This window comes from Salipiger marinus (genome assembly GCF_035481585.1).
Classification (GTDB): domain Bacteria; phylum Pseudomonadota; class Alphaproteobacteria; order Rhodobacterales; family Rhodobacteraceae; genus Salipiger; species Salipiger marinus.
Genome location: NZ_JAYKSL010000002.1, coordinates 111,195 through 220,559 on the forward strand (window position 1 = coordinate 111,195; position 109,365 = coordinate 220,559).

General features: G+C 67.4%; 114 protein-coding genes and 2 riboswitches (1 of these 116 cut by a window edge). Of the genes, 49 read left to right on the forward strand and 65 right to left on the reverse strand.

Annotated elements, in window-relative coordinates:
• Together VK682_RS03665 and VK682_RS03670 are read left to right on the forward strand one after the other, a co-directional pair.
• The coding region (locus VK682_RS03665; protein WP_324781465.1) for a winged helix-turn-helix domain-containing protein at positions 1-315 on the forward strand (315 nt) is incomplete at its 5' end.
• Positions 296-2,719: a sensor histidine kinase gene (locus VK682_RS03670; RefSeq protein ID WP_230796182.1), complete on the forward strand. Its 2,424-nt coding sequence runs from the start codon at positions 296-298 to the stop codon at positions 2,717-2,719. The genes VK682_RS03665 and VK682_RS03670, both read left to right, overlap by 20 nt.
• Positions 2,720-2,751: 32 nt before the next feature.
• Here VK682_RS03670 and VK682_RS03675 read toward each other — a convergent pair whose 3' ends face one another.
• The gene (locus VK682_RS03675; protein WP_230796181.1) at positions 2,752-3,039 is read right to left on the reverse strand and encodes an I78 family peptidase inhibitor; all 288 of its coding nucleotides are present in this window, start codon (positions 3,037-3,039) and stop codon (positions 2,752-2,754) included.
• Positions 3,040-3,172: 133 nt separating this feature from the next.
• The gene (locus VK682_RS03680; RefSeq protein ID WP_230796179.1) at positions 3,173-4,321 is read right to left on the reverse strand and encodes an HPP family protein; all 1,149 of its coding nucleotides are present in this window, start codon (positions 4,319-4,321) and stop codon (positions 3,173-3,175) included.
• 169 nt (positions 4,322-4,490) lie between these two features.
• Here VK682_RS03680 and VK682_RS03685 point away from each other — a divergent pair, with 169 nt between their 5' ends.
• Both VK682_RS03685 and pcaD read left to right on the forward strand, forming a co-directional pair.
• Positions 4,491-5,387, forward strand: coding sequence for a LysR substrate-binding domain-containing protein (locus VK682_RS03685; RefSeq protein ID WP_089844971.1), 897 nt, complete (start codon positions 4,491-4,493; stop codon positions 5,385-5,387).
• Positions 5,388-5,396: 9 nt separating this feature from the next.
• Complete coding sequence (pcaD, locus tag VK682_RS03690; RefSeq protein ID WP_230796177.1) at positions 5,397-6,170, forward strand: 3-oxoadipate enol-lactonase; 774 nt, start codon at positions 5,397-5,399, stop codon at positions 6,168-6,170.
• A 40-nt stretch (positions 6,171-6,210) separates the two neighbouring features.
• On the opposite strand, the gene VK682_RS03695 is transcribed toward pcaD, so the two are convergent.
• The 4 genes from VK682_RS03695 to VK682_RS03710 are packed head-to-tail and all read right to left on the reverse strand — an operon-like array spanning position 6,211 to position 8,849.
• On the reverse strand, positions 6,211-6,927 hold the full coding sequence (locus VK682_RS03695) for an SDR family NAD(P)-dependent oxidoreductase (protein ID WP_230796175.1): 717 nt from the start codon (positions 6,925-6,927) through the stop codon (positions 6,211-6,213).
• Entirely contained in the window at positions 6,924-7,214 is a 291-nt protein-coding gene (gene catC / locus VK682_RS03700) for a muconolactone Delta-isomerase (protein WP_089844978.1), read from the reverse strand. Before catC ends, VK682_RS03695 begins: the two co-directional genes overlap by 4 nt.
• A complete protein-coding gene (locus VK682_RS03705; protein ID WP_230796173.1) occupies positions 7,214-7,519 on the reverse strand; it encodes a YciI family protein in 306 nt (101 codons plus the stop codon). The genes catC and VK682_RS03705 overlap by 1 nt, the downstream gene beginning before the upstream one ends.
• Position 7,520: 1 nt before the next feature.
• Positions 7,521-8,849: a short-chain fatty acid transporter gene (locus VK682_RS03710; protein WP_230796172.1), complete on the reverse strand. Its 1,329-nt coding sequence runs from the start codon at positions 8,847-8,849 to the stop codon at positions 7,521-7,523.
• 108 nt (positions 8,850-8,957) lie between these two features.
• On the opposite strand from VK682_RS03710, the gene VK682_RS03715 reads away from it, so the two are divergent.
• Both VK682_RS03715 and VK682_RS03720 read left to right on the forward strand, forming a co-directional pair.
• Positions 8,958-9,851 (forward strand): 3-hydroxyacyl-CoA dehydrogenase family protein, encoded by an 894-nt coding sequence (locus VK682_RS03715; RefSeq protein ID WP_324781466.1) that lies wholly within the window; start codon positions 8,958-8,960, stop codon positions 9,849-9,851.
• 3 nt (positions 9,852-9,854) lie between these two features.
• Entirely contained in the window at positions 9,855-10,868 is a 1,014-nt protein-coding gene (locus tag VK682_RS03720; RefSeq protein WP_230796169.1) for a cyclase family protein, read from the forward strand.
• Between the two features lie 2 nt (positions 10,869-10,870).
• Here VK682_RS03720 and VK682_RS03725 read toward each other — a convergent pair whose 3' ends face one another.
• The 4 genes from VK682_RS03725 to VK682_RS03740 all read right to left on the reverse strand — a co-directional run bounded on the left by VK682_RS03725 (position 10,871) and on the right by VK682_RS03740 (position 17,032).
• Complete coding sequence (locus VK682_RS03725; protein WP_230796168.1) at positions 10,871-12,307, reverse strand: FAD-binding oxidoreductase; 1,437 nt, start codon at positions 12,305-12,307, stop codon at positions 10,871-10,873.
• 11 nt (positions 12,308-12,318) lie between these two features.
• Positions 12,319-14,016, reverse strand: a complete 1,698-nt coding sequence (locus VK682_RS03730) for a thiamine pyrophosphate-binding protein (protein WP_230796167.1) — start codon at positions 14,014-14,016, stop codon at positions 12,319-12,321.
• Between the two features lie 58 nt (positions 14,017-14,074).
• Positions 14,075-15,943 carry a TRAP transporter permease gene (locus VK682_RS03735; protein WP_230796166.1) on the reverse strand — a complete coding sequence of 623 codons (1,869 nt, stop codon included), beginning with the start codon at positions 15,941-15,943 and terminating at the stop codon, positions 14,075-14,077.
• A 129-nt stretch (positions 15,944-16,072) separates the two neighbouring features.
• Complete coding sequence (locus VK682_RS03740; protein WP_230796165.1) at positions 16,073-17,032, reverse strand: TAXI family TRAP transporter solute-binding subunit; 960 nt, start codon at positions 17,030-17,032, stop codon at positions 16,073-16,075.
• A 311-nt stretch (positions 17,033-17,343) separates the two neighbouring features.
• Here VK682_RS03740 and VK682_RS03745 point away from each other — a divergent pair, with 311 nt between their 5' ends.
• The 4 genes from VK682_RS03745 to VK682_RS03760 are packed head-to-tail and all read left to right on the forward strand — an operon-like array spanning position 17,344 to position 20,405.
• The gene (locus VK682_RS03745; RefSeq protein ID WP_324781467.1) at positions 17,344-18,108 is read left to right on the forward strand and encodes a FadR/GntR family transcriptional regulator; all 765 of its coding nucleotides are present in this window, start codon (positions 17,344-17,346) and stop codon (positions 18,106-18,108) included.
• Positions 18,105-18,911 (forward strand): ATP-dependent sacrificial sulfur transferase LarE, encoded by an 807-nt coding sequence (gene larE / locus VK682_RS03750; protein WP_230796164.1) that lies wholly within the window; start codon positions 18,105-18,107, stop codon positions 18,909-18,911. The genes VK682_RS03745 and larE overlap by 4 nt, the downstream gene beginning before the upstream one ends.
• Positions 18,904-19,602, forward strand: coding sequence for a nickel pincer cofactor biosynthesis protein LarB (gene larB / locus VK682_RS03755; protein WP_230796163.1), 699 nt, complete (start codon positions 18,904-18,906; stop codon positions 19,600-19,602). The genes larE and larB overlap by 8 nt, the downstream gene beginning before the upstream one ends.
• 17 nt (positions 19,603-19,619) lie before the next feature.
• A complete protein-coding gene (locus VK682_RS03760) occupies positions 19,620-20,405 on the forward strand; it encodes a FadR/GntR family transcriptional regulator (protein ID WP_324781468.1) in 786 nt (261 codons plus the stop codon).
• Between the two features lie 9 nt (positions 20,406-20,414).
• On the opposite strand, the gene VK682_RS03765 is transcribed toward VK682_RS03760, so the two are convergent.
• Together VK682_RS03765 and VK682_RS03770 are read right to left on the reverse strand one after the other, a co-directional pair.
• Positions 20,415-21,185 carry an HpcH/HpaI aldolase family protein gene (locus VK682_RS03765; protein WP_230796160.1) on the reverse strand — a complete coding sequence of 257 codons (771 nt, stop codon included), beginning with the start codon at positions 21,183-21,185 and terminating at the stop codon, positions 20,415-20,417.
• A 26-nt stretch (positions 21,186-21,211) separates the two neighbouring features.
• Positions 21,212-22,012 carry a GntR family transcriptional regulator gene (locus VK682_RS03770; protein ID WP_230796158.1) on the reverse strand — a complete coding sequence of 267 codons (801 nt, stop codon included), beginning with the start codon at positions 22,010-22,012 and terminating at the stop codon, positions 21,212-21,214.
• Positions 22,013-22,114: 102 nt separating this feature from the next.
• Between VK682_RS03770 and VK682_RS03775 the strand changes: the two genes are divergently transcribed.
• Genes VK682_RS03775 through larC form a run of 3 tightly spaced genes read left to right on the forward strand, consistent with a single transcriptional unit; the run spans position 22,115 to position 26,214 of the window.
• On the forward strand, positions 22,115-23,659 hold the full coding sequence (locus tag VK682_RS03775; protein ID WP_230796157.1) for a D-arabinonate dehydratase: 1,545 nt from the start codon (positions 22,115-22,117) through the stop codon (positions 23,657-23,659).
• 12 nt (positions 23,660-23,671) lie between these two features.
• Complete coding sequence (locus tag VK682_RS03780) at positions 23,672-25,003, forward strand: nickel pincer cofactor-dependent isomerase, group 22 (protein ID WP_324781469.1); 1,332 nt, start codon at positions 23,672-23,674, stop codon at positions 25,001-25,003.
• A gap of 2 nt (positions 25,004-25,005) precedes the next feature.
• On the forward strand, positions 25,006-26,214 hold the full coding sequence (gene larC / locus VK682_RS03785; RefSeq protein ID WP_230796155.1) for a nickel pincer cofactor biosynthesis protein LarC: 1,209 nt from the start codon (positions 25,006-25,008) through the stop codon (positions 26,212-26,214).
• 8 nt (positions 26,215-26,222) lie between these two features.
• On the opposite strand, the gene VK682_RS03790 is transcribed toward larC, so the two are convergent.
• Complete coding sequence (locus tag VK682_RS03790; RefSeq protein ID WP_230796154.1) at positions 26,223-27,023, reverse strand: sugar phosphate isomerase/epimerase family protein; 801 nt, start codon at positions 27,021-27,023, stop codon at positions 26,223-26,225.
• Positions 27,020-28,720 (reverse strand): FAD-dependent oxidoreductase, encoded by a 1,701-nt coding sequence (locus VK682_RS03795; protein WP_324781470.1) that lies wholly within the window; start codon positions 28,718-28,720, stop codon positions 27,020-27,022. Before VK682_RS03795 ends, VK682_RS03790 begins: the two co-directional genes overlap by 4 nt.
• A 94-nt stretch (positions 28,721-28,814) precedes the next feature.
• Here VK682_RS03795 and VK682_RS03800 point away from each other — a divergent pair, with 94 nt between their 5' ends.
• The 6 genes from VK682_RS03800 (at position 28,815) to VK682_RS03825 (ending at position 35,838) form a co-directional block, all read left to right on the forward strand.
• Positions 28,815-29,729, forward strand: a complete 915-nt coding sequence (locus VK682_RS03800; protein ID WP_230796152.1) for a LysR family transcriptional regulator — start codon at positions 28,815-28,817, stop codon at positions 29,727-29,729.
• Between the two features lie 165 nt (positions 29,730-29,894).
• Entirely contained in the window at positions 29,895-30,899 is a 1,005-nt protein-coding gene (locus VK682_RS03805) for a Bug family tripartite tricarboxylate transporter substrate binding protein (protein WP_089845018.1), read from the forward strand.
• A 108-nt stretch (positions 30,900-31,007) separates the two neighbouring features.
• Positions 31,008-31,580 (forward strand): tripartite tricarboxylate transporter TctB family protein, encoded by a 573-nt coding sequence (locus VK682_RS03810; protein ID WP_089845020.1) that lies wholly within the window; start codon positions 31,008-31,010, stop codon positions 31,578-31,580.
• A complete protein-coding gene (locus VK682_RS03815; protein WP_089845022.1) occupies positions 31,580-33,082 on the forward strand; it encodes a tripartite tricarboxylate transporter permease in 1,503 nt (500 codons plus the stop codon). The genes VK682_RS03810 and VK682_RS03815 overlap by 1 nt, the downstream gene beginning before the upstream one ends.
• On the forward strand, positions 33,079-33,912 hold the full coding sequence (locus VK682_RS03820) for a shikimate dehydrogenase family protein (protein WP_230796150.1): 834 nt from the start codon (positions 33,079-33,081) through the stop codon (positions 33,910-33,912). Before VK682_RS03815 ends, VK682_RS03820 begins: the two co-directional genes overlap by 4 nt.
• A gap of 39 nt (positions 33,913-33,951) precedes the next feature.
• Positions 33,952-35,838 (forward strand): bifunctional sugar phosphate isomerase/epimerase/4-hydroxyphenylpyruvate dioxygenase family protein, encoded by a 1,887-nt coding sequence (locus VK682_RS03825; protein WP_324781471.1) that lies wholly within the window; start codon positions 33,952-33,954, stop codon positions 35,836-35,838.
• A gap of 7 nt (positions 35,839-35,845) precedes the next feature.
• Here VK682_RS03825 and VK682_RS03830 read toward each other — a convergent pair whose 3' ends face one another.
• Genes VK682_RS03830 through pcaC form a run of 4 tightly spaced genes read right to left on the reverse strand, consistent with a single transcriptional unit; the run spans position 35,846 to position 38,629 of the window.
• Positions 35,846-36,913: a 3-carboxy-cis,cis-muconate cycloisomerase gene (locus VK682_RS03830; protein ID WP_324781472.1), complete on the reverse strand. Its 1,068-nt coding sequence runs from the start codon at positions 36,911-36,913 to the stop codon at positions 35,846-35,848.
• Complete coding sequence (gene pcaG, locus VK682_RS03835) at positions 36,903-37,502, reverse strand: protocatechuate 3,4-dioxygenase subunit alpha (protein ID WP_324781473.1); 600 nt, start codon at positions 37,500-37,502, stop codon at positions 36,903-36,905. Before pcaG ends, VK682_RS03830 begins: the two co-directional genes overlap by 11 nt.
• 3 nt (positions 37,503-37,505) lie before the next feature.
• On the reverse strand, positions 37,506-38,249 hold the full coding sequence (gene pcaH / locus VK682_RS03840; RefSeq protein ID WP_324781474.1) for a protocatechuate 3,4-dioxygenase subunit beta: 744 nt from the start codon (positions 38,247-38,249) through the stop codon (positions 37,506-37,508).
• Positions 38,246-38,629 (reverse strand): 4-carboxymuconolactone decarboxylase, encoded by a 384-nt coding sequence (gene pcaC / locus VK682_RS03845; RefSeq protein ID WP_230796145.1) that lies wholly within the window; start codon positions 38,627-38,629, stop codon positions 38,246-38,248. Before pcaC ends, pcaH begins: the two co-directional genes overlap by 4 nt.
• 133 nt (positions 38,630-38,762) lie before the next feature.
• Here pcaC and VK682_RS03850 point away from each other — a divergent pair, with 133 nt between their 5' ends.
• The gene (locus VK682_RS03850; protein ID WP_230796143.1) at positions 38,763-39,680 is read left to right on the forward strand and encodes a LysR substrate-binding domain-containing protein; all 918 of its coding nucleotides are present in this window, start codon (positions 38,763-38,765) and stop codon (positions 39,678-39,680) included.
• Here the strand turns inward: VK682_RS03850 and pcaF are convergent.
• The 3 genes from pcaF to VK682_RS03865 are packed head-to-tail and all read right to left on the reverse strand — an operon-like array spanning position 39,668 to position 42,278.
• Positions 39,668-40,867 carry a 3-oxoadipyl-CoA thiolase gene (pcaF, locus tag VK682_RS03855; RefSeq protein ID WP_324781475.1) on the reverse strand — a complete coding sequence of 400 codons (1,200 nt, stop codon included), beginning with the start codon at positions 40,865-40,867 and terminating at the stop codon, positions 39,668-39,670. The genes VK682_RS03850 and pcaF overlap by 13 nt on opposite strands.
• Positions 40,867-41,541 carry a CoA transferase subunit B gene (locus VK682_RS03860; RefSeq protein WP_375342679.1) on the reverse strand — a complete coding sequence of 225 codons (675 nt, stop codon included), beginning with the start codon at positions 41,539-41,541 and terminating at the stop codon, positions 40,867-40,869. Before VK682_RS03860 ends, pcaF begins: the two co-directional genes overlap by 1 nt.
• 17 nt (positions 41,542-41,558) lie before the next feature.
• A complete protein-coding gene (locus tag VK682_RS03865) occupies positions 41,559-42,278 on the reverse strand; it encodes a 3-oxoacid CoA-transferase subunit A (protein ID WP_230796139.1) in 720 nt (239 codons plus the stop codon).
• 106 nt (positions 42,279-42,384) lie between these two features.
• Here VK682_RS03865 and VK682_RS03870 point away from each other — a divergent pair, with 106 nt between their 5' ends.
• The 4 genes from VK682_RS03870 (at position 42,385) to VK682_RS03885 (ending at position 46,887) form a co-directional block, all read left to right on the forward strand.
• Complete coding sequence (locus VK682_RS03870) at positions 42,385-43,143, forward strand: IclR family transcriptional regulator domain-containing protein (RefSeq protein WP_089845194.1); 759 nt, start codon at positions 42,385-42,387, stop codon at positions 43,141-43,143.
• A gap of 233 nt (positions 43,144-43,376) precedes the next feature.
• Positions 43,377-44,990: an OpgD/OpgG family glucan biosynthesis protein gene (locus VK682_RS03875; protein ID WP_230796137.1), complete on the forward strand. Its 1,614-nt coding sequence runs from the start codon at positions 43,377-43,379 to the stop codon at positions 44,988-44,990.
• 116 nt (positions 44,991-45,106) lie between these two features.
• The gene (locus VK682_RS03880; protein ID WP_230796135.1) at positions 45,107-46,300 is read left to right on the forward strand and encodes a glutathionylspermidine synthase family protein; all 1,194 of its coding nucleotides are present in this window, start codon (positions 45,107-45,109) and stop codon (positions 46,298-46,300) included.
• 11 nt (positions 46,301-46,311) lie between these two features.
• Positions 46,312-46,887, forward strand: coding sequence for a DUF1190 domain-containing protein (locus tag VK682_RS03885; RefSeq protein ID WP_230796134.1), 576 nt, complete (start codon positions 46,312-46,314; stop codon positions 46,885-46,887).
• A gap of 100 nt (positions 46,888-46,987) precedes the next feature.
• On the opposite strand, the gene VK682_RS03890 is transcribed toward VK682_RS03885, so the two are convergent.
• The 3 genes from VK682_RS03890 to VK682_RS03900 form a co-directional block, all read right to left on the reverse strand.
• Complete coding sequence (locus tag VK682_RS03890) at positions 46,988-47,251, reverse strand: hypothetical protein (RefSeq protein ID WP_089845045.1); 264 nt, start codon at positions 47,249-47,251, stop codon at positions 46,988-46,990.
• Positions 47,252-47,314: 63 nt separating this feature from the next.
• Entirely contained in the window at positions 47,315-47,671 is a 357-nt protein-coding gene (locus tag VK682_RS03895) for a BON domain-containing protein (protein ID WP_230796133.1), read from the reverse strand.
• Positions 47,672-47,675: 4 nt separating this feature from the next.
• Positions 47,676-48,182 carry a COG4315 family predicted lipoprotein gene (locus VK682_RS03900; protein WP_230796132.1) on the reverse strand — a complete coding sequence of 169 codons (507 nt, stop codon included), beginning with the start codon at positions 48,180-48,182 and terminating at the stop codon, positions 47,676-47,678.
• A gap of 139 nt (positions 48,183-48,321) precedes the next feature.
• On the opposite strand from VK682_RS03900, the gene VK682_RS03905 reads away from it, so the two are divergent.
• Positions 48,322-48,480: a hypothetical protein gene (locus VK682_RS03905; protein ID WP_230796131.1), complete on the forward strand. Its 159-nt coding sequence runs from the start codon at positions 48,322-48,324 to the stop codon at positions 48,478-48,480.
• Here the strand turns inward: VK682_RS03905 and VK682_RS03910 are convergent.
• Together VK682_RS03910 and VK682_RS03915 are read right to left on the reverse strand one after the other, a co-directional pair.
• Positions 48,477-48,989, reverse strand: coding sequence for a sigma-70 family RNA polymerase sigma factor (locus tag VK682_RS03910; RefSeq protein WP_230796130.1), 513 nt, complete (start codon positions 48,987-48,989; stop codon positions 48,477-48,479). The two genes, VK682_RS03905 and VK682_RS03910, sit on opposite strands and share 4 nt — an antisense overlap.
• Positions 48,990-49,643: 654 nt before the next feature.
• Positions 49,644-49,802, reverse strand: coding sequence for a hypothetical protein (locus tag VK682_RS03915; RefSeq protein ID WP_324781476.1), 159 nt, complete (start codon positions 49,800-49,802; stop codon positions 49,644-49,646).
• 187 nt (positions 49,803-49,989) lie between these two features.
• Here VK682_RS03915 and VK682_RS03920 point away from each other — a divergent pair, with 187 nt between their 5' ends.
• Positions 49,990-50,589, forward strand: a complete 600-nt coding sequence (locus tag VK682_RS03920) for an exopolysaccharide biosynthesis protein (RefSeq protein WP_324781477.1) — start codon at positions 49,990-49,992, stop codon at positions 50,587-50,589.
• 26 nt (positions 50,590-50,615) lie between these two features.
• Here the strand turns inward: VK682_RS03920 and VK682_RS03925 are convergent, their stop codons facing one another.
• From VK682_RS03925 to VK682_RS03975, 11 genes are all read right to left on the reverse strand, one after another.
• Entirely contained in the window at positions 50,616-51,464 is an 849-nt protein-coding gene (locus VK682_RS03925) for an SDR family oxidoreductase (protein WP_324781478.1), read from the reverse strand.
• 26 nt (positions 51,465-51,490) lie between these two features.
• Entirely contained in the window at positions 51,491-51,847 is a 357-nt protein-coding gene (locus tag VK682_RS03930; protein WP_089845054.1) for a hypothetical protein, read from the reverse strand.
• Between the two features lie 54 nt (positions 51,848-51,901).
• Positions 51,902-52,321, reverse strand: a complete 420-nt coding sequence (locus VK682_RS03935; protein ID WP_230796123.1) for a glucose dehydrogenase — start codon at positions 52,319-52,321, stop codon at positions 51,902-51,904.
• A gap of 91 nt (positions 52,322-52,412) precedes the next feature.
• Positions 52,413-53,351 (reverse strand): LysR family transcriptional regulator, encoded by a 939-nt coding sequence (locus VK682_RS03940; protein ID WP_230796122.1) that lies wholly within the window; start codon positions 53,349-53,351, stop codon positions 52,413-52,415.
• Entirely contained in the window at positions 53,348-53,974 is a 627-nt protein-coding gene (locus tag VK682_RS03945; protein WP_089845056.1) for an aspartate/glutamate racemase family protein, read from the reverse strand. Before VK682_RS03945 ends, VK682_RS03940 begins: the two co-directional genes overlap by 4 nt.
• On the reverse strand, positions 53,971-55,425 hold the full coding sequence (gene hydA, locus VK682_RS03950; RefSeq protein ID WP_230796121.1) for a dihydropyrimidinase: 1,455 nt from the start codon (positions 55,423-55,425) through the stop codon (positions 53,971-53,973). The genes VK682_RS03945 and hydA overlap by 4 nt, the downstream gene beginning before the upstream one ends.
• Positions 55,422-56,351, reverse strand: coding sequence for an N-carbamoyl-D-amino-acid hydrolase (locus tag VK682_RS03955; RefSeq protein ID WP_230796119.1), 930 nt, complete (start codon positions 56,349-56,351; stop codon positions 55,422-55,424). The genes hydA and VK682_RS03955 overlap by 4 nt, the downstream gene beginning before the upstream one ends.
• Positions 56,352-56,367: 16 nt before the next feature.
• A complete protein-coding gene (locus VK682_RS03960) occupies positions 56,368-57,036 on the reverse strand; it encodes an amino acid ABC transporter permease (RefSeq protein ID WP_230796117.1) in 669 nt (222 codons plus the stop codon).
• 8 nt (positions 57,037-57,044) lie between these two features.
• A complete protein-coding gene (locus tag VK682_RS03965) occupies positions 57,045-57,716 on the reverse strand; it encodes an amino acid ABC transporter permease (RefSeq protein ID WP_324781479.1) in 672 nt (223 codons plus the stop codon).
• Positions 57,713-58,456, reverse strand: a complete 744-nt coding sequence (locus VK682_RS03970; protein WP_230796388.1) for an amino acid ABC transporter ATP-binding protein — start codon at positions 58,454-58,456, stop codon at positions 57,713-57,715. The genes VK682_RS03965 and VK682_RS03970 overlap by 4 nt, the downstream gene beginning before the upstream one ends.
• Positions 58,457-58,550: 94 nt before the next feature.
• Positions 58,551-59,411, reverse strand: coding sequence for a transporter substrate-binding domain-containing protein (locus VK682_RS03975; protein WP_230796113.1), 861 nt, complete (start codon positions 59,409-59,411; stop codon positions 58,551-58,553).
• 350 nt (positions 59,412-59,761) lie between these two features.
• Between VK682_RS03975 and VK682_RS03980 the strand changes: the two genes are divergently transcribed.
• From VK682_RS03980 to VK682_RS04010, 7 genes are all read left to right on the forward strand, one after another.
• The gene (locus VK682_RS03980) at positions 59,762-60,175 is read left to right on the forward strand and encodes a VOC family protein (protein WP_089845068.1); all 414 of its coding nucleotides are present in this window, start codon (positions 59,762-59,764) and stop codon (positions 60,173-60,175) included.
• 25 nt (positions 60,176-60,200) lie between these two features.
• A complete protein-coding gene (locus VK682_RS03985) occupies positions 60,201-61,127 on the forward strand; it encodes a dihydrodipicolinate synthase family protein (protein ID WP_230796111.1) in 927 nt (308 codons plus the stop codon).
• Positions 61,127-61,876, forward strand: a complete 750-nt coding sequence (locus VK682_RS03990) for an SDR family oxidoreductase (protein WP_230796109.1) — start codon at positions 61,127-61,129, stop codon at positions 61,874-61,876. The genes VK682_RS03985 and VK682_RS03990 overlap by 1 nt, the downstream gene beginning before the upstream one ends.
• Before the next feature lie 140 nt (positions 61,877-62,016).
• Positions 62,017-62,517, forward strand: coding sequence for a YciE/YciF ferroxidase family protein (locus VK682_RS03995; RefSeq protein WP_230796108.1), 501 nt, complete (start codon positions 62,017-62,019; stop codon positions 62,515-62,517).
• Between the two features lie 288 nt (positions 62,518-62,805).
• Positions 62,806-65,139, forward strand: a complete 2,334-nt coding sequence (locus tag VK682_RS04000; RefSeq protein ID WP_230796107.1) for a pyrroloquinoline quinone-dependent dehydrogenase — start codon at positions 62,806-62,808, stop codon at positions 65,137-65,139.
• A gap of 97 nt (positions 65,140-65,236) precedes the next feature.
• A complete protein-coding gene (locus VK682_RS04005; RefSeq protein ID WP_230796106.1) occupies positions 65,237-65,473 on the forward strand; it encodes a hypothetical protein in 237 nt (78 codons plus the stop codon).
• 43 nt (positions 65,474-65,516) lie between these two features.
• Positions 65,517-65,717: a hypothetical protein gene (locus VK682_RS04010; RefSeq protein WP_089845078.1), complete on the forward strand. Its 201-nt coding sequence runs from the start codon at positions 65,517-65,519 to the stop codon at positions 65,715-65,717.
• Positions 65,718-65,778: 61 nt separating this feature from the next.
• Here the strand turns inward: VK682_RS04010 and VK682_RS04015 are convergent, their stop codons facing one another.
• The 5 genes from VK682_RS04015 to pdxA form a co-directional block, all read right to left on the reverse strand.
• Positions 65,779-66,288, reverse strand: a complete 510-nt coding sequence (locus VK682_RS04015) for a superoxide dismutase family protein (RefSeq protein WP_230796105.1) — start codon at positions 66,286-66,288, stop codon at positions 65,779-65,781.
• Positions 66,289-66,378: 90 nt separating this feature from the next.
• Positions 66,379-66,621 (reverse strand): hypothetical protein, encoded by a 243-nt coding sequence (locus VK682_RS04020; RefSeq protein ID WP_230796104.1) that lies wholly within the window; start codon positions 66,619-66,621, stop codon positions 66,379-66,381.
• On the reverse strand, positions 66,618-66,794 hold the full coding sequence (locus VK682_RS04025; RefSeq protein ID WP_230796103.1) for a hypothetical protein: 177 nt from the start codon (positions 66,792-66,794) through the stop codon (positions 66,618-66,620). The genes VK682_RS04020 and VK682_RS04025 overlap by 4 nt, the downstream gene beginning before the upstream one ends.
• A 66-nt stretch (positions 66,795-66,860) precedes the next feature.
• Positions 66,861-67,700, reverse strand: a complete 840-nt coding sequence (locus VK682_RS04030; RefSeq protein WP_230796101.1) for a DUF6635 family protein — start codon at positions 67,698-67,700, stop codon at positions 66,861-66,863.
• A gap of 80 nt (positions 67,701-67,780) precedes the next feature.
• Positions 67,781-68,752 (reverse strand): 4-hydroxythreonine-4-phosphate dehydrogenase PdxA, encoded by a 972-nt coding sequence (pdxA, locus tag VK682_RS04035; RefSeq protein WP_230796100.1) that lies wholly within the window; start codon positions 68,750-68,752, stop codon positions 67,781-67,783.
• 166 nt (positions 68,753-68,918) lie between these two features.
• On the opposite strand from pdxA, the gene VK682_RS04040 reads away from it, so the two are divergent.
• From VK682_RS04040 to VK682_RS04050, 3 genes are all read left to right on the forward strand, one after another.
• A complete protein-coding gene (locus VK682_RS04040) occupies positions 68,919-69,959 on the forward strand; it encodes a four-carbon acid sugar kinase family protein (RefSeq protein WP_324781480.1) in 1,041 nt (346 codons plus the stop codon).
• A 134-nt stretch (positions 69,960-70,093) separates the two neighbouring features.
• A complete protein-coding gene (locus VK682_RS04045) occupies positions 70,094-71,128 on the forward strand; it encodes a DUF475 domain-containing protein (protein ID WP_230796098.1) in 1,035 nt (344 codons plus the stop codon).
• Positions 71,129-71,232: 104 nt separating this feature from the next.
• Positions 71,233-72,423: a metallochaperone AztD gene (locus VK682_RS04050; RefSeq protein WP_230796097.1), complete on the forward strand. Its 1,191-nt coding sequence runs from the start codon at positions 71,233-71,235 to the stop codon at positions 72,421-72,423.
• Positions 72,424-72,440: 17 nt separating this feature from the next.
• On the opposite strand, the gene VK682_RS04055 is transcribed toward VK682_RS04050, so the two are convergent.
• The 4 genes from VK682_RS04055 to VK682_RS04070 all read right to left on the reverse strand — a co-directional run bounded on the left by VK682_RS04055 (position 72,441) and on the right by VK682_RS04070 (position 76,105).
• The gene (locus tag VK682_RS04055; RefSeq protein WP_230796096.1) at positions 72,441-73,199 is read right to left on the reverse strand and encodes an SDR family NAD(P)-dependent oxidoreductase; all 759 of its coding nucleotides are present in this window, start codon (positions 73,197-73,199) and stop codon (positions 72,441-72,443) included.
• Between the two features lie 22 nt (positions 73,200-73,221).
• Positions 73,222-74,544 carry a TRAP transporter large permease gene (locus VK682_RS04060; RefSeq protein WP_230796094.1) on the reverse strand — a complete coding sequence of 441 codons (1,323 nt, stop codon included), beginning with the start codon at positions 74,542-74,544 and terminating at the stop codon, positions 73,222-73,224.
• Positions 74,537-75,022, reverse strand: coding sequence for a TRAP transporter small permease (locus VK682_RS04065; protein ID WP_230796092.1), 486 nt, complete (start codon positions 75,020-75,022; stop codon positions 74,537-74,539). Before VK682_RS04065 ends, VK682_RS04060 begins: the two co-directional genes overlap by 8 nt.
• Before the next feature lie 78 nt (positions 75,023-75,100).
• Positions 75,101-76,105 (reverse strand): DctP family TRAP transporter solute-binding subunit, encoded by a 1,005-nt coding sequence (locus VK682_RS04070; protein WP_230796091.1) that lies wholly within the window; start codon positions 76,103-76,105, stop codon positions 75,101-75,103.
• Positions 76,106-76,294: 189 nt separating this feature from the next.
• Here VK682_RS04070 and VK682_RS04075 point away from each other — a divergent pair, with 189 nt between their 5' ends.
• From VK682_RS04075 to VK682_RS04105, 7 genes are all read left to right on the forward strand, one after another.
• Positions 76,295-77,101, forward strand: coding sequence for an IclR family transcriptional regulator (locus VK682_RS04075; RefSeq protein ID WP_230796090.1), 807 nt, complete (start codon positions 76,295-76,297; stop codon positions 77,099-77,101).
• A 10-nt stretch (positions 77,102-77,111) separates the two neighbouring features.
• Positions 77,112-78,281, forward strand: coding sequence for an acetyl-CoA acetyltransferase (locus VK682_RS04080; protein ID WP_230796089.1), 1,170 nt, complete (start codon positions 77,112-77,114; stop codon positions 78,279-78,281).
• The gene (locus VK682_RS04085) at positions 78,278-79,882 is read left to right on the forward strand and encodes an acyl-CoA synthetase (RefSeq protein WP_230796088.1); all 1,605 of its coding nucleotides are present in this window, start codon (positions 78,278-78,280) and stop codon (positions 79,880-79,882) included. Before VK682_RS04080 ends, VK682_RS04085 begins: the two co-directional genes overlap by 4 nt.
• Positions 79,879-80,721, forward strand: coding sequence for a PPC domain-containing DNA-binding protein (locus tag VK682_RS04090; RefSeq protein WP_230796087.1), 843 nt, complete (start codon positions 79,879-79,881; stop codon positions 80,719-80,721). The genes VK682_RS04085 and VK682_RS04090 overlap by 4 nt, the downstream gene beginning before the upstream one ends.
• Before the next feature lie 243 nt (positions 80,722-80,964).
• Positions 80,965-82,200: an aromatic ring-hydroxylating oxygenase subunit alpha gene (locus tag VK682_RS04095; protein WP_089845104.1), complete on the forward strand. Its 1,236-nt coding sequence runs from the start codon at positions 80,965-80,967 to the stop codon at positions 82,198-82,200.
• Positions 82,197-83,279 carry an FAD-binding oxidoreductase gene (locus tag VK682_RS04100; RefSeq protein ID WP_089845106.1) on the forward strand — a complete coding sequence of 361 codons (1,083 nt, stop codon included), beginning with the start codon at positions 82,197-82,199 and terminating at the stop codon, positions 83,277-83,279. The genes VK682_RS04095 and VK682_RS04100 overlap by 4 nt, the downstream gene beginning before the upstream one ends.
• A 442-nt stretch (positions 83,280-83,721) precedes the next feature.
• Positions 83,722-84,243, forward strand: coding sequence for a GNAT family N-acetyltransferase (locus tag VK682_RS04105; protein ID WP_230796387.1), 522 nt, complete (start codon positions 83,722-83,724; stop codon positions 84,241-84,243).
• A gap of 88 nt (positions 84,244-84,331) precedes the next feature.
• Here the strand turns inward: VK682_RS04105 and nrdF are convergent, their stop codons facing one another.
• From nrdF to nrdH, 4 genes are read right to left on the reverse strand one after another with little or no spacing between them, the layout of a single operon-like run.
• Positions 84,332-85,309, reverse strand: coding sequence for a class 1b ribonucleoside-diphosphate reductase subunit beta (gene nrdF, locus VK682_RS04110; RefSeq protein WP_089845110.1), 978 nt, complete (start codon positions 85,307-85,309; stop codon positions 84,332-84,334).
• Between the two features lie 39 nt (positions 85,310-85,348).
• Positions 85,349-87,454, reverse strand: coding sequence for a class 1b ribonucleoside-diphosphate reductase subunit alpha (gene nrdE / locus VK682_RS04115; protein WP_324781517.1), 2,106 nt, complete (start codon positions 87,452-87,454; stop codon positions 85,349-85,351).
• Between the two features lie 44 nt (positions 87,455-87,498).
• Complete coding sequence (nrdI, locus tag VK682_RS04120) at positions 87,499-87,915, reverse strand: class Ib ribonucleoside-diphosphate reductase assembly flavoprotein NrdI (protein WP_089845112.1); 417 nt, start codon at positions 87,913-87,915, stop codon at positions 87,499-87,501.
• A 4-nt stretch (positions 87,916-87,919) separates the two neighbouring features.
• Positions 87,920-88,141: a glutaredoxin-like protein NrdH gene (nrdH, locus tag VK682_RS04125; RefSeq protein ID WP_089845114.1), complete on the reverse strand. Its 222-nt coding sequence runs from the start codon at positions 88,139-88,141 to the stop codon at positions 87,920-87,922.
• 116 nt (positions 88,142-88,257) lie between these two features.
• Positions 88,258-88,451: riboswitch (cobalamin riboswitch) on the reverse strand.
• Between the two features lie 120 nt (positions 88,452-88,571).
• Positions 88,572-88,776: riboswitch (cobalamin riboswitch) on the forward strand.
• Between the two features lie 135 nt (positions 88,777-88,911).
• Here nrdH and VK682_RS04130 point away from each other — a divergent pair.
• Genes VK682_RS04130 through VK682_RS04150 form a run of 5 tightly spaced genes read left to right on the forward strand, consistent with a single transcriptional unit; the run spans position 88,912 to position 93,985 of the window.
• A complete protein-coding gene (locus VK682_RS04130) occupies positions 88,912-90,783 on the forward strand; it encodes a TonB-dependent receptor plug domain-containing protein (protein WP_324781481.1) in 1,872 nt (623 codons plus the stop codon).
• On the forward strand, positions 90,758-91,603 hold the full coding sequence (locus tag VK682_RS04135; RefSeq protein ID WP_324781482.1) for an ABC transporter substrate-binding protein: 846 nt from the start codon (positions 90,758-90,760) through the stop codon (positions 91,601-91,603). The genes VK682_RS04130 and VK682_RS04135 overlap by 26 nt, the downstream gene beginning before the upstream one ends.
• Positions 91,600-92,580, forward strand: a complete 981-nt coding sequence (locus VK682_RS04140; RefSeq protein WP_324781483.1) for a FecCD family ABC transporter permease — start codon at positions 91,600-91,602, stop codon at positions 92,578-92,580. Before VK682_RS04135 ends, VK682_RS04140 begins: the two co-directional genes overlap by 4 nt.
• Entirely contained in the window at positions 92,577-93,350 is a 774-nt protein-coding gene (locus VK682_RS04145; protein WP_230796382.1) for an ABC transporter ATP-binding protein, read from the forward strand. The genes VK682_RS04140 and VK682_RS04145 overlap by 4 nt, the downstream gene beginning before the upstream one ends.
• 41 nt (positions 93,351-93,391) lie before the next feature.
• Positions 93,392-93,985, forward strand: a complete 594-nt coding sequence (locus VK682_RS04150) for an adenosylcobinamide amidohydrolase (protein WP_380716588.1) — start codon at positions 93,392-93,394, stop codon at positions 93,983-93,985.
• On the opposite strand, the gene VK682_RS04155 is transcribed toward VK682_RS04150, so the two are convergent.
• The 6 genes from VK682_RS04155 to VK682_RS04180 all read right to left on the reverse strand — a co-directional run bounded on the left by VK682_RS04155 (position 93,966) and on the right by VK682_RS04180 (position 101,132).
• Positions 93,966-94,301 carry a DUF3325 family protein gene (locus VK682_RS04155; protein WP_230796380.1) on the reverse strand — a complete coding sequence of 112 codons (336 nt, stop codon included), beginning with the start codon at positions 94,299-94,301 and terminating at the stop codon, positions 93,966-93,968. The genes VK682_RS04150 and VK682_RS04155 overlap by 20 nt on opposite strands.
• A gap of 2 nt (positions 94,302-94,303) precedes the next feature.
• The gene (locus VK682_RS04160) at positions 94,304-95,863 is read right to left on the reverse strand and encodes a PepSY-associated TM helix domain-containing protein (protein WP_230796379.1); all 1,560 of its coding nucleotides are present in this window, start codon (positions 95,861-95,863) and stop codon (positions 94,304-94,306) included.
• Positions 95,860-96,150, reverse strand: a complete 291-nt coding sequence (locus VK682_RS04165; protein ID WP_230796378.1) for an iron transporter — start codon at positions 96,148-96,150, stop codon at positions 95,860-95,862. The genes VK682_RS04160 and VK682_RS04165 overlap by 4 nt, the downstream gene beginning before the upstream one ends.
• A gap of 14 nt (positions 96,151-96,164) precedes the next feature.
• Positions 96,165-98,174 carry a TonB-dependent receptor domain-containing protein gene (locus VK682_RS04170; RefSeq protein ID WP_230796377.1) on the reverse strand — a complete coding sequence of 670 codons (2,010 nt, stop codon included), beginning with the start codon at positions 98,172-98,174 and terminating at the stop codon, positions 96,165-96,167.
• A 259-nt stretch (positions 98,175-98,433) separates the two neighbouring features.
• The gene (locus tag VK682_RS04175) at positions 98,434-99,993 is read right to left on the reverse strand and encodes a DHA2 family efflux MFS transporter permease subunit (protein WP_230796376.1); all 1,560 of its coding nucleotides are present in this window, start codon (positions 99,991-99,993) and stop codon (positions 98,434-98,436) included.
• Complete coding sequence (locus VK682_RS04180; RefSeq protein ID WP_324781484.1) at positions 99,990-101,132, reverse strand: HlyD family secretion protein; 1,143 nt, start codon at positions 101,130-101,132, stop codon at positions 99,990-99,992. Before VK682_RS04180 ends, VK682_RS04175 begins: the two co-directional genes overlap by 4 nt.
• Before the next feature lie 101 nt (positions 101,133-101,233).
• Here VK682_RS04180 and VK682_RS04185 point away from each other — a divergent pair, with 101 nt between their 5' ends.
• Complete coding sequence (locus VK682_RS04185) at positions 101,234-101,893, forward strand: TetR/AcrR family transcriptional regulator (RefSeq protein ID WP_230796373.1); 660 nt, start codon at positions 101,234-101,236, stop codon at positions 101,891-101,893.
• On the opposite strand, the gene kduD is transcribed toward VK682_RS04185, so the two are convergent.
• The 9 genes from kduD to VK682_RS04230 form a co-directional block, all read right to left on the reverse strand.
• Positions 101,890-102,660, reverse strand: coding sequence for a 2-dehydro-3-deoxy-D-gluconate 5-dehydrogenase KduD (gene kduD, locus VK682_RS04190; RefSeq protein ID WP_230796371.1), 771 nt, complete (start codon positions 102,658-102,660; stop codon positions 101,890-101,892). The genes VK682_RS04185 and kduD overlap by 4 nt on opposite strands.
• Before the next feature lie 74 nt (positions 102,661-102,734).
• Positions 102,735-103,157, reverse strand: a complete 423-nt coding sequence (locus tag VK682_RS04195) for a VOC family protein (RefSeq protein WP_324781485.1) — start codon at positions 103,155-103,157, stop codon at positions 102,735-102,737.
• Between the two features lie 115 nt (positions 103,158-103,272).
• Complete coding sequence (repC, locus tag VK682_RS04200; protein WP_324781486.1) at positions 103,273-104,316, reverse strand: plasmid replication protein RepC; 1,044 nt, start codon at positions 104,314-104,316, stop codon at positions 103,273-103,275.
• Positions 104,317-104,560: 244 nt separating this feature from the next.
• Entirely contained in the window at positions 104,561-105,520 is a 960-nt protein-coding gene (repB, locus tag VK682_RS04205; RefSeq protein ID WP_230796365.1) for a plasmid partitioning protein RepB, read from the reverse strand.
• On the reverse strand, positions 105,520-106,722 hold the full coding sequence (gene repA, locus VK682_RS04210) for a plasmid partitioning protein RepA (RefSeq protein WP_324781487.1): 1,203 nt from the start codon (positions 106,720-106,722) through the stop codon (positions 105,520-105,522). The genes repB and repA overlap by 1 nt, the downstream gene beginning before the upstream one ends.
• A 308-nt stretch (positions 106,723-107,030) precedes the next feature.
• Complete coding sequence (minE, locus tag VK682_RS04215) at positions 107,031-107,321, reverse strand: cell division topological specificity factor MinE (RefSeq protein ID WP_089845143.1); 291 nt, start codon at positions 107,319-107,321, stop codon at positions 107,031-107,033.
• Entirely contained in the window at positions 107,318-108,163 is an 846-nt protein-coding gene (gene minD, locus VK682_RS04220) for a septum site-determining protein MinD (RefSeq protein WP_089845144.1), read from the reverse strand. Before minD ends, minE begins: the two co-directional genes overlap by 4 nt.
• Entirely contained in the window at positions 108,160-108,909 is a 750-nt protein-coding gene (gene minC, locus VK682_RS04225) for a septum site-determining protein MinC (RefSeq protein ID WP_230796362.1), read from the reverse strand. The genes minD and minC overlap by 4 nt, the downstream gene beginning before the upstream one ends.
• A 146-nt stretch (positions 108,910-109,055) precedes the next feature.
• A protein-coding gene (locus tag VK682_RS04230; protein ID WP_230796360.1) for an aldolase crosses the window boundary here: on the reverse strand, positions 109,056-109,365 show its 3' end. The gene runs 491 nt beyond the window's last position; only the last 310 of its 801 coding nucleotides appear in the window; its start codon lies off the right edge, out of view — the gene reads right to left on this strand; its stop codon occupies positions 109,056-109,058.

Genomic DNA, 109,365 nt, shown 5'->3' on the forward strand with positions numbered 1-109,365 from the left:
GGGGCGTCAAGCAATGTCTTCAGCGCGGGCAGCTTCCGCTTCGACCGCGCCGCCAAGCAGGCCCATGTCGAGGGTCGCCAGCTGGATCTGCGCGCCCGCGAGGTGCAGCTTCTGGAGATCATGCTCGACAATCTCGGGCGGATGCTGACCAAGGAAGAGGTCGCCGACAAGCTTTACACCTTCAACGAGACCCCCAGCCTCAACGCGGTGGAACAGCTGGTGACCCGGCTGCGCCGCAAGCTGGAAGGCGCGCCGCTGGTGATCAAGACGGCGCGCGGGCTTGGATACATGGCCTATGTCAGCGACGACGACTAGGGCACGGCGCGGCCATTCGCTGCAGCGGCGGCTGCTGGCCAGCATGACGGCGGCCTTCGTGCTGCTGCTGCTGCTGATCTCGGTGCTGCTGTGGAACTATTCGCGCGCGGCGGCCAACCGCACCTATGACCTGCTGCTGGCCGGGGCGGCGCTGTCGGTGCTGGAACGCATCTCCTACACCGCCGCCGGGCCGACCGTGGATCTGCCGCAATCGGCCATGGACATCCTTGCGCTCGCGGCGGATGACCGGGTGGTCTACCGGGTGTTTTCCCCCGGCTATGGCGACCTGACCGGCACGCCGGATCTGCCGCTGCCTGCGGATGCGCGCGCCTCGGTCGATCCTGTGTTCTATGATGTCCGGCTCGATGAGCCGTTCCGCTTCATCTATCAGGGGCGGCAGATCACCTCCAGTTCGGGGCGGGACTGGGTGTTCGTGCAGATCGGCCAGACGCAGGGCGCGCGCCGCGCACAGCTTGATACGCTGTTTCTTTATGGCATGGCCGGGCTGGGGGGCGTGTCGCTGATCGGGCTGGTCTTTGTCTGGCTCGCGATCCGTTCCTCGCTGGCGCCGCTGGGGGACATCGCCCATACCCTGCTGGCACGCAACCCGCGCGACCTGTCCCCTATCGAAGGCGACCCCCCGCAGGAGATCGCCGCCCTGTTCCGCGCGATCAACAGCTTCATCTCGCAGCTTGGCCGCAGCCGGGCGCTGACCGAAAGCTTCATCGCCGACGTGGCGCATCAGACCCGCACCTCGCTGTCGGCGCTGCAGGGGCAGCTGGCGCTGGCCGTCGATGCGGACGAGCCCGAGCGGATGCGCGGTCGGCTGGGCAAGGCCGAAAAGCAGGCCGAACGCACCATGCACCTGACCAACCAGCTGCTGGCCAATGCCATGGTGATCCACCGCTCCGACGAGGCGCAGCTGGAACCGCTCGACCTGCGCAGGCTGGTGCGCGACACGCTGGCCGAACTGCTGCGCGAGCGGCGGCTGCGGACGGTGACCATCTCGCTTGAAGACGAGGATCTGCCTGGCGGCACCGCCCCGGTGCGGGGGGATGCCATCTCCATCCGCGAGGCGCTGCGCAACCTCATCGACAATGCGGTGCGCCATGGCGGGCCGGAAAACACCATCCTCATCGAACTGGACGGCACGGCCGAGGTGGTGCGCCTGACCGTGTCCGATGCCGGGCCCGGCATTCCCGCCGCCGACCGGCTGCGCGCCACCGAACGCTTCACCTCCATCAACTCCGCCACCGCCGGATCCGGGCTGGGGCTCGCCATCGTGCGGTCGGTGGCCGAAGGTCACGGCGCGCGGCTGGACCTGGGCAGCGCGGATCTGGGCGGGCTGCGCGCCCGCATCGTGTTCCCCCGGCTGGCGACGCTGCTGCTGGCGGGCCTTCTGCTGAGTGCCGCACCGCGCGGGGCCATGGCTGACGAGATCACCATCTGGGCCTCGACCGATCAGGTCGCCATGGCGCCGCTGATCTCCGCCTTTGCGGAGCGTCATGCCGGGCTCGACATCACCTATCGCGAATTCCAGACCGTGGATCTGCACCGCGCCGTGCTGGAGGCGGGGCCAGAGGACATGCCCGATCTGGTCATCTCCTCGGCCATGGATCTGCAGGTGGATCTGGTCAATCGCGGGCTTGCCCACCGGCTGCGCATCCCCGAGATGATCCAGCCGCCCGGCTGGGCGAAATGGCGGTCAGAGCTTTTCGGCTTCACCTTCGAACCCGCCGCCATCCTTTACGACCGCCGCGCCTTTTCCGCGCGCGAACTGCCGACCAGCCACCGCGACCTGTCCAGCTTCATCCGCGATCACGAAAACGACCTGCGCGGCAAGATCGGCGGCTATGACCTGCGGCGGTCGGGGATCGGCTATCTTTTCGCCACGCAGGACACGATCCAGAGCGTGCAGGCCCAGCGTCTGACCGAGGTGCTGGGCCGTGCCCACATGCGCCGCTACTGCTGCACGGCGGATATGGCGGTGGCCACGCAGCGCGGCGAACTGGCGATGGCGCTGAACGTCATCGGATCCTACGCGCTGCATCTGGGCAAGGAATTCCCCGATATCGGGGTGCATTTCCTCGACGACTACAATCTGGTCATGTCGCGCACGGTCTTCGTGCCGAAAGGCGCGCACAATCCGCAGCGCGCCGAAACCTTCGTGATCTTCCTGCTGTCGCAGGAAGGGCAGGCGCTGATCGAATCCGGCACGGCGCTGATCCCGCTCGAACCGGTCAGCGAGCCGCACTCGCCCATCGCCGGGCTGCTGGCCAGCAAGTCCGGAAGCTTCCTGCCGATCCGGCTGGGGCCGGGCCTCTTGACCTTTCTCGACGAGATCAAGCGCCGCGAATTCCTGCGCAGCTGGGACGCGACGATGATCGACGATTACGGGCCATAGACCCGCCTGCCCTCGGGCGCGGCAGGCCGCGCTCAGCCGCAGCGCAGGCCGGTGATGATGCCGCTGGCGTCATGGTCGATGTTCAGACGCTCCGGGTTGTGGTCCATGGTCACCATGGTGTCGGGGCCGATCACCCGGATCATGGGATCCGCAGGCAGCGTCACCGCCGCGATGTTCTTGCCCACCAGCGCCTCGTAGCGGTCGGGGGCGCAGGCCTGTGCCCCGGCATCAGGGGTCGCGGGCGGGACGGGGGTTTCCGCGCAGGCGGAAAGACCAAGGGCGGCCAGCGTGGCCAGCAGCGGCAGACGGGTCTGGATCATGATACGGCTCCTTCTGGGACATGCCCGGATGACAGGGGCAGGCTTGCGGCACTGTGGCACGGCTGTCGATCCGGATCCGTCGCGAAAGCCGGGGCCGGCAGATTTCCGCCCGACCATATGGGGCGCCCCCGAACTAGCTGCCGCGCACGCTGGTCCGGGCCAGCGCCGCGATCAGATCGGTGCGCGTCACGATGCCCACCAGCCTGTCGCGCTGCAGCACCGGCACCGCATCCACGCCGCCATCGGCCATCATCGGCAGCAGCGCCGCAACCGGGGTGTCCTGCGTTGCGCGCGGCCCGGCGACGCTCATGATCTCCTCCGCCCGGACCGGACGGGCGCGGCCCCGGTCCAGCAGCCGCTTCAGCGCCGGGGCAAAGCCCCGGTCAAGCCGCAGCGCATCCTCGCGCGCCCGGGTGATGAGGTGGATCTGGAAGATCACCCCCAGAAAGCGGTCCTGCGGTCCCACCACCGGCAGCGAGGTGAAGCGGTGACGCCGGAACAGATCCGCCACCTCGGCAAGGCGGGTTTCGGGCCGCACCGTCACCAGATCGCGCGACATGATGTCCCCGGCATGGGCCGGGCCGGTCTGACGCGCCGCCGCCTGCAGTTCTGCCGCGCCGATCAGCCGCGCCAGATCCTCGACCCCAAGGTTGAAGGACTGGCGGTAGCGGTCCAGAATCCGGCTCAGTTCCGCCTCCGTGAGGCCCAGCCGGGCCACGGGATCGGCATCGCGGGTGCCCCGGTCATTGGGTGTCTCGAACTGGCGGAAGGGATAGCGGCGCCCGGTCAGCCGGGCATAGATCGCGGCAAGCCCGACAAGCGTGACGGTGCCCACCCCCACCGGCGCAAGCGCGAACCAGAATCCCAGCCGCTCCACCGCCTCGGGGCTCAGCGCCACGGTCATGGCGACCGCCCCGGCAGGCGGATGCACCGCGCGGCAGAGCATGGTCGCGGCAACCGCCAGCCCCACCGCCAGCGCGACCCGCGCCACTGGCGGATCCACCAGCAGGCACACGGCAACGCCCACCAGCGCCGCGACCATATTGCCGACGAGTGCCGACCATGGCTGCGCCAGCGGGCTGTTGGGCACCGCAAACAGCAGCACCGAACTCGCCCCGAAGGGGGCGACCAGATAAAGGCCAAGGTTCAGGTCGGCCACGGGCGACAGCACCAGCAGCCCCGTCACCCCCAGCCCGAACACCGCGCCAAGCCCGGCCCGCAGCGCCTCCACCGGCGGCACCCGCGCCACTGCCGGGCCAAGACCCCGGAACGCTCGAAACATCACATCCCCCGATTTTTGCTGAAAGTTTCAGCAAAATGTAAAGAGTGCAACCCGCCGCCGCATAGGGGGGATTTCCGGCGCCAGACCCGGGAACCCCGGTCGCGGGGCTGGCCCCTGTTGCCGCCGCGTCTTATAAGCCAGCAGGATAAACGGCCCAGAGTGATTGGTCATGCTGACGCTTCGACATTATGAGCTGCTGGTCACGCTGGCCGAAGAGCTGCATTTTGGCCGCGCCGCCGAACGGCTGGGCATTTCGCAGCCGCAGCTGACGCTGCAGCTCAAGCAGATGGAAGAAATGATCGGCGCGCTGCTGTTCGACCGGACGCGGCGGCGGGTGGCACTGTCCACGGCGGGCGCGCTGCTGCTGCCAGAGGCGCGCGCGGTGCTGCGCCATGCCGAACGCGCGCAGGATGTGGCGCTGCGCGTCGGGCGCGGCATGATCGGCGAGCTGGCGCTGGGATATATCGGCGCCGCCGCCTATAACGGCGTGCTGACCCGGCTGGTGCGCCGCTACCGCGAACGGGCGCCGCAGACCACGCTGCAGCTGACGCTGATGGATCTGGACCGCTCCATCCCCGAGGTGGCGGCGGGCAATCTGGATGCGGGCATCGTGCGCCTGCCCTTCCCTGACCTGCCCGCCAGCCTGACCACGCGCACGCTCTGCGCCGAACCGCTGTGGATCGCCCTGCCCGAAGATCACCCGCTGGCCGCCCCCGGCCTGCCCGTGGCGCTGCGCGACCTGAAGGGCGAGCCGTTCATCGCCACGCATCTGCCGCCCAATTCCGGCTTTTCCGCCGCGATGCACCGCGCCTGCGCCAGCGCCGGGATCACGCCCGACATCGTGCAGCGCTCGCCGCAATTCGCCTCCATCGTCAGCCTCGTGGCGGCGGGGCTGGGGGTGGCGGTGGTGCCCGAGGCGATCCGCCATGTGCAGCTGGAAGGCGTGGTCTACAAACCGCTCGACGGGCTGACGGTGACCGCCGACATTTCGCTGGTCTATCAGACCGACCGGGACAGCCCGCCGCTGGCGCTGCTGCTGTCCTGCCTTGATGACACCCCGCTGTAAGGAGTTCCCATGGAAAGCTTCACCACCTTTGACGGCCTGTTCCACGGCCACCGCCCCGCCACGGGCAACGCCCCCACGCTGGTTTTTGCCAATTCGCTTGGCACCGACCTGCGGGTCTGGGACCGGGTCGTGGCGCTCTTGCCCGAGACATGGGGCGTGCTGCGGATGGACAAGCGCGGCCACGGCCTCAGCGCCGCGCGCGACACGCTGAGCATCGAGACGCTGGCCGATGACGCGGAGGTGCTGCTGGACCATCACGGCATCACGCAGTTTGTCGGCGTCGGCCTGTCGGTGGGCGGGCTCATCATGCAGCGGCTGGCGCTGCGCCGCGCGGGTGCTATGACGCATCTGGTGCTGTCCGACACCGCCGCCAAGATCGGCTCGCCCGAGATCTGGAACCCGCGCATCGACACGGTGCGGGCGCAGGGCATCGCCTCGATCGGGGACATGATCCTGCAGCGCTGGTTCGTGCCCGCCTATCGCGACACGCAGGATTTCGCCATGTGGCGCGCCATGCTGGAACGCACCCCCGCCGAAGGTTATGCGCAGGTCTGCGAGGCGATCCGCGATGCCGATTACACCGCCGATCTGGCGCGCATCGCGCAGCCCACGCTGGTGGTGGTGGGCGAGGGCGATGCCTCGACCCCGCCCGCGCTGGTGAAAGCGACCGCAGAGGCCATCCCCGGCGCCCGGTTTGTCGAGATTGCCGAAGCCGGCCACCTGCCCTGCGTCGAACAGCCCGCGCGATTTGCCGCCCTGCTGCAGGAGCATGTGGCGGCCTGACCGCCGGTCCGGCCCGGCGTCACCGCCGGGCCGCCCGGGCCTAGCCCACCGTCACGCCGCCGCAGACAAACAGCGTCTGGCCGGTGACAAAGCCCGCTTCGGGCGCGCAGAAGAACGACACGGCATTGGCCACATCCTCCACCGTGCCGACGCGGCGCAGCGGCACGTGGTCGATGATCTCGCGCGTCAGCGGCGCGTCGGGCGGGTTGTTGCGCCAGAAGGCGTCGGTGCCGATGGGACCGGGGGCCACGCAGTTGACGGTGATGCCATGCGGCCCCAGTTCCAGCGCCCAGGTCCGGGCCATGGACTGCGCCGCCCCCTTGCTGGCGGAGTAAAGCGTGCGCCGTTCCTTGCCCAGCGTCACGCGGCTGGTGTTCATCACGATCCGCCCGCCGCCCGCCGCCTTCATCCCCGGCAGGAAGGCCTGCGCGCACAGGATCGAAGGCCGCAGGTTCACATGCAGCAGGCGGTCGAAATCGGCCGGATCGACCTCTTCCAGCGGCGCGGGGCAGACGATGCCCACATTGTTGACAAGGCAGGTCACCTCTTCCTCGGCGGCGACCCGCGCGCAGAGCGCCTGCACCGCCGCCGCATCGGAGAGATCCACCACATGGAACCGGTCGACCCGCGCCGCAGGCTCGGCCTGATCCAGCACGATGACGCGGAAGCCGTCGGCAGAAAGCCGCGCCGCGATGCCCGCGCCGATGCCGCCCGCGCCCCCGGTGACCACCGCCGCGCGGCGGGTGAAGCCGCTCACAGATCACCCTCCCGGATCGAGGAGGGATGCCGGCAGAGCGGCGTCACCTCGATCTGCATCCACGGAAACAGCGGCAGGCTGCTCAGCACCTCGTGCAGATGGGCGTTGTCGCGGCAGTCAAGGATGCTGACATTGCGATATTCGCCCACCACGCGCCACAGATGCCGCCAGATGCCCTGCGCCTGCAGATCCTGCGCATAGGTCTTTTCCCGCGCCTTGATGTCCTCGGCCTCCGCCGGATCCATGTCAGGCGGCAGGGTCACGGTCATGGTCACATGATACAGCATCAGCCCTCGTCCAGTGTGTTGCGCCCGTCCAGATAGGCCTTGCGCCAGCGGGTCACGGTGACCCGCTCGAACAGCGCGCCCGCGAAGAAAGGATCACCTTCGATGAAGGCCTGCGCCTTGGCGCGGCTGTCCACGTCCAGCAGGTAAAGCCCGCCGCTCGCCGCCTGCCCGTTCTCGTCCAGCTTGGCGCCGCAGGCCAGCAGCAGCGCCTTGTGCCGCTCCAGATAGTCCAGATGCGCGGGGCGCAGTTCCAGCCGCAGCGCGCCGTGATCCGGCTTGTCCCATGTTTCGATCATATATGGCATCTCAGGCTCCCATCATGCCCCAGAGAGTGACCGTGGCCAGAAACACCACGCCCAGATAGAGCAGCACCAGCACCATGTAGCCCATCAGATCCTTGAGCTTCAGCCCCGAGATGGCGAGCGCGGGCAGCAGCCAGAAGGGCTGCACCATGTTGGTCCACTGGTCGCCGATCTGCACCGCCAGCGCCGTGGCCGGGATCGAGGCACCCAGCTCCTTGGCCGCTGCCATCATCACCGGGCCCTGAATGACCCACTGCCCGCCGCCCGACGGCACGAGGATGTTGATGATCCCCGCCGAAAGGAACGACCAGATCGGCAGCGTCTGCGCGGTGGAAAACGACACGAACCAGTTGGAGAAGGTCACGATCAGCCCGGATCCGGCCAGAATGGCAAGGATGCCCGCATAGAACGGGTATTGCACGATGATGCCGCCCACCACCTTCACCCCGTCATTCAGCGCCGCCAGAAACCGCGCGGGCGTGACGAACAGCGTGACGCCAAGGAACAGGAACAGCAGGTTGACGAAGTTGAGCGTGATGCTGCCGCCATCGACCAGATAAAGCGCGGCATAGAACAGCCCGAACAGACCCATGCCCACACCCAGAACAGGCGAGCGGTTCAGCCGGTCGGCCAGCGTGCGTTCGGCCGGATCGGCGGCGGGCTCTGCCGCGATTTCCGGGGCGGGTTTGGCCCGGACCACGTCGGCGGGGTTCTTGGGGTGCAGCATCGCGTTGAAGAGCGGCAGCGTCACCAGCAGGATCAGGTTCATGGTCAGCAGATAGGGCGAAAAGATCGTGTCCGACAGCGAGACCAGCCCGATCGTCTCTTCAAGGAAATGGCCGGGCGTGTTGATGAGCAGCGGCACCGATCCCGACAGGCCCACGCCATAGACGGCAAAGCCGGAATAGCCCGCCGCGATGACCAGCGGGTAATGCAGGCCCTCGACCTTGCGCCCCAGTTTCTGCGCGATCAGCGTGCCCAGAACCAGACCGAAGCCCCAGTTGAGCCAGCTTCCCACGCCGCCGAACAGCGTGGCGGCGATGATCGCCGCGCGCGGCGTGGTGATGCCAGACACCACCATGTCCATCAGCCGGTCCACCGCTGGCGTGCGCGCAAGGATGTAGCCCGCCAGCAGGATCACGGTCATCTGCATGGTGAAGGCAAGCAGGTTCCAGAAGCCGTCGCCCCAGTAGCGGGTCGCTTCCAGAAAGCCGGTGCCCTGCGCCAGCATGGCGATCAGCACGGTCAGCGCGGTCAGCAGGATCGCCACGACCAGCGGGTCGGGCATGTAGCGGTTCACGATCCGCGTAAAGAAATTCGCAAGTGCGGTCACGGTCTGTCTCCTCGCCGGGACACGGTCCCCGGCTCTCCCTCTGTGATAATCATTGCAAATCATACAAAGCCAATTATCTTGTCAACCAATATGATGGAGGAGATTTACATGGATCGTCTTGCGGTCATCGGCGCGGGCATCATGGGCACGCGCATCGTGCGGCATTTCCTGAACGCGGGCTGGCAGGTGGCGCTGGTCGATCCTTCCGCCGAAGCCCGCGACGCGGCGCGGGCCGTGCTGGGGGATGCCGCCAGCATGGTGGTCGAGGTCGGCGATCTGGGCCCGGGCTGGGACGCGACGCGGCTGGTGATCGAGGCGGTGCCGGAACTGCTGGATCTGAAACGCCGGGTGCTTGCGGATCTGGAGGCGCGGTTTGCGCCGCAGACCATCCTTGCCTCCAACACCTCGGGGCTGGCCAGTGCGGACCTGACCCGCGACCTGCGCCATCCCGACCGTTTTGTCATCGCGCATTTCTTCAACCCCGCCGATCTGGTGCCCGCCGTGGAACTGGTGCCCGGCCCCGCCACCCGCGCGGAGGTGATGCGTGACACCGCCGACCTGCTGGCGCGTTCGGGCAAGATGCCCGCCGTGCTGAAGGCCGATGTGCCGGGCTTCATCGCCAACCGGCTGCAGCACGCCCTGATGCGCGAATGTTTCCACCTGATCGATCAGGGCGTGGCCGATGCGGAAACCATCGACCTTGTCACCCGCTGGTCGGTGGGGGTGCGGCTGGCGCTGACCGGGCCGATGCTGCAGCGCGACCTGAACGGGCTCGACACGCATCTGCGGATCGCCGAGTATCTGTATTCCGATCTGGACGCGCGCCAGACCCCGCCCGACCTGCTGGCCCGCAAGGTGGCGGCGGGCGAGCTGGGGCGCAAATCCGGGCGGGGGTTTTATGACTGGGACGCGGCGCGGCAGGCACAGGCCGCCGCGACAGAGCGGATGCTGCCCGAGGTGATCCGCCTTGCCCACGCCGCCGACAGCACGGAGGACAACTGAGCCATGCCGCATTGGGTGAACCGGCCCGAAGGGTCGAACTGGGGAGATTTTGGCCCCGACGACCAGCTGGGCACGCTGAATTACATCGGCCCCGACCAGCGCCGCGCCGCCGCGGCGGAGATTGTCGAGGGGCAGGCCTTCTGCCTGTCGCTGCCGCTGGATCTGCCCGGCACGCTGGTGCTGAACCCGCGCCGCAAGCCGCCGGTGCTGGCCCCCACCCGGCTGGGCGAGGTGCCTTACATCAACTACCCGCTGTCAGAGGTGGATCCGATCCTGCGCGACGTGCTGAGCGACGATCAGGTGCTGCTGTCCACGCAATATTCCACGCAATGGGATTCGCTGGCCCATGTCGGCGCGCTGTTTGATGCCGATGGCGATGGCGTGGCCGAACGGGTCTATTACAACGGCCACCGCCCCGACCATGACGTGATGGGGGCGGGCGCCGAGGGCCAACACGGATCCTATGCGCGCCGCCTGTCGGTCTGCGAAATGGCCAAGACCCCGATTCAGGGTCGCGGCGTGCTGGTGGATTTTGTCCGCCATTTCGGCATGGACCGCCGCATCGTCACCCGCCGCGATCTGGAGGAGGTGCTGGAAGCGCAGCAGGTGGAAATCCGCCGCGGCGACATCCTGCTGCTGCGCACCGGCTATGCCGAGGCGCTGCGCGACATGCAGGACGCACCCGATCCCGACAGGCTGGACCGCACCGGCGCCGTGCTCGACGGCACCGATGCCAGCCTGCAGGACTGGATCACGCAAAGCCGCATCGCCGCCATTGCCGCCGATAATTACGCGGTGGAAAATCCCCATACCGACCCGCAGGCCTGCTGCCTGCGCCTGCCGCTGCACCATCACTGCCTGTTCAAGCTGGGCCTACCGCTGGCAGAGCTGTGGGATTTCCGCGATCTGGCGCAGGCGCTTGAGGCGCGGGGGCGGCACGCGGTGTTCCTGACCGCGCCGCCGCTTTACCTGCCCGGCGCCATCGGATCACCGGTGACGCCGGTCGCGACCATCTGAGCCTAAAGCAGCTTTCCGGGATTCATCAGCCCCAGCGGGTCAAGGGCGGCCTTGATGCCTTCCATGACCCGCAGCGCCACCGGATCCTTGTAATGGCGCAGTTCGGCCCGGCGGGTCAGCCCGATGCCATGCTCGGCAGAGATCGAGCCGCCCATGGCCACCACGATGTCATGCACCACGCGGTTAACCGCCTCGGTCCGGGTCAGGAACTCGGCATCCGTCATGTCGAGCGGGCGGGACAGGTTGAAATGGATGTTGCCGTCGCCAAAATGCCCAAAGGCGCAGACCCGCGCCGTGGGCATCAGCGCGAGGCAGCCCTGCCGCGCCGCCGCGATGAATTCCGCCACCCGCGACACCGGCACCGCCACGTCATGCTTGATCGAGGCGCCTTCGGCCTTCTGCACCTCCGCCAGATTTTCGCGCAGCGCCCAGAGGGCGGCACGCTGCGCCTCGGAGCTTGCCAGCACCGCATCGGCGATGTCCCCGGCCTCGAACGCGGCGCCAAGCGTATGTTCCAGCCGCGCGTCCAGATCGGCCTCGGGATCGGGGGCGGTCAGTTCCACCAGCGCATAGGCCTGATGCCGCTCCGCCATGGGATCGCTGCAGCCGGGGCCGTGATCGACAACCATCTGCAGCGCGGTGCGGTCGATATATTCAAAGGTGGTCAGGCTGTCGGCATCGCGCGCCCGCATCCGGTCATAAAGCGCAAGCGCCGCTTCGGGATCGGCGCAGCCCACCATCGCCGTGGCCCGGCGCGCGGGTCTGGGATGCAGCTTCAGCACGGCGGCGGTGATGATCCCCAGCGTGCCTTCGGACCCGATGAAGAGATGGCGCAGATCGTAGCCGGTGTTGTTCTTGCGCAGCCCGGTCAGGTCCGACAGGATCGCGCCATCGGGCAGCACCACTTCCAGCCCCAGCACCAGTTCGCGCGTGGTGCCATAGCGCAGCACCGCCGTGCCGCCCGCATTGGTGGCCAGATTGCCACCGATCTGGCACGACCCTTCCGAGGCCAGCGACAGCGGGAACAGCCGGTCCATTTCTTCCGCCGTCTGCTGGATGGTCAGCAGCAGGCAGCCCGCCTCCACCGTCATGGTGGAGTTGAGCGGGTCGCGGTCGCGGATCGCGGTCAGCCGGTCGGTGGCAAGGATCACCGCATCGCGCGGCACGCTGCCGCCCACCAGCCCGGTATTGCCGCCCTGCGGCACCACAGGCAGACGGGCGGCATGGCAGAGACGCATCACCGCCGCCACCTCTGCGGTGGAGCCGGGACGCACCAGCGCCAGCGCATGCCCCTGATAGAGCCCGCGATGATCCGCCACCCGCCCCGCCATGTCGGCGGGATGGGTGGTCACATAGGTCGCCCCCACCACCTGCTGTATCTGTGCCAGCACCTCGGCAGGCAGGGTGGCTTCGGGTCTGGTCAGGGTGGTGGCAGTCATGGGCGCTCCGGTCAGGCCGACTGTTTCGCCAGCGCCGCCTTGCGCAGCGCGGTGATGGTGGTGCGGGTGGAGATCTGTTCGGGATCGGTCACCAGTTCCAGCACCGCAGGCTGTCCGCTGGCGCGGGCGCGTTCAAAGGCCGGGGCAAACTCCTCGGTCCGGGTGACGCGTTCCGCGTAACAGCCCAAGCCCTCGGCCATGCGCACGAAATCCTGATTGCGCAGCGTGGTGCCCGACACCCGCTCGGGATGCTCGCGTTCCTGATGCATGCGGATGGTGCCGTAAGTGCCGTTGTTGAACAGCAGCACGATGGGCCGCCCGCCATATTGTGCGGCGGTGGCAAGCTCGGCGCCGCTCATCATGAAGCCGCCATCGCCCACGAAGGACAGCACCAGCTGGTCGGGATTGCGCAGCGAGGCGGCGACGGCGGCGGGCACCGAATAGCCCATGGCGCCGCAGGTGGATCCGACGATGCGGCCCGGTCGTCCGAAGCGCAGGAAGCGCTGCGCCCAGCCGGTATGGTTGCCCGCATCCAGCGTCACCACCACGTCATCGGGCAGGCTGTCACGGATCTGGGTCAGGGCCACGCCCATGTCGAGCTGCCAGTCGCCGCCATTGGGCGCCTCGGTATCGGCCAGATAGTCACCGTGCAGCGCCGCGCACCAGTCGGCCCACTGGTCCTTGCGGCCCAGATCGGTGCCGTCCAGCGCCTCGGCCAGCACGGCGGGCGCGCAGGCCAGACCCAGATCGGGGGAATAGACGCGACCGATCTCGTCGGCCTCGGGATGGACATGCACCAGCCGGATGCCGGGATTGGGCGAGTCCATCGTGGTATAGGTGCGGGTCGTCATCTCGCCCAGCCGGGCGCCGATCACCACCAGCAGATCCGCCTCTGCCAGACGTTTGTAAAGCGAGGGCGCAGTGGAGGTGCCGAAATCCCCGGCATAGACCGGCGACAGGTTGTCGACGATGTCCTGCCGCCGGAACGAACAGCTGACCGGAATGCCGTTGGTTTCGGCAAAGCGGGTGATGGCAGCGGAGGCCGCGTCATCCCAGCCCGACCCGCCAAGCAGCAGCAGCGGGCGTTCGGCGCGGGACAGCTCTGCGGTCAGCGCGTCCAGATCGGCGGGCACGATGCCTGCGGCGGTGGCGGCATAGGGCCGCGCGTCGGGCACCGCGACGCGGTCGGTCAGCATGTCTTCGGGCAGGGCGATGACCACCGGGCCGGGACGGCCCGAGGTCGCGACGCGGAAGGCCCGCGCCATGTATTCCGGAATGCGCCGCGCATCGTCGATCTGTGTCGCCCATTTGGCGATGGGGCCGAACATGGCGCGGTAATCGACCTCCTGAAAGGCCTCGCGGTCGGTGGTGTCCCGCGCGATCTGGCCGACCAGAAGGATCATCGGCGTGCTGTCCTGCTGGGCGATGTGCACGCCGATGGCGGCATGGCAGGCGCCGGGGCCACGGGTGACCATGCAGATCCCCGGGCGCCCGGTCAGCTTGCCATAAGCCTCGGCCATGTCGGCGGCACCCGCCTCGTGCCGGGCATTGATCAGCGTGAAACGGTCCGTCACGTCATGCAGGGCATCCAGCACCTCAAGGTAGCTTTCCCCCGGCACGCAATAGGCGGTGTCCGCGCCATGGATCAGAAGCTGATCCACTAGGATCTGTCCGCCGCTGCGCACGGGGGGGGTGGATTTCTGCGACATGAAGGGTCTCCGTCTCACGCTGGGATCTTTGCCCGCTCCGGTCGGAGCGGGCGAGGGGTCATTTCCCCGCCTGCGTGGCGGGTTTGGGTTGGATGAGGGTCTGCGAGGCATAGACCGCGCCCGCACAGACCACCCCTGCCAGCGTGACACGCCAGTCGGGATAGATGAAGCACAGCGAGCCTGCAAAGAGCACGAAGGCCTGCCAGTAGGCGAGCTTGCCATAGAAGTAGCGCTGCAGCGCCGCCGCAAGCAGCACGACCCCCGCCGTGGCCTGCACCACCACCACGACGATGCGCAGCGGATCGCCCTGCATCAGGATCGTCGGTTCATAGACGAACATGAAGGGCACGATGAAGCCGGTGGCGCCAAGCCTCACCGCCGCGACGCTCGCCTCGACGATCTTGGCCTGACTGAGCGTGTTGGCCGCATAGACCGCCATGGCAACCGGCGGGGTGATGGCCGACAGGATCGCGAAGTAGAAGACGAAAAGATGCGCCGCCTCCTGCTGCACGCCCAGCTTGACCAGCGCAGGCACCAGAAGCGCCACCTGCACGATATAGGCCGGCGTGGTGGGCATGCCCATGCCAAGGATGATGCCCGCCACCATGGACAGCAGCAGCGCGATGACCAGCCGGTCCTGTGCCGCCGAGATCACGAAGTTGGAGAAGGTGAGCCCCAGCCCGGTGATGTCGATGACCCCCACCACGATGCCCGCGCAGGCGCAGGCCGCCGCGATGGACAGCACGTTGCGCGCGCCGCCTTCAAGAGCCGCAAGGATGTTGTCGATGGTCACGTAATGCCGCGTGGTCTTGCGCATCGCTGCCACCGGCACGACCGAGATCACGCCGCAGAGCGCTGCATAGGGTGCCGAATAGCCCATCAGCAGCACGCCGATGATGACGACAAGCGGCAGGAACAGGTGACCCCGTTCGCGCAGCACCTTGCGCATCGGCACCATGTCTTCCTTGGGCACGGCGCCGATGCCACGGCGCTTGGCCTCGAAATGCACGGCGGCAAAGAGCGCGACATAGAAGAGCAGCGCGGGGATGATGGCGTAAACCGCGACCTGCAGGTAGCCCACGCCCAGATACTCCGCCATCACGAAGGCGGCAGCGCCCATGACCGGCGGCATGATCTGCCCGCCCGTCGAGGCCACGGCCTCCACCGCGCCGGCGAAGGCGGGCTTGAAGCCCATGCGCTTCATCAGCGGAATAGAGAAGGTGCCGGTGGTCATCACGTTGGCCACGGCAGAGCCCGAGACGGAGCCGAACATGCCCGAGGTGACGCAGGCCACCTTGGCGGGGCCGCCCGCCTGCTTGCCGGTCAGCGCCACGGCAAAATCCATGAACAGCTGCCCCACGCCCATGCGTTCGACCAGCGCGCCGAACAGGATGAACAGCACCATATAGGTGGCCGACACCGCGATCGGGATGCCGAAGATGCCTTCGGTGGTCATGAACAGCTGTTCCAGCAGCACGCTCGGCAGCGTGGAGGTGAACATCAGCCCATAAAGGATGAAGCACAGCGCGGTGATGGGCAGCACCGGCCCCAGCATCCGCCGCGTCGCCTCCAGCAGCAGCACGACAAGCGTGATGCCCACCACGATGTCGCGCGTTTCCAGCGGATCGACATAAAGGAAGCGGGCAAAGATGTATTCAAGGTTGAGCGAGGGGTAGAGCGCCGCAAAAAAGGCGATCAGACCGAGGATCATGTCATACCAGCGCGGAACCTCGATGGGCAGGCCCTTGAAGTCCACGGTGAAGAAAATCAGCACCAAAGCCAGCGCCACATGGACGCCGCGCATGACATAGGGGTTGGGCGGCCCGGCAAAGGCCACATACAGATGCCAGAGCGCCATGCCGATCAGGACCAGGCGGGTGATCCGCGCGATCAGGGGCAGGCTCCGGTCGAAAACAGTCAGGCTCATGGCAGTCCTCCCATTGGCGCCTCAGGGACCGTCGGCGCCGCGCGCCGGTCTGGGCCGCCCGGCCATCTTCCGGGCGACAAACAGCGGGGCCGTCAGGGCCCCGCCGCGTTCAGTCCTGTGGGCTGCGGATCACTCGACCGTGACGCCGCGCTCGGCGTAGAATTCCTTCGCCGCCGGGTGGAAGGGCACGCCGATCTCGGTCGCCATCATCTCCAGCGTCAGGCCTTCCATGGACTTGGTGATGGAGGCGAAGGTGTCGTTGTTGTCGGCCACCGCCGCCAGCACCGCCTTGACCATCTCGCCGTCATAATCGCAGGCCGCGATCATGTGGGTGTCATAGCTGATCGCGCGCACCGGTTCGTCGAAGCCCTGATAGGCCCCTGCGGGCACGTCGCGCAGCTGGAACGCGGCGTTCTGGTCCTTGAAGTGCTTGAAGGTCTCTTCATCCACGTCGATCAGCACGATCTCGCGGGCCGAAGCCAGATCCATCACCGACCCGGTGGGCAGCGACGAGCCCAGCGTGAAGAAATCGGCGTGACCGTCCTTCATCTGCGACGCGCTGTCCGAATAGGAGGTGTGCGCCACCGAGGCGAGATCGTCAAAGGTCAGGCCGGCGGTCGACAGCAGCTCATGCGTCAGGAATTCGCCGGTATTGCCGGTCTGCTGCGTGGTCAGGCGCTTGCCCTTCATGTCGGCCACGGTGCGGATGCCGGAATCGGCCAGTGCCACCACCTGATAATACTGGGGATAGAGCACGCCCAGATTGCAGACATTGGTCGCGGCCTTGCGGAACGGCTCCTTGCCGCTCAGGCTGTCCACGGTGGAGATCGAGTTGGCGAAGGCGATGGGGAAACGGCCGCCATCAACGCCCACCACATTGGCCACGCCCGCGCCCGGGGTGACGGTGATGCTGGTGCCCGGCACTTCGCGTTCGACGATGGCCTTGATGGCGCCGCCGACCGGATACCACGACCCGCCCTGCTGGCCGGTGGCCATGACAAAATCCGCCGCCGAGGCGCCGACCGTCCCTGCCGCCAGAATCAGCGCGGACATCGCGGCGCCACGCGCCACCTTGAAAATCTCAGACATGTCTTTCCTCCCGAAAGGTTCCGTAAGTTTCAAAGCGCGGCGGTCGCTTCCGGCTCCTCCCCGAAATGACCGTTCAGCCCGCGCCTCCGTCCCGTTGCGGCACCGGCGTGCCGTCGCCGGAACCTTGGATCATCCGGGGCTTTCCTGTCAAATTAAAATACAGGTCAGGTGGCAATCTTTGGGATTTTTCTCAGGGCATTTGCCAAGCCACTGTGAACCGTGAATAATTTCTCTGGCTTGTGCGGAGCATGTAAGGTCATCATATTGACAGCGAACCCCACAACCCCCGCCATGGGCAGAGGAGGCAGGCCATGACCGACATTCTGCGCAACGCGGCCCCGCTGGCCCGTGGCGCCACGCTCAGCGATCAGGTGACCGACGCATTGCGGCGCAGCGTGACCAGCGGCGCCTTTGCCGTGGGCAGCCCCTTTCCCTCCGAATCGGCGCTGTCGCAGGAACTGTCGGTCAGCCGCAGCGTGGTGCGCGAGGCGGTGGCCCGGCTGAAGGCCGAGGGCCTGCTGCACAGCCAGCAGGGGCGCGGCGCCTATGTGGCCAGCACCCGCCCGCGCATGGGCTTTGCCATCGACATGAGCGATGTCGCCAACCTGCAGAAGCTGTCGCAGGTGCTGGAACTGCGCCTTGGCGTCGAGATCGAGGCGGCGGCCATCGCCGCCACCCGCCGCACCCCCGAGGATCTGGCGGAACTCGACGCGGCGGTGGAGCGGTTTTCCGCGCAGCAGCGCCACAGCCCGGAAAACGCCCGCGACGGGGTCGAGGCCGACATGCGCTTTCACCGCGCCCTCTGCGAGGCCACAGGCAATGCCTATTATCTGAGTCTGTTCAACTATCTCAGCGCCTCGCTGCAGGAAAGCATCGAGGCCGGGCGGCTGCGCGCGCTGGAACGCGGCGGCGACAGCCGCGAGGCGGCGGAGGAACATCGCGCCATTGCCGAGGCGATCCGCTCGCAGGATGCCTCTGCCGCGCGCAGGCTGATGCGCCGCCATCTGGTGCTGTCGCGCGACCGGCTTCTGGGCAACCTCTCCCCCGGGGCGGCGCGCCCCAAGGCGGCGGAATGACCGCCCTGCCCCCCGCGCTTCATTCGGCGCTGCGCGCGCCCGAAGTGCTGATCGTCGCGGTCAGCGGCGGCGTGGACAGCCTGTGCCTGTCGGCGGCGGCGCAGGTGGCCCGCGCAGGCGCCGGGCTGCGGCTGGTGCATGCCGTCTCCCCCGCCGTGCCGCAGGCCGCCACCACCCGCGTGCAGCGCTTTGCCGCCGAGCGCGGGCTTGATCTGGCGCTGATCGCGTCGGGCGAATTCGAGGATCCGCGGTATCGCGCGAACCCGGTCGACCGCTGTTATTACTGCAAGACCCATCTTTACGGCACGCTGGCGGATCTGGCGCAGCAGGGCGCCGTGGCGGCGGGCACAAATCTGGACGATCTGGGCGATTTCCGCCCCGGCCTGCGTGCCGCCGCCGAACGGGGCGTGATCCATCCCTTTGTCGACGCGGCCATGACCAAGGCCGATGTGCGCGCGCTGGCCCGCGCGCTGGGGCTGCAGGAGATCGCCGACCTGCCCGCCGCCCCCTGCCTTGCCAGCCGGATCGAGACCGGCCTGCGGGTGGAACCCGCCGATCTGGCCATGATCGACGCGGTCGAAGAGGCGCTGCGCGCCGATCTGGGCCCCGTCACCCTGCGCTGCCGCCGCACCCATGCCGGGCTGGCGGTGGAGCTGGACGCCGCGATTCTGGCAGGGCTTTCCGCCGACCGGCAGCAGGCGCTCTCGGCACTGGCGCGGGCCGCCTGTCTGCCCCATGGTGGCGGCGATCTGCCCCTGACCCTCCGTCCCTATCGCCAAGGAAGCGCCTTTCTTCATGACTGACCGTCCCGCCCCCCGTGACAGCCATCCCAGCGTGACCTTCGACCGCGACCGCAAGTCCCGCATCGGGCTGGAAGAGGCGGTGCTGGCCGAACCCAAGACCGTCGATCAGATCGCCGCCATCGTCGGCGACGCCCATGCCGAAGGCCGCCGCCTGCTGCTGACCCGGCTCCTGCCCGCGCAGCTGGATGGCCTGCCCGCCGATCTGCGCGGCGCGCTGGATTACTGCCCGCTGTCGCGCACCGCGATCCTTGGGGCCCTGCCGCCGCAGCGCGACGATCCGGCGGTGGCGCTGGTCAGCGCGGGCACCTCTGATGCCGGTCCCGCCGCCGAGGCGCGGCGGGTGCTGGCCTATTCCGGGCTTGTCGCGACCGAGATCGCCGATGTGGGCGTGGCGGGGCTGTGGCGGCTTCTGGCGCGCGAAGAGCAGCTGCGCAGCATGCAGGTGGTCATCGTGTTTGCGGGCATGGACGCGGCGCTGCCCAGCGTGGTGGCCGGGCTGGTGCCGGGGCTGGTGATCGCCGTGCCGACCTCGGTCGGTTATGGCGTGGCGGCGGGCGGGCGCGCGGCGCTTGATTCCGTGCTGTCAAGCTGCGCGCCGGGGGTGCTGGTGACCAATATCGACAATGGCTATGGCGCCGCCTGCGCCGCGCTGCGCTTTGCCTCGGCACAGGCGGCGGGGCGGGCGGACTGAGACGCGGAAGGCTTTGCATGGCTCCGACAGCCCCGATAGAAGGGACCGGCATCCCCCGCCAGACTGCCGGATATGACCCCCTGACCATGGACACGCCCAAGCTGACCATCCGCAAGCGCAAGTCGCTCTCTGACCAGCTTTACGGCCAGATCCTTGAACAGATCGTCAGCGGCGCGCTGCAGCAGGGGGAAAAGCTGCCCTCGGAAAACCAGATCTGCTCGGCCTTCGGGGTGTCGCGCCCGGTGGTGCGCGACGCGCTGCGCAAGCTGCAGGAGGACGGTCTGGTCGAGGCGCGGCGCGGGGTCGGATCCTTCGTGCTGAAGCGCCCGCCGCAGGGTCTGATCGACTATGCCAGCGCGGGCAGCGTGTCGGGCCTGATGCGCACGATCGAGGCGCGGACGGTGCTGGAAAAGGCCACCGCCCGGCTGGCGGCGCTGCGGGGGGGCCCGCGCGATCTGGCCCGGATCGAGGCGACGCTGGAGGCGCTGGAAGCGGCGATGCGCGCCCGCGCCCCGGCCCGGGACGCGGATTTCGAATTTCATCTGGCGGTGGCGGTGGCCAGCGGCAACGAGGTCTTCGTCACCATGCTGACCGCCATCCGCGAGACCATGGAACAGACGATCCAGGTGGCGCAGGACATCACCCGCTCCGGCTCGCAGTCCCGCGCCGATCAGGTGGCGCGGGAGCATCGTCAGATTTACGAGGCGATCCTTGCCCGCGATCCCGATGCGGCGGAGCTGACCATGGGCTATCACCTGCTACAGGTGCGCCAGCGCGTCACCGACAACGCGCGGGACATGTGACCGGCGCCGCTATCGCGCCAGCCGCGCCACCAGCCCGTCCAGTTCCCGCGCCAGCATCCACGCATCCCCCGCGATGGCGGTGAAGTCGAAGCCCATCTCGAAATAGCGCCGCGCCGCCGCCTCGCCATAGCCAAGGATGCCCGCCGCCTTGCCGCCCGCATGGATCGCCGCCAGCGCCTCGGCAATGGCCTGCTGCACCGGCTCGGCCATGGTCTGGCCGGGGTAGCCCATCGCGGCGGCCAGATCGCCGGGTCCGACAAAGATCGCATCCACCCCCGGCACGGCGGCAATCTCGGCGATATTGGCCAGCGCCTCGGGGGTTTCGACCTGCAGGATCAGGCACAGCTCCCCGGCATAGCGGCTCAGATAATCGCCCTGCCGGGCATAGTCATTGGCGCGGATGGTGGCAGAGATGCCGCGCACGCCTTCGGGGGCGTAGCGGGTCCATGACACCGCCTGCCGCGCCGCCTCGGCATCCTGAATCATCGGAAACATCAGGTTGCGCACCCCGATGTCCAGAAGCCGCTTGGTCATCACCTGATCCGACGAGGGAGGGCGCACGATCACCTCCGCCCCGCTGTCGCCAGAGGCACCGCGCGCCGCGCGCAGGTGATCGGCGATCTGCGACAGATCAGCGGGGGCATGTTCCATATCGACCAGCAGCCAGTCCGCGCCGCTGCCCGCCGCGATTTCGGTGACGGTGGGCGAACAGAGCGACAGCCAGATTCCGGGCAGCCGGGCGCCGGGGGTCATGGCGTTCTTGAGCGGGATGGATGGCATCGGGGTCTCCTCCTTGGATGCGTGGGTCAGGGGCGCGGGGCCGCCTGCGGATCGGGGGCAAAATACTGCGGAAAGGCCGCGCGTTTTTCGCTGAGCCGATCGACGGTGCGCTGCAGGTGGCGCGACAGCGCCTCCACCGCGCCGTCGGGATCGCGCCGCGCCAGCGCGTCGATGATTTCGGCATGGCCGCGCAGCACCGCATCCATGCGCGGCGGGCCGCTCTCCTGCCCGTCATCGGACAGGAACAGCCGCCGCAGCCGGTCCAGATGCCCGGCCCGGCTCTGCATCAGCCGCTGGCTGTGCAGATGGCCCGCCGTGGCAAAAAGCGCGGTGTGAAAAAGCTCGTCCAGTTCCTGAAACTGCGCGATGCGGGCGGGATCGCCCGCCACCTCGGCCTGCGCGGCCTGAATCGCGCGCAGCCGGTCCAGACCGGCGGGATCCGTGCTGCCTGCCAGACGGCGCACGACTTCGCGTTCCAGCGCCATGCGCATGAACTGCGCCTCGCGCACGCCCGCCTCGTTGATGGGGGCGACCAGCGTGCGCGACCGGGGGAAAATCTGCACCAGCCCCTCCTCCGCCAGCCGCTGCAGCGCGTCGCGCAGCGGCGTCAGGCTGACGCCGAAGGTCTGCGCCAGCTCGGCGCGCGGCAGCGGCGTGCCGGGCGGCAGCGCCAGCCGCACGATGCGGGCGCGCAGGGCGGCATAGACCGCGCTGCTGGCCGATCCGTCCTCCCACGGGCCGGGCGCGGCCTCTTCCAGCCCGAAGCGGCGGGCCAGCCCCTGCCCGGGATCGGTCTCGCGGTCACGCGGCGCCGACACATCCTGCATTGCAGCCTCCCTGTCCGGTTGCTATGTCTGATATATCAGATTGGCGAGGACTGTCGATTCCCCGTTTCGACAGCGGGAGCGCCGATCAAGGGAGGACCCGCCATGACCACACTCACCGCCATGCCCACGCGCCCCATGGCGCTGCGGCTGAACGCGGGCGACAATGTCGTTGTCGCCATCCGCGACATCCCCGCCGGAACCCACCTGCCCGACGAAGATGTGACCACGACGCAGGATGTGCCGCAGGGCCACAAGATCGCCACGCGCCCCATTCAGGCGGGCGCGCCGATCCTGAAATACGAGGTGGTCATCGGCTATGCCGCGCAGGATCTGGCGCCCGGCGACTGGCTGCACAGCCACAACATCCGGTTCGACGCGGTGGAAAAAGATTACGCCTTTGGCCGCGATTACGTCCCCACAGAGATCCTGCCGCCCGAGCAGCGCGCCAGCTTTCAGGGCATCCGCCGCGCCAATGGCCGGGTCGGCACGCGCAATTACATCGGGCTGTTCGTCACGGTGAACTGTTCGGCCACCGTCGCGCGCAAGATCGCCAATTACTTCGACGAAGAGCGGATGGAGGACTGGCCCAATGTCGACGGGGTGATCCCCTTCATCCATGAAAGCGGCTGCGGCATGGAGCTGACCGGGGAGCCGATGGATCTGCTGCGCCGCACGCTGGCGGGCTATATCCGGCATCCCAACATGGCGGGCGCGGTGGTGGTCTCGCTGGGCTGCGAGCGCAACAACCTGCTGCAGTTCTTCGAGGAGCAGAGCCTTGCCGAGGGCAAGATGCTGCGCACGCTGACCATGCAGCATCTGGGTGGGACGGCGCAGGCCATCGCCGAAGGCAAGGCGGCGGTGCGCGCCATGCTGGACGAGGCCAATCAGGTGACGCGCGAGCCCTGTTCGGCGGAGCACATCACCATCGGCATGCAATGCGGCGGCTCGGACGGGCTGTCGGGCCTGACCGCCAATCCGGCGCTGGGGCGCGCCGCCGACATCCTGATCCGCCATGGCGGCACCGCGATCCTGTCGGAAACACCCGAGATCTTTGGCGTCGAACATCTGCTGACCCGCCGCGCCCGCACCGAAACCGTGGGCCGCAAGCTGGTCGAACGCATGGACTGGTGGCTGGACTATACCAAGGGCCGCGACACGCAGATCAACGGCGTGGTCAGCCCCGGCAACAACGCGGGCGGGCTTGCCAACGTGCTGGAGAAATCGCTGGGCGGGGCCAAGAAAAGCGGCTCCACCGGGCTGATGGAGGTCTATCGCTACGCCGAGCCGGTGACCGAAAAGGGCTTTGTCTTCATGGACACGCCGGGGTTTGATCCGGTCTCCGCCACCGGGCAGATCGCGGGGGGCGCCAATCTCATCTGTTTCACCACCGGGCGCGGATCCTGTTTCGGCTCCTACCCCTCTCCCACCATCAAGCTTGCCTCCAACACCCCGATGTTCGACCGCATGGCCTCGGACATGGATGTGAACTGCGGGCAGATCGTGGACGGCACCCTGACGCTGGACGAGATGGGCGAGGAGATCTTCGCCCGCATTCTCGCCATCGCCTCGGGCGAGAAAAGCAAATCCGAAGCCCTTGGCGTGGGGGAGGAAGAATTCGCCCCCTGGCCCATCGGCGTCACCGGCTGAAGGAGCGGACCGATGGACGCACAGAAACCCAATTACGTGAAGCTGGTGGAAAACACCCCCCTGCCGCGCATCGCCCTCTGCCGCCAGAGCTTTGCCGCCACGCGGATCGAGGATCCCGCCGCCGCCGTGCACGAGGCCATGGCCGATGCCGCCTGCTGCGCCAAGATCCGGCCCGGCATGTCCATCGCGATCACCGCCGGCAGCCGGGGCATCGCGGTTTTCCCCGAACTGCTGACGGCGCTTGTGGCCGAGGTGGCGGCGCGCGGCGCGCATCCCTTCGTGGTGCCCGCCATGGGCAGCCATGGCGGCGCCACCGCCGAGGGGCAGACGGCCTTGCTGGCCAAGTTGGGCGTCACCGAAGCGGTGATCGGCTGCCCCATCCGGTCGTCCATGGACACGGTGGAAATCGGCACGCTCGACAATGGCATGTGGGTGCGCATGGACCGCCACGCGCAGGAGGCGGACGGCATCATCCTGTTCAACCGGATCAAGCCGCATACCTCGTTCCGTGCGCCCAATGAAAGCGGGCTCGCCAAGATGCTGTCCATCGGGCTCGGCAAGCAGTCGGGCGCCGAACAGTGCCATTCGCGCGGCATCGACGAGGTGCCGGTCTATGTCGACCTGATGGCCCGCATGAAGCTGGACCGCTGCAAGGTGCTGTTCGGGCTGGGCACGGTGGAAAACGCCTATGACCAGCTGGCGCGTGTCGTGGTGCTGGACAGCGAAGGGCTTCTGGAGGCGGAACAGCCCTATCTGCGCGAGGCGATGGCCAACATGCCGCGCCTGCCGCTGGGTCCGGTCGACGCGCCGGTGGCGGCGGGGCAGCTTGACGTGCTGGTGGTGGATCAGATCGGCAAGGAGTTTTCCGGCACCGGCATGGATCCCAACATCATCCACCGCTTTTCCTCGGCCAAGATGGCGCCGCATGCCACGGTGCAGATCGCGCGGCTGGCGGCGCTGGAACTGTCGCCCCGGTCGAACGGCAATGCCAATGGCGCGGCCCGCGCCGATGTGGTGACCGCGCGGCTGGAAGCGGCCTTCGACCGCGAGGCGGTCTATGCCAATGCGCTGACCTCTACCGTGCTGATTCAGGCCAAGATGCCCATGGTCATGCCCGATGACCGCAGCGCCATTCAGGCGGCGGTCAAGACCTGCGGCGCCAAGGACATCCGCCGCGCCCGCCTGCTGCGCATCCCCAACACGCTGCAGCTGGAATATCTTTATGCCTCCGAGTCGATGCTGCCCGAACTGCGCGAACGTCCGGGGTTCGAGGTTCTCGGCGATCTGGAAGAGATGCGGTTCGAGGGCGAGCGGCTGGTGAACCCGTGGCCGGAGGCGCATTGAGCATGGGCCAAGGTTTGGGCGCGGGGCTGCACCTGCATCTGGATCCGGTGGGTGGCGCTGCGGGCGACATGTTCGTGGCGGCCCTGCTGGATGCCTTTCCCGATCTTGCGGCGCGGGTCATGGCGGATGTGGCAGCCTTGCTGCCCGCCGAGGCGGGCCGCGCCGAGCTGCAGACCGGGAAAAGCGGCGGAATGGCGGTGCGCCGCTTCCGGCTGGTGGACGCGCCGCACGCCCATCATGACCACGGTCCCCACCATCACCATCATGACCACGACACCACCTATCGCGGCCTGCGCGCCCGGATCGAGGCGGCGCCGCTGGCGGAGGGCACCGCAGAGCACGCCTGCGCCATCCTGCACCGCATCGCCGAAGCCGAGGCACTGGCGCATGACCTGCCGATCGACCGGGTGCATTTCCACGAGATCGCCGACTGGGATTCGCTGATGGATGTCACGGCGGCGGGCAGCCTCGTCGCGGCGCTGGCCGGGGCAAGCTGGTCGCTGGCGCCGCTGCCCTTGGGCGGGGGCACGGTGCGCACCGCCCATGGCATCCTGCCGGTGCCCGCCCCCGCCACGGCGCGCATCCTTGCGGGCTATGACTGGATCGATGACGGCGTGCCCGGCGAACGGGTCACCCCCACCGGCGCTGCCATCCTTGCCCATGTCACCGGCGGCGCGCCCGCCCCGCGCCATGCCGGACGGCTGCGCGCCAGCGGCATGGGGGCGGGCACGCGCGATCTGCCGGACCGGCCCAACGTGCTGCGCGTCACCGCCTTTGATACCGGCGCGGCCAAGGGCTGGCAGCGCGACCGGGTGCTGCGGCTGGCCTGCGATCTGGACGACATGACCGGAGAGGAGATCGGCGCCGCCGCCGAGGCGCTGCGCGCCCTGCCGGGCGTGCTCGATCTGGTGCTGCTGGCGGCGCAGGGCAAGAAGGCGCGCCCGCTGACCCGGCTTGAATTGCTGCTGCGCCCCGAGGCCGAGGAGGCCGTGGCCGCCGCCCTGTTCGATCTGACCAGCACGCTGGGTCTGCGCCGCGAGGAGGTGGCGCGGCTGATCCTGCCGCGCGAGGCCGAGCCCGGCGCCGACGGCCCGCGCAAACGCGCCGACCGCCCCTCCGGCCCGACGCGCAAGGCGGAAAGCGACGCGCTGGCCTCGGCCCCGACGCTGGCTCAGCGCCGTGCGCTGGCCCGCCGCATCGAAGAGGGCTGAGCGCGGCGCTACCCCGCCGCCAGCCACGCGCGGCTGCGCGCTGCCACATGCGCCAGCACCGCCGCGGAGCCCTCCGCCCGCTGCAGCCGGGACATCGGCACCTCCAGCGCCAGCGGCAGATCGGGGGGCAGCGCCGCCAGAAAGCCGCGCAGGTCGATGCCGCCCGCGCCGGGCGGCAGCCGGTCCTCGCGCGCGGTCGTCAGCAGCTCTGCGGTGCTGTAGGGCGGTGCCACCGGCGCATCGCAAAGATGCGCGAAGGGCAGCAGACCGGGCGGCACCCGCGCCAGATCGTCCAGCCGCGAGCCGGAGCGGTCCAGATGCAGGCTGTCCACCAGCAGCTGCACCCCCGGCCCTGCGGCGCGCAGCACCTGCAGTGCGGAGGGCAGATCGGGCACGTCGGTCCATGGAAAGAACTCCAGCACCACGCCAAGCCCCCGCGCCTGCCCCATCTCGGCCAGCGCCGCCAGCCGGTCCGCCAGTCGCGCGGGGTCGGGATCGTAAGGCGCCGTGATCAGATGCCGCGCCCCGAGGTCCGCGCCCATGTCGAACAGCCAGCCCTGATCGGCGGGGCGCAGATCCGGCGTGATCTTCAGGAATTCGATGTCCCGCACGGCAAGCCCGGTGGCGGCCATGGCGGCCTGCGTCGCGCGCAGCGCGGCGCCGCGCAGCGGATAGCCGGGCGAATCATCGGTCACCGCCAAAAGCCGCAGCCCCACCCCGTCAAACCCCGCCCGCGCCGCCGCCTCGATGAAGGCGGGGGGCGGCAGATCGAGGGCAGTCAGATGGGCGACGGACAGCGGACGGGTCATGCCGGATCCTGCGAGGCCGCGTGACGCGCGGCGATGAAACCGAAGGTCAGCGCCGGGCCAAGGTTGATGCCGCCCGCCGGATAGGTGCCGCCAAAGATGCTCGCCGCATCGCTGCCCGCCGCATAAAGCCCCGCAATCGCCTGCCCCTGCCCGTCCAGCACCCGCGCCTGCGCGTCGGTCCTGAGCCCGGCGAAGGTGGCGAAACTGCCCGGCTCCACCTTCACCGCGTAAAAGGGCGCGCGGGTGATCGGCGCGACATTGGGGTTGGGCCGCTGGTCGGGATCGCCCTGCAGCCGCATATAGGCGCTGCTGCCCCGGCCAAACTCCGGATCGGCGCCTTGGGCCGCATGGGCATTCCAGCGCTCCAGCGTCGCCTGCAGCCCGGCGGGGTCGATGCCGCAGGCAAGGGCCAGATCGCGCGGGCTTTGCCCCCGCCGCAGATAGCCTGCACGGATCCAGCCGCCATAAGGCACCGGCGCGGGCCGTACGATGCCCAGACCATAGCGGCGCAGGAAGCGGTGATCGCAGACCAGCCAGGACTGCGCCGCCTCGCCTTCGGGCACCGCCGCCAGCAGCGCGGTGACGTAATCATGATAGCCAAGCCCTTCGTTGCAGAAGCGCGCGCCATTGGCCAGAACGCCGATCACCCCGGGCTTGCCCCGGTCGATGATATGGGGAAAGCGCCCCTCGGACCCGTCGGGCCATGGCACGCGCGACACCGGGCAAAGCGCTGCAGCGCTTGCAAGGTCATGATCCAGCGCCGCCCCCACCGCCTCGGCCAGCCGCAGGCCGCCGCCCTTGGCCGTGGGCACCGACAGCGACAGATGCTCCGCCGCGCGCGGCAGCAGGTCGGCGGCGCGCGCGGCGTCATGGCCAAAGCCGCCGCAGGCCAGCACCACGCCGCGCCGCGCGGTCAGGCGGCGGCCATCGGCCAGCATCACGCCGCAGACCCGGCCCCGGTCGATGCTGAGCGCGCTGACCTGCTGCGACAGGCGCAGATCCACCCCCACCCGCCGCGCCGACAGCAGCAGCCGACCGATCAGCGCCGCGCCATTGCGCAGATCCATGCCCCGGCCATGCAGGGCCAAATCGCGGCCATGGCGCAGCACCCGGCCCGCCACATGGCCCAGCGACCGCAGCGACCGCGTCATGGTCAGGAAGGCGCGCAGATCCGGCCCCGCCTGAATCGTCATGCCGCGAAACGTGGTCTCTGCCAGCGGCAGGCGCAGCAGCGCAAGCGCGGGCCCCAGCGCCCGCGCGTCAAAGGGCGCCGCGATGACCGACCGGCCCCCCATGCCCGCGCCGGGCAGATGGCCATAGGTGTCGGGGATGGTCAGCCCGCCCTGAAACTGCAGCGCGGTGTTCTGTTCGAAAAACGCCACCATCTCGGGGGCGGCGGCAAGAAAGGCATCGACCCTGTCCGCCCGGAACCGGTTGCCCGCCACCGCCTGCAGATAGGCGCGCGGCGCCTCGGGCGGCTCGTCGATGCCCGCGCGCCGGGCCACCGGGTTACGGGGCGCAAAGATCCACCCGCCCGACCAGGCCGAGGTGCCGCCCGCCACCTCGGCCTGTTCCAGCACCACCACGCGCAGGCCATGGATCGCGGCGGTCACGGCGGCGGCAAGCCCGGCGGCGCCGGATCCCAGCACGATCAGATCCACGGTGTCTTCGGCGCAGGGCGCAGGCAATTTGGTCATGGGCGTCTCCTCGCCCGGACTGTCCCGGCTTGACATATTAACGTCAAGTATCAAGATTGCGCTGCGATTAACCTGAAGTTAACCGAAGGCGGCCATGCGCGACATCACCCTGCGCCAGATCGAGGTCATCCGCGCCGTCATGCTGCGCGGCACCATCATCGGGGCAGCGGAATATCTGGGCGTCTCGGCGCCCGGCATCAGCCGCCTGCTGAAACACACCGAAGAAACGCTGAACCTGCGATTGTTCGAACGGCGGGGCGGGCTTTTTGTGCCTTCGGTGGAGGCGCAGGCGGTGTTTGACCAGATCCGCACGGTCTATCGCGGGGTGGAGAACCTGCAGCTTGCGCTCGACAGCCTGAAAAAGGGCCAGAACGTGCAGCTGGCCTTCGCCTCGGCGCCGTCGGTGGCGCAGTTCATTGCCGCCCGCGCCATCCGCAACATCCGCGCGCAGTTCCCGGACCTGTATATCGACCTCAACATCCTCAAGATCGAGGAGACGGTGGATTACCTGCTGCTGGAACGCGGCGAGTTCGTCATCATGAGCTCGAAGGTGGACAACCCCGGCATCGACAGCGAACTGATCGCCGAAACCTCGCTGGTCTGCGTGCTGCCCGAAGGTCACCGGCTGGCCGAGGAACCGCAGATCTCGGTCTTTGACCTGCTGGAGGAGCCGCTGGTGGGCATTGATCCCGCGGATCCCTATGGCGAGCTGCTGATGCGGCCCTTTGTCGAGAACGGGCTGGAGGTGACCCACAGCATGCGCGGGCGGTTCGCGCAGACCGTGGTCAGCCTCGTGCGGCACGGGCTGGGGGTGGCGCTGATCGACCGCTTCTCGGTGGCCGAGGTCTATATGCCCGGAATCGTGCGCCGCCCGCTGAAAGAGCCAAGCTGCATCCGCAGCTATGTGGTGACAAAACAGGGCCGGGTGCTGTCCAGCTTTGCCGAATACGCCATTGCGCAGTTCAGAAAGGAGTTGACGCTTGCCGCAACCGAGCCTTTAACCCGTTAACGTGCAAGGATTTTCCTGCATGGCTGCGGAATTTTCCCACTCATGAATAACATCAAGTTAATAATGTCGATCATTCGGTATTTGACGTTATTCCCGCAGATGACGATGCTGACCCACAGCCGGACGCAGGGGAGCGTCCAGAGCAGATCCGAGGGAGGATACACCATGACACGATTTCTGATCGGTGCCGTATCGGCGCTGAGCCTGCTGGCAGGCACCGCCACCGCACAGGACTACCCCGCGAAGGAAATTCAGGGGATCATCCAGTGGGGCGCGGGCGGCTCCACCGACACCGTGATGCGCGCCGTCACCCCCCATGCCGAAGAGGTTCTGGGCGGCACCATCGTGCTGCAGAACATGACCGGCGGCGTCGGCGCCATCGCGCTGAACCACGTGGCGGATGAAGACGCCGATGGCTACAAGCTGCTTATGGGGGCCGAAAACCCGCTGCTTTACAAGGTGATGGGCCTTGGCGACAAGGATTACTCCGACTTCACCGCGATCAGCATTCTGGCGCGCGGCACGCCGATCCTTGTGGCCAACAATGACGCGCCCTTCGACGACTATCCGGGGATGCTGGCCTATATCGCCGAAAACCCCGGCGAGCTGCGTTTCGGCTCCACCGGGCCGGGCGGGCTGCCCTCGGTGGTGACCGCGATGGTCGAGGCGGTCGAGGGCGATCTGGACGTGATCTCCGTGCCTTATGATGGCGACGGCCCGGCGCTGACCGCGCTGCAGGGCGGGGCCATCGACGTGATGCCCGCCGTGCTGGGCGCCTCCATCGAGGCGATCAAGGCCGGCAACATGAAAGCCCTGGCCGTGGTCGATGTCGAGGCCAACGAGTTCCTGCCCGACGTGCCGCCGGTGCTGGAGTTCAACGAGGGCTACAGCACCTATCTGCCCTGGGGCCCGTTCTTTGGCATCTTCGTCAAGAACGGCACGCCCGAGGATGTGGTGGCCAAGCTGCAGGACGCGTTCTCGCAATCCGCCGAACAGCAGGCGTTCAAGGATCTGATGGCCACCCGTGGCTTCACCCTGATGAACACGTCCGGGGACGAGGCGCAGGAGTTCCTGACCAGCTGGCAGAGCAACACCGCATGGCTGCTGCAGGATGCGGGCATGGCCAAGACCTCGCCCGAGGAATTCGGCATCGCCCGTCCCGGCGAATAAGCCTGCCGCGACCGGCCTGCCCGCAGCGGCAGGCCCCCTGCTGGCGCCGCCCTTTTCCGGCAAGAGGGCGGCGCCGTTCATGACAGATCCAGCCATCCCGGAGGAGAGATGCAGGACCACGTTCACCCCCACGACTCTGCGCGCGACGGATCCTCGGATGCCACCCCCGGCGGCATGCCCGGCAAACGTCGCCCCGGAGAGCTGCTGTTCACCGTGTTTCTGGTGCTGTTCAGCGGCGTGCTGCTGTGGAACGCCTTTGGCATCTCCGGGTTCGAGGCGCTGTCCGGACCGGGGGCCGTGCCCATGGCCACCGCTGCGGTGATGCTGGTCAGCGCGCTGATCGTGCTGGTCCGCACCCTGCCGCTGCCGCGCACGACAGACGAGACGGTGATGCGGGACATCCTGCCGCCGCTGGCTATCGTGATCGTGCTGCTGCTGGTCGCTTACGGCCTGCTGCTGCGGCCCTTGGGCTTTCTGCCGACCTCGGCACTGTTCCTGATCGCCGCCATCAAGATCCTGTCGCGGCGCGGCTGGGGTTTCACCGTGGCGGTGTCGCTGGGCAGCCTCGTGCTGATCTATCTGGTGTTCCGCATCGTGTTTTCGGTGCTGATGCCCGCAGGCATCGTGCCCGAGGGCGAGATGCTGCAGGCGCTGCGCGACCTGTTCGGAGGAGGTGTCTGATGGATGCGCTCATGGCCTTTCTGACCGTCTTCACCCAGCCGCAGCTTCTGCTGCTGGTGGCGGCGGGCACCTTTGCCGGGGTCTATGTCGGGGCGATCCCGGGCCTGTCGGTCACCATGGCGGTGTCGATCCTGATCTCTTTCACCTTCTCGTGGGACGTGCTGCCCGCCATCTCGCTGATGATCGGCGTCTATATGGGCGGGGTCTATGGCGGGTCGCGCACCGCCATCCTGCTCAACATCCCCGGCGCGCCCTCGGCCATCGCCACCGCCATGGACGGCTATCCCATGGCGCAGCGCGGCGAGGCGGGCGAGGCCATCGGCATCACCACCGTCATGTCGTTCTTCGGCGGCTTCGTGGGCATCGCCGTGCTGGCGCTGCTGGCGCCCACCGTGTCGGATTTTGCGATCCGCTTCCAGCCGCGCGATTACATGCTGATCGCCGTTCTGGGGATCCTGCTGGTGGGCTCGCTGTCCTCCGGCTCGCTGGTCAAGGGCATCTTTGCGGGGGCGCTTGGCATCGGCATCGGCGCCGTGGGGATGGATCCGCTGACCTTCACCGAACGCTTCACCTTCGACATTCCGCTGCTGCGCGGCGGCATCTCCTTCATCGCGGTGATGATCGGCATGTTCGGCGTGTCCGAGGCGCTGATGCAGCTGCACAACATCGACACGCCCGCGATCAAGCAGAAGATCAGCCGCATCGTTCCCTCCTTCGGCACGATCCGCAAGCATCTGCCGCTGTCGCTGCAGACCTCCTCGCTGGGGGTGCTGATCGGCGCGCTGCCCGGCACCGGCGGCGACATCGCGGCGCTGATGGCCTATGACCATGCCAAGCGCGTGACCAAATCCCCTTCGCGCCCCTTCGGGCAGGGCGCCATCGAAGGGCTGGTGGCGCCAGAGACCGCCAACAACGCCGCCGTGGGCGGGGCCTTCATTCCCATGATGACGCTGGGCATTCCCGGCGACGCGGTCACCGCCATCATGATCGGCGCGCTGTTCATCCACGGGCTGAACCCCGGCCCGCTGCTGATGGTCGACCAGCCGGACATGTTCTGGTTCATCGTGGGCGCGCTGGTGACCGCAAACTGTTTCATGCTGCTTTTTGGCCTGACCGGCATCAAGCTGTTCACCCGCATCGTGGAAATGCCGCGCGCGGTGCTGATCCCGCTGATCCTGCTGCTGTCCATCGTCGGCGCCTATGCGGTCAACAATGCCATCACCGATGTCTACTGGATGCTGGGCTTCGGGGTCTTCGGCTATTTCATGCGCCATTACGGCTATCCGCTGGGGCCGGTGATCCTTGGGGTAATCCTGTCGCGGCTGCTGGATGACAACTGGCGCCGCGCCATCATCTCCGAACGCGAGGATCTGGGCCGGTTCTTTTACGGCATCGTCACCAGCCCGCTGTCGCTGTGCCTGCTGGTGGCGGTCATCCTGATCTTCGTGTCGCAGACCCCGCTCTGGACCCGGTTCCGCAAGAAGGAAAGCTCCGCCAAATGACCGCCCCCGACATCCGTCTTGGCCTGATCGGCGACAATATCGCGGCCTCCCGCTCGCCGCGCCTGCACGAACTGGCGGGGCTGCAGAATGCCCGCGTGGTGCAGTATGACCGGCTGGTGCCGCAGGATCTGGGCCAGAGCTGGGACGCGATCTTTGACGGGCTGGCGGCCAAGGGCTATCGCGGCACCAACATCACCTATCCCTACAAGGAAAAGGTGGTGTCGCGCCTTGTCATCGAGGATCCGCTGGTGCGGGCCATCGGCGCCTGCAACACCGCGATTTTTGATCAGGGCCGGGCGCTTGGCCACAACACCGATTACAGCGGCTTTGTCGCCGCCTATCGCCGCCTGCGCGGCGACACGCCTACCGGGCCGGTGCTGATGATCGGCACCGGCGGGGTGGGCCGCGCCGTGGCCTTCGGGCTGGTGGCGCTTGGCACGCCAGAGATCCGGCTGGTGGACATGGATCCCGCCAAGGCCCGCGCGCTGGCCGATGACCTGCGCGCCGCAGCCCCCGGGCTGCGGGTGATCGTGGGCGAGGATGCCGCAACGGCGGCGCAGGGCGCCGAGGGGCTGATCAACTGCACCCCCGTCGGCATGGTCGGCAAGCCCGGCACGCCGCTGCCCGCCGCAGCCATGGCCAGCGGCACATGGGCCTTTGACGCGGTCTATACCCCGGTGGACACCCAGTTCCTGACCGATGCCGCCGCGCGCAGCCTGCAGATCCTGTCGGGCTGGGAGCTGTTTTTCTATCAGGGCGTGCATGCATGGACGCTTTTCACCGGCCTGCCGCTGGACGAGGCGCGGCTGCGCGCCGATCTTCTGGCCTGAGCCGCAGCATTTTCCCGTTCCGCCTCTGGAGGGCCTGTCATGAAAACCTCGATCGCCACCGTATCCGTCTCCGGGGATCTGCGCGAAAAGCTGCAGGCGATCGCCGCTGCGGGCTTTGACGGGATCGAGATCTTCGAACAGGATTTTATCGCCCATGACGGCAGTCCGCGCGATGTGGGCAACATGGTGCGCGATCACGGGCTGGAAATCGCGCTGTTCCAGCCCTTCCGCGATTTCGAGGGCCTGCCCGAACCGCTGCGGGCCAAGGCCTTTGACCGAGCGGAGCGCAAGTTCGACCTGATGCAGGAACTGGGCACGGATCTGGTGCTGGTCTGCTCCTCGGTGCATCCGCAGGCCTTGGGCGGCATCGACCGCGCCGCCGCCGATTTCCGCGAACTGGGGGAACGGGCGGCCAGACGCGGGCTGCGCGTCGGATACGAGGCGCTGTGCTGGGGCCGTCATGTCAACGACCACCGCGACGCATGGGAAATCGTGCGCCGCGCCGACCATCCCAATGTCGGGCTGATCGTCGACAGCTTCCACACGCTGGGCCGCAAGCTGTCGCCCGAAACCCTGCGCGGCATTCCCGGCGACCGCATCTTCTTCGTGCAGATGGCCGATGCCCCGCTGATCGAGATGGACCTGCTGTACTGGTCGCGCCATTTCCGCAACATGCCCGGCGAGGGCGATCTGGACGTGACCGGCTTCCTGCGCGCGGTGCTGGCGGCGGGCTATCAGGGGCCGCTGTCGCTGGAGATCTTCAACGACCAGTTCCGTGGCGCCAATACCGCGCAGGTGGCGCGCGATGGCTACCGGTCGCTGGTGGCGCTGATGGATGACGTGCGCCGCACCGAACCCGACCTGCCGCAGACCCTGCCCGCGCTGCCGCCGCGCGTCCGGCCCGAAGGCGTGGCCTTTGTGGAGTTTGCCGCACAGGGGCGCGAGGCGCAGCATCTGGCCGGGCTGCTGGACACGCTGGGTTTCGCCCGCGCCGCCACCCACCGCAACAAGGCGCTGACGCTCTGGCAGCAGGGCGAAATCCGCATCGTGGTGAACGAGGAAACCTCGGGCCATGCCGCCCATGCGTGGAACGCGCGCGGCACCACGGTCTGCGATCTGGGGCTGGCGGTCAGTTCCGCCCGCGACGCGCTGACCCGCGCCACCGCCACCGGGGCGGAGCCGTTTTCCCAGCCGCTTGGCATCGGCGAGCTCGACATTCCCGCGATCCGGGGGCTGGGCGGATCGGTGCTGCATTTCATCGACAGCGGATCGGGGCTCGACCGGGTGTGGGAGGTGGAGTTCGACCCCATCCCCGGCGCGGATCTGGCAGGCGCCGGGCTGACCCGGATCGACCATCTGGCCCAGACCATGAGCTATGAGGACATGCTGAGCTGGACGCTGTTCTACACCGCGATCTTTGACGTGCGCAAAAGCCCGATGGTCGACGTGATCGACCCCGACGGGCTGGTGCGGTCACAGGTGGTGGAGGCGCAGGACGGCGCGCTGCGCATCACCCTGAACGGGGCGGACACCCATCGCACGCTGGCGGGGCGGTTTCTGGCGGAAAGCTTCGGCGCCTCGGTCCAGCATCTGGCGCTGGAAAGCGCGGATATTTTCGACACGGCGGCACGGCTGGCCGCGCGCGGGTTCGAGCCGCTGCCGATCCCGGCCAACTATTACGACGATCTGACCGCGCGCTTCGATTTCCCCCCCGGCCTGCTGGAACGGATGCAGGCCGCGCAGGTCATGTATGACCGCGACAGCCGGGGCGAGTTCTTTCAGCTCTATTCCGGCAGCTTCGCGGGCGGGCTGTTCTTCGAGATCCTGCAGCGCAGCGGTTATGGCGGCTATGGCGCCCCCAACGCACCCTTCCGCATCGCGGCGCAGAAGCGGCGGCTGGGACCAAAGGGCATGCCCGCCCGGTAAGGCGCGGTCAGGGCGTGCCGATCCGGGTGATCCGCTGCGTCATGTCCTGCGCCACCGCCAGCGCGCGGGCCGTGGCCGCCAGCATCTGCGGCAGCACCATCCATTCCAGCGTCCATGCGCTGCCGGACCGTTCCTGTTCATGCACCATGGCCAGATGCAGGGCCGACAGCTGCACCGCGTTGAACCGGGCCAGCGTCACCAGCAGTTCGGCGGACACCGGGTTCTGCTTATGCGGCATGGCCGAGGATCCGCCGCCGCCGGTCAGGGTGATCTCGTCCAGCCCCTGCTGCGCCATCAGCGCCACGTCCTGCCCCATCTTGCCAAGGCTGCCGGTGACCAGCGACAGCAGGCCCGCATAGTCGGCGATGCCCTCGCGCATCGCATGCCACGCGCGCGGCGCGGGATGCAGCCCAAGTGCCGCCGCGACATCTGCCACCACCTGATCGGCCCTGTCCCCCAGCGCCCTGCGATCGCCCGAGGCACCGCCGACCTGCACCCGTTCGACCCGGGGCCGCAGCGCCGCCAGACGCGCGGCATGACCCTCCAGCGGCAGCCGCCAGACCTGCAGCCGGTCGGCCACGGTGATCTGCGTCGCGGCCTGCATCCGGGTGCGCCCCATCAGCGGCGCAGCACCAAACCGCGCCTCCAGCGCCGCAAGCCCGGCCTGAACCGCCTCCAGCCGCGTGGCGATCAGATCCGAGGCCTCGGCCAGCGTGCAGGCCAGCGCGCTGTCCACCACATCCTGCGAAGTGGCACCCTTGTGCAGCGCCCCCGCAGGCGCGACCTGTTTGAGCTGCGCCACCAGCCGGGGCACCGGCACGCCATCCTGCGCCATGCCCGCCGCCAGATCGGCCCGGTCGATCTGCGCGCCCTCAATGGCGCGGGCGGCGGTCTCCGCCTGCGCCGGGTCAAAGATCCCGGCCCGCCCGCAGGCGCGGCTCCATGCCGCCTCGAAGGCGAGCATATGCGCCAGCTGCCGGTCCGGTGACAGGATCGCGGCCATGTCGGCATCGCCGAACAGCCCCGACAGCCACGGATGGTCAAAAACGCCGCTGCCCTGCGGATCAGAGGTCAAGGAACACCGTCTCCTTGGGCCCCTGCAGATGGATGTCGAAGCGGTAGCGCCCTTCGTCCAGCTTGCGGGCGATCAGCGTCTCCACCCGGGGGCGCTGTTCGATGCGCGCCAGCAGCGGATCGGCGGAATTGTCCTCGTCTTCGAAATAGATCCGGGTGCTGAGCCCGATATTGATGCCGCGCGCCACGATCCAGAGCGAGACATGCGGCGCCGAGACCAGACCGCCGCGCCCGCGCACCGGGCCGGGCTTGACGGTGCGCAGGGTGAATTCCCCCGACTGCGCATCGGCGGCAAAGCGGCAGAAGCCGGTCAGCCCCGGATCCGCCCCCGGCTGGCCGGGAAAGATCCCCGCCGCGTCGCATTGCCAGCTTTCGATCATCGCATCGCGCATCGCCCAGCCGGTGCCGTCATGCACCGAACCGGTGATCTCGATGATCTGGCCCGTCACCTCCCCGCAAAGCGGCGAGGTGCCGATTTCCTCGTCAAAGCTGCCGGGATTGCCCGCATAGCTGGGCATCAGCCCGATATGCACATAAGGCCCCGCCGTCTGCGAGGCGGTTTCAGGCAGGGTGTCCAGTTTCTGCACCATGGCTCACATCCCCTCGAGCTTGTTTTCGAACATGGTCTGGCGGCGGCCACGCAGCACGATGTCGAATTTATAGGCCAGATAATCCAGCGGGCGCGACATGGAGAAATCCAGAGGCGCCACCAGCCGGTCAAGCGCGCTGCGGTCCTTGATCGTCGCGGCGATGGGGCAATGCGCGATCAGCGGGTCGCCCTCGAAATAAAGCTGGGTGATCAGCCGCTGGCCGAAGCTGTGGCCAAAGACCGACACATGGATGTGCATGGGCCGCCAGTCATTGCCGCGATTGGGCCAGGGATAGGCGCCGGGCCGGATGGTCAGGAACTGATAGCGGCCTTCGTCATCTGTCAGCGTGCGCCCGCAGCCGCCGAAATTGGGATCGAGCGGCGCGAAATAGCTGTCCTTCACATGGCGATAGCGCCCGCCCGCATTGGCCTGCCAGATTTCCACCAGCGTCTGCGGCACGGGCCGGGCGTTTTCGTCCAGCACGCGGCCATGCACCAGAATGCGCTCTCCGACCGCGGGGGCGGCGCCTCGGGTCCAGTTCAGGATCAGGTTGTTGTCAAGCGGCCCAAGCCGGGCGTGACCGAAGCGCGGCCCGGTCTCTTCCGAGGGCGTGCTTTCCATCGACAGCAGCGGCAGGTTTGGCGCGCGGGTGACGCTGGTCTTGTAATCGGGATCATAGGGCACCGGGTGGATGCTGCGGTTGCGCGGGATCAGCGGCCCGGCATCGCGCGACGGGGTCAAGGTCATTGCGCGGTCTCCTCCATCTCCGCATAGGTCTGCCGCGCCAGTTTCAGCGCGTGATTGGCGCGCGGCACGCCCGCATAGATCGCCACATGCTGCAGCGCCTCGGCCACATCGGCCATCGACGCGCCGGTGCGGGCGGTGGCGCGGATATGCATCGGGATTTCATCAAAATTGCCGGTGGCGGCCAGCAGCGCAATGGTCAGCATCGACCGTTCCCGCCGCGTGATCCGGTCAGAGGCCCAGACCGTGCCCCATGCGCTTTCGGTGATCAGGCTCTGGAACGGCGTGTCGAATTCGGTCTTGGCGGCCTCGGCGCGGGCGACATGGGCCTCGCCCAGCACCTCGCGGCGGACGGCCATGCCACGGTCATAGGTCTGGCTCATGCGGTCTTCCTTCTGTCAGGCGAGCGGGCATCCATAACCGATGCCACGTCAAACCCAAAGGTGACACGGATTTTCCGTTGGCAAAACTACAAACTCGTGCCACATCCATAACCCCATGGTTTTACCCAACGGCATGAAACTGCGCCATCTGGAGGCGTTTCTGGCGGTCGCGCAGCACGGCACGATCTCGGCCGCCGCGCGGGCGCGGCATGTGTCGCAGCCCGCCCTCTCCAAGACCATCGCAGAGCTGGAGCTGCTGCTGGGAACGGCGCTGTTTGACCGCAGCGGACGGCGCGTGGTGCTGACCCCGGCGGGCAGCGGCTTTCGCGCCCATGCGCTCGCCGCGCTCAGCCGGCTGGAAACCGGGGTGCGGGCGCTGTCGGGGCAGCCGCCCGCCGGGCTGGTCAAGGTGGGGGTGCTGCCCACGGTGGCGGGCGGGTTCTTCCCGGCGGTGGCGCTGGATTTCGCCCGCCAGCGCCCCGAGGCGCGGATCGGCGTGGTGACCGGGCCGAACCGCTACCTGATCGGGCAGCTGCGCGCGGGAAAGATCGACCTGATGGTGGGAAGGATGCCGCAGCCAGAGGACATGCCGGGCCTGTCCTTCGATTATCTTTATGACGAACCGATCCTGCTGGTGGGCCGGGCGGGGCATCCGGCGGCGGCGGATCCGGCCCCGCGCGCGCTGGCCCGCCATCCGGTGATCCTGCCCAATCCCGGCGCGATCATCCGCCAGACGGTGGACCGCTATCTGGCGGCACAGGGGCTGGCGGGGCTGGTCCCTGCCTTCGAGACGGTGGCGCTGCCCGTGGCGCTTGGCCTGCTGGAACGGTCGGATCTGCTGTGGTTCATCTCGCGCGGGGTGGTGGAGCGCGAATTGCAGCGCGGCACGCTGGTGGCGCTGGATCTGCGCTCCGACTACATGGCGGGCGCGGTGGGGCTGACGCGGCAGTTCACCTTTGATGCCGACAGCCCCGCCGATCTTCTGGCGCGGCTGCTGCATGAACGGGCGCGGGATCTGACCGCGCCCGCCGAAAGCGGTCACACCGCCTGAAGCGCCACCGCGATGCCCTGCCCCACGCCGATGCACATGGTGGAGAGGCTGCGTTCGCCGGATCTGAGATCAAGCATCGCAGAGCCGGTGATGCGTGCGCCGGACATGCCCAAGGGATGACCCAGAGCGATGGCGCCGCCGTTGCGGTTCACCCGTGCGTCGTCATCCGCCACGCCAAGCGCGCGCAGCGTGGCCAGCCCCTGCGAGGCAAAAGCCTCGTTAAGCTCGATCACCGCAAAATCGTCGATGCCCAGCCCAAGCCGCGCCATCAGCTTCTGCGACGCGGGCGCGGGACCAAAGCCCATGATACGCGGCGCCACACCGGCGGTCGCGCCGCCCAGCACACGGGCGCGCGGGGTCAGGCCGTGACGCTTCACCGCTTCGGCAGAGGCCAGCACCAGTGCGGCCGCACCGTCATTGACCCCCGAGGCATTGCCCGCCGTCACCGTGCCATCGGCCTTGACGAAGGTCTTGAGCCCCTGCAGCGCCTCCAGCGTGGTGTCGGGGCGCGGGTGTTCGTCCTGCTCCACCCGTTTGGGATCGCCGCGCCGCTGCGGCAGCATCACCGGCACGATTTCCTGCGCCAGCCGCCCCGAGGCCATGGCGGCGCCCGCCTTCTGCTGGGACCGCAGCGCGAACAGATCCTGATCCTCGCGCGAGATGCCGAAATCTTCGGCCACGTTCTCGGCGGTCTCGGGCATGCTGTCGACGCCATACTGCGCCTTCATCAGCGGGTTGATGAAGCGCCAGCCGATGGTCGTATCCTCGACCGAGGCGCTGCGCGAGAAGGCGGAGGTGGCTTTCGGCATCACGAACGGCGCGCGGGACATGGATTCGACACCCCCCGCCACGATCAGATCAGCCTCGCCCGCCTTGATGGCGCGGGCGGCGGTGATCACCGCATCCATTCCCGACCCGCAGAGCCGGTTCATGGTGGTGCCGGGCACGGTGTCGGGATAGCCCGCCAGCAGCGCCGCCATGCGCGCCACGTTGCGGTTGTCTTCTCCGGCCTGATTGGCGCAGCCAAGGATCACCTCCTCGATCGCGGCCAGGTCCAGACCGGAATTGCGCTCGGCCAGCGCCCGCAGCGGGATTGCCGCCAGATCATCGGGCCGGACCGAGGACAGCGCGCCGCCGTAACGGCCAATCGGGGTGCGGATGTAGTCGCAGATATAAACGTCGCGCATCACAGGGTCTCCGGAACAAGAAGGTCGCCCACCGGGCCATCCAGATGCAGCTTGGCACCCGTCACCGCCTGCAGCGCCTCTAGGCTGAGCTGGGGCAGCTTTTCGCGCAGCACGAAGCGTCCGCCTTCGATGTCGATCACCGCCAGCGAGGTATAGACGCGGGTGACGCAGGCCACCCCGGTCAGCGGGAAGCTGCATTTTTCCACCAGCTTCGGCTGGCCGTCCTTGGTGACGTGATCGGTGACCACCGCCACGCGCTTTGCGCCATGCACCAGATCCATGGCGCCGCCCACGGCAGGCACGCCCTTGCTGCCGACGCGCCAGTTGGCCAGATCGCCGGTCTGCGCGACCTGATAGGCCCCCAGCACCGCCAGATCCAGATGCCCGCCGCGCACCATCGCGAAGCTGTCGGCATGGTGAAAGAACGCGGCCCCCGGCTTCAGCGTCACCGCCCTTTTGCCGGCGTTGATCAGATCCCAGTCTTCCTGCCCCGGCTCGGGCGCCTGCCCGAACCCCAGAACGCCGTTTTCGGTGTGATAGGTCACCTCGCGCCCCTCGGGCTGGAAAGTGGCGATCATCTCGGGAAAGCCGATGCCAAGATTGACATAGGATCCATCCTCCAGATCCTGCGCGGCGCGCCACGCGATCTGGGCATTGCTCAGCTTGTCGTCCATCAGCGAAAATTCCGACATCAGTAGACCACTCCCGTGCGCACGAGCACTTCTTCCTGTTGCGGATCCGGCACCGCGACCACGCGGTCGATGAAGATGCCGGGGGTGACGACCTCGGCCGGGTCGATGCTGCCCGGCTCGCCCAGATCGGCGACCTGCGCGATGGTGCGGGCGGCGGCCATGGCCATCAGCGGGTTGAAGTTGCGCGCGGCCATCCGGTAGGTCAGGTTGCCCAGCGGGTCGCCCTTCTGCGCCTTCAGCAGCGCAAAATCCGCCTTCAGCCAGCGTTCGCGCACATACATCTTGCCGTCGAATTCCTCCACCGGCTTGCCCTCGGCCAGTTCGGTTCCATAGGAAGACGGCGTGTAAAAGGCCGGGATCCCGGCGCCACCCGCGCGGATGCGCTCGGCCAGCGTGCCCTGCGGCACCAGTTCCAGCGCGATCTCTCCGGCCAGATAACGGCTGTTGAACGCATCGGCATTGGACGAGCGCGGGAAAGAGCAGATCATCTTGGCCACCATGCCCGCCTTGATCATGGCGGCGATGCCGATGGCGCCGTTACCGGCGTTGTTGTTGATGATCGTCAGATTGGTGGGGCTGCCGGTGGCCCGAAAGCGGTCGATCAGCGCATGGATCAGCTCGATCGGGGCGCCGGATCCGCCGAAACCTCCGATCATGACGGTTGCGCCGTCGGGAATGTCGGCGACCGCTTCCGCGGGCGTGGACGTGACCTTGTTCATCGATGTCCTCCTGTCATGCCGTCGGCATAGCGCCGCAGGGCAAGCCGTGGCGAGTCCTTCCGTGCGCATGTTGATCTTTGTTCACGCAGCGGATAATTTCGTGCGCATGTTGAACAAACCCACCGATCACATCGCCTCTCTGGCCAAGGGGCTGCGGCTGATCGAATGTTTCGGCCCCGACACGCCGCGCCTGTCCATCGCGCAGGCCGCCGCCGCCTCGGGGCTGGATCGCGCCACCGCGCGCCGGGTGCTGCTGACCCTGCACCGCGAGGGCTATGCCGAGTATGACGGAAAATTCTTCACGCTGACACCCCGGATCCTGCGGCTTGGCATGGCGGCGCTGGCCTCGCTGCCGCTGTCGCAGATCGTGCAGCCGTGGCTGGACCAGCTGTCGGAAGGCATCGGGCAAAGCTGTTCGGTGGCGCTGCTGGACGAGACGGAGATCGTGTATATCGCCCGCGCCGCGCAGAAACGGGTCATGTCCATCGGGCTGATGCCGGGATCGCGGCTGCCCGCCTTCTGCACCTCCATGGGGCGGGTGCTGCTGGCGGCCCTGCCCCGCGATCAGGCCCGCGCGCTGGTCGAGGCCTCCGATCTGGCGCCGCGCACCGCCTTTTCCGCCAGCGACCCCGACGAAATCATGGCGCGCATCGATCAGGTCCGCGCGCAGGGTTATGCGCTGATCGATCAGGAGGTGGAGCTGGGCCTGCGCTCGGTGGCGGTGCCGCTGATCGACGGGCGCGACCGGGTGGTGGCGGCCCTGAACACCGGCATGGCCGCCACCCAGGACCGCGTCGATCTGCTGGCGGATCTGTATCTGCCCCGGCTGCGCAAGGTCCAGGCGGGACTGCGCCGCGTGCTCTAGGCCGCGACTCACCCGCGGCGACCGCAGGGCACCCCCGACCGGACCGGATGTAACATCTGCGCAAATTTGCAGCGGCTCCGCGCCGCCAATGCCTGACTGTGCGCGGCAACAGGCGAGGCTTTGCCATACCACGAAAATTTTTAAGCGAGCGCTCGCCTGCCGCTGCGATTCCCGTTGCGATATGGCGCGGCTGGAACAAGAAGGCGCAGAGTGCAATGTCACCGGAGATCCGCATGTCTGCCGACACGCATACCCGCCGCGCCTTTCTGGCCAGCGCCCTTGGCGCTGGCGCGTTCTTCCTGCTGCCCGAGATGGCCCGCGCCCAGTCAGAGGCGGTGGCCTCCGGCATCCCGCTGGGGCCTGCCGAGCCGTTTTCCTTTGACCGGCTGCGCGACATCGCCCGCAGCCTGTCGCGGGAACCGTTCACGCCCATGGCGATGCCGGACGCGGAAACGCTGCAGCAGATCGATTATGACGCCCATGGCGCCATCCGCTTCCGCCGCGACCGCGCGCTCTGGGGCGAGACCCAGACCGACAACCCGGTGCAGTTCTTTTTCCCCGGGCGCTATTTCCCCGAGCCGGTGCATATCTACGCGGTCGAGGAGGGCATGGCGCGCGAGGTGCCGTTTTCGCGCGACCTGTTCAGCATCCCCGAAGATAGCCCCGCGCAGCGGCTGAGCAAGACCGAAGGCTTTGCCGGGTTCTCCGTGCAGGATCCGGCGCAGCGGTCGGACTGGATGGCGTTTCTGGGCGCCTCTTACTGGCGGACGGCGGGCTATTCCGGGCAGTTCGGCCTGTCGGTGCGCGGGCTCGCGCTGGACACCGCGATCCCCGACGGCCCCGAAGAGTTTCCGCGCTTCACCCGGTTCTGGCTGGAACAGCATGGCGATGGCAGCGTGACCACCTGCGCGCTGCTGGAAAGCCCGCGTGCCACGGGCGCCTATCGCATCGTGTCGCGCCGCGACAATGGCGTGATTCAGGACGTGTCGGCGGACATCTTCCTGCGCGGCGATGTCTCGCGGCTGGGTCTGGCGCCGCTCACCTCCATGTACTGGTTCGGCAAGCACAACCGCCATGTCGCCGCCGACTGGCGCCCCGAAGTGCATGACAGCGACGGGCTGGAGATTCATCTGGGCAATGGCGAACGGATCTGGCGTCCGCTCAACAACCCGCCGCGGATCATGGCCAACAGCTTTGCCACCCCCAGCCCGCGCGGCTTTGGCCTGATGCAGCGCGAGCGCGATTTCGACCAGTATCAGGATGACGGCGTGTTCTATGACCGCCGCGCCTCGGCATGGGTGGAACCGCGCGAGGACTGGGGCATGGGGGCGGTGACGCTGATCGAGCTGCCCACCGATGACGAGACCTTCGACAATATCGTGGCCTTCTGGACCCCCGCCGATCACGCGATGGCAGGCAGCGAATACCAGCTGAACTACACGCTGAGCTGGCTGGAAGATGGCCCGGTCAAGCCAGAGCATGCCCGGTTCCGCGCCGTGCGGCTTGGCAAGGGCGGCATTCCCGGACAGCCCCGCCCCGCCGACACGGTCAAGGTGGTCTGCGATCTTGACTCCACCGGCTTTGACGGGCTGACGCGCGGGCCGCTGACCAGCACCATGGTCACCACCTCGCGCGGGGTGATCTCGAACGAGGCGGCCTATCCCGTGGTGGGCGAAGACGCATGGCGCGCGATCTTCGACGTGGATTTTTCCGACCTGCCGCTGGATCAGGACGACCCCATCGACCTGCGCGTCTATGTGGCCCATGACGGCGCCGCCAAGACCGAAACGCTGGTGCTGCAGCTGTTCCCCAGCCAGCTGCGCGAGCTGCTGTCGGCGCGCACCTGACCCCTGCCGCGGCGGCGCGACCCTTTGGCCCGCGCCGCCGTTTCCCTGCCTGAAACGCTCGCACCCCGTCCGGTTTTCTGTCACAGCAGGGGCAGACACAGACAACCGAGGTGCAGATGCGGAAAATCCCGCTTTCCGAACGTCCCGACTGGCGCGACAAGGCCAAGGAACTGGGCTTCACCTTCGCCGACATGTACGGCGAACCCTATTGGGACGAAAGCTCGGCCTATCAGTTCAGCCTGCGCGAGATCGAGGAGGATCTGGAGGATCCGGCCACCGAACTGCACGGCATGTGCCGCGAGGCCGCCGCCGCGATCTGCGCCAGCGAGGAACTGCTGGAAAAACTCGGCATCCCGGCGGAGTTTCACGATCTGGTCGCGGGCAGCTGGGACCGGCAGGAGCCCGAGATCTATGGCCGCTTCGATCTGGCCTATGACGGCACCGGCCCGGCCAAGATGCTGGAATACAACGCCGACACCCCCACCTCGCTTTACGAAAGCGCCTCCTTCCAGTGGGGGTGGCTGGAGGATCAGCTGGCGGCGGGCGTGCTGCGCGACGGTGACGACCAGTTCAACGGCATCCACGAGGCGCTGGTGGCGCATTTCGCCGCGACCTTCGCCCCCGGCACCGATCTGCATTTCACCGCCATCGCGGGCAATCCCGAGGATTACGGCACGGTGGAGGCCATGGGCTGGGCCGCGCGCGAGGCCGATCTGGGCGCGCATTACACCGATCTGGACAAGCTGGGGCTGAGCCCCGACGGGCAGTTCATCGACGATCAGGACCGGGTCATCGGCATCCTGTTCAAGCTTTATCCGTGGGAGGATCTGCTGCGCGACGACTATGCCCGGCACATCGCGGGGTCGGGCTGTCTGATGCTGGAACCGGCATGGAAGGCGGTGCTGTCCAACAAGGGGCTGCTGCCGGTGCTGTGGCAGATGTTCGAAGGCCATCCCAACCTGCTGCCTGCGTTTTTCGAGGCGGAGATGCAGGCGGGCAGCCCGGCGCTGGACCGCGCCGAAGAGGTGCTGCGCCGGGGCCATGTCATCAAGCCATTGTTTTCCCGCGAAGGCGCCGCCATATCCATCGTGGAAAACGGCGCGCCGACCGAAACCAGCCCCGAGGCGGGCTATGGCCAGCATCCGCGCATCGTGCAGGCCTATACGCCACTGACCGCCTTTGACGGGTTTCACCCGGTGATCGGCGCATGGATGGTGGGGCAGGCCTGCGCGGGCATCGGCATCCGCGAGGATCGCGGGCGCATCACGCAGAACCTGTCGCGGTTCAAGCCGCATTTCATCCGCGACTGAGGAGGAGAGACATGAGAAAACGTTCCAGAACCGTGGCCCTTGCCATTGTCGGCGCCGCCTCCTTTGCGCTGGCGGGCTGCCGCGAGGAACAGGTGGATGCGCAGGCCTTTCCCGATCTGGAAAGCTGCCGCGAGGCGTCGACCACGGGCGGGCTGTTTTCGGTGGAGGACTGCAACACCGCCTTCGCCGAGGCGGAGGAGCTGCATGTGGAAACGGCCCCGCGGTATGACAGCCTGCAGGTCTGCGAGGAACAGCATGGCGAAGGCGCCTGCGGCAGCGAGGCTCAGGCGACCAGCGGCGGGTCGGGCGGCATCTTCATGCCGCTGCTGGCGGGCTACCTGCTGGGCAACATGCTGGGCGGGCGCGGGATGGGCGCGCAGCCGATGTATCGCTCTGCCGACGGGCGCTTCACCAATGCCAATGGCGCGGCCTTTTCCAGCAATACCGGCCGCGCCAAGATGGGCAGCGGCATCTTTGCCCGCCCCGCCACCACCGTGGGCAAGCCGCCGATGACCCGCACCACCGCCGCCTCGCGCGGGGGGTTCGGCAGCACCGGCGGATCGCGCGGCATGGGCTTCGGCGGCTGAACCCGGGCCGGGCCGGGCGGTGTCACGGCGCCCACCGGAGTGCGCACAGCAGACAGGGCGACGCCGCGCGCCGCCCTGTCCTGTCTTGCGGGTCTGTCGGTCAGTTATCCGGGTTGGCGGGCGGATCGATCGGCTCCACCTCTTCGACCGGGGCGGAGTCGGGCACGTTCACGTCGCCGTCCTGAGTTTCCGTCGCGGTCGGGCTTTCGGTGGCGGGGCTCTCATCCTCGGGGGCCGTGGCGACCTCTTCGCCCACCCAGTAAAGGATGATGCCGACGCCGAAACACACCACCAGCAGGATGCCCAGAAGCGGGCCCCAGTGGCGTTTGGTCTGCTTTTTGGTATTGGTGTCCGGAGCGGACATGGAAAATCTCCCATCTTTTTCTGAAGCGCCCGCAGGCGCGGGGGGCCGGGGCGGCGGGCAGGGTCAGCCCGTCACGACCAGCTGGTTCTCGACCGTCAGCACCCCGGCCACGGTTTCGGTGACCGCGCAGGACAGCGTGCGCTGGAATTCCCGCGGCACCTGTCCGGTCAGCGTCACCACCCCCTGACGCAGCACTACGCCGATCCGGCAGCCTGCAAGCCGCCCCTCTGCCGCAAGGGCCGCGGAAATCGCCTCGTGCAGATCCGCATCGGTGGGCTGATCGCGCGGGGGATAGACCGGCGGATCGGGCAGGATGGGCTGGCGCACGCCGTAATATCCCTCGGGGCGGCTGGGTTCGGCCAGATCCGACCGAACGCGGCGCAGTTTGGGATCGTCGGGGGTGTCCTGAGCATCGGTCATGATGTCATCCTTCGATCATCTCGTCCGCGTCGCCGTGTTCCGGCATGGTGGACGAGCGGACCAGACTGCCATCGGGGCGCACCAGCGCCCACCAGCCGCCATAGCTGAAGATGCCCTGCCCTTCGGGAGCCTCGCCCAAGATATCGCGGTGGAACTGGAACAGGGGCTGGTCGGCATAGGTCAGCACGTTGACGCCGCGCCATGGCTTCGTGTCCACCAGCGCGGCCTCGATGCCCTCGCCGAAGCTGGGCTCGCCCTCGGTCACCAGCAGCGGCCAGTCCTGCAGGCAGCTGGCCCCGCAGGAGGCGAGCGGATCCTCGTCATCGCCGCCGCTGCCCTTGGTGAGCATGGCATAGACCGGGCGACCGTCCGGCCCGACAAGATGGGTGCCGTCCGCCTCGCTGGAAGCAAGCGACAGGGCGGGGGTCGGCTGCGCGAGGGCGGGAAGCGCGGTCAGGGCCAGAAGGCCGGTCAGCAGGGAAAGGTTGCGGAAAGACAGAACGGATGGCATTGGACAGCTCCTTGTCTGGATGAACCGGAAACAAATCCGCCGCTCCGATGTTCCCAGACCTGCGTGCCATCTGCCGCGGGCTTGCTGACCGGCCCCGGCGCTGCCCACGCTCCCCGCCGTTACCCGAAAGGAACAGCGCATGACCGAGCCCCGCAAAACGCCCCGCACAGGCCCGAGCCAGGATCAGTTGATGGCCCTGCACCTTCAGGGCCTGCGGCAGAGGCCGGTCCCCGCCCCGCTGCTGGAGCTCGCCCTGCGGCTGCAGGCCCTGCTCAGAGACGCGGAGCGGAGCGGCTAAAGCCGCTCCGGCACCTTTTCGCCCAGTTCTTCGATCACCATGACGCGAGCCCGGTTCACCCGGCTCTTGATGGTGCCGATGGCCACGCCACAGATGTCGGCGGCGGTCTCGTAGCTTTCTCCCAGCATCACCACGAGGATCAGCGTCTCGCGGTAATGGCCGGGCAGGCGCGAGATCGCGCTCATCAGTTCGCTGCCCCGCAGCGCCCATTCCTGCGTGCTGGGGACCGAGGCGGTGCCGGACACGCAGTCCTCGCCGCCGGGGCGTTCGCGCTTGGTCTTGACGATCTCGTTGTAGAACGTGTTGCGCATGATGGTCATGAGCCACGCGCGCAGATTGGTGCCGGGGCGGAACCGGTGCACATTGGCGATGGCCTTGGTCAGGGTTTCCTGAACCAGATCATCAACATCCTGATGGCGGCGGGTAAGCGTCCACGCATAGGCACGCAGGGCCGGGATGTAGCTGATGACATCCTCGGAAAACAAGGTTTGGTCAGTCTGGGTAGACATATCAGCTCCAGTGTTCACTCCTTGCGGGGGCAGAGACGGTGCAGGCAGGAACCGGACCCGCTCCGGCCCGCGCGGCGCGACGGAGGAGGGGCAAAGGGACGGTTGATCCCACCTGCCGCGACTGACCCCGGAGGGAGAGGTGCGGGCAACAGGATACGGGTCTGGGGCGATAACGATGTCGCTTGTGGCAGGATCGTAGGTCCGTGCACCACCGGGTCAAGGCAACAGCCCCACCCCGCCGGGGGATGCCGTTGCGGAACCGGCAACAATGCCCGCGCCACGGTGACGGGCGGGACTGGCCGCCAAGATCATTTGTCGCAACGTCCTCAGCGGGTAAGCGGCTGCGGCACCTGTGTGCCATGGCAGTGCGGCGCTAATGCGGCGGGAAACCGCCACCCCCGCGCAGGTTCTGTCCGCTGACGGACCCCGGCGGATTTCCGCAGCCGCGCGGCAGGGCCCCGTCAGGCAGAAAGGTCGGGCTGACCTCCATAATTCGATCATCTGTCACCCCCGTTCAACTTGAAGACGAGCGGGGCAAACAGGAGTGTGCGGCCTTTGTTCCAGCACAATTTCAGGAAATGCGCAAAACCGACAGATTTTCTGTGCCGCTGCGGCTTTTCGGCAGTCTGTGCCGCGCCGCGCGGGCGGGATGGGTCAGTCTTGGCCGGCGGGTTTGCGCAGATGAACCTGCAGCTGCCGGGCAAGGTCCAGCAGGCGGTCGGGCACGTCTTCTTTTGCGATCGCCTCAAGCTGGCGGTTCAGCTCGACGTCCAGAACGTCGGGGGCGGGCTTGGTCAGATGAGGGTTTGTCATGGCGGCATGGTCCGTCTTTAGTGCGCAAGCCCAACTATTACGCAGGTCCGGCGGCAGCGGATCACTCGGGCCTCGGCGGGGAGCGATCTTTTTCCGGATCCGCTGTGGAATCCCACCGCTGCGCGCGGGAACAGGACCCGTCCCGGTTGGTTCAGGACAGAGCCCTCCCCCGCATGACGGAGCCGTTATGACCGATCCGAACCGCCAGTCCCCCGACAGCCCCACCACCCTGCGGGGTGTGGTCGACCGCCTGCACGATGCCGCCAACAAAGAGGAAACCTCGCTGAATGACGTGGTCGAAGGCTTGGGCCATGCCTCTTTCGTGCCGGTGCTGCTGGTTCCCGCGCTGGCGGTGGTCACGCCGCTGTCGGGGGTGCCGCTGTTTTCCAGCACCTGCGGCATCCTGATCGCGCTGATCGCCGGGCAGATGCTGCTGGGGCGGCGCCACCTGTGGCTGCCGCGCTGGATCATGAAGCGCCGCGTGCCCTCGGACAGGCTGCGCAAGGCGGCGGACAGCCTGCGCAAACCGGCGGACTGGCTGGACGCGCATACCGGCAAGCGGCTGAGCGTTCTGGTCAGGCCGCCCATGGACCGGCTGCTGCATCTTGCCTGCGTGCTGTGCGGCATCGCCATGCCGGTGCTGGAACTGGTGCCCTTCACCTCGTCGATCCTTGGCGCCGCCGTGGTGCTGCTGGCAATGACGCTGCTGGTGCGCGACGGGCTGCTGGCGCTGCTGGCGCTGGCGGTGATCGGGGCTGCGGTCTGGGTCGGGGTGCAGGTGGTCTGAGACCACCCGCCCCCCCCCCGCGTGGGTCAGTCCGCCACGGACGCGCCGCCATCGGGATGCAGCACGTGGCCGGTCATGTAGGATCCATCCTCGCAGGCCAGAAACAGCACCGAAGGCGCCACCTCGTTGGGCTGGCCGGGGCGGCCAAGCTTGGTGCCCTGACCAAAGCTCTCCACCTTGTCGGGCGGGAAGGAGGCCGGGATCAGCGGCGTCCAGATCGGCCCTGGCGCCACGCCATTGACCCGGATGCCCCGGTCCGCCAGCTTGGAGGCGAGCGCGCGGATGAAGGACAGGATCGCGCCCTTGGTGGCGGAATAGTCGATCAGCAGATCCTGCCCGCGATAGGCGGTGACAGAGGTGATGCCGATGATCGACGCGCCCTGTTTCAGATGCGGCAGGGCTGCCTGCACCATGAACATCTGGCCGAAGATGTTGGTGCGGAAGGTCGCCTCGATCTGCTCTTCGCTCACATCCTCGAAATGCTCCTGCGCGTGCTGTTCGGCGGCGTTGTTCACCAGCACGTCCAGCCGCCCGAACCGGTCGATCACCTGCCGCACCGCATCGACGCAGACGGCGCGCTGGCCGACATCGCCCTTGATCGCCAACCCCTCGCGGCCTTCGGCGCGGACCGCCTCAAGGGTCGTGTCGGCGTCGCGATCTTCGGACTTGTAAAGGATGGCCACGTCCGCGCCCTCGCGGGCGAACAGCACGGCGCTGGCGCGCCCGATGCCGGAATCGCCCCCGGTGATGATCGCCACCTTGCCGGAAAGCCGCCCCGAGCCGGGATAGCGCGGGGTGAATTCGGGCGCGGGGGACATCTCGTGCTCCAGCCCGGGCTGCTGGTCCTGCACGCGGTTGTCGGAATATTGGGTCATTATCTGTCTGTCCTTTCGGGTTGAGGTCAGGATCCGCCCATCAGGTAAAGCGCCACGGCGACCACGATCACCGCGACCGCAGCCCACGGCATCCACGCCGGATGGCGCGAGCGCTGCAGATCGGCGGGACCGGCCTTGTCGGTCTCGGCCACATGCTTGGCGGCACCCTTGGTCGGGCCATGCGCGGTTTCGGCGGCTTTGGCGTGGCGCAGCTGCGCCGGATCGACGCTGTTGGTGCCCGCCTCGTCATCGGTGCCAAGCGGCGCGGCGGAGGGGTCGCTGAAATCGACCTTGTCGCCGGTTTCCCCGCGGTCGATGCGGTCGCGCAGGCGCGCGGCCTCGCCGCCCGCCGGGCGGGCGGGCTCATTGTCGGATTGGGCCATTGGGCTGTCCTTTCTGGGCAGGAAACGCGCGGGCGGGCGAAAAGGCTCCGCCGGTCAGCCCGCAATATCCGCGCGACGGGTCGACTGCGGGCGCGCGCGCAGCACCGGCAGGGTCAGCAGCACCAGCACCAGAATGACCGTGGGCGCCACCAGCCGGGGCACCTGCGCCCAAGGCTCCAGCCCTTTTTCCCACAGCGCCCAGACCACGGTGAAGGCATAGGTGGCAAGATAGACCCACAGCGCCATCATCGAGGCATTGAGCAGGAACCATGCCGTTAGGCAGAGCCCCAGCCCGGCCACGGCGTAATACCAGCTGCCGCCCAGCGTGATCAGCCAGATTCCGCCGCCAAGGATGGCCACGCCAAACAGCGCCAGCACGATGGCCAGAAGCACCGTCGCGACATAGCCGCCCCCTTCGGCCCGGGAGCCGGTCTGCCAGCCCTCGGTGCTTCGTCTTGATCGCAGATCGGTCATTCTGTCCTCCTTCGCAGCGGGATCGGTGATCCTCGGAACAGGACAGGGGCGCGGATGTTCCCGCGCGGCGCAGCTTTTGGCCGGGACAGGATCAGCCGGGCAGCGGCGCTGTGCCCGCGCCCTGCGCCAGCTGGCGGCGCAGTTCCTCCATGAAGCTCAGCAGCAGGCCGGAATGCGGCACGCCCTTGCGGGTGATCATCGAGGCGCGCACCTCGCAGGCGGGGGCGAAGGGGCGCGAGACCAGACCCCGGCTCAGATAGGGTTCGGCGGAATAGGGATCGACCACGGTGACGCCCATGCCTTCGGCCACCAGTGCGGCGGCGGTCTGGCAGTAGCGCACCTCGATGCCGGGATGGTAGGTGCCGCCGCCCTGCGCAAAGCCCTTGGCCACCAGCCGCCCCAGCTGCGAGGCCTGATCGATGCCGACGATCTGCCGCCCCGACAGGGCTGCGGCGGTGACGAAGGGCTGCCGCGCCAGCGGGTCATCCCCGGGCAGCAGCACGATCATCTGGCTGCGCTGGATCAGTTCGGAATTCACCGTTTCCAGCCGTTCGGCATTCAGCACCATGCCGATATCGGCCTGCCCGGTCTGCACCGCGTCCAGCACGTTTTCCAGCCGCCGCACGTCATAGCTGATGGTCACCTCGGGGCGGGCGGCGTGAAAGGCGCGCAGCGCGCGCGGCGCCAGCGAATAGCCCAAGGGCGGGGTCGACATCACCCGCAGCCTCCCCACCTGCCCCGACCGGATGTCCCGCGCGCGGGTGGTGAAGGCGCGCAGGATGCCGAAAAGCGGGCGGATTTCCTCGAAGAGGTCATTCGCCTCCCCGGTGGGGGTCAGGCGGCGGCCCGTGCGTTCGAACAGCGCAAAGCCCAGCTGATGCTCCAGCTGGCGCAGACCCGCCGAGACGGCGGGCTGCGAGATGCCCAGAAACTCCGCCGTCTCCACCGTGGTGGTGCAGCGCATCATGGCGGCAAAGATCTCGAGCAGCCGCAGCGACACATCCGGCAGATCCGCCGGACGTGTTCTCACGACACGGCACCCAGCGCCATGGCCGCCCCCGCCATCACCGGATCGATGATGGCGACGCCGATCTCGGCCTCCAGCCGCGCGCGGATCGGCGCCATGCCCGCGCAGCCCAGCACGATGGCGCCCGCCCCCATGTCGCGCAGGCGCGCCGCCGCCTCCAGCACTTCGGCATAGACCGCCGGATCGCGGCCCGAGGCTTCGGCAGAGACGCCCGAGAGCGGCAGTTCGCCCGCCAGCCGCGCCTCTACCCCCATCTGGCGGATCTTGCGCAGGTGGCGGGGCACGGATTTTGGCCCCAGCGCCACGATGCCGAAGCGGTCGGCGCGCGCGAGCGCGGTCAGGATGCCCGCCTCCTGAATGCCGATCACCGGGCGGCGGGTCAGGCTGCGCGCCAGATCAAGCCCGGGGTCAGAAAAACAGGCGGTGACATAGGCCAGCGCCTCCTGCTGCCGCACCAGATCGGCGACCCCCAGCCCGGCCCGCGCCACGTCTTCTTCGGTGGCGATGGTGGCGGGCTGGTCAGCCAGATCGCAGACGCGGAAATGATCGCCCAAGGGCGCCAGGGCCGTCGCGATGCCGTCGGTGACCGCGCGGGCGGAATTGGGGTTGATGACAAGGATCTTCATCGCAGCACCGTTCCGAAATTCTGTGCGGGGTCGAATTCCGGCGCAAGATAGCCCTGCCTGCCACGCGGATCCACGGGGGCCCGGCCAAAGAACCGCCCCTGCCCTTCGCGCGCCTTCAGGCTGCCATGCTCCACGATCACCTCGCCGCGGGTCATCACGATCTCGGGCACGCCCTGCAGCTCCATCCCCTCGAACGGCGTGTAATCCATGTTGTCATGCATGTCGGCCTGCGTCACGACGCGCCGCGTCTCGGGGTTCCAGATCGCGATGTCGGCATCCATGCCGGGGGCGATCCGGCCCTTGGTTGTGCAGCCGAAGGTGCGCGCGGCATTGGTCGAGGACAGCGCCACGAACTGCTCTGCCGTGATGCGGCCCTTGACCACGCCTTCGGAAAACAGCCACGGCAGGCGTGCGGCGATGCCGGGCATGCCATTGGCGATCTTGGGGTAAGGCGCATCGGCACCGTTCAGGAACTTGCCCGTCTCGTCAAAGCGATAGGGCGCGTGATCCGAAGACACGCTTTCAAACGTGCCCTGCGCGATATGATGCCAGAGTGCCGCCTGCGTGTCGGCCCCGCGCAGCGGCGGGGAGCAGATGAACTTCGCGCCCTCCATGCCGGGGCGGTCCAGATCGTCACGGGTGAGCGCCAGATATTGCGGGCAGGTTTCGGCAAAAAGCCGGGCACCGTTGAACTTTTCCTGCCGCACGATCTCGGCGCCGCGGGCGGTGGACACATGCACGATGAACAGCGGCGCATCCACCAGCTTGGCCAGCTGGATGGCGCGGTGGATCGCCTCTTCCTCGGCCAGTTCGGGGCGGGAAATGGCGTGATACTTCGGCGCGGTCAGCCCGCGCGCCGCCAGCTGCCGGTTCATCCATTTGACCATGTCGTTGTTTTCGGCATGGACCATGGTGATGGCGCCATGGGTCCGCGCCACGGTCAGGATGTCGAGCATGCCGGCATCACCGAGGTTCATCAGATCATAGGTCATGAAGACCTTGAAGCTGGTGATGCCCCGGGCAAAGGCGCGCGGCAGCTGGTCCTGCAGCACCTCCGGCGTCGGGTCGGAGATGATGAGGTGATAGCTGTAATCGATGACCGACCGCGCGCCGCGCGCGTCATAGGTGGCGATGACCTCATCCACCGACTGGCCGCGATGCTGCGCGGCAAAGGGGATGAAGCTGGAATTGCCGCCAAAGGCCGCCGAAATGGACCCCGACAGGTAGTCATCCGCCGACATCACGCCCGCCGAGCTTTCCTGTGCGATATGGGCATGGGCCTCGATCCCGCCGGGCAGCACCAGCCGCCCGCCCGCGTCGATGCGGCGCGCGCCGCCCTCGATCCGCTCGGCCACGGCGGCGATGCGGCCCTCTGCGATGCCGACATCCCCCTGAAACTGCCCCTCCGCGGTGACGACGGTGCCGCCATGGATGACTGTGTCGAATGTCATTGCTGCGGCTCCTTGACCCCGGTCTGGCTGGCGATCAGGCCATAATGCTCGATCCGGCGGTGCGCTGCAAAGTTGAACACGGTCGATTTGCCAAAGGCGCATTTGTCGAAATCCGCCTCGGCCACGATCAGCTCGTCACCTTCGCCGGTGGCGCGGGCCAGCACGAACCCGTCCGGATCCACGATGATCGAGCCGCCGATCATGTGATTGCCGTCTTCCATCCCGCATTTGGCCACGGCGATGGCATAGGTGGAGTTCTGGTAGGCCCCGGCGCAGACCGACAGTTCATGATGATAAAGCCGCTTTTCCAGCCCTTCGGTCTTGGACAGGTTGTTCTGCGACGGCGTGTTATAGCCGATGGAGACCAGTTCCACCCCCTGCAGCCCCATGACCCGCCAGCTTTCCGGCCAGCGCCGGTCGTTGCAGATCGCCATGCCCATCAGCACGTCCTGACTGCGCGCGACGTTGAAACCGGTATCGCCGGGCAGGAAATAGCGCTTTTCCAGATGCTGGTGGGTGCGTTCGGGTTCATACTCGGCATGGCCGGGCAGATGGGTCTTGCGGTAGGTCAGCACGATCTCGCCTTCGGGCGAGACGATGACCGAGGTGTTGAAATGCTGCCCCTCGGGGGTCAGTTCGCAATAGCCGAAGGTGAAGCCCATGCCATAGTCCCGCGCCCGGTCGAACAGCGGCTGCGTGGCGGCATTGGGCATCTCCGTCTCGAACCAGTGGTCGAATTCGGCGCGGTCCTCCACATAGAAGCGCGGAAAGAAGGTGGTCAGCGTCATCTCGGGATAGGCCAGAAACTTGACCCCCTGCGCATGGGCCGCGTCCATCAGCGCGATCATCCGCGCCACCACCGCCTCGCGGCTTTCCGCTTTCTGGATGCCGCCGATCTGCGCGGCTGCGATCATCATTTTTCTCATGGTAGGTCCTTTCGGGTCAGGTCACGGCAAGGCCGCGCTGGTAGCGCGAGATCACGCGGACCAGCGGCCAGAGCACAATCAGGTACATGCCCGCCGCAAGCACCAGCGGCGAGGCGTTATAGGTCACAGACCGCGCCATGTTGGCGGAATAAAGCAGCTCCGACAGCGACACGACCGAGGCGAGCGAGGTCAGCTTCACCACCTCCACCGTGTTGGACAGAAGGTCGGGCAGCACGTTGCGCACCGCCTGCGGCAGCACGACAAAGCCCATGGTCTGCGCGGGCGACAGGCCGGTGGCGCGCGCGGCCTCGGTCTGGCCCTTGGGCACGGCATTGATGCCCGCGCGGAACACTTCGGCGAAATAGGCGGAGTTGTTGAGGAAAAACGCGATCACCACCGCCATGAAGGGCGTGAGCCGGAGCCCCGCGAAGGGCAGGCCGGAATAGACGAAGACCAGCAGCACCAGCGGCGGCAGCGCGCGGAAGAGGTCGATGAAGACCACCGCGCTCCAGTGCAGAGCCGCGTTGCGCGACAGGGCGGCCAGCGCCAGCGCCAGCCCCCCCGCCAGCCCGGCCACGATCACTACCGCGCAGAGCTGCAGCGTGGTCACCGCCCCCTTGAGCAGCAGGGGCAGCGCCTGCGCCATGATGTCGAGGTTGAAGAAGGTGTAGATGAAAGTGTCCATGCCGCCTCTCAGGTCGCGTAGTGATAGCGCCGCTCGATCCGGTGCGAGGCGATGACGGCGGGGATGAAAAGGACCAGATAGGCGATGGCGGCCATGGTCAGCGGCGTGGCGGATCCGGAAAAGCTTTGCGCCGAGGAAGAGACCGACAGGATCTCCTTGACCCCGATCACCGAGCCCAGGGCGGTGAGCTTCGTGGTGGCCAGCACCCGGTTGACCAGCGGCGGGATGCCCCGGCGCGCGGCCTGCGGAAAGGTGATGAAGACCAGCGTCTGCGCCTTGGACAGGCCCGTGGCGCGCCCCGCCTCCCACTGGCCGGCGGGGATGGCGGTCAGGCCGCCCCAGAAAATCTCCTCGGCAAAGGCGGTCAGCACGGCGGACAGCACGAGATAGAGCACCATCCAGCCCGACAGGTTCAGCCCCAGCGAGGGCATGCCGAAGAACAGGATCAGGATCAGCACCAGCGGCGGCAGCGCCCGCATCACATCGGCAAAGACGATGATGAGGAAGTTGACGGGACGGATCCCCGCCACCCGCAGGCAGGCCAGCGCCGCACCGCAGAGGATGCCGGTGACGATGGTGGCCACGGCAAGGCCCAGCGTGACCCCCATCGCCGCGATCAGGTCGGGCAGGTAATTGGCGATGACCTGCCCGTTGAAGAAGGTGTCAAGAAACCGCATCATTCCGCCTCTGCCGGGTGAGAGACGCGGGAGAGGAAGGCGCGCAGCCGTTCGGATTTCGGCGCGCCGAAAATCTGTTCGGGCGGGCCTTCCTCGACCACCACGCCGCCATCCATGAACACGACGCGGTCGGCGGCCTCGCGGGCGAAGTCCATCTCGTGGCTGACCACCAGCATGGTCATGCCCTTGCGGCGCAGATCCTTCATCACCTTGAGCACCGAGCCCACCAGTTCCGGATCAAGCGCCGAGGTCGGCTCGTCAAAGAGCATTACCCGGGGGTCGAGCGCCAGCGCCCGGGCGATGGCCACGCGCTGCTGCTGGCCCCCCGACAGTTCGGCGGGCATCGCTTCGGCCTTGTGGCGCAGCCCGACCTGATCGAGCATGTCGAGCGCGCGCGCCTCCGCCTCGGGCTTGGGCCGTTTCAGCGCGCGCACCTGTGCCAGCATCACGTTTTTCAGCACCGACATGTGCGGGTAAAGATGGAAGCCCTGAAACACCATGCCGACCTTCAGCCGCATCCGGTCCAGATCGCGGCGCGGAATGTCGGTGATGCGCGCGCCTTCGATCATGATGGCGCCGCTGGTGGGCTCTTCCAGCCGGTTGCAGCAGCGCAGCATGGTGGATTTGCCCGAGCCCGAAGGGCCGATGACGAAGACAAGCTCGCCCTCGCGCACCTTCAGGTCGATGTTCTTCAGCACCTCGGTCTGGCCGAAACTTTTTCCGAGGGCGGTGATTTCCAGCATCATGCGGGGAGTGGTCATGCCTGTCGCCTGTCCTGCGCTTCTGGTGGGTGGCTTTGGGGACGGGGGCGCGCGGCCCCCGCCCCGGGAGGAAAGATCAGAAGGTGCAGGTGACCTCGTGGGCGGTGTCGTCATAGCCGCTGACCCCCGGCGTGCCGTAGCCCGGCGTCGGCGTCACGATGGTTTCACCCGCCGCAGGGGTCAGGCCGAACCATTTTTCCGACAGCGCTGCCATGGTGCCATCGGTCTTGAGGCATTCCAGCACGCTGTCGATCAGGTCGCGCGTGGCCACGTCATCCTTGCGGAAGGGCAGGCCCCAGACCAGACCGGTGGCGTATTCGTAGGAGAGCGCGATCTGCGGGTTCTTCTGCACGGCCCATGCCGACACGGTCGCGCCCGCCATGTTGGCATCCGCCCGGCCCGAGGTCATGGCCTGAATGGCATCGGTGTTGGTGCCGAAGGCGACCACGGTCCAGCCCATCTCGGCGGCGCGTTCGGTCAGGAAGCTTTCATAGACCGAGCCCTTGTTGACGGCGATGGTCAGGCCCTTGAAATCCTCGAGGCTGTCGAAGCCTTCGGCCTCGGATCCCTTGGGCACGGTGAAGCGGAAGTTGGTGTCCATGAAGCCTTCGGTGAAGAGCAGGTTCTGCGCGCGCTCTTCGGTCACCGTGGTGGGGGCGACGAGAAAGTCATAGGTGCCCGCCTGCAGCGCCGGGATCAGGCCGGAAAACTGCGCGGCGGTCACTTCCATGGGCACGCCGAGCTTTTCGCCAATGGCGGCGGCCAGATCGACGTTGAAGCCTTCGACACCGCCGGACATGGTGGGCATGGCATGGGGGGCGAAGGTGCCGTCAAGCGCGGTGCGATAGCCTTCGGGCTTGATCTGCGCGAGTTCGGCGGCGGCGGCACCGGTCAGCGCGAGGCTGGCGGCGGAGGCGAGGAGGAGGGATTTCAGCATGGGAGGATCCTGTTGGTTGCGTCTGTCGGATCACGTTCTGAAGCGTGTCCTGCTTTTCAGAAGCCACCAGCGGCGCCACTTTTCCAGTATAGAACAGGATTATTATAAAATTATCAATATAAGCACAGATTATAGGACGACCTCCGGTGCGGTGCCGCAGCTCTGCGGTGCTTTTCACCCATGCTGTTGATTTGTTTAACGGAAACGGGGTCTGAAGCCCCGCTTTTTCTGACCTCCGTCATGGCTCTGCGGCGGGCCGAGGGCGGAGGGGCCGCTCTTTACCGCCGAAAGGCAGTGCGTAAGGAAAAGGCAGAACCGCCGCGATCTGCGGCCCTCATGAAGGATTCCCGATGACTTCCCTGTTCCATCTTGCGCTGCACGTCACCGATCTGGACGAGACCCGCGCCTTTTACGGCGAGGTGCTGGGCTGCACCGAGGGCCGGTCCACCGACACATGGGTCGATTTCGACTTTTTCGGGCATCAGCTGTCGTTTCATCTGGGCACGCCCTTTGCCACCACGCGCAGCGGGCGGGTCGGCGATCACATGGTGATGATGCCGCATATGGGCGCGGTGCTGCCGCTGGCGGACTGGATGGCACTGGCCGCCCGGCTGGAGGAAAAAGGCGTGGCCTTCGACATCCCGCCGGTGATCCGCTTCGAGGGCGAGCCCGGCGAGCAGCGCACGATGTTCTTCTTCGACCCTTCGGGCAATCCCATCGAGATCAAGGGTTTTGCCGATTTCGACGGGCTTTTCGCCAAATGACCCCCCATCCGCAAAGGAGAGACCCATGGCCCTGCTGACGGAAGACGCGCGTGGCGTGTTCGTGATTTCGGTGACGCCCTTCCACCCCGATGGTTCGATCGATGTTGAGAGCCTCGACCGGGTGACCGATTTCTACATCGAAAAGGGCGCGACCGGCCTCACCATCCTTGGCATGATGGGCGAGGCTCCGAAGCTGACGCAGGCCGAATCCCGCGCCGTGGCGGAGCGGGTGATCGCGCGGGCCGGCGATCTGCCCGTGGTGGTGGGCGTGTCAGCGCCCGGGCTTGCCGCCATCACCGAACTGTCGGCGGCGGTCATGGACATGGGTGCTGCCGGGGTGATGATCGCCCCGCCCGGCGGGCTGCGCACCGATGCCCAGATCACCGGCTATTATGCCCAGGCCTGTGCCGCGGCAGGCGACGGCGTGCCGGTGGTGGTGCAGGATTTCCCGCTGGCCACCGGGGTCAGCATGGATGTGTCCGTGCTGAACCGCATCGTCGCCGATCTGCCGCAGGTGGTGATGCTGAAGCACGAGGACTGGCCGGGCCTGCCCAAGATCACCGCCCTGCGCCGGGCCGAGGCGGCGGGACAGCGCCGCATCTCGATCCTCTGCGGCAATGGCGGCATCTTCCTGCCCGAAGAGATGCGCCGGGGCGCCGATGGCGCGATGACCGGCTTTGCTTTTCCGGAAATGCTGCGGCAGGTTGTGGATCTGTGCGCCGCGGGCGACATGGACCGCGCGCAGGACATCTTTGACGCTTATCTGCCGCTGGTGCGCTATGAGCAGCAGCCGGGGGCGGGGCTGGCCGTGCGCAAATACGTGCTGGCCAAGCGCGGCGCCATCGCCTCGGCGGCGCTGCGCCATCCCGGCGCCCTGCCCGCGCCGGAAACCGTGGCGGAGGTGGAGCGCCTGCTGGCGCGGCTGGACACAAGATTGAAGGAGCTGGACTGATGGATTACGGACTGAGCGGCAAACGCGCGCTGGTGCTGGGCGGCAGCCGGGGGCTGGGCGCGGCCTGTGCCGCACTTCTGGCCGCCGAAGGGGTGGAGGTGCTGGCCGCCTCGCGCTCGGGCAGCGCCTCTGGCGCGGGCATCACCGGCGTGGCGCTGGATCTGGCCGATGAGGCGGCGGTGTCGGACATGGCTGCGCGGCTGGCGGACGCGCCGGTGGACATCCTGATCAACAACTGCGGCGGCCCCAAGGCGGGGCCTGCGCGCGGGCAGTCGCCGCAGGCATGGCGTGCGGCCTTCGACGCCATGGCCACCCCGGTGTTCCGGCTGACCGATGCCGCCCTGCCGGGCATGGAAGCGGCGGGCTGGGGCCGCATCGTGACCATCGGATCCTCGGGGATCGAGGTGCCGATCCCGGCGCTGGCGCTGTCCAACGGCGTGCGCGGCGCCATGGCGGGCTGGTCCAAGACGCTGGCGGCAGAGGTCGCAGCACGGGGCATCACCGTCAACATGGTGCTGCCCGGGCGCATCGCCACCGACCGTCTGGCCGAGCTTGACGGCATCAAGGCCGAGAAATCCGGCCAGTCGATGGAGGAGGTGCAGGCCGCCTCGCGCGCGACCATCCCCGCCGGGCGGTATGGCCGCCCCGAGGAGTTCGCGGCGGCGGTTGCCTTCCTGTGTTCGATGCAGGCGGGCTACATCACCGGATCCATGATCCGCGTCGATGGCGGCATGATCCGCAGCCTCTGAACCTTGACCGGGGGAGCCTGTCTTCCCCGGTTGTCCGGACTGGCGCGATTTTCCCGGAACAAACTGCCGCGCCCCCTGTTGCAGAGGCCATGAAGCGGACACCGGTCGACGGCCCGCCCCCAAGGAAAGGGATCAGGTTCATGGCTCTGTTTTCCAAAGACATCAAGACGATGGAAGATCTTTACCTGCATATGCTGCAGGACATCTACTATGCCGAGATCCAGATCGAAAAAACCCTGCCCAAGATGATCGACAAGGCGTCCGAAGGCTCGCTGCGGGACGCCTTCCAGTCGCATCTGCAGGAAACCCGTGGTCATGTCGAACGGCTGGAACAGGTCTTTGACATGATCGGCGAAAAGGTGAAGGGCACCACCTGCCCCGCCATCGACGGCATCATCAAGGAAACCGAGGAAGTCTCGGGCGAGATCGCGGATCAGAACGTGCTTGACGCGGCGCTGGCCGCTGCGGCGCAGGCGGTGGAGCATTACGAGATCACCCGCTACGGCACCCTGATCGCATGGTCGCAGGAACTGGGCCGCGGCGACTGCGCCACGCTGCTGAAGCAGACGCTGAGCGAGGAACACGCGGCGGATGAAAAGCTGAGCGATCTGGCGGAAGCCCGGCTCAACAAGGCGGCCTGACGCCGCCCGCGCACCGCGCGGCAAGCCCCCGGTGCGCCCCGACTTCCCCGAAGGCTGCGGTCGACCTCAGCCGCAGCATTCGGGGGCAGCAGCGGTCTGCTCCGCTCTCCGGGCAGGCCGCCACGCGACCCGCCGTCGTGTTTCGCCGATGACACCCCTCAGCACGGCGGCGGCGCGGGACCGGCAGGACGGATCCGGCATGCGCCGGACGTCCGGACCGGTCCCGCATCCCCGATCCGGGGCGGCGCGCGTTCCGCCCGGTCCGACCCGCATGAAAGGAAAGATCAGATGATATTGCGCAACCCCGCCCCGCGTCCCGCCATGCTCTGGCTGTCGACGGGGCTTGTGGTGCTGGGGATGACCGCAGCGCCGGTGTCAGGGCAAGAGGCCCCGACCCCGGAGACCGGCACTGCCGAGTCGCCGGAGCAGAGCCCGCAGGATCAGGCGCCCGCCGATCTGGTGCAGGAGCCCCCCGCAGAAGACGCGCCGGACCCCGCGCCTCCGGCAGCGGAAGAGACCCCGGCAGAGCGCGCCCCGACAGCCCCGCCCGCAACACAGGAAACGCAGGCCCAGCCCGCCGAGGAGCCGCCCGCCCAGCTGTCGCCGGATGCGTCCGAAGCGCAGACGCAGGCGCAGCCGCTGCCCGATAGCTTTCTGGAGCCGGTCGAGCCGCCGCAGGGCACATCGCGTGCCCGCGCTGCCGCCGACCTGCCGCGTCAGGCCTCGGAAGACTGGCCGTTCTGGGGGGGTGGCGCCGATGCCACCCGCTATTCGCCGCTGGACCAGATCACCCGCGACAATGTCGGCGATCTGGAACGGGCCTTTGTCTACCGCACCGGCGACATGCCGGAGGGCACGGCGATGGGGAAATATTCCCCGGAAACCACGCCGCTGAAGGTGGGCAATGATCTGCTGATGTGTTCGGCGATGAACGTGCTGATCTCTGTCGATGCGGCGAGCGGCGAGGAAAACTGGCGCTTTGATCCCGGCGTGCCGAACGAGGCCATCCCGTATGGTGCCACCTGCCGCGGGGTGGCGATCTGGACCGATCCCGAGGCGGCGGAAGGTGATGCCTGCGCCACCAAGGTGGTTCAGGGCACGCTCGACGCCAAGCTGGTGGCGGTGGATGCGGCAACCGGCGATCCCTGCGTGGAATTCGGCGAAAACGGCACCGTCGATCTGTGGCAGGATCTCGGCGAACGGGTGCCCGGCTGGTATGCCGTCACCGCCCCGCCCGCCATCGTGCGCGGCATCATCGTCACCGGCGCGCAGGTCAAGGACGGTCAGGCCGAGGATGCGCCGTCCGGCGTGATCCGGGGCTATGACGCCGTGACCGGCGAGCTGGCCTGGGCCTGGGATCTGGCCGCCCCCGAAGAGATGCGCGACGGCCCGCCCGAAGGCGAGGTCTATACGCGCGGCACGCCCAACATGTGGACCACCGCCGCGACCGACGAGGATCTGGGGTACGTCTATCTGCCGATGGGCAATTCCTCGGTCGATTATTACGGCTCCAACCGGTCCGAGGCGGAAAACGACTATGCCACGGCGCTGGTGGCGCTGGATGCCACCACCGGCGAGGCGGTCTGGCATTTCCAGACGGTGCGCAATGACGTGTGGGATTACGATCTGGGCAGCCAGCCCACGCTTCTGGACTACGACGGCACCCCCGCCATCCTGCTGCCGTCGAAACAGGGCGACATCTACATCCTTGACCGCGAGACCGGCGAGCCGCTGACCCCGGTGGGCGAGCTGAGCGGACTGCCGAAAGGCGAGGTGGAGCCGGATTACATCTCCGACACGCAGCCCACCTCGGAATGGCACACGCTGCTGCAGCCGCCCTTGGAGGAAAAGGACGCGTGGGGCTTCACCCCGCTGGACCAGCTCTGGTGCCGGATCCAGTTCCGCCGCGCCAATTACGAGGGCTTCTATACCCCGCCCTCCAGCGAACGTCCGTGGATCCAGTATCCCGGCTATAACGGCGGATCGGACTGGGGATCGGTGGCGCTTGATCCCGAACGCGGCGTGCTGATCGCCAATTACAACGACGTGCCGAACTACAACCGCCTGATTCCGCGCGAAGAAGCGGACGAGCGCGGGCTGCAGCCCATCTATGCCGAAGAGCAAAGCGAAGGCAGCGGCGACAATGCCGAAGGGGCGGGCGATCCGCAGGTCGGCTCCCCCTATGCCATCGAGGTGAACGCAGGCTGGCGCAGCGAGCTGACCGACATGCCCTGCGTGGAGCCGCCCTATGGCGGGATCCGGGCCATCGACATGGCCACCGGCGAAACGCTGTGGGACACGCCCATCGGTACCGCGCGGCGCAACGGGCCGTTCGGAATCCCGTCGATGCTGCCCTTCAAGATCGGCACGCCGAACAATGGCGGGTCGGTGGTCACGGCGGGCGGTCTGATCTTCATCGCGGCGGCCACGGACAACCTGTTCCGCGCCATCGACATCGAGACCGGCGAAACCGTCTGGAGCGACGTGCTGCCCGCGGGCGGGCAGGCCAACCCCATCGCCTATGAGGTGGATGGCAAGCAGTATGTGATGATCGCGGCCACCGGGCATCACTTCATGGAAACGCCCATCGGCGATTATCTGATCGCCTATGCGCTGCCCTAGGCGCCTTTCTCCAGGCGGCGCCCTGCCGCCGGGAACTTATGGCGCGGAGGCTGGTTGTCTTTCCAACACCTTCCCCCATCCACGACAGGAGACACAGATGTGCGAGGCGGCGCGCCCCATCGATCCCGACGCGATCCGCAGCTGGGCCGACGCCCGCGCGAAGGTACTGGACAGCCGCGCGGGCGGCCCGCTGCCCTGCGCGGTCAACCTGCCGAAACCAGAGCCGGAACCGCTCGACTGGGACGCCTTCTTTGACATCTTCGCCGATCACTGGATGGCCAAGTTTTACCGAAACCAGACCGGACGCGACGACCCCGCCCTGCGCGAGGGCTGAGGCTACGGCCCGTCTGTCCCGGTCACTCCTGAAAGGACAAGACATGCTGCCGAGACTTTTCCTTGTCGCCGCCGCCTTCGCGGGGGGATGGGCGCTTAGCCGCAGGGCAGAGCGCCGCGATGCCACGCCGGATGTGCGCGATGCGGGCACCAGCCAGATGCGCAACCCGCCGCAGACCTGGGACCAGCAGGACGAACGGTCGGACGAATCCTTTCCCGCCAGCGATCCGCCGGGCACCTACTGACTGTCGGAACCACCGGGCGCCGCAAAAAGGGCGGAGGCATCTGCCTCCGCCCTTTCTTATGTCACTCGCGTTCTTCGAAAACGCCGCAGCCGATCCGGTCGCCCGCATCGCCCGCAGGCTGGCTTTCGTAATCATCGACACCGCCGTGGATGACAAAGGCGGCGCCATCTTCGTCCAGCAGATCACGCTCCACCTCCAGCCGCGACAGGAAGACCTCGGCCTCGCCGGATCCGTCCGCCTTCACCGTCAGGTTGGGCATGTCGCCCGGATGCGGCCCGTCTTCGGACAGCACGCCATGGCTGTGCTCGCCCGCGATATGACCCCCGGCAGAGCTGAAATCCTCTGCCGAACAGTCGCCGGTTTCGTGCAGGTGCACGGCCAGCACGCCTTCGGGCAGGTTGACAAGCGTCAGCGTCGCCAGCGCCATGCCAGAGGGCGTGTCGGCCACGCGCACGGCGCCCAGATCGTTGCCCTCGCGGTCCTGCACCTGAGCCGTGGCTTCGGCGGCGTGAACGGCGGGGGCAAGCAGCGCAAGGCTCAGCGCTGTGGCGGCGGTGGTCAGGATTTTCATGATGTCCTCCTTGGTTGCTGCGCCATCGCGGCGCCTCCCAAGGAAAACCCGTCCGGCGGCGCGATGTTCCCATCCGCCACCGCACCGGCGTCAGTCGCGGCGCCGCGCCTCGGTCAGATGCCGGATCTCGGCCAGTTCGTCGGCAAGGCTCAGCGACAGGGCGGCGCTGTCGTCGGGCAGCACGCCCGGATCCTCCTGCCCGTCCTGCAGCACGGAGCGTTCGGCCAGCCACAGCGTCAGATCATCCCGCGCCTGAGGATCCAGCGCCGCCACCAGCCGCGCCAGCAGGCGGCGATGCGCCAGCAGCCGTCCTTCGATTTCCGCCTCGGTCATGCCCGGCCCCCTTGCGCCTGCGGCAGCCGGTCGGGCGGCAGTTCCGGGGGCGGCGGCGGTGTTTCCTCGGGGGGCGTTGCCGGGGGCACCTCGGCGGGCGGCGTCTCTGGCGGCATCTCCGGGGGCGGGGTCGGCCCCTGCGCGCTGAGGGAAGGCAGGATCTGCGGGCGCATGGCGCTCTCCTTCTGGAACATGTCCGGACAGAACCAGCGGGCCGGGCGAATGTTCCGGTGGCAGGCTCAGCCGCGCAGCGCCCGCCACAGGCTCAGCGCCAGATCCGACACATCGCCAAGCCGTGCCGCCAGATGTTCCCGCGCCAGCCCCTGCCCCGCGCCTTCGGTCCGGTCGAGCCGGTCCAGCAGCCGCATCAGGCGGCGGCGATGGGTGCCGGTGGCGCGCTGCACCGGATCGGCCAGCACGCCTGCAAAGGTGGTCACCAGCGAGGCCAGCATCGCCAGCGCCACCCCGGTCAGCACCACCTGCCATGGCGGCAGCGTCACCGGGAAGGCGGCGTAATACATCCGCCCCAGCCCCTGCCCCAGCGGAAAGCCCGCGATCGCCTCCGCCTCGGCGCGCAGGGTGGCGATGGGGCCCGCCAGCGACAGGATCCCCGGCGTGGCCGAATGGAAGACCGCATAGCCCGACACCAGCACCAGCAGGGTGGTGGTCATCTCCGACACGGCGCTGCGCACCCCGGCATAATCCTGCACCGCGCGGCTCACCGCCTGCGGCGAGGCGGCCACCCCCAGCCCCCGCGCCTGCAGATCGTCCAGCAGCCCCTGCACCTCGGCGGCGACGCGGCGTGCCACCTGCGTTTCCAGCAGCACCTGCCGCGCCAGCAGAAAATCGGCCAGCCGGTGCAGCCGCAGCGCCATGGCCAGCATCGCCAGAAGCCGGGTCATCAGGAAGACCGGCGCCAGCACCACATTGGCGGGCGCGCGCAGCAGATCGGCACCGAGCGCGGCGCGGTGCAGCCGCAGCGTGCCGCGCAGGCCGAAGTGACGGCGCACGAAATCGCGCACCACGGCCTGCCGTGCGGCGACAAGACGGCTGCGGTCTTCCCCGGTCTGATCACGCACCTGCCCGGCTCCTTCTGCCACGCCGCAAAGATAGGGCCTCTGCCGCGTCGCGGGAAGCCGTCAGGCGCACGGGCCCCGGTTCAGCGGGCGGCGCGGGTCATGCGCGTGGCGTAATCCAGCGCAGAAAGCATGTTGCCGTGATTGGCCCGGCCCGTGCCCGCGATGTCAAAGGCGGTGCCGTGATCCACCGAACAGCGGTCGATGGGCAGGCCCAGCGACACGTTGACCGCCGTATCAAACGCCACCAGCTTGATGGGGATATGGCCCTGATCGTGATATTGCGCGATCACCAGATCGAACGCCCCCTGATAGGCGCGGTGATAGACGGTATCGGCAGAGATCGGCCCCACCACGTCGATGCCTTCGGCCTGCGCGGCCTTCACGGCGGGCACCAGCGCCTCGTCATCCTCGGTGCCGAAAAGACCGTTTTCGCCGCAATGCGGGTTGATCCCCGCCACGGCAAGGCGCGGCGCCTCCAGCCCCATGCGCAGCAGATGGCGGTGGCCGGTGCGGATCGTCTCCAGCACGCGCTCGGGCGTGGCCCGGGCGATGGCGTCGCGCAGCGACACGTGAGTGGACACATGCACCACGCTCAGCCGTTCCGAGGCGAGCAGCATCCACGACGACCGCGACCCGGTCAGATGCGCCAGCATCCCGGTATGGCCGTCATAGTGATGACCGGCGGCGTTCAGCGCTTCCTTGTTGATGGGGGCGGTGACGATGCAGGCCGCCTGCCCGTCGAGGCTTTTCTGCACGGCGCGTTCGATGAACCGGAACGAGGCCTCGCCGCAGGCCGGATCCAGCACGCCGAACCGTCCGGGCAGCCCCGCCACCGCCACATGCTCCACCCGGATGCCGTCGCCGGAGGCGTCGGGATCCAGCAGCGGCAGGCTGACGCCGCTCACCTCTGCCGCGCGGGCCAGCGTGTCGCGGTCGCCGATCACCAGCGTTGCCGCGCGGGTGGCCGCGTCCCGCTCTGCCAGCGCCTTGACGGTGACTTCGGCGCCGACCCCGGAAGGATCCCCCATGGTGATGACGATTGGTGTGCTCATGGCAGCCTCCCTGCGGCGATGTCGCGCGGACCGTAGCCTATGGCCCCTCCGGGCGCAACTTGTGCCAAGGCCTTCGGCTCTGCCCGCTAACCCCCTGTGACTTTGCACTTTATGCGACAAAGCCGGACGTGCTACGGAGGATCGCAAAGCTGGATCGGGGGGCCGGATGCCGCATGTTCTTATCGTTGCCGACGATCTGACCGGCGCACTGGACAGTTCCGTGGCCTTTGCCGCGCCGGGCCGCCGCGTGGTGGTGTCGCTGCGCCCCGACGCGCTGCCCGCCGCTCTGGCCCGGAACGCGCAGGTGCTGGTGCTGACCACCGCCAGCCGCGAGATCGCCGCCGATGCCGCCCGCGCCCGGACCGAAGCCGCGCTGACGGGGCTTGATCTGGCCCGGATCCCGGTGGTGATGAAAAAGGTCGACAGCCGCCTGAAGGGCAATACCGCCGTGGAATCCGCCGTGCTTGCCACGGCGATGGCACCCGGGGCCTGCATCGCCTGCCCCGCCATTCCCGACATGGACCGCGTGGTGAGCGGCGGCGCGCTGACCGGCATGGGCGTGGCCGCACCCATCGACGTGGCGGCGCGGTTCGACCTGAAGGTGGAGGTGCCCGACACCCTGACCGAGGCCGATCTGGACGCGGTGGTCAGCGCGGCGCAGGGGCGCCCGCTCTGGATCGGGGCGCGGGGTCTGGCGCGGGCGCTGGCCCGGCAGCAGCCGCACCCGCCCGCCGAGGTGCCGCCGCTGGAGGCGCCGCTGCTGATCGCCAGCGGATCGCGCGATCCGGTGACGCTGGCGCAGATGGACGCGCTGCGCGAGGCGATGACCGTGCATCTGGCCCCCGACGGAGCGGTGCCGCCGCTGCCCGAAGCGCCCCGCGTGGCGCTGAGCATCAGCGACGGGGCGGGCGCACTGACTGGGGCGGAGGCGGCGCGGCGCTATGCGCAGGGCCTGCTGGCGGCCTGCGCGACGCTGCGCCCCAGAAGCCTGCTGGTCTGCGGCGGCGAGACCGCGCAGGCGCTGCTGGACGCGCTTGGCATCGACTGTCTGGAGGTGCTGGCCGAACTGCGGCCCGGCCTGCCGCTTTGCCGGATCGTGGCACCCTGGGGGCCGGTGCTGCTGGTGACCAAATCGGGCGGCTTTGGCGGACCCGGCCTGCTGCACGACATCGCGACCAGCGCGGCGGCTGAAGTCAGCCGGGGATAAGCCCCCGTCCCCGGCGGCACAAATCCGCGCCCGGCACGGGCAGCGCGCCTGATGGCATCTTCGCTTCCCCGCCCGGGGCCTATAGGCAGCACGGGCGGGCCGATCGGCTGCGCCGGATCATCAGGGACATACGCATGAGCACCGCACTGCATTATTTCAAATGGGCCTTTCTGGTCACGCTGGCCGGGCTGGCGGGCAGCTTCTGGCTGGGCTGGTCCTTTGGCGGCACGCTGGGATCGGCGCTGTCCTTCCTGCTGATCGGCACGGTGCTGGCGGTGCTGGAGATCTCGCTGAGCTTCGACAATGCCATCGTCAACGCCAACAAGCTCAAGACCATGACGCCGGTCTGGCAGCAGCGCTTTCTGACATGGGGCATCCTGATCGCGGTGTTCGGCATGCGCATCGTCTTTCCGCTGGCGGTGGTGGCGGTGGCCGCACAGGTCGGGCCGCTGCAGGCGCTGCGGCTGGCTGCGACCGAACCGCAGGAATATGCCCGGCTGATGAATGAAAGCCATCTGTCCATCGCGGCCTTTGGCGGTGCCTTCCTGATGATGGTGGCGCTGTCGTTCTTTGTGGACGAGGGCAAGGAGGTGGACTGGATCGCGCGGATCGAACGCCGGATGCGGTCCATGGGCACCATCAAGGGCGTGACCTATGGTCTGGTGCTGCTGATCGTGCTGGCCTTCGGCAGCCAGCTCAGCGTGCCGGATCAGGCGACCTTCTACACCGCCGCGATCCTTGGGCTGGTGGTGTTCATGGGCGTCGACACGCTGAGCCACATCTTGGACGCGGAGCCCGAGGTGCAGAGTGCGGCGCGCGCGGGCGGCTTGGGCGCGTTTCTGTATCTGGAGGTGCTGGATGCCTCTTTCAGCTTTGACGGGGTGATCGGAGCCTTCGCGCTGACGCAGAACCTGTTCCTGATCGCCATCGGGCTGGGCATCGGGGCGATGTATGTGCGCTCCATGACCATCATGCTGGTCGACCGCCGCACCCTGTCGGAGTTCCGCTTTCTGGAACATGGCGCGTTTTATTCGATCCTTGCGCTGGCGGTCATCATGTTCGCGCAAAGCGTGGTGCATGTGCCCGAGGTGGTGACCGGGCTGCTGGGGGCCACGATCATCGTGCTGTCGCTGGTCTCCTCGATCCGCTTCAACCGCCGCGCGGCCTGACCGCGATTTGCCCGGCCCGGGGGCGACCCCGGGCCGGGCATGGCTTGACCGCTCGGCGGGTGCATGGTTGATACGTTATATCATAACGAATCACGGAGACCTCCATGCCCAAGCGCCCCCTTCCCGCCGTCCTGCTGCTGCTGGCGCTGGCCAGCACCGCCGCAGCCGACGAGGATCACAGCGTTTTCCGCGTCTTTGTCGGGGATCATGCCGCGCCGCGCGTCACCGCCTTTGATCTGGCGGCGCCAGACATCCGCTGGCAGTTCGACATCACCGGACAGGCCAAGCTTTACCCGCTGGCCGGGGGCGCCGTGGTTGCCGCCGTGCAGTCCGATGACGACGCGGTGCAGTTCCTGCACAGCGGCATCACGCTGGAAAACCACGGCGATCATTCCGATCTGGAGATCGGCGAGCCCGCGCCCTTGGGCGCACCCCTGACCGGGCCGCGGCCCTTTCACGTGGTCAGCCATGACGGGCAGAGCTTCATCAACTTTGACCGGGGCGGCTATGCCGCGATCCTTGACGAGGCCGAGCTGAGCGAAGGCCGGATCGACCCCGTCCAGTTCCAGCAGGCCCGCGCCCATCACGGCTTTGTCGCAGCCCTTGGGGAGGTGCTGGTCAGCACCGTCGCCGCCGAGGCGGAGGACGCGCCGCGTCTGGGGCTGCAGGCTTTCAGCGCCGATGGCACACCTGCGGGCGATCTTGCCCCCTGCACCGGCATCCATGGCGAGGCGTTTTCCGGCGCCTATCTGGCGGCGGGCTGCAAGGAGGGCGTGCTGACCGCGCGGGCGGAGGGCGGCAGCGTCGCCTATGACATGCTGGATTACCCCGCCGATTTCCCCGAAGGCACCACCGGCACCCTGCTGGGCGGGCGGGTGCTGCAGCTGTTTCTGGGCAACCACGGCGCCGACGGGCTGGTGGTGATCGACCCCGCGTCAGAGCCGCATCTGCGCCGCATCGCCCTGCCCTTCCGCCGGGTGGATTTTGCGCTGGACCCGAAGCTTCCGACCACCGGCTGGGTGCTGACCGAGGATGGCAGCCTGCACCGCATCGACCTGCTCGCCGCCAAGATCACCGGCAGCGCCAAGGTCACCGGCCCCTATTCCATGGACGGGCACTGGAACGACCCGCGCCCGCGGCTGGCGCTGGCGGGGGACGAGGTGCTGCTGACCGACCCTCAGGCCGGGCTGCTGCGCCGCATCTCTGCCGCCACGCTTCAGGAGTCCGGCACCATCGCGCTGGAGGGCCTGCCCTATAACCTGACCGTGGTGGGCGGCAGCGGGCTGTCGCACTAAGCCTTGCGGGGGGCGGGTTACTGCCCCGTCCGCAGCGCGGGCAGGCCGACGCCGGTGGACTGGAACCCCCCGTCCGAGGCGATGGTCTGCCCCGTCACGTAGCTGGCCTTGTCCGAGCACAGGAAGACGATGACCGACGCGATCTCGTCTTCGGACCCATACCGGTTGAGCGGGATGGCATCGTGATAGGCGGCGCGGATTTCGGGCGTGTGCACCGCCAGCGCCAGCTTGGTGTTCACCGGCCCCGGCGCCACGCAATTGGCGCGGATGCCGTATTCGCCCAGTTCCGCCGCCTGCTGCATGGTCAGATGGATCACCGCCGCCTTGGAGGTGCCATAGGCCACCCGCAGCGTCGAGGCGCGCAGGCCGGAGATCGAGGCGATGTTGACGATGGCGCCGCGCGTGGCGCGCAGATGCGGGATCGCGGCCTGCGTGCACAGGAACACGCCGTCCAGATTGGTGTCCATCACCCGGCGCCAGCGGGCAAAGGTGGTGTCCTCGATCGGGCCGAAATCCGCGACGCCGGCATTGTTGACCAGCGCGTCGATGCGGCCCAGCTCGCGGGCGCAATGCTCCATCATCTGCGCGACCTGATCGGGCTGCGACACGTCGCAGGGCACGGGGACCGCGCCTTGCAGCCCCTCTGCCGCCTCGGCCAGCGCCTCGGCGTCGCGGTCGACCATCGCGACGCGGCGGCCTTCGGCAAGAAACTGGCGGGCGGTGGCAAGGCCGATGCCGCGTGCGGCGCCGGTGACGATGGCGGTTTTCTGGGTCATGTCAGGGTCTTTCAGCAAGGGATCACTGCGGCGCGCCCAGCACACCAAGCGACAGCTGCGGGAAAAGCCCGATCACCGCCAGCCCGATGAGCGAGACGACAAGGAACGGCAGAGCCCCCCGCGCCACCCGTTCGATGGGCAGGCGGGTGACATTGGCCGCGACGTAAAGGTTGATGCCCACGGGCGGGGTGATGAGCCCGATGGCAAGGTTGACCATGACCAGCACGCCGAACCACACCGGGTTCCAGCCCAGTTCATGCACCACCGGCATGAAGATCGGCAGCGAGATGAACATCACCGTCACCGCATCCATGAACATGCCCGCCACCAGCAGGATCAGCATGATGACCAGCAGGATCACCCCCTGATTTTCGCTGAGCCCCAGCAGCGCGCTGGAATAGCTGCCGATCAGATCCTCGACCGTGACGACCCAGCCGAAGAGGCTGGCATAGGCCACCACCAGCATCACCGTGGCCGAAGACGCGGCGGCATCCGACAGGCTGTCATAAAGCCCGCGCAGCGTCAGGGTGCGATAGGCAAGCCCGCCCACCAGCAGCGCATAGACGGTGGCGACCAGCGCCGCCTCGGTCGGGGTGAAGACGCCGGAATAGATGCCGCCCAGAATGACCACCGGCGTCATCAGCCCCCAGAAACTGTCGCGGAACGACAGCCACAGCCGCGCCCCGTAGGGCCGGTCGGCATAGGGCATCGGGCTCAGCGCCTCCAGCGCCGGGCTGCGGCGGGGTTTGGCGAAGGGCAGCGTCAGCAGCATCATCAGGCCCATGAACAGGCCCGGCAGGATCGCCGCCAGAAACAGCTGCGAAATCGAGGTTTCCGCGATCACGCCATAGATCACCAGCCCGATCGAGGGCGGGATGACGATGGACAGCGCCGCCCCGGTGCAGACCAGACCCGCCGCATAGGCGCGGGAATAGCCGTCCTCCTCCATGCCCTTGATGATCATGGGGCCGATGGCCGCGACAGAGGCCGGGCCCGATCCGCTGACCGCGCCCCAGAACAGGCAGACCACGGTGCCCACCACGCCCATGCCGCCGGGGGTGGCGCCGATCAGCACCCGGAAGAACCGGATCATGCGTTCGGCAATGCCAAGCGAGCCCATCAGCGCGCCGGCAAGGATGAAGAAGGGGATGGCCAGAAGCGAGAATTTGGTGATGCCGGTGGCGATCAGGTCGCCCGCCAGTTCCAGCCCGAAGCCGATCTGCCACATGGCGTAAAGCGCCGACAGGCCCAGCGAAAAGGCGACCGGCACCCGCAGGGCGATCAGCACGAAGAACAGGATCACCATTTCGGTGCCCGCAGGCAGGCCGGGGATCAGGTCATACATCGGGGATCCCCTCGGAGGCCGTGCCACGCAGCATTTCGACCGCATGCTGCAGGTAGCGCACCAGCACCAGCGCAAAGCCGAAAGGCACCGCCGCCTGATAATACCACGCCGGAATCCCCAGCGCATAGGACCGCATGCCATTGTCCATGAGATTGGTCACCGCCTGCCACGAATACCACGCCGACAGGCCCAGCAGCAGCGCGGTCAGCAGCAGCGACAGGCCGAAGACCACCCGCTGCAGCGGGCGCGGCAGCAGGTCATGCACCAGCGTCACCGCCAGATGCTCGCCGCGCCGCGCCGCGATGGCCGCCCCGAACACGGTCAGCAGCAGAAAGCCGTTGGTCAGCAGTTCCTCTGACGCGGCCAGCGAATAATGCGTGCCGTAGCGCACCACCACATTGGCAAAGCCAAGGAACGTCATGGCCAGAAAGAGCACCGCACAGATGATCTTTTCGGCCTCGCGCAGGATGAAGGACATGGATCCCCTCGCGGGTCAGGCCAGAATCAGGACAGCGGCAGGGCCGGGCACCCGCAGGGCACCCGGCTGTCGCGTGGTTCAGTTCGCGCTGTCGATGGCGCTCTGGAAGGCCTGCACCAGTTCGGGGCCGACCTTTTCCGCCCAAGTGTCGAAGGCGGGCTGGGTGGCTTCCTTGAACACGGCCAGTTCCTCGGCGCTGGGTTCATAGACTTCCATGCCCTTCTCGCGCAGGAATTCGATCCCCGAGGCGGTCGCCTCGCGCGAGATGTCGCGCTGGTATTTCATCGCCTCGACCGCGGCGGTCTTCAGCTTGTCCTGCATCTCGGCATCGTAGCTGTCCCATTTCTGCTGGCTGATGCCGATGAAGATGGGATCATAGGAATAATGCCATGTCGTGAGGTATTTCTGCACCTCATAGACCTGCTGCGGGATGATCACCGCGCCGATGGGGTTTTCCTGCCCGTCGACCACGCCCTGCTGCAGCGCGGTCATGGTTTCGGTCCACTGCATCTGCTGCGGGTTGGCGCCAAGCGCGTTCATCACGTCGATATACATGGGGCCCGCCACCCGCATGTTCAGGCCCTTCATGTCTTCGGGGCTCTGCACCGGGCGGACGTTGTTGGTCACTTCACGGAAGCCGTTTTCGCCCCATGCCAGCACCACGATGCCCTTGCCCTTCAGGATCTCCGCCAGCATCTCGCCGGGGGCGCCCTGCGTGGTGGCATCGACCTGCTCATAATCGGAATAAAGGTAGGGCAGCGAGAACACCGCCATTTCAGGCACCAGCGGCGTCACGTTGATCGCAGAGGTCACCACCAGATCCAGCGCGCCCCGGCCCACCATTTCCGCCTGACGCATCTGGTCGCCGCCTGCAAGCTGGGCATTCGGGAAGACGCGCACGGTGGTCTCGCCGCCGGTCGCCTCGGACAGCAGTTCGGCGAACTTGTCGGCGCCCTTCTGCCATGTGGTGGTGTCGCCGGTATTGTGCGACAGGCGCAGGGTTTCTGCCGCAGCGCCCCCCACCAGAACCGCGCTTGCCAGCACCGTCGCCAGCGCCGTCATGCCAAATCTTGCAAAGGTCATGTCTTCCTCCCTGATCTCCGGCCCCGTCCGGCCGACATGGCGCCACCTCCCGCGGCGCGCTGTGATCCACATAATGGAACAGTTTTATTTTCACGGACAAGAAGAACTTGCAATATTCCGCAAGAAACAAAAAATAGGCAGCAACAAACGGGAACGTGTGGAAAAGGGAACGTGGCGCTGGTCCAGCATATGGAACATAGCAAACCGGAGGCGCCAGAGGGCGCGCAGACGGTGGACCGGGCGCTGGCGCTTCTGGGGCTGGTCGGTCGGCACTCCGCCGACGGCGCGAGCCTTGGCGCGCTGGTGGCCGAAAGCGGGCTGAACAAACCCACCGTGCGCCGCCTGCTGCTGGCGCTGATGCGGGGCGGCATGGTCGAACAGAACGCCACCACTCGGCGCTATTTTCTGGGGGAGGAGGCCTATATCCTTGGCACCTTCGCCGCGCACCGCCATGGCCTGCTGGAAATTGCCGCCGAAACCCTGACCCGGCTGGCGCGCGACACCGGCGACGCGGCCTTCCTGTCGGTGCGGCGCGGCTGGTCGTCGCTCTGCCTGCATCGCGAGGAAGGCAGCTACCCGATCCGCACCTTTGCGCTGATGACCGGGCGGCTGCATCCGCTGGGGGTGGGGGCGGGATCGCTGGCCATGCTCGCCGCCCTGCCCGATGCCGAGGTTGACGCGGCGCTGGCTGCCAATGCCCCGGAACTTGCCACCGATTTTCCCGACCTGAGCCCGGATCTGATCCGCGGCCATGTCGCCACCACCCGCGCGGCGGGCCATGCGCTTAATCCCGGGCTGATCTATCCCGACAGCTGGGGCCTGGGCATCGCGCTGCGCCGCCCCGATGGCACGCTGGCGGGCGCGCTGTCCATTGCCGCCATCGAAAGCCGCATGGCAGAGCCGCGACGCAGCGATCTGGTGGCGAAACTGCGCGCCGCGGCGCAGGCTGTCGAAACACCGCTGGCGCAGCTTTACGCCGCGCGCACCCGCATCTGAGGAGGACATGATGACCGAAGCACAGATCGTCGGCTGGGGGCACACCGCCTTTGGCAAATCCGACCTGCCCGACACCGAATCGCTGATGGCCGCCGCCGTGGCGGAGGCGCTGGACCATGCCGGCATCACCCCCGAGGATGTGGATGGCCTGTTCGTGGGCGTGTTCAACAACGGCTTTTCCCGGCAGGATTTTCAGGCAGGGCTGGTGGCCATGGGCGACGACCGCTTCGCCCATACCCCCGCCACGCGCTATGAAAACGCCTGCGCCACCGGGTCGGCGGCGCTGCATGGTGCGCTGGATTTCATCGCGGCGGGCCGGGGCCGCATCGCGCTGGTGGTGGGCGCCGAGAAGATGACCGCCACCCCCACGCCAGAGGTGGGCGACATCCTGCTGGGCGCCAGCTACCGCAAGGAAGAGGCAGAGATCGACGGCGGCTTTGCCGGGCTTTTCGGGCAGATCGCGGGCAGCTATTTCCAGCGCTATGGCGACCGCTCCGAAGAGCTGGCGATGATCGCCGCCAAGAACCATTCCAACGGCATGGAAAACCCGCTTGCGCATATGCGCAAGGATTTTGGCGCGGCCTTCTGCAACACCGTGTCCGAAAAGAATCCGCTGGTCGCCGGGCCGCTGCGCCGCACCGACTGTTCGCTGGTCTCTGACGGGGCTGCGGCGCTGGTGCTGGCCGATCCCGACACGGCGGCAGAAATGCGCCGCGCCATCGCCTTTCGCGCCCGCACACAGGCCAACGAGATCATGGCCCTGTCGCGCCGCGACGTGCTGGAATTTGCGGGCGCGCGGCGGGCATGGGCGCAGGCGCTGGACCATGCCGGGCTGACGCTGGACGATCTGTCGCTGGTGGAAACCCATGACTGCTTCACCATCGCCGAACTGCTGGAATACGAGGCGATGGGGCTTGCAGACCCCGGTCAGGGCGGGCGCGTGATCCGCGAGGGCATCACCGCCAAGGACGGGCGGCTGCCGGTCAATGCCTCGGGCGGGCTGAAATCCAAGGGCCACCCGATTGGCGCCACGGGTGTGTCCATGCATGTCATGGCCGCGATGCAGCTGACCGGCGAGGCGGGGGGCATGCAGATCCCCGGCGCGCGGCTCGCAGGCGTGTTCAACATGGGCGGGGCGGCGGTGGCCAATTACGTCTCCATTCTGGAGCGGGTGAAATGACCATCGACCTGAGCCAAGGCATTCTCCCGGTCTCGACCCGGGTGATGAACCTGTCGCAGTTCCTGACCGACAGCGCGCGGCGGCATCCGCAGCAGGTGGGCTTTGTCTGGGGCGACAGGACGTGGTCCTGGGCCGAGATGGAGGCGCGTTCGGCGGCTTTTGCGGTGGTGCTGCGCGACCGTTACGGCCTGCGCAAGGGCGACCGGCTGCTGGTGCAGTCGGCCAACAACAACCAGATGTTTGAGGCGATGTTCGCCTGCTGGCGGATCGGCGCGGTCTGGGTGCCCGCCAATTACCGCCAGTCCCCCGAAGAGATCGCGTATCTGGCGCGCAGTTCCGGCGCCAAGGGGCTGCTCTGCGGGGCGGAATTCCCCGACCACGCGCGGGCCTGCGACGGCGTGGGCTTCACCATCCTGATCGGCGGCTCGGACGAGGCCAGCTATGACGCGCTGGTGGAGGCGCATCTGGGACAAAGCTGCGAGCCGGTGGCGGTCTGGCGCGACGATCCCTGCTGGTTCTTCTTCACCTCCGGCACCACCGGCAAGCCCAAGGCGGCGGTGCTGACCCATGGCCAGATGGCCTTTGTCGTGACCAACCATCTGTGCGACCTGATGCCCGGCACCGGGCCCGAGGATGCCTCGGTCGTGGTGGCGCCGCTGAGCCATGGCGCGGGGATCCACCAGCTTGCGCAGGTGGCGCATGGGGTCAAGACCATCCTGCCCGCCGGAGCCCGCTTCGATCCCGCCGAGATCTGGGGGCTGGTGGAAAAATGGCGGGTCACCAACCTCTTTACCGTGCCCACCATCGTCAAGCTGCTGGTGGAACACCCCTCTGTCACCGAACACGATCATTCCAGCCTGCGCTACATGATCTATGCCGGGGCGCCGATGTATCGCGCCGACCAGATCCGCGCGCTGCAGGTGCTGGGGCCGAAGCTGGTGCAGTATTTCGGTCTGGGCGAGGTGACCGGAAACATCACCGTGCTGCCGCCCGTGCATCACTCGGTGGAGGATGCGTCCATGCGCATCGGCAGCTGCGGCTTTGCCCGCACCGGCATGATGGTGCAGATTCAGGATCCGCAGGGCCGCGCCCTGCCCGCGTTCGAGACCGGCGAGATTGCGGTGATCGGCCCCGCCGTCTTTGCGGGCTATTTCGACAATCCCGAGGCCAATGCCAAAAGCTTCCGCGACGGCTGGTTCCTGACCGGCGATCTGGGCCATATGGATGCGGAAGGCTTCGTCTATCTGACCGGGCGCGCCTCTGACATGTATATCTCGGGCGGCTCCAACATCTATCCGCGCGAGATCGAGGAGAAAATCCTCGCCCATCCCGACATTTCCGAAGTGGCGGTGCTGGGCGTGCCCGATCCGGTCTGGGGGGAAATCGGCGTGGCGGTCTGCGTCGCGCGCCCCGGCGCCATGATGCAGCCCGAACTGCTGCTGGCATGGCTCGAATCCCGGCTGGCCCGCTACAAGATGCCGAAACATGTGGTGTTCTGGCCGGAAATGCCGAAATCCGCCTATGGCAAGATCACCAAGAAGCTGATCCGCGAGGAACTGACCACGCGCGGCGATCTGGATCCGGCGGTGCCCGCGCAATGACGGCGCCGCGCGTGCTGCGCCATCCCGGCCCGCAGGCCGCGATCCGCCATGCCGCCCTGCCCTGCCACGCCCATCCGGTGACGCTGCGGCTGGACCCGGGCCTGCCCTTCGATCAGGCGGTGACGCGGGCCTTTGCGGCGGCGGGATTTGCGGCGGGCTATCTGCGGCTTTGCGATCTGCGCTTTGCCCGGCTCGCCTGGGTCATGCCCGCGCCTGCCCCCGGCGATGGCCGCGCCGCGTGGTATTCCGCAACCGAGGTGTTTCAGGACGCGGTGCTGCATCAGGGCGGCCTGCATCTGGGCCAGCGCGACGGCGCGCCGTTCTTGCATTGCCACGGCGTCTGGTCCGGGCCGGAGGGTGTGCCGCGCATGGGCCATCTGCTGAACCCCGAAAGCACGCTTGCGACAGCGGCGGAGGTAACGGGCTGGGGGCTTTCCGGCGCCCGGCTGGAGGTGTCGCCCGACCCCGAAACCGGCTTTTCCCTGTTCAGCCCCCGCGCGGAAGGTTTGGCCGACCCCGGGGGCGCCCCTGCCCTGCTGTGCACGCTGCGGCCCAACAGCGACCCCCACGCGCTGCTGCCGCAGATCGCAGCACAGCACGGGGTTTCCGCCGCAAGGATCGAGGGCCTTGGCAGTCTGGTCGGCGTCAGCTTCACCGAAGGCCGGATCGCCGATTACGCCACAGAACTGCTGCTGACCAAAGGCGCGCTGGATCAGGGCCGCGCCACGCTTGAGGCCGTGGCCACCGGCTTTGACGGGCATCCCCATGCCGGGCGGCTGGCCGAGGGGCGCAACCGCATCTGCATCACTGCCGAACTGCTGATCCTGCCGCAGGTCTGATCCCGACAGGGCAGAGGTCTGTTTCGTTTGGTGCAGTGTCGCAATCGGCACGCGGAATCGACCCCATGACGGTATGGTGACGGCAAGATCGGGCGCGGCAAAAGGCTGGCCATCGGCCACCGTGTCCCGACCGCCTGTCCCACCGCCACGGGCGGGACGGCGTCGGCAGGATTCCTGACGGGGCCGCTTCTGTCCGGGGCTTCAGCCTCACCCGGGAAACCCTCCCGGCATCGGAGTTCGGCCATGGAAGCTGACGCCAAAGCCCTGTCCCTGTTGCACCGGCGCAAGCCCGGTCATGCGCTCGATCAGGCGTTCTACTGCGATCCCGACATCTTTGCGCTGGATATGGCGCGCATTTTCCAGACGGACTGGCTGTTCGTCGCGCCCGCCTGCACCATGCCAAAGCCCGGATCCTACATCACCCACCGCGTCGGCGGTTACGGGCTGATCCTCGTGCGGGGACGCGATCAGCAAATCCGCGCCTTTCACAACAGCTGCCGCCATCGCGGCTCGATCCTGTGCAAGGGCGCTGCGGGCCATGTGGCCAAGCTGGTCTGCCCCTATCACCAGTGGACCTATGAACTGGACGGCAAGCTGCTCTGGGCCCGCGACATGGGGCCGGAATTCGACCCCTCCGCCCATGGGCTGAAGACCGTGCACTGCCGCGAAGTCGCGGGGCTCGTCTATATCTGCCTTGCCGACCATGCGCCGGATTTTGACGCCTTCGCGGCCATGGCCGCCCCCTATCTGGCCCCGCATGACCTGAACGATGCCAAGGTCGCCTATCAGTCCACCATCGTGGAAAAGGGCAACTGGAAGCTGGTCTGGGAAAACAACCGCGAATGTTATCACTGCGCGGGCAACCACCCCTCGCTCTGCCGCACCTATCCCGAGGATCCGACCATCACCGGCGTGAAGGCCGATGGCAGCTTCCCTCCCAAGGTCGAGGAGCATTTTTCGCGGCTGGAAGCGGTGGGGGCGCCGTCGCGCTTCCGCATCTCGGCGGACGGGCAATACCGGCTGGCGCGGATGCCGCTGCTGGACGGGGTGCAGAGCTACACCATGGACGGCAAGATCGCCGCGACCAAACGTCTGGGCCGGGTGCCCTATCTGGATGCCGGATCGCTGATGAAGTTCCACTACCCCACCACGTGGAACCACTTCCTGTCCGATCATTCCATCACCTTCCGCGTCACGCCGCTGTCGCCCACCGAAACCGAGGTGCAGACCACATGGCTCGTGCACAAGGACGCGGTCGAGGGCGTGGATTACGACCTGCAGCGCCTGACCGAGGTCTGGATCGCCACCAATGACGAGGACCGCCGCGTGGTCGAAGACAACCAGATGGGCATCAATTCGCCCGCCTACGAACCCGGACCCTATTCGGCGATCCACGAAGACGGCGTGCTGCAGTTCGTCGACTGGTATTGCACCACGCTGCAGCACCGCCTGACACCGGCGCGGATGGCGGCGGAATGACCGTTCCCCTGCCCCTGCCCGGGGCCGCGGTGCGCTACTGGGATGCGACCGAGATGCTGGAATGCGTCTCGGTCATCCCCGAAGCGCCGGACGTGGCCACCTTCTGCTTCGTGGCGCCTTCGGGCGCGCTCTTTGCCTATCTGCCCGGACAGTTCGTGACGCTGGAACTGCCAGTGCCGGGCGGTCCGCTCTACCGGACCTATACCATCTCCTCCTCGCCCTCGCGGCCGCTGTCGATCACGGTGACGGTGAAAGCGCAGAAGGGATCCATCGGCACGCGCTGGATGCTGGACACCCTGCGCCCGGGAATGCGCATCCGCGCCACCGGGCCCTTGGGCAGCTTCACCTCGCATCACCATCCGGCAGAGAAATACCTGTTCATCTCGGCGGGGTCGGGCATCACGCCGATGATGTCGATGACGACCTACATGTATGATCTGGGCCGGATCCCGGATGTGGTCTTCATCAACTGCGCCCGCCGCCCGTCGGACATCGTGTTCCGCGAACGGCTGGAACATATCGCCAGCCGGGTCGACGGCATCAAGCTGCGCTGGGTGGTGGAGGATTCCGACCGTTACCAGCCATGGACCGGCTATCAGGGCTTTCTGAACCAGCTGATGCTGGGTCTCATGGCGCCCGACTATCTGGAGCGCGAGGTGTTCTGCTGCGGGCCGGAGCCGTTCATGCAGGCGGTGCGCGACGCGCTGACCGGGCTTGGCTATGACATGGCCCGCTACCATCAGGAAAGCTTCCACCCCTCGCTGGCGGAAGAGCAGGCCGAACCCACCGCCGATGACGTGGTGCCCGATGACGCCGCAAAGGCAGAGGTGGAATTCAGCCTGTCCGGCGTCACGCAAAGCTGCACCGAAGGCGACACCATCCTTGCCACCGCCCGCGCGGCGGGGCTGAACATCCCCTCGGGCTGCACCTTCGGCGTCTGCGGCACCTGCCGCATCCGCAAGCTGTCGGGGCAGGTTCACATGGTCCATAACGGCGGCATCACCGACGAGGACATCGAGGACGGCTATATCCTTGCCTGCTGTTCCCAGCCCATGGGCCGGGTCGAGGTCGAGGCCTGACCCAGAAAGGCGGGGGATTTTCCCCCGCCCTTTCAGAAAAGGGCGCAGCCTGAAGCGCCCAAGCTTAGCGGCACGACGCCATATTGAACAGAAACTCCCGAAGAGGTCTTCGGGAGCTTTCTGGGTCGAACGTCAGTTAAGCGGACTTTGCTGCCGCTCGTTACAGAAGCTTCACTTGTTCAGATTCCGGCTGCCGGGTAGGTGATGGTTATGATGGATCGCGACAACACAATTGTTTCAGGCCATAAAAACGGCCTCGGTATGAACGGCGCCGGGTAAACCAGTCGCCGCCCGGCGTCGCGAGGTGTGGACTGCGACGGCCACCATCATGAATATCCGCGCCTGTTTCACCATCATGCCTCGCAGCATGCTTTTGCATGTGCGTGGATCAGGTCCGAATAAGACCACGCCAAAGGCGCTGGCCATGCAACGATGATGGACCATGAACAACACCCACACCCTCCTTCGCCCCTATAATGAGGCCGAAATTGAAGACCTGCGCCAACTGGAGCGCGCAGCGCATCGGCGCTACCTGTCACTGAAAGAATACGAAAAATTTGCCACTACCCCTGCAATCAATCCCGAACGTTTCAGGACTGGGATGACAAGGGTGGCGGAGTATGCCGGACACCGAGCAGGCTACATCATCGTGCAGCCGCTTGATGACATGCTGTATATCGCAAGCCTTATGGTCGATGACGGGATGTCAGGGAAAGGCATCGGGCAAAGATTACTTATGTGGGCAGAGGAATATGCTTCTGCCACTGGAGCTTCAGGGACTTGTCTGGCTACCTTTCGTGTCCCGAGGTGGAATGCCCCTTGGTATAGGAAACTCGGATATGCCGAAATGCCTGAAGGGCGGATCGGGCCGAACCTACAGGCCATCCTCGATCGCCATGCAACGTTCCTGGACATGACAACCCGGACCGCCATGTGGAAGCCGACAGGCGCTTGCCCCGAGTGACGGGTAAGGGCTCTCAGCTGACATTTCCATGCTGCACGATCAACTGCAAGCGGCGGGGGATTTTCCCCCGCCTTTCTGTTTCGAGGGATCAGAAATCCCAGTCTTCGTCTTCGGTGGCCACCGCCTTGCCGATGACATAGGACGACCCGCTGCCCGAGAAGAAATCGTGGTTCTCGTCGGCATTGGGGCTGAGCGCGGCCATGATCGCGGGGTTCACCCGGCACAGCTCGTCCGGGAACAGCCCCTCGAAGCCCAGATTCTGCAGCGCCTTGTTGGCGTTGTAATGCAGGAAGTTCTTCACGTCCTCGGTCAGGCCCAGCGGATCATACAGGCTTTCGGTGTAGCGGCTTTCGATCTCGTAAAGATCGAACAGCAGCGCAAAGGCGAAATCCTTGATCTCGGCGCGCTCGGCCTCGGTCAGACGCTCCATGGCGCGCTGGAACTTGTAGCCGATGTAATAGCCATGCACCGCCTCGTCGCGGATGATGAGCCGGATCAGGTCGGCGGTGTTGGTCAGCCGGGCGCGGCTTGACCAGTGCATCGGCAGGTAGAAGCCCGAATAGAACAGGAAGCTTTCCAGAAACACGCTGGCCACCTTGCGGCGCAGCGGGTTGGCGGTGGCGTCGTATTCGTCAAGGATCAGCCGCGACTTGCGCTGCAGATGCGGGTTCTCCTCGGACCAGCGGAAGGCCTCGTCCACCTCGCGGGTGGAGCAGAGCGTGGAGAAGATCGACGAATAGCTGCGCGCATGCACCGCCTCCATGAAGGCGATGTTGGTCAGCACCGCCTCTTCATGCGGGGTGACGGCATCGGCCATCAGCGCGGGCGCGCCGACGCTGTTCTGGATGGTGTCGAGCAGCGTCAGCCCGGTGAAGACGCGGATGGTCAGCGTCTGCTCCTGTTCGGTCAGATGCGACCAGCTCTGGATGTCGTTCGACAGCGGCATCTTTTCCGGCAGCCAGAAATTCACCGTCAGGCGGTTCCAGATCTCCAGATCCTTGTCGTCCTGCAGGCGGTTCCAGTTGATGGCGCGGGGCACGGCGCGGTGCGGGGCAAGATCTTTCATGCGGGGCCTCCGATGGGGCGCAAAACAGGGGTCACGGGATTACAGCGAACAGGACACGCAGCCCTGTACCTCGGTGCCTTCAAGGGCCATCTGGCGCAGGCGGATGTAGTAGATGGTCTTGACGCCCTTCTTCCACGCATGGATCTGCGCGCGGTTGATGTCGCGGGTGCTGGCGGTGTCCTTGAAGAACAGCGTCAGCGACAGGCCCTGATCCACATGCTCGGTCGCCGCCGCATAGGTGTCGATGATCGGTTCGGGGCCGATCTCGTAGGCGTCGCGGTAATATTCAAGATTGTCGTTGGTCATGTAGGGCGCGGGGTAATAGACCCGGCCGATCTTGCCTTCCTTGCGGATCTCGATCTTGGAGGTGATCGGGTGGATCGAGGCGGTGGCATAGTTGATGTAGCTGATCGACCCGGTGGGCGGCACCGCCTGCAGGTTGCGGTTCCACAGCCCGTCGCGCATCACGTCCTCTTTCAGCGCGGCCCAGTCCTGACGGGTGGGCACATGCACGCCGAAACGGTCGAACACGGCTTTGACGGCCTCGGTCTCGGGCAGCCAGTCGCGCGTGGTGTATTTGTCGAAGAAGCTGCCATCGGCATAGCGCGAGGCGGCAAAGCCCTTGAAGCTGGCGCCGCGTTCGCGGGCCAGCGCGTTCGACGCGCGCAGGCAGTGGAACAGCACGGTGGCAAAGTAGATGCTGGTGAAGTCGATGCCTTCGGCGCTGCCATACTGGATGCGCTCGCGCGCCAGAAAGCCGTGCAGGTTCATCTGCCCCAGCCCGATGGCATGGCTTTCGTCATTGCCGCGCCGGATCGAGGGCACGGAATCGATCGCCGACATTTCCGACACGGCGTTGAGCGCGCGCACCGCCGCCTCGACCGTGGCCCCCAGATCGCCGCCATCCATGGCCTTGGCGATGTTGAGCGAACCAAGGTTGCAGGAAATGTCGGTGCCCATATGGCTGTAGCTGAGATCGTCGTTGAATTCCGATGCCTCGTTCACCTGCAGGATCTCGGAACACAGGTTGGACATGCTGATGCGCCCGGCCACCGGATTGGCGCGGTTCACCGTGTCCTCGAACATGATGTAGGGATAGCCGCTTTCGAACTGGATCTCGGCCAGCGTCTGGAAGAAGGCGCGGGCATTGATCTTTTTCTTGCGGATCTTCGGGTTGTCGACCATCGCGTGATACTGCTCGGTCACCGAGATTTCCGACAGCGGCTTGCCATAGACCCGCGCCACGTCATGCGGCGAGAACAGATACATGTCCTCGTTTTTCTTGGCCAGTTCGAAGGTGATGTCGGGGATGACCACGCCAAGGCTCAGCGTCTTGATGCGGATTTTCTCGTCGGCATTTTCGCGCTTGGTGTCCAGAAAACGCAGGATATCGGGATGGTGGGCGTTCAGATAGACCGCCCCCGCCCCCTGCCGCGCGCCCAGCTGGTTGGCATAGCTGAAGGAATCCTCCAGCAGCTTCATGATGGGAATGACGCCGGAGGACTGGTTTTCGATGCCCTTGATCGGGGCGCCATGTTCGCGGATGTTGGTCAGCATCAGGGCCACGCCGCCGCCGCGCTTCGACAGCTGCAGGGCGGAGTTGATGCCGCGCCCGATGGATTCCATGTTGTCCTCAAGCCGCAGCAGGAAGCAGGAGATCAGCTCGCCGCGCTGCGCCTTGCCGGCATTGAGGAAGGTGGGCGTGGCGGGCTGGAAACGGCCTGCCAGCATTTCGGTCATCAGCTGCATGGCAAGCGCGCGGTCGCCCCGCGCCAGCGCCAGCGCCACCATCACCACGCGGTCCTCGAACCGCTCCAGATAGCGTTTGCCGTCGCGCGTTTTCAGCGTGTAGCTGGTGTAATACTTGAATGCGCCAAGGAAGGTCGGGAAGCGGAATTTCTGCGCGAAGGCCGCGCGCCAGATCTCGGCGATGAAGGCCTCGTCATACTGCTCCAGCACGGCGGGCTCGTAATAGCCCTCCTCCACCAGATAGCGCAGCTTTTCCTCCAGCGAATGGAAGAAGACGGTGTTCTGGTTGACATGCGTCAGGAAGTACTGACGCGCCGCCATCCGGTCGGCGTCAAAGCGGATCTTGCCGTGCTCGTCATAGAGGTTGAGCATGGCGTTCAGCGCGTGGTGGTCCATGCCCTGCCATTCGGCGGGCACAGCCTTGGCGGGCGCGGCTGTCGTCAGATCACGGTCGAGAGTTGCGCTTTCCAAAACCTGTCCAATCCTTCTGTGACGCGGGCGAGGTCGGTCTCTGATCCCGCCAGTTCGAAACGATAAAGCACGGGGACGGCGCATTTCTGCGCCACCACATCACCCGCAAGGGCGAAGGTTGTCCCGAAATTGCGGTTGCCCGCGGCGATAACGCCGCGCAGCTTCTGGCGGCGGTCCGGGTCGTTCAGGAACCGGATCACCTGTTTTGGCACCGCGCCCCGCCCTTCGCCATCGGCATAGGTGGGCAGGACCAGCACGAAGGGCTGCGAGGGGGCGGGCATGGGGTCGCCGGGCGAAATGGGGATCCGCGCGGCGGCGATCCCCAGCCGGGTCACGAAGCGGTGGGTGTTGCCCGACCGCGAGGAGTAATAGACCAGCCCGCCCATGCGCTCAGCTGAGCGCGCCGATCTTGTCGGGACGGAAGCCCGCCCAATGGTCGTCTCCGGCCATGACCACGGGGGCCTGCCGGTAGCCCAGTTCGGTGACGCGGGCCAGCGCCTGCGCATCCTCGGTCAGGTCGACCAGTTCGAACTCCAGCCCGCGGGCGGCCAGCGCCCGGGTGGTGGCGGTGCATTGCACGCAGGCGGGCTTGGAATAGACGATGATGGTCATGGCGGTCTCCGCAGGGTCAGGTGTCAGGTCGGTCTGGGCCCGAACGGCGGAGACGCAGGCAGGCGCGGCTTTTGGAGGCCACGCTTTTGCCGCACGTTCCGGACCCGCCGTCCGGAGTGATTTCAGCGTCTTGGCAGGTCTCCTGACTTGCAGCTCGGACACCGGGCCAGCCTTCCCGGCCCATGGGCCAGTGACGTGTTCGGCCGCGGTTCGCTGCTCACAGTTGCGGGGGCAGTGCCGGACTGGATTGCTCGCACCGGCTTCCCATTTTCACCCGCGAGTCACGGGCACCAAGACAACTGCATATTGATAGCATGCGGGTGCTGACGTCAATATCTGGCGTGAGCATCTGCGTGGAAGCGGGTTTGCGCGAATGGCATGGCTGTTTTTGCAGCCGCAGAATCCACCTTTACAGCCGGGTGATCGGGGGTCTATCTGGGGCAGCTTCGGTCCGGGCAGGCGACTGTCCGGGTAAAAGGGAACGTGGTGCGGCGCCATAAGCGCCAAATCCGCGACTGCCCCCGCAACTGTAAGCGGCGAGCGACGCCGGGACATGCCACTGCCCGCAAGGGTGGGAAGGTCCGGTCGAGCGATGACCCGCAAGTCAGGAGACCTGCCGAAGCAACACCCTGTCCGACTGCGGGGCGCATGTCGGGCTGCGGAACGTCTTCCGCCGCGGTGTCTTCGCCATCTGCGGGAAGACTCTGTCCCCCGCAGGTCAGACCGGAATCGCGCGGACCCGGAACGGGCCGCGTCTGAGGGACAAGACAATGACCCGGACCCATCTGCTGGCGGCGCTGGCCGCCTCCACCCTGCTGACCCCCCTGCCCCTGCTGGCACAGGACGCCTATGATCTGGGCGAAATCGTGCTGTCCGGCGGGCTGAGCGAGATCGCCGCCGACCGCTATGGCCGCGCCTCCACCGTATTGACCCGCGCCGAGATCGAGGAGCGGGGCATCGCCACCGTGCAGGACGCGCTGCGCGCCATGCCCGGCCTGTCGGTCACAAGCTCCGGCAGCAGCCTGACCGCCGTGCGCATCCGGGGCGCCGAGGCCGCCCATACGCTGATCCTGATCGACGGCATCGAAGCGGCGGCAGGCGATGGCAACTACGCGCTGAGCGGGCTTGAGACCGCGAATATCGAACGGATCGAGGTGCTGCGCGGGCCGCAGTCGGTGTTCTACGGCTCGGATGCCTCGGCGGGGGTCATCAACATCATCACCCGCAAGGGCACCGAGGGCCGCACCCTGCGCAGCACGCTGGAAATCGGCGTCGGTCAGGGCTGGAGCGCCAGCGCCTTTGCCGCCAACCGCAGCGCACGCGGCGGCGTGTCGCTGTCGCTGGCCTATGCCGAGGACGAGGGCTTCGACACTTCCGGGGACGGCGGCGAAAAGGATGGCATCAACCGCGGCACCGCGATCCTGTCGGGCGATCACATGATCGGCGACGCGCTGAAGCTGGGTTTCACCCTGCGCCGGTCGCGGGAAGACTATGAGTATGATTCCAACAACAGGCCCGCGACCGGGCCGGATGATTACGTCGTGGACGACAAAAAACCCTACAGCAACCGCTGGGAAACCACGGCGGGCCTTTTTGGCGAATACGCCACCCCCGGCAGCGCGCTGGCGCAGCGTCTGAGCTTAGAGACCACGCGCAATGCCCAGAGCCATGTCGGCGACAATCTGACCAACACCCGCACCGATGCGGCCAAATACCGGCTGAGCTTCGCGCTCGACGGGCGGGATGTGGCGCAGACCGATCATCTGCTGAACACGCTGCTGGAATGGGAACGCGACGACAGCTCCAGCAATCCCGATTACGAACGCGAGACGTCCTCGCTGGCCTTGGAGTATCGCGGCCGCCTGTTCGAGGGTTTCGACCTTCAGGCCGGCCTGCGGCATGACGACAACACCCGCTTCGACGACATCACCACATGGACGCTGGGCCTGTCATGGCAGCTGGAGAACGGGATGCGGCTGCATGCCTCCGGCGGCAAGGGGGTCGTCAACCCGTCCTATTTCGACCTTTACGCCGACAACTGGGGGTATGTCGGCAACCCCGATCTGACGCCGGAAATCAACACGGGCTGGGATCTGGGCGTGGAGCTTCCGGTGCTGTCCGGGCGCGGCACGGTCGATCTGACCTATTTCCGCGAAGACCTGGCCGACGAGATCACCGAGGTTTCGCTGCCGGGTGGCGGCATCAGCTTCTTCAACCAGCCCGGCGAAAGCTCCCGCAAGGGCGTGGAACTGTCGGGTCAGGTGCAGGCGACCGATGCGCTGGGGCTGCGGCTTGGCTATACTTGGCTGAACGCGGAAAATCCCGATGGCAGCGTCGAGGTGCGGAGCCCCGAACACGAGCTGACGCTGGGCGCCACGCTGGCCGCCTTTGACGGGCGCGGCACCTTCACCGCCGACCTGCGTCATGTCGCGGGGAATTACGGCAAAACCAGTTGGGGCGATCAAGGGGTCGAGGAACTGCCCGCCTTCACCACGGTGGACGTGGCGGCGCGTTATGCGTTGAACGACCGGCTGACCCTGACGGGGCGGGTGACGAACCTGTTCGACAAGGATGCGGTGGAGGTCTGGGGCTATGCCAACCGGGGACGTGCGGTCTATGTCGGGCTTTCGTCGGAGTTTTGAGGCCCTGATGCTGGCGGCGGGGCTTTGCGCCCTGCCGCCCGCCAGCGAGGCGGCGCCATTGCGCGTCGTCTCCATCAACCTGTGCACCGACCAGATGGCGATGCTGCTTGCCGCGCCGGGGCAGCTGCTGTCGGTGTCGCATCTGGCGCGCGATCCGCGCAGCTCCGCCATGGCGCAGCAGGCCGAGCACTGGCCCCTTAACCATGGCGGCGCCGAAGAGGTCTATCTGCTGCGCCCCGATCTGGTGCTGGCGGGCAGCTATACCGCAGGTGCCACCGTCTCGATGCTGGAACGGCTGGGGATCCCGGTCGCGCAGTTCGCCCCGGTGACCGGGCTTGACGACATGCGCGCGCATCTGGCCCGCATGGGCGAGGTGCTGGGCCGCGAAGAGCAGGCGACAGCACTGCTGGCCGAATTCGAGGCGGGGCTTGCCACGCTGCACGATCCTGCCGCCACCCCGCCGCGCGCAGCGCTCTATTTCCCCAATGGCTATACGCTGGGCGGCAACACCCTGGGCGGCGAAATTCTGGAGGCGGCGGGCTTTGCCAATGTGGCCGCGGAGCTGGGGCTGACCCGCGGCGGGGTGATCCCGCTGGAACTGCTGGCGCTGGCCGCCCCCGATGCGGTGCTGACCAGCCAGCCCTATCCCGGCGGATCGCGGTCCGAAGACATCATGGCGCATCCCGTGGTGACGGCGCTGCGCGCGCAGATGCCCATGGCGGCGGTGACCGATGCCGACTGGGTCTGCGGCACCCCGCATGTGCTGCGCGCCATGGAAGACACGGCGCGCCTGCGCCGCGCCCTGGAGGATACGGAATGAAACTGGCGCTGGGTCTGTCCCTGACCGTTCTGGCGCTGGTCACGCTGTCGCTGCTGACCGGCCCCGCCGAGGTCGGCGTGGGCGAAAGCCTGCGCGCGCTGGTCTTTGGCAGCGACGGGCCGCTTGGCATGGTCATGCGCGAAATCCGCCTGCCGCGCGCGCTGCTGGCGCCGCTGATCGGCGCCGGGCTGGGGCTGGCCGGGGCGGCGATGCAGGGCTATCTGCGCAATCCGCTGGCCGATCCCGGTCTGATCGGCGTGTCGGGATCAGCCGCACTTGGCGCGGTGCTGGCGATCCAGACCGGGATCGCGGGCAGCCTGACGCTGGGCCTGCCGCTGTCGGCGCTGGCGGGCGCGCTGGTGGGGGTGGCGCTGGTGCTGGTGCTGGCGGGACCGGGGGGCGGCGCGCTGACGCTGATCCTTGCGGGCATCGCCATCTCGGCGCTGGCCGGGGCGCTGACCTCGCTGGTGCTGAACCTGTCGCCCAACCCCTATGCCGCCAATGAAATCGTGTTCTGGACCATGGGATCGCTGGCAGACCGGTCGATGACCCATCTCTGGCTGGCGCTGCCGCTGCTGGCGGTCGGCATGGCGCTGCTGCTGAGCCTCGGGCGCGGGCTGGACGCGCTGACGCTGGGCGAGGATGCGGCGGCGGCCATGGGGGTGCGCCCCGCCCGGCTGCGGCTGGGGCTGGTGATCGGCACGGCGCTGGTGGTGGGGGCGGCCACGGCGGTGGCGGGATCCATCGGCTTTGTCGGGCTGGTGGTGCCGCATCTGCTGCGCCGCGCCACCGGCGGGCGGCCCGCGCCGCTGCTCTGGGCCTCGGCGCTTGGCGGGGCGGCGATGCTGACCGCCGCCGACATCGCGGTGCGGCTGGTGCTGCCCGACCGCGACCTGAAGCTGGGGGTGCTGACGGCACTGGTGGGCGCGCCGCTGTTCCTGCACCTGATCTGGCGCAGCCGGGGAGAGCGCGCATGACCCTGCTGACACTGGACCGGATCTCTGTCACCCGCCGGGACCGCGCCGTGCTGCGCGACATCACGCTGTCGGTGGGCGCGGGCGAACTGGTGGGGGTGATCGGCCCCAATGGCGCGGGCAAGACCACGCTGCTGCGCACGGCGCTGGGGCTGGTGGCGCATGAGGGACATTCCTCGCTCGCGGCCCTGCCCGAGCCCGCCCGCGCCCGTGCCGCCGCATGGCTGCCGCAGACGCGCGAGATCGCATGGCCGGTCAGCGTGGAAACGCTGGTGGGGCTCGGCCGCCTGCCGCATCTGGGACCGGGGCGACGCATGGCGGCTGCGGACCGTGCCGCCGTCGATCATGCGCTGGCGGCACTGGGTCTGGAACCGCTGCGGCCGCGCACCGCCACGCGGCTTTCGGGCGGCGAACAGGCGCGGGTGTTGATCGCGCGTGCGCTGGCGCAGGACACGCCGCTGCTGCTGGCCGATGAACCCATCGCGGGGCTGGATCCGGAACACCAGATCGCCACGATGACCGTCTTTGCGACGCTGGCCGCCGAAGGGCGCGGCGTGATCGTGTCGCTGCATGATCTGGGGCTGGCGGTGCGGCACTGCACCCGGCTTCTGGTGCTGGACCATGGGCGGCTGGTGGCCGATGGCCCGCCCCGCGAGGTGCTGACCCCCGATCTGGTCGCCCGGGTGTTCCGGGTCAGCGCGCATTTCGCCGACACGCCGCAGGGCCCGGTCTTTCAACCGCTGGAGGTGCTGCCCTGCCCGCCGTCACCCTGAATGCGCCATGGCTGAGCCTTGATCTGGGGGCGGAGCTGCGGGTGCTGAGCTGGGCGCTGAACCGTCCCGGCTATGTCCGGGCGCGGCGCATCCTGTGGCGCGAGGTGCGCAATGCCGATCTGCCGCCCGATCTGGACGTGCGCGCATGGCTCGCCGCCGAACTTGACGCGCTTGGTGCGGCGGATGCGGTGGTGCTGCTGACCTCGCGCGATGTGACCAGCCATCGCAGCGCTGCGGTGCCGGGGGCGTTCTGCCTTGCCACGGTGGGCCTGTCCAATGCCGAACGGGTGGGGCATCGCGTGCCCCGCGACCCAAGCCGCTGGGGCACCATCAACCTTGCCCTGCAGCTGGATGCGCCGCTCAGCGACACCGGCCTGCTGGAGGCGCTGAGCATCGCCACAGAGGCGCGCACCGCCGCCGTGATGGATCTGGGGCTGCGTTTGCCGGGGGGCATCGCCACCGGCACCGGCACGGACTGCATCGCCGTGGCCGCCCCCGAAGGCGGGCAGGATTACGCGGGCCTGCATACCGACATCGGCGAGGCGATCGGCGCCGCCGTCTATGCCGCCGTGACGGCGGGCGGGCAGGACTGGATGCGCGATGTGGCGCCCCGGTTTACGCCGCCGCCAGCATAAGCCCCGCCACCAGCAGGGCGGGCAGCACCAGCAGCAGCCGCGGCGCCCGCTCCTCGATCCCGGTCAGCAGCAGCCCAAGCGCAAGGGCGGCCAGCGTCAGGATCCCCGCCCATGCGGTCAGGCCCAGCCCCCGCCCCCACTGATCGAGCGCCGCCCAAAGCGACAGCGCCAGCAGCAGCGCCCCCGCCCCCTGCCAGAGCCGGGGCCGCAGCGGCGCCCCCCGCCGCCCGGTGATCTGGGCAAAATGCCGGGGCATGGCGCAGGCGAGCGCAGCAAAGCCCGCGTAGCACAAGAGCAGCGACAGCCATCCCGCCATGGTCATTCCCCCGCGATGCGTGGCGCGCGCAGGCGCGGCGCCGGGCTGGGCAGGCGGCGTTTGCGCGGACCGGCATACCACCACGCCAGCGCATAGGCCGCGCCGCAGATCAGCGCCGCCAGATCGAAGCTGGCAAGGATCCAGCTGCCCTGTGCCACCGCCTGCGGCAGGCCCGCACCCCCCGTGGCCGGGTTGAGCAGCGGCAGCCCCAGCAGCAGCAGCGCGGTCAGCCCCAGCTGTTCGGGCCATGCCCGCGCGGGACCGCGCAGGAACGGGTGCAGCGCCGCCGCAGCCCAAAGCGCGAAAAATACGGCAATCTCGGCCTCCGCCCGCTGGTCAAGGCGGGCGGGCAGCAGACGGTTGGCCCAGAAATACCCCGCCGTGGCCAGCGACAGCCCGGCGATGCCACCGACATTCAGCCGCTCCACCAGCCGGAAGCCCAGAGGCGTGACACCGGATTTGGCGTGTTTCATGCCGCGCTTCGCGGTCCAGAGCAGCAGCCCGGTGCCCACCATGACCGTGCCCGCAAGGCCCGACAGGAAGAACAGCCAGCGCAGGTCGGTCTCGGCGAAACGCCCGCGATGCAGCGCACCCAGCACGTTATGGGTCGCGGTGATCGCGCTGACCCGGGGCGGCAGGGTTTCCTCCAGCAGCGCGCCGGTGGTGCCGTCAAAGCGCAGGCGCGCGCCCCCTCCCCCGCCGCCGGCCTGCGTGGCAAGACTGTCATTGCGCGCGGGCGACAGGGTGATCTCTGGCCGCGCGCTCAGGCGCCCCTCGACGCTGATGCGGCCAGCGGGCATGTCCCAGCGGGCCTGCGCCTTGGCCAGCAGCGGGGCGATGGGGACCAGCGGCGCGGGCGCGGTCAGGGCGGGCGGCGGGTCGGTCCGCGGCGCGGCCTGACGGGTGCGGCCTTCGACCACGAAGGGCAGCAGCGTCGCGGTGAACAGCAGCAGCCCCGAATAGGTGATCATCAGGTGATAGGGCAGCGCCAGCACGGCGGTCATGTTGTGCAGATCAAGCCAAGACCGCTGGCCCTTTCTGGGGCGGAAGGTGAAGAAGTCCTTGAAGATCTTCTTGTGGGTGATGACCCCGCTCAGGATCGCCACGAACATCGCCATGGTGGCGACGCCGACGATCCAGCGCGCAGCCTCGCGCGGCAGCCCGTGCAGTTCGAAATGGAAGCGGTAGAGGAAATTGCCCCCCGCCGTGTCGCGCGGGGTCAGCAGGGCGCCGGTGGCGGGATCCATCACCTGCCCCGCGCCGCGCTGCTGCGGCTGGCCCGGATCGCGCCATGACAGCCCCAGCACCGGGCTGCGTTCCGAGGGCAGCGTCACCGACCAGCTGTCGGCCTCCGGCGCCAGTTCCGCCAGCCGGTCCAGTGCCAGCTGTGCGGGCGCCGCCCCGGGCCGCGCGGCGTGCAGTTCCGGCGTCATCCACAGCGTGATCTCGCTGCGGAAATAGGCGAGCGTCCCGGTCAGGAAGACCGCGAACAGCAGCCAGCCCAGCACCAGCCCCGTCCATGTGTGCAGCCAGGCCATGTTCTGGCGAAAGCCCTGTTTCACGACAGCCCCCCAAAAGACCAGAGCAGCAGCCCAAGCGCCGCCGCAGGCAGGACCAGCCCCGCCGCCATGCGGGCCGGGCTGCGGATGGAAAAGACCCAGACCGGGACCAGCGCAAAGACCATGAAGGCCAGCATCGCGCCAAGCCGCGCGCCGTCCTGCCCCGCAAGCGGCAGCAGGCGGCAGGCCAGCACGGTCAGATTGGCCAGCCCGTACCCCCCGACCAAAGCCGCCGCCACCCGGAGGGTGACGGCGCTTCGTGGAGAGAGGGCGGCGGAGGGAAACGCCACGCCTGCCCCCTGTCTCAGAACCGGGCCGTCAGGCCGACAAAATAGCGCCGTCCGTCCAGCAGCGAGCCGTAATCCTCGCTGGTGATCTGCTTGTCGAAGGCGTTGTAGATGCCGAAATTGCCCTGCAGCGAGTCGTTGAAATCATAGGCCGCGCCCAGATCCACGATGGTGTAGCCGGGCACCCGGTCGCTGCTGGCTTCCTCGTTGGTCTCGCTTTTGAATTTGACCTTGCTCCACAGCGACAGCCGGTCATTGGCCTGCCAGTCGAGCCCGAGATTGACCATGTGCTGCGGCAGCGCGTTCAGCCGTTCACCCTTGTTGACGCCCGAGGTGATCTCGCTGTCGGACCATGTGTAATTCGCGGTCACGTCAAGATCGCGCCAGCGATAGTCCAGCGTCGCCTCGACCCCCTGAATCTCGGCCTCGTCAAGGTTCACATACTGGTTGATCCACTGCCGGGTCTCGCCGTTATAGACGCAGCTCCATTCGGCCTCGTCCACGGTGCCGTCGCCATTGGTGTCGGGGCTGTCGCAGATGCGTTCCTTGTCGATCTTGTCGGTGAACTTGGTGTGATAGGCGGTCAGCCCCAGCTGCAGGTCGCTGCGCGGCGTCCAGACCATGCCAAGCTCGTAATTGGTGCTTTCCTCGGGCTGCAGGCTGCTGTTGCCCTTGTCCCAGCCCCGGCCCCGGCCCGCCTGTTCCACGATGCCGTCATCGGTGCGTTTCAGCGCGGGCACGGTATAGCCGCCGCTGACGCCGCCCTTGAGGGTCAGCGTGTCGCGCAGATGCCAGACGCCATAGATGCGCGGCGTGAAGTTGTCGCCAAACTTCTCGTTCTCGTCATAGCGCCCGCCCAGCGTCAGGGTGAAATCGTCGGTCAGGCTGATCTCGTCCTCGACAAACAGCGAGGCATGCCAGCGTTCCAGATCGGTGTTGATCGATCCCGGAAAGCGGTCAGCGTCGTGGAAGGTCTTTTCCAGCTTGTAATCAAGGCCTGCGGTCATCTTGTGGGCGCCGAAGATCATCAGCGTCTTGCTGTTGAAATTCAGCTGCTCGAAGGAGGACAGGTTGCTGCCCTCGTCGATCTCCACCCGCTCTTTCTTGAGAAAGGAGGTGGTCTCGAACCCGTTCTGCCAGCGCAGCTGGTGGCTCAGCGCCACATCGTGCCGGGTGGTGTTCACATCGGTTTCGGTGGTGCCATTGTCCAGATCGCGCGTCGTGGTCTGCCGCGACTTGCTGTAATCCAGCTCCAGATCCTGCGCTTCGGTCATCTGCCAGGTCAGCCGCACGCCATTGGTGCGGCGTTCGATGCCGGAAAACCCGCCCTCGTATTTGTCGGAGGCGCGGTCGAAGGTGGAACCGTAAAAGCTCAGCCCCAGACGGTCCTTCACCAGCGGCCCGGTCAGGTAATAGTTGGTCTGCAGCGAATCCGAGGATTTGCCGTCTTCCTGCAGGGTCTGGCCCACCGACAGCGTGCCGGTCCAGACATCCGCCGTGGGTTTGGTGATGATGTTGATGACCCCGCCCGAGGCAGCGGATCCATAAAGCGACGACATCGGGCCACGGATCACCTCGATCCGGTCGATGATGGCGGGCGGCGGCAGAAGCTGGGTGCGCTGGCCGCTGCCCCAGCCGTTGTAATAGGCATCCTGACTGTCGCCGACGGGTTTGCCATCGACAAGGAACAGGATGTAATCCTCGCCAAAGCCGCGGATGTTGATCGAGCTTGATCCGGGCAGCTTGCCCGAGCCGCTGGATTCGATGGAAATGCCGGGGATGGTGTCCAGAATGTCGGTGATGCCGCTATAAGAACGGCCCTCGATCTCTTCCGAGGAAATGACGGTGATCGTGGCGGGCGCATCGGCGATCTGCTGTTCGAACCCGGTGGCCGAGATGACGATTTCGCCCAGATAGGCGTCATCAAGGCTGAGATCCTGCGCCAGCACCGGAGTGGAGGCAAGCATCAGCGGCAGCGCCGCGCAGCCCGAACGCAACCGCCCGGCGAAGGTGATCCTGTGTGTCATGGTCCTGTCCCGCTTTCCGCCGGGGACACGCCCCGACGCCATATTCACAGCGGAGCGCCGCCCAAGACAGCACCCGCAACTTTATGATCCGATTGCTGGGAAAAACCTGGCCTGTCGGCGCCAGCCCGTCTGCCGGCGACGGGAGGGGCTTAGCAGAGGTTGAGTTTTTTAGTCAACTACGTTTCTGACTTTTCCGCGATCCGCGCGTGATCGGGGCGCCGCCGTGCTGGCAGCGCCCCCTGCCCTGCCCTGCCCGCCGTCAATGCGCGGGCGGTTTGGCGCCGCGGGCGGGCGGCTTCATCGCCAGCGCCATGACGGCAAGCCCCACAAACAGCAGGGTCAGCAGCAGGAAGACATCGATGAAGGACATCACCACCGCCTGCCCCGCCACACGCTGTGCCAGCTGCGCCAGCGCCCCCTGCGCGCCGTCCAGCCCCTGCGCCGACAGATTGGCGGCCATCAGGTCAAGCTGCCGCAGCGCCTCGGGGTTGGACCATGTCAGTGCCTCGTCCAGCCGGGCGGTGTGCAGCGCGCGCCGGTCGCTGAGCAGCGTGTTGATCAGCGCCAGCCCCACCGCGCCGCCAAGGTTGCGCATCAGGTTGTAAAGCCCCGAGGCGCCCTTCATCTTGTCGGGCGGCAGCGTGCCAAGCGCGAGGTTGTTGATCGGCACCATGCAGATCATCAGCGACATGCCGCGCAGGATCTGCGGCAGCAGCAGTTCCTGAAAATCCCATTCCGCCGTCATCCCGGTCAGCATCCATGACGACAGGCCAAAGCCCAGAAAGCCCACCAGCAGCATGGCCCGCAGATCCACGCGCGAGGCCAGCATCCCCGCCAGCGGCGCGGTGCAGAACATGGCGAGCCCCGACACGAACACGGTCTGCCCGGTCATCAGGCTGTCATAGCCCCGGACCGAAGACAGATAGAGCGGGTAAAGATAGGTCATGCCGTAAAGGCCGATGCCCATCACGAAGCTGAACACCGAACCGACCGCGAAGTTGGTATTGGCAAAGGCCGACAGATCCACCACCGGATCGCGCCGCGTGACGGCCCGCCAGAAGGTCAGGATGCCGCCCACCACCATGACGGCGAACAGGATCGCCACGGCCTCGTCCTGAAACCAGTCATTGCCGGGGCCTTCTTCCAGCACGAATTCCATGCCGCCCAGAAAGCAGGCCAGCGCGCCCAGCCCCAGCCAGTCGAACCGGTTGAAAAGCGACCAGTCGGGGCCGTCGAAATCGATCAGCGCCAGCGCGCCAAGGCTCACCAGTATCCCCGCAGGCACGTTGACCAGAAACAGCCAGTGCCAGCTGAAGGTGTGGCTGAGATAGCCGCCCACGGTCGGCCCCACGGTGGGCGCCAGCGTCGCGATCAGCCCGATCATCGGCGAGACGATGTTGCGCTTGCTGGCCGGAAAGATGGTGAAGGCGGCGGCAAAGACCGAGGGGATCATGCCCCCGCCCAGAAAGCCCTGCACCCCGCGCCACAGGATCATTTCCGAGATGCTGCCCGAGGTCGCGCAGAGAAAGGAGGCGGCGGTGAAGCCTGCCGCCGACAGCGCGAACAGATACCGCGTGGACATCATCCGCGCCAGCAGCCCCGATAGCGGGATCATCACCACCTCGGCGATGAGATAGGATGTCTGCACCCACGAGATCTCGTCAGACGAGGCCCCCAGCCCCGCCTGAATCTCGGGCAGAGAGGCCGACACGATCTGGATGTCGAGAATGGCCATGAACATGCCAAACACCATGACGAGAAACGCCGCGACCCGGCGCGGCGTAAGGTCTGGTTCGCTGTCCTGTGTCGCGGTGCTCATTGCCGCACCTCCGCCACGGCGGTGCCTTCAGGCGCGGTGCGGCGGTCGATCTCCACCACCACCGACAGGCCCGCGCGCAGGCCTTGGGTGCCGTCGGGCAGATCGATCCGCACCGGCACGCGCTGCACGATCTTGGTGAAGTTGCCGGTGGCATTGTCCGCGGGCAAGAGCGAGAAGACCGAGCCGGTGGCGGGCGCCAGCGACACCACACGGCCCTCGATCTCGTGCCCCTCCATCGCGTCGATGCGGATCCGCGCGGTTTCGCCCGCCACGATCTCGGCCAGCTGGGTTTCCTTGAAATTCGCCTCCACATACAGGCCATGATCGGGCACCACCGCCGCCAGCCGGGCGCCGGGGCTGACCAGTTCGCCCTGTTCAATGGCGACATTGGCCACGGTGCCATCAAACGGCGCGCGCAGCACGGTCATGTCCAGATCGCGCTGCGCCTGAGCAACGGCAAGCTGCAGGTCGGCGCGGCTCGACTCCGTCTCGGCGCGCTGTGCCTGCAGCACCTCCACCTCGGCGCGCGCACCGGTGATCGCGGCTTCGGCAGCGGCAAGATTGGCGCGGGCGGTGTCCAGCGCGCCGGTGGCTTGGTCAAGATCAGCCTGAGAGGTGACGCGGCGCGCGGCCAGATCGCGGGCGCGCTCCGCCGCCGTGCTGGCGGTGCGCAGGCTCGCCTGCGCCGCAGCGCGCTGCGCCTCTGCCTGTGTCACGGCAGCCTCGGCGGCGCTGACCTGCGCGTCGATCCGGGCCAGCGTGCGGTCCAGCGTCGGCAGCTTGGCCTGCGCCTGCTGCAGCGCGATGCGGTAATCGCCATCGTCGATGCGCACCAGCACCTCGCCCTGCCGGACATGCTGGTTCGCCTCCACCGGGATTTCGGCGACATAGCCTTCGAGTTTGGAGGAGACCAGCGACAGATCCGCCTGAACATAGGCATCGTCGGTCTCGATCAGGAACCGCCCCTCGCTCCACCACGACCAACCCTGCCAGCCGCCCCCCAGCAGCGCCACCAGCGCGAGCCCGGCCAGCACGGGCCCCTTGCGGCGGCGGGGTGGCGGCGTGTCCATGGCCGAAGGGGTGGCGGTGGCGGGGTCGATCGGATCGTGGCGGGACATAAGCGTGACTTTCGGTGACATTGGCCCGGCCCATCGAACCGGGTGGTTCGACAGCCAGATAGGACGCTGGCAGGCAAAGATCAAGACTTCATCGAACCGGTCAGTTCGATTATACAGGGCGCATGACCCAGACCGATGCCCCTGCCCCGCCCTCGCCAAAACGCCGCCATGCTGCGGGTGCCGACCCGGACAAACGCCGCCAGATCCTGCGCGGCGCATGGCAGGTGTTTCTGGAACAGGGGTTTGACGCGGCCAGCATGAACGCCGTGTGCAAGGCGGCGGGCGTGTCGAAGGGCACGATCTATGTCTATTTCGAGCACAAGGAGGATCTGTTCTTTGCCTTGGTCGAGGACATGCGCGCGCGGTTCTTTCGCGGCATCAGCGAACCTCTGGCCGGGCCGGGCTGCACCGAGGACCGGCTGCGCAGCTATGCCACCGGCCTTGCGCGGCAGCTGACCTCGGAAGAGGTGGTGCGGGCGCAGCGCATCGTGGTCGCGGTGGTGGAACGGATGCCACATCTGGGCCAGCGCTTCTACGATGCAGGGGCTCGGCATGTGCTGAGCGCGCTGTCGGACTGGCTGGCTGCCGAGGCCACGGCCGGGCGGCTGCGGATCGACGATCCCGAACTGGCCGCGCAGCAGTTTCTGGAACTGTCCACCGCCGGTCTCTGGCGGCAGCGGGTGTTCGGGCGCCGCCTTGCCCCGCCGGATGAGGCGGAGATCACCCGCACCGCCGAGGCCGCCGTGCGGGTGTTTCTGGCCGCTTACGGCCCCGGGACCTAGCGTGCCATCCAGCCGCCATCCACCGTCACGCAGCTGCCGGTGACATAGCCCGATCCCGGCGCGCAGAGAAACAGCACCGCGCTCATCAGATCCTCCGGCGCACCCCAGCGCCCGGCGGGGATACGCTCCAGAATGGCTTGGGACCGGTCATCGTCGGCGCGCAGGGCGGCGGTGTTGTCCGTGGCGATGTAGCCCGGGGCGATGGCATTGACCGTGACCCCCTGCCCCGCCAGTTCGTTCGACATGGCCCGCGTCAGCCCCAGCAGCCCGTGCTTGGCCGCCGTATAAGACGCAACCCGGATGCCGCCCTGAAACGACAGCAGCGAGGCGATGTTGACGATCCGCCCCGGCACACCGCGCGCCACCATCTGCCGCGCCGCCGCCTGCGCCAGCCCGAAGGCGGCGGTCAGGTTGATCTGCAGGATCGCGTCCCAGTCGCTTTGCGGAAACTCCAGCAGGTCATGACGGCGGATCTGGCCCGCGTTGTTCACCAGAATGTCGACCGGACCGGCGCGGTCCAGCACCGCGTCAAAATCTTGTGCCGCGGACAAATCCACCTCCAGCGCGTCGAAGCTGCGGCCCATGGCGGTGATGCGCGCGGCAGTCTCCGGCATGGGGCTTGATCCCAGCCCGACGATATCGGCGCCAGCGGCGGCCAGCGCGGCACAGGCGGCCTGCCCGATGCCGCTGCGCGCGCCGGTGACCAGCGCGCGGCGTCCGGTCAGATCAAAGAGGGAGGCAAGATCGGGGAAATCGGTCTTGGTCATGGCGGGGCCTTTCTGAAGGATGTGAGGACGGGGCCAGAGCTAGCAGCCGCAGCCGGGTCCGGAAAGCGGCGCGGTTACAAGCCGAAGGTGACATGCCCTTCGGCATCAATCTGCCAAGCCGGGTTCCACGCGATTTCCCAGGCATGACCGTCCGGGTCGGCGACATAGCCGCGAAAGCCGCCATGCGGGGGCGCATCGGCTGGGCGCAGCACCCGTGCCCCGGCGCGGACCAGCCGTTCCATCAACGGCGCCACCTCCGCCTCTGTGGCGACGTTATGTGCCAAGGCCATGGCGGCGGGACCGGCCTGCGGGGTCTGGCCCATATCCTCTGCCATCGCCTCGCGCTGGAAAATGCCCAGCACGAAGCCGTTCATCTGATAGAACAGGATATGTTCGTTCTGGAACACCGGCTGCCAGCCGAACCCTTCCGCGAAGAATTTCTGGGACCGCGCAAGATCTGCGCTGCCGAGGGTGATGACGGCGATCTGCTGCTGCATGGCGTTCTCCAATCCGAGGTGCAGGATCATTCTGCGGCTGGGAGGGCAGGGGTCAAGCATGGCTTGTCCGCGGACAAAAAGGTGCTGGTCATTGTCCGCGGACAAAGCGGGCCCGTCAGGCCGCCCGCGCCTGTTGTCGGGACAGCCGGTCGATCAGCGCCCAAGGATCGAACCCCTGCGCCCGCTTGCCGCTGGTCAGCGCGCGGAAATAGGCACCAAGCTGGCGCACCTTTCCCTGCAATTGCAGCACCGCCCAGATGGTCAGCGCTGTGCCGGTCTGGCCAAGCCGGTCTTCGGCCAAGCCATAAGTGCTGGCATCTATGCCCATCATCGGCGCCAGCATCCGGGCATGGGCGACGACCTCCGCCACCGATCGCGGCTTTCCCTGCAGATAGCTTGCCGCTTCGGGACAGGCGTGCAGCAGGGCAGGGATGGCGAGGCTTTGGTCTTTTGAATCTTTTTCTTCGGTATTTGACTTAGGATGGTGCCGGACAATCTGGCCGTCATCGCCGGACAGAATGCTGGCTGGCGGGGGGGTGTCCGTAGCCTGTAGCGGCTGCTCCGGCCAGTCCTGCAGCATCAGCTCCAGCGTCGCCAGATCGAGATTGCGGCGCAGCATCCGCCGGGCTTCCAGTGCCTCGGGATGCTGCGGCTCCAGATCCAGCACGCGGGACAGGGCTACGCGCAGGCGCTGGCGCAGAAAGCTGCGGCGACGGTCCTGCTGGCGCTGCGTCTCGGCCAGATGCTGCAGCTCGTCAATCCGGGCAAAGAGCGGCGCAAGGTCGAAGCCAAAGCGCAGCACGCCTTGACCATCGGGATCATGGCAGGTGTAGCGTTTGCCATTGGGGCTGTCATGGCGGATCAGCAGGCCAGCCTCTTCCAGCTTCACCACATGGCGGCGCAGGCTGCGTTCGCTGAGCCCGCTGCGCCGGAAAGTCAGCGTGGCGTTGGAGGCGAAGACCACGTCGTGCCGCCGCCGTGGTGGCAGGCAGGACAGCAGCACCTCCAAGGTTGCCACCACGGCAGGTTTCAGCCCAAGGCTTGGCGCCGCAAGCCGCAGGGTGTCGATGACGGCGAACCGGTCGGGCCGGGCGTCGTCTGCGGGCAAAGCTGCGCCCGGCCGCTCCCCGGTGGGGGCGGAAATCTGTGTAAAACCCATGATGATGTCACGGCGGGCCGGACCCCGGGAGCCGGGCGCGCAAGGTCACAGCAGGGTTTTTCCCTGAAAAAGGCAAAAACTCTGGGTCAGCCGAATCGGCTGTTCTTGACTGTGGCGGAGAAGCTGGTAAATCTGAGGGTGCTAAGCAACAGATTGGGCTCTCCGGGGGTGACCTTGGGGGGCTCTTTCTTTTTGGTGCGGCGGCGCTTTGTGCTCCTTGTTGTTGCTGCTCGAAAGGGTGGGCTCAGTCCGCTCCGGCTTTCCACGCCGCATAGAGGCGCAGCAGTTCCGGGGCGGCATTCTCGCGCATCCAGCGGGTGAACTCCGGCTGGTCACTGGCGGAGAATTTCAGGGTCAGGGCACGCGGCGTATCGCGGATCTCGGCGATCTGGACGCCGTCCTCGGTGCTTACCGGCAGGGCAGGGGGGCTGCCGGCGGCGACACGGTCGACCTTGGCCGCGCGCGCCACGCGGTCAGCCAGACGGGAAAACCGGTCATCCGATCCCAGGCCTTCGGCGCTGTCGGCAAGCTCGGTCACCAGCGCGTCAAGATCGGGGGCGCGGTCCAGCACCACATTGGCCAGATCCTCCCACCGTCTGCGGCCCACGCCATGGGCGGGGCCGATCCAGTGCACCACCGGGGCGGGCAGGGCGCGCGCCACCTTGTTCATGCGCGACAGCATGGGCTTGTCCACCGCCAGCGCGTCAAGGATCACCGCCTGCTCATAGCCGGTATCGGCCAGTTCGGCGGCAAACAGCGCCTTTTCGATGAAGCTGGGATCCAGCCTCAGGCTGTTTTCCTGCCCCTGCGCCAGAATCGCCTGCGCATCGTCCAGCGACCGCACCAGCGCCTTGGCGGGCTGGCCCAGAAGCCGCAGCGCCCGCAGGCGGCGGCGGCCATAGACGATGCGGAACCGCCCGGGCTGGTCGGGCAGGGGGCGCACCATGATGGGCACCTGCTGGCCATGCGCGCGGATGCTTTCGGCCAGATCGGCCACATCGGCATCGCTGAATTCCAGCCGGTCCTTGGGGCCGCCCGCGTCGATCAGCGCGGGGTCAATCTCGCGCACCGCATTGCTGGACAGATCGCGCAGCGTCGATTTCATGCCGGTCATGGCGCCGGTGGCCGGAAAGCGGGTGCGCTGCTCTGCCGGATCGGCAGCGGCAGGCGGGGGCGGAGGGGTAAAGATGTTGCGCCGTGCCATCAGCCTGCCTTTCTGCCCCAGGCCTGCTGGATGGCCTGTTCGAATTCGTCGGCAACCCCGTTCACGCTTTCCAGAATGCGGTCCAGCGTCTTGCGCACCACCTGCCCGGGATCGAGTTCGTAGATCGTCTGCTGGGTCATGCCCGCGTCAGAGATGGCGGTGGATTTCAGCATCGGCGTGGTCAGCACCTGATCCAGCAGGATCGACCGCAGGAACCCCGCCATCTGCGACTGCGGCACGTCGGTGGGTTCGTAGCGGGCCACGAGGAATTTCAGGAATTTCCAGTCGGTGGGGCCTGTCGCCTCTTCCAGAGTTCTGACGGTTTCTCCAGCCATTTCAAGGAATTGCGCCATGGACGCCACGTCCAGCATCGAGGGTACGACGGTGATCAGCAGCCCCGTGGAGGCCAGAAGCGCCGTCATGGTGGTGAAGCCAAGCTGCGGCGGACAGTCGATGATCACCAGATCATAATCGGCCTCCACCTCGTCCAGCGCAATGGCCAGCCGCTGGGTGAAGGGCGGATCCAGCCGATGCTGCAGCGCATAGGCGGTCTCGGTCTCGTATTCCGACAGCATCAGCCCGGCGGGGGCCAGATCCAGCTTGTGGAAATAGGTCTTGCGGATGACCTGACTCAGCGGCACCGGATCTTCGTAACGCAGCGCGTCATAGACCGTGCCCCCGGCGGCGAATTCGATCTCGGGGCGGTAGCCGAACATGGTGGTCAGGCTGGCCTGCGGATCCATGTCGATGGCCAGCACGCGATAGCCGCGCAGGGCATAGCGCTGCGCGAGATGGATCGCGGTGGTGGTCTTGCTGGAGCCGCCCTTGAAATTGACGATGGAGATGATCTGCAGCCCGTCTCCGTCGCGGCGACCGGGCAGATAGGCGTCGCCATTGCGTCCGGTGCGGGCCATGACCTCGCGGATCGTGTCGATCTCGGCGGCGGAATAGAGCCTGCGACCACGCGCGTCGGTCTCCACCTCGGGGAAATCCCCCTCCTGATGGCGGGTGCGCAGGTTCGACATGCTGATGCCGGTCAGTTCCGAGACTTCGGCAGGATGAAACTTGCGCAGCGATTTGCGGCTGTCCGGCTGGAAGCTGTTGCGCATATGATCGTTGAGCGCGTCCGACAGGCGGGCGGCGTTGCTGCTGATCGTCTCGGCGATCGACCCCGGCAGGGGAAGTTCGGTCGTCTGGTTCATGCTGCCCTCGGGTCTTTTGTTGGACCTCTTGTCTGTCGTCGCACAAACGCGCCTATGGCGCAATCAGGCGACAATGAAACTTCTGGCACGCAACTTGGCAGCAAACAACAGCTTTTTCAGCGGGCGGCAAGAAACTGTGCCGGGGCAGGCTTTGACGGGATCTGAAGATCCGCCATCAAGCTCATGAAATGACTGTGAAATAATCGCTTGTGGATAAGTCGGGCCAAACGCCGCGAAATGCGGTCTTGGGCGGGCCCGCAGGGCAGGGCGCGGCGCGCCTGCAGAATCGGTGGAGCAGGGGCGGCGCTTCAGCGCCGCCGGGGCACGCCCTGCGGCGGCACGCGCTTTGCCGGCAGTTCGATGTTGATCTCGAGACTGGAGAAGTCGTCGCCGCGTTCCATGCGCACGTCGACCGCGTCATTGTCGATCTGCATGTGGCGGCGCACCACCTCCAGAATGTCGCGCTGCAGCTGCGGCAGGAAGTCCGGGGCCTCCGCACTGCTGCCGCGCTCATGCGCGAGAAGGATCTGCAGCCGCTCCTTGGCGGTCTGCCCCGAGGACTGTTTGCGGGGCCACAGGCCGAATCCGAATTTCTTCATGCCGACCGCCCGAACAGCCGGTTGAAGAAGCCGGGCCGTTTCTCGTCTTCGATCCGCATGTCGACCTTGTCGCCCAGAAGCCGCGCCACCGCGTCCTCATAGGCGGCGCTGGCATTGGAGGGCTCGTCCAGCACCACCGGCACGCCGACGTTGGAGGCACGCAGCACCGCCGTGCTTTCGGGGATGATCCCCAGAAGCGGCACGGCAAGGATTTCCAGCACGTCCTCGAGCGACATCATCTCGCCCTTCTTGATGCGGGCGCTGTCGTAGCGGGTCAGCAGCACCTGCGCCTTGATCGGCTCGCCACCTTCTTCGGCGCGCTTGGTCTTGCTGGCCAGAAGCCCCAGCACCCGGTCGCTGTCACGGACCGAGGACACTTCGGGGTTGGTCACCACGATGGCCTCGTCGGCGAAATACATCGCCAGCTGCGCGCCGCGTTCGATGCCCGCCGGGCTGTCGCAGATGATGTAGTCGAATTCCTCGCGCAGTTCGGCCAGCACCTTTTCCACGCCTTCGGTGGTCAGCGCGTCCTTGTCGCGGGTCTGCGAGGTGGGCAGCACCGACAGCGTGTCCAGCCGCTTGTCCTTGATCAGCGCCTGTTTCAGCCGGGCCTCGCCCTGAATCACGTTGATGAAGTCAAAGACCACGCGGCGTTCGCAGCCCATGATCATGTCGAGGTTGCGCAGGCCCACGTCAAAGTCGATGACGACGGTCTTGTGCCCGCGCTTGGCAAGCGCGGCGCTGATGGCTGCGGCAGAGGTGGTCTTGCCGACGCCCCCCTTGCCGGACGTGACGACGATGATCTTGCTCACTCTCTGGTCCTCATTGGAATCCGGTGTCATCCGAGCGCCTCCACACAAAGGTTCTGATCCCGAAGGAAGACCTGCACGGCTTTCCGCCGCAGATGCTCCTCCAGATGTTCGTTGGTCCGGTAGAGCCCGGCAATGGCCAGAAGCTCGGCATCGAGGTTCTGGCAGAAGATACGCGCATTTTCGTTGCCATCGACACCCGCCATGGCGCGGCCGCGCATCCGGCCATAGACATGGATGTTGCCGCTGGCGATCAGTTCGGCGCCCGAGGCCACGGATCCCACCACGATCAGATCGCCGCGTTCGGCATAGATCAGCTGGCCGGAGCGCACCGGCACCGTCACCAGCTTGTTGGCCGGATCGTGCAGCCGGGCGGCGGCATCGGCGCGGCGGCGGGACCGGGTTTCTTCGCGCACGGGCGTGTCGCGCCCGCCGGAGACCGGGATCAGCCCGGCTTCGGTCGCGATGCGCACCTGTTCGGGCCCGGCATTCTGGAACCCGAACACCGCAAGCTTGCGCGCCCGCAGCGCGTCGATCAGCGCGCGCAGCGCGTCCGGATCCGACAGGTTGGTGGCCAGATCCAGATCCAGCACCATGGGCGCGTCGGTATAGAACTGCGGCGTCTGGCGCAGCTGCAGATCCAGCGCCTCGAAAAACGCCGCGTCCACGGGCGCATCCTCGGGACGCAGGGCCACGGCGGTCAGGAACCGTCCCCGGATCTGGAAGGGGCGGATGGTGGTGACGGGTCCGTCACGGGATGTCTGGTCTTGCGTGGGCACGCCTTGTCCTGCGCTCCTGCTCGGATGCGGGCGCGGATTCGACTGCGCACCGCCTGATCTTCCTCCCTAGTGCCTTGCCGGGCTGGGGTCCATCGCGTGCCGCTGGTTTTTATGGGCTAAGCGGGGCCTTGCCGGGGGTCTTATGCTCAATGCCGGTATTGCGGTTCTTCGGCATCAAGCTGACGGCGCAGCGCCGCCAGATGCAGCCGGGCCGACTCCGCGTCGCCCTCGCGCATCTGGTCATAGGCCGCCTGCGCGATCGCTGGATCGACCGGCAGCACCGCCCGCCCGGTGGACATGGCCAGCACCTGCACCTCTGCCGCGCGTTCGAGATAGTAAAGATCATCCCACGCCTCGGCGATGGTGGGGGCCAGCACCATGACGCCATGATGCTTCATGAAGATGATGTCGGCATCGCCCACGGCGCCTGCGATGCGCGCGCCCTCGGTCGCATCC

What these genes read in the sequence shown, in the direction of transcription:
- VK682_RS03885 (WP_230796134.1), top strand. Translation starts at nt 46,312, where the DNA reads ATGAGAAAACGTTCCAGAACCGTGGCCCTTGCCATTGTCGGCGCCGCC.
- VK682_RS03685 (WP_089844971.1), top strand. Translation starts at nt 4,491, where the DNA reads ATGCTGACGCTTCGACATTATGAGCTGCTGGTCACGCTGGCCGAAGAG.
- VK682_RS04195 (WP_324781485.1), bottom strand. Translation starts at nt 103,157, where the DNA reads ATGCAGCAGCAGATCGCCGTCATCACCCTCGGCAGCGCAGATCTTGCG.
- VK682_RS04095 (WP_089845104.1), top strand. Translation starts at nt 80,965, where the DNA reads ATGGAAGCTGACGCCAAAGCCCTGTCCCTGTTGCACCGGCGCAAGCCC.
- VK682_RS04145 (WP_230796382.1), top strand. Translation starts at nt 92,577, where the DNA reads ATGACCCTGCTGACACTGGACCGGATCTCTGTCACCCGCCGGGACCGC.
- VK682_RS03820 (WP_230796150.1), top strand. Translation starts at nt 33,079, where the DNA reads ATGACCGCCCCCGACATCCGTCTTGGCCTGATCGGCGACAATATCGCG.
- VK682_RS03800 (WP_230796152.1), top strand. Translation starts at nt 28,815, where the DNA reads ATGCGCGACATCACCCTGCGCCAGATCGAGGTCATCCGCGCCGTCATG.
- VK682_RS03740 (WP_230796165.1), bottom strand. Translation starts at nt 17,032, where the DNA reads ATGTCTGAGATTTTCAAGGTGGCGCGTGGCGCCGCGATGTCCGCGCTG.
- VK682_RS03870 (WP_089845194.1), top strand. Translation starts at nt 42,385, where the DNA reads ATGTTGAACAAACCCACCGATCACATCGCCTCTCTGGCCAAGGGGCTG.
- minD (WP_089845144.1), bottom strand. Translation starts at nt 108,163, where the DNA reads ATGACACCGGATTCCAATGAGGACCAGAGAGTGAGCAAGATCATCGTC.
- minE (WP_089845143.1), bottom strand. Translation starts at nt 107,321, where the DNA reads ATGAAGAAATTCGGATTCGGCCTGTGGCCCCGCAAACAGTCCTCGGGG.
- VK682_RS03975 (WP_230796113.1), bottom strand. Translation starts at nt 59,411, where the DNA reads ATGCTGAAATCCCTCCTCCTCGCCTCCGCCGCCAGCCTCGCGCTGACC.
- larB (WP_230796163.1), top strand. Translation starts at nt 18,904, where the DNA reads ATGACTGACCGTCCCGCCCCCCGTGACAGCCATCCCAGCGTGACCTTC.
- VK682_RS03775 (WP_230796157.1), top strand. Translation starts at nt 22,115, where the DNA reads ATGACCACACTCACCGCCATGCCCACGCGCCCCATGGCGCTGCGGCTG.
- VK682_RS03880 (WP_230796135.1), top strand. Translation starts at nt 45,107, where the DNA reads ATGCGGAAAATCCCGCTTTCCGAACGTCCCGACTGGCGCGACAAGGCC.
- VK682_RS03725 (WP_230796168.1), bottom strand. Translation starts at nt 12,307, where the DNA reads ATGACTGCCACCACCCTGACCAGACCCGAAGCCACCCTGCCTGCCGAG.
- VK682_RS03675 (WP_230796181.1), bottom strand. Translation starts at nt 3,039, where the DNA reads ATGATCCAGACCCGTCTGCCGCTGCTGGCCACGCTGGCCGCCCTTGGT.
- VK682_RS03805 (WP_089845018.1), top strand. Translation starts at nt 29,895, where the DNA reads ATGACACGATTTCTGATCGGTGCCGTATCGGCGCTGAGCCTGCTGGCA.
- VK682_RS03860 (WP_375342679.1), bottom strand. Translation starts at nt 41,541, where the DNA reads ATGGACGACAAGCTGAGCAATGCCCAGATCGCGTGGCGCGCCGCGCAG.
- VK682_RS03780 (WP_324781469.1), top strand. Translation starts at nt 23,672, where the DNA reads ATGGACGCACAGAAACCCAATTACGTGAAGCTGGTGGAAAACACCCCC.
- pcaD (WP_230796177.1), top strand. Translation starts at nt 5,397, where the DNA reads ATGGAAAGCTTCACCACCTTTGACGGCCTGTTCCACGGCCACCGCCCC.
- larC (WP_230796155.1), top strand. Translation starts at nt 25,006, where the DNA reads ATGGGCCAAGGTTTGGGCGCGGGGCTGCACCTGCATCTGGATCCGGTG.
- VK682_RS03850 (WP_230796143.1), top strand. Translation starts at nt 38,763, where the DNA reads ATGAAACTGCGCCATCTGGAGGCGTTTCTGGCGGTCGCGCAGCACGGC.
- VK682_RS03825 (WP_324781471.1), top strand. Translation starts at nt 33,952, where the DNA reads ATGAAAACCTCGATCGCCACCGTATCCGTCTCCGGGGATCTGCGCGAA.
- VK682_RS03910 (WP_230796130.1), bottom strand. Translation starts at nt 48,989, where the DNA reads ATGTCTACCCAGACTGACCAAACCTTGTTTTCCGAGGATGTCATCAGC.
- VK682_RS03865 (WP_230796139.1), bottom strand. Translation starts at nt 42,278, where the DNA reads ATGAACAAGGTCACGTCCACGCCCGCGGAAGCGGTCGCCGACATTCCC.
- nrdI (WP_089845112.1), bottom strand. Translation starts at nt 87,915, where the DNA reads ATGGGCGGGCTGGTCTATTACTCCTCGCGGTCGGGCAACACCCACCGC.
- VK682_RS04015 (WP_230796105.1), bottom strand. Translation starts at nt 66,288, where the DNA reads ATGAAAATCCTGACCACCGCCGCCACAGCGCTGAGCCTTGCGCTGCTT.
- VK682_RS03720 (WP_230796169.1), top strand. Translation starts at nt 9,855, where the DNA reads ATGCCGCATTGGGTGAACCGGCCCGAAGGGTCGAACTGGGGAGATTTT.
- VK682_RS03990 (WP_230796109.1), top strand. Translation starts at nt 61,127, where the DNA reads ATGGATTACGGACTGAGCGGCAAACGCGCGCTGGTGCTGGGCGGCAGC.
- VK682_RS03890 (WP_089845045.1), bottom strand. Translation starts at nt 47,251, where the DNA reads ATGTCCGCTCCGGACACCAATACCAAAAAGCAGACCAAACGCCACTGG.
- VK682_RS04140 (WP_324781483.1), top strand. Translation starts at nt 91,600, where the DNA reads ATGAAACTGGCGCTGGGTCTGTCCCTGACCGTTCTGGCGCTGGTCACG.
- VK682_RS04090 (WP_230796087.1), top strand. Translation starts at nt 79,879, where the DNA reads ATGACGGCGCCGCGCGTGCTGCGCCATCCCGGCCCGCAGGCCGCGATC.
- VK682_RS04100 (WP_089845106.1), top strand. Translation starts at nt 82,197, where the DNA reads ATGACCGTTCCCCTGCCCCTGCCCGGGGCCGCGGTGCGCTACTGGGAT.
- pcaH (WP_324781474.1), bottom strand. Translation starts at nt 38,249, where the DNA reads ATGACCTTGACCCCGTCGCGCGATGCCGGGCCGCTGATCCCGCGCAAC.
- VK682_RS03970 (WP_230796388.1), bottom strand. Translation starts at nt 58,456, where the DNA reads ATGCTGGAAATCACCGCCCTCGGAAAAAGTTTCGGCCAGACCGAGGTG.
- VK682_RS04130 (WP_324781481.1), top strand. Translation starts at nt 88,912, where the DNA reads ATGACCCGGACCCATCTGCTGGCGGCGCTGGCCGCCTCCACCCTGCTG.
- VK682_RS03980 (WP_089845068.1), top strand. Translation starts at nt 59,762, where the DNA reads ATGACTTCCCTGTTCCATCTTGCGCTGCACGTCACCGATCTGGACGAG.
- VK682_RS03955 (WP_230796119.1), bottom strand. Translation starts at nt 56,351, where the DNA reads ATGAGAAAAATGATGATCGCAGCCGCGCAGATCGGCGGCATCCAGAAA.
- VK682_RS04105 (WP_230796387.1), top strand. Translation starts at nt 83,722, where the DNA reads ATGAACAACACCCACACCCTCCTTCGCCCCTATAATGAGGCCGAAATT.
- VK682_RS03815 (WP_089845022.1), top strand. Translation starts at nt 31,580, where the DNA reads ATGGATGCGCTCATGGCCTTTCTGACCGTCTTCACCCAGCCGCAGCTT.
- VK682_RS04065 (WP_230796092.1), bottom strand. Translation starts at nt 75,022, where the DNA reads ATGTCCTTCATCCTGCGCGAGGCCGAAAAGATCATCTGTGCGGTGCTC.
- VK682_RS03795 (WP_324781470.1), bottom strand. Translation starts at nt 28,720, where the DNA reads ATGACCAAATTGCCTGCGCCCTGCGCCGAAGACACCGTGGATCTGATC.
- VK682_RS04010 (WP_089845078.1), top strand. Translation starts at nt 65,517, where the DNA reads ATGCTGCCGAGACTTTTCCTTGTCGCCGCCGCCTTCGCGGGGGGATGG.
- VK682_RS03960 (WP_230796117.1), bottom strand. Translation starts at nt 57,036, where the DNA reads ATGGACACTTTCATCTACACCTTCTTCAACCTCGACATCATGGCGCAG.
- repA (WP_324781487.1), bottom strand. Translation starts at nt 106,722, where the DNA reads ATGAACCAGACGACCGAACTTCCCCTGCCGGGGTCGATCGCCGAGACG.
- VK682_RS04180 (WP_324781484.1), bottom strand. Translation starts at nt 101,132, where the DNA reads ATGTCACCGAAAGTCACGCTTATGTCCCGCCACGATCCGATCGACCCC.
- VK682_RS04045 (WP_230796098.1), top strand. Translation starts at nt 70,094, where the DNA reads ATGAGCACCGCACTGCATTATTTCAAATGGGCCTTTCTGGTCACGCTG.
- VK682_RS03895 (WP_230796133.1), bottom strand. Translation starts at nt 47,671, where the DNA reads ATGACCGATGCTCAGGACACCCCCGACGATCCCAAACTGCGCCGCGTT.
- VK682_RS04175 (WP_230796376.1), bottom strand. Translation starts at nt 99,993, where the DNA reads ATGAGCACCGCGACACAGGACAGCGAACCAGACCTTACGCCGCGCCGG.
- nrdF (WP_089845110.1), bottom strand. Translation starts at nt 85,309, where the DNA reads ATGAAAGATCTTGCCCCGCACCGCGCCGTGCCCCGCGCCATCAACTGG.
- VK682_RS04055 (WP_230796096.1), bottom strand. Translation starts at nt 73,199, where the DNA reads ATGACCCAGAAAACCGCCATCGTCACCGGCGCCGCACGCGGCATCGGC.
- nrdH (WP_089845114.1), bottom strand. Translation starts at nt 88,141, where the DNA reads ATGACCATCATCGTCTATTCCAAGCCCGCCTGCGTGCAATGCACCGCC.
- VK682_RS03925 (WP_324781478.1), bottom strand. Translation starts at nt 51,464, where the DNA reads ATGACCCAATATTCCGACAACCGCGTGCAGGACCAGCAGCCCGGGCTG.
- pcaG (WP_324781473.1), bottom strand. Translation starts at nt 37,502, where the DNA reads ATGGTGCAGAAACTGGACACCCTGCCTGAAACCGCCTCGCAGACGGCG.
- VK682_RS04070 (WP_230796091.1), bottom strand. Translation starts at nt 76,105, where the DNA reads ATGACCTTTGCAAGATTTGGCATGACGGCGCTGGCGACGGTGCTGGCA.
- VK682_RS04075 (WP_230796090.1), top strand. Translation starts at nt 76,295, where the DNA reads ATGGAACATAGCAAACCGGAGGCGCCAGAGGGCGCGCAGACGGTGGAC.
- VK682_RS04170 (WP_230796377.1), bottom strand. Translation starts at nt 98,174, where the DNA reads ATGACACACAGGATCACCTTCGCCGGGCGGTTGCGTTCGGGCTGCGCG.
- VK682_RS04020 (WP_230796104.1), bottom strand. Translation starts at nt 66,621, where the DNA reads ATGACCGAGGCGGAAATCGAAGGACGGCTGCTGGCGCATCGCCGCCTG.
- VK682_RS03900 (WP_230796132.1), bottom strand. Translation starts at nt 48,182, where the DNA reads ATGCCATCCGTTCTGTCTTTCCGCAACCTTTCCCTGCTGACCGGCCTT.
- VK682_RS04060 (WP_230796094.1), bottom strand. Translation starts at nt 74,544, where the DNA reads ATGTATGACCTGATCCCCGGCCTGCCTGCGGGCACCGAAATGGTGATC.
- VK682_RS03760 (WP_324781468.1), top strand. Translation starts at nt 19,620, where the DNA reads ATGGCTCCGACAGCCCCGATAGAAGGGACCGGCATCCCCCGCCAGACT.
- VK682_RS04155 (WP_230796380.1), bottom strand. Translation starts at nt 94,301, where the DNA reads ATGGCGGGATGGCTGTCGCTGCTCTTGTGCTACGCGGGCTTTGCTGCG.
- VK682_RS03770 (WP_230796158.1), bottom strand. Translation starts at nt 22,012, where the DNA reads ATGCAGGATGTGTCGGCGCCGCGTGACCGCGAGACCGATCCCGGGCAG.
- VK682_RS03680 (WP_230796179.1), bottom strand. Translation starts at nt 4,321, where the DNA reads ATGTTTCGAGCGTTCCGGGGTCTTGGCCCGGCAGTGGCGCGGGTGCCG.
- hydA (WP_230796121.1), bottom strand. Translation starts at nt 55,425, where the DNA reads ATGACATTCGACACAGTCATCCATGGCGGCACCGTCGTCACCGCGGAG.
- VK682_RS04135 (WP_324781482.1), top strand. Translation starts at nt 90,758, where the DNA reads ATGTCGGGCTTTCGTCGGAGTTTTGAGGCCCTGATGCTGGCGGCGGGG.
- pcaF (WP_324781475.1), bottom strand. Translation starts at nt 40,867, where the DNA reads ATGCGCGACGTTTATATCTGCGACTACATCCGCACCCCGATTGGCCGT.
- VK682_RS03965 (WP_324781479.1), bottom strand. Translation starts at nt 57,716, where the DNA reads ATGATGCGGTTTCTTGACACCTTCTTCAACGGGCAGGTCATCGCCAAT.
- VK682_RS03810 (WP_089845020.1), top strand. Translation starts at nt 31,008, where the DNA reads ATGCAGGACCACGTTCACCCCCACGACTCTGCGCGCGACGGATCCTCG.
- VK682_RS03735 (WP_230796166.1), bottom strand. Translation starts at nt 15,943, where the DNA reads ATGAGCCTGACTGTTTTCGACCGGAGCCTGCCCCTGATCGCGCGGATC.
- VK682_RS03920 (WP_324781477.1), top strand. Translation starts at nt 49,990, where the DNA reads ATGACCGATCCGAACCGCCAGTCCCCCGACAGCCCCACCACCCTGCGG.
- VK682_RS04080 (WP_230796089.1), top strand. Translation starts at nt 77,112, where the DNA reads ATGACCGAAGCACAGATCGTCGGCTGGGGGCACACCGCCTTTGGCAAA.
- nrdE (WP_324781517.1), bottom strand. Translation starts at nt 87,454, where the DNA reads ATGGACCACCACGCGCTGAACGCCATGCTCAACCTCTATGACGAGCAC.
- pcaC (WP_230796145.1), bottom strand. Translation starts at nt 38,629, where the DNA reads ATGAGCCAGACCTATGACCGTGGCATGGCCGTCCGCCGCGAGGTGCTG.
- repC (WP_324781486.1), bottom strand. Translation starts at nt 104,316, where the DNA reads ATGGGTTTTACACAGATTTCCGCCCCCACCGGGGAGCGGCCGGGCGCA.
- VK682_RS04050 (WP_230796097.1), top strand. Translation starts at nt 71,233, where the DNA reads ATGCCCAAGCGCCCCCTTCCCGCCGTCCTGCTGCTGCTGGCGCTGGCC.
- VK682_RS03765 (WP_230796160.1), bottom strand. Translation starts at nt 21,185, where the DNA reads ATGCCATCCATCCCGCTCAAGAACGCCATGACCCCCGGCGCCCGGCTG.
- VK682_RS03905 (WP_230796131.1), top strand. Translation starts at nt 48,322, where the DNA reads ATGACCGAGCCCCGCAAAACGCCCCGCACAGGCCCGAGCCAGGATCAG.
- VK682_RS03985 (WP_230796111.1), top strand. Translation starts at nt 60,201, where the DNA reads ATGGCCCTGCTGACGGAAGACGCGCGTGGCGTGTTCGTGATTTCGGTG.
- VK682_RS03935 (WP_230796123.1), bottom strand. Translation starts at nt 52,321, where the DNA reads ATGACCGATCTGCGATCAAGACGAAGCACCGAGGGCTGGCAGACCGGC.
- VK682_RS03715 (WP_324781466.1), top strand. Translation starts at nt 8,958, where the DNA reads ATGGATCGTCTTGCGGTCATCGGCGCGGGCATCATGGGCACGCGCATC.
- VK682_RS04040 (WP_324781480.1), top strand. Translation starts at nt 68,919, where the DNA reads ATGCCGCATGTTCTTATCGTTGCCGACGATCTGACCGGCGCACTGGAC.
- VK682_RS03730 (WP_230796167.1), bottom strand. Translation starts at nt 14,016, where the DNA reads ATGTCGCAGAAATCCACCCCCCCCGTGCGCAGCGGCGGACAGATCCTA.
- VK682_RS03915 (WP_324781476.1), bottom strand. Translation starts at nt 49,802, where the DNA reads ATGACAAACCCTCATCTGACCAAGCCCGCCCCCGACGTTCTGGACGTC.
- kduD (WP_230796371.1), bottom strand. Translation starts at nt 102,660, where the DNA reads ATGACCAAGACCGATTTCCCCGATCTTGCCTCCCTCTTTGATCTGACC.
- repB (WP_230796365.1), bottom strand. Translation starts at nt 105,520, where the DNA reads ATGGCACGGCGCAACATCTTTACCCCTCCGCCCCCGCCTGCCGCTGCC.
- pdxA (WP_230796100.1), bottom strand. Translation starts at nt 68,752, where the DNA reads ATGAGCACACCAATCGTCATCACCATGGGGGATCCTTCCGGGGTCGGC.
- VK682_RS03930 (WP_089845054.1), bottom strand. Translation starts at nt 51,847, where the DNA reads ATGGCCCAATCCGACAATGAGCCCGCCCGCCCGGCGGGCGGCGAGGCC.
- VK682_RS04185 (WP_230796373.1), top strand. Translation starts at nt 101,234, where the DNA reads ATGACCCAGACCGATGCCCCTGCCCCGCCCTCGCCAAAACGCCGCCAT.
- VK682_RS04025 (WP_230796103.1), bottom strand. Translation starts at nt 66,794, where the DNA reads ATGCGCCCGCAGATCCTGCCTTCCCTCAGCGCGCAGGGGCCGACCCCG.
- VK682_RS04000 (WP_230796107.1), top strand. Translation starts at nt 62,806, where the DNA reads ATGATATTGCGCAACCCCGCCCCGCGTCCCGCCATGCTCTGGCTGTCG.
- VK682_RS03875 (WP_230796137.1), top strand. Translation starts at nt 43,377, where the DNA reads ATGTCTGCCGACACGCATACCCGCCGCGCCTTTCTGGCCAGCGCCCTT.
- larE (WP_230796164.1), top strand. Translation starts at nt 18,105, where the DNA reads ATGACCGCCCTGCCCCCCGCGCTTCATTCGGCGCTGCGCGCGCCCGAA.
- VK682_RS03705 (WP_230796173.1), bottom strand. Translation starts at nt 7,519, where the DNA reads ATGCCATATATGATCGAAACATGGGACAAGCCGGATCACGGCGCGCTG.
- VK682_RS03745 (WP_324781467.1), top strand. Translation starts at nt 17,344, where the DNA reads ATGACCGACATTCTGCGCAACGCGGCCCCGCTGGCCCGTGGCGCCACG.
- VK682_RS04005 (WP_230796106.1), top strand. Translation starts at nt 65,237, where the DNA reads ATGTGCGAGGCGGCGCGCCCCATCGATCCCGACGCGATCCGCAGCTGG.
- VK682_RS03945 (WP_089845056.1), bottom strand. Translation starts at nt 53,974, where the DNA reads ATGAAGATCCTTGTCATCAACCCCAATTCCGCCCGCGCGGTCACCGAC.
- VK682_RS04085 (WP_230796088.1), top strand. Translation starts at nt 78,278, where the DNA reads ATGACCATCGACCTGAGCCAAGGCATTCTCCCGGTCTCGACCCGGGTG.
- catC (WP_089844978.1), bottom strand. Translation starts at nt 7,214, where the DNA reads ATGCTGTATCATGTGACCATGACCGTGACCCTGCCGCCTGACATGGAT.
- VK682_RS03670 (WP_230796182.1), top strand. Translation starts at nt 296, where the DNA reads ATGTCAGCGACGACGACTAGGGCACGGCGCGGCCATTCGCTGCAGCGG.
- VK682_RS03790 (WP_230796154.1), bottom strand. Translation starts at nt 27,023, where the DNA reads ATGACCCGTCCGCTGTCCGTCGCCCATCTGACTGCCCTCGATCTGCCG.
- VK682_RS03995 (WP_230796108.1), top strand. Translation starts at nt 62,017, where the DNA reads ATGGCTCTGTTTTCCAAAGACATCAAGACGATGGAAGATCTTTACCTG.